111 protein-coding genes, 1 rRNA gene and 1 other annotated feature (1 of these 113 running past the window's edge) are annotated in these 115,343 nt (G+C 49.4%); of the genes, 73 read left to right on the forward strand and 39 right to left on the reverse strand.

The genetic code is table 11. The features are described 5' to 3' along the window. The first annotated feature begins 318 nt into the window (after positions 1–318). From rrf to JKP77_RS11405, 14 genes are all read left to right on the forward strand, one after another. Positions 319–434: ribosomal RNA gene (rrf, locus tag JKP77_RS11345) — 5S ribosomal RNA — on the forward strand. 475 nt (positions 435–909) lie between these two features. Continuing rightward, on the forward strand, positions 910–2,466 hold the full coding sequence (locus JKP77_RS11350; protein ID WP_338024865.1) for a methyl-accepting chemotaxis protein: 1,557 nt from the start codon (positions 910–912) through the stop codon (positions 2,464–2,466). Between the two features lie 104 nt (positions 2,467–2,570). Continuing rightward, positions 2,571–3,065 (forward strand): HvfA family oxazolone/thioamide-modified RiPP metallophore, encoded by a 495-nt coding sequence (locus JKP77_RS11355; RefSeq protein ID WP_218311305.1) that lies wholly within the window; start codon positions 2,571–2,573, stop codon positions 3,063–3,065. 189 nt (positions 3,066–3,254) lie between these two features. Then, positions 3,255–4,103 carry an HvfB family MNIO-type RiPP peptide maturase gene (locus JKP77_RS11360; protein ID WP_218311307.1) on the forward strand — a complete coding sequence of 283 codons (849 nt, stop codon included), beginning with the start codon at positions 3,255–3,257 and terminating at the stop codon, positions 4,101–4,103. After that, on the forward strand, positions 4,100–4,849 hold the full coding sequence (locus tag JKP77_RS11365; RefSeq protein WP_218311308.1) for an HvfC family RiPP maturation protein: 750 nt from the start codon (positions 4,100–4,102) through the stop codon (positions 4,847–4,849). The genes JKP77_RS11360 and JKP77_RS11365 overlap by 4 nt, the downstream gene beginning before the upstream one ends. Before the next feature lie 120 nt (positions 4,850–4,969). Beyond that, positions 4,970–5,092: a hypothetical protein gene (locus JKP77_RS22555; protein WP_274608658.1), complete on the forward strand. Its 123-nt coding sequence runs from the start codon at positions 4,970–4,972 to the stop codon at positions 5,090–5,092. 22 nt (positions 5,093–5,114) lie between these two features. Continuing rightward, positions 5,115–5,651, forward strand: coding sequence for an adenine phosphoribosyltransferase (apt, locus tag JKP77_RS11370; RefSeq protein WP_218311310.1), 537 nt, complete (start codon positions 5,115–5,117; stop codon positions 5,649–5,651). Positions 5,652–5,665: 14 nt separating this feature from the next. Beyond that, complete coding sequence (gene dnaX / locus JKP77_RS11375) at positions 5,666–8,257, forward strand: DNA polymerase III subunit gamma/tau (protein ID WP_218311311.1); 2,592 nt, start codon at positions 5,666–5,668, stop codon at positions 8,255–8,257. 39 nt (positions 8,258–8,296) lie between these two features. Then, on the forward strand, positions 8,297–8,623 hold the full coding sequence (locus JKP77_RS11380; RefSeq protein WP_218311312.1) for a YbaB/EbfC family nucleoid-associated protein: 327 nt from the start codon (positions 8,297–8,299) through the stop codon (positions 8,621–8,623). A 9-nt stretch (positions 8,624–8,632) separates the two neighbouring features. Continuing rightward, a complete protein-coding gene (gene recR / locus JKP77_RS11385) occupies positions 8,633–9,232 on the forward strand; it encodes a recombination mediator RecR (protein ID WP_218311313.1) in 600 nt (199 codons plus the stop codon). Positions 9,233–9,354: 122 nt separating this feature from the next. Continuing rightward, entirely contained in the window at positions 9,355–11,277 is a 1,923-nt protein-coding gene (gene htpG, locus JKP77_RS11390; protein ID WP_218311315.1) for a molecular chaperone HtpG, read from the forward strand. A 337-nt stretch (positions 11,278–11,614) separates the two neighbouring features. Beyond that, positions 11,615–12,259, forward strand: a complete 645-nt coding sequence (gene adk / locus JKP77_RS11395; protein ID WP_218311316.1) for an adenylate kinase — start codon at positions 11,615–11,617, stop codon at positions 12,257–12,259. Between the two features lie 133 nt (positions 12,260–12,392). After that, positions 12,393–12,788: an MAPEG family protein gene (locus JKP77_RS11400; RefSeq protein WP_218311317.1), complete on the forward strand. Its 396-nt coding sequence runs from the start codon at positions 12,393–12,395 to the stop codon at positions 12,786–12,788. Between the two features lie 3 nt (positions 12,789–12,791). Next, on the forward strand, positions 12,792–13,916 hold the full coding sequence (locus JKP77_RS11405) for an alanine racemase (protein WP_218311319.1): 1,125 nt from the start codon (positions 12,792–12,794) through the stop codon (positions 13,914–13,916). A gap of 162 nt (positions 13,917–14,078) precedes the next feature. Here the strand turns inward: JKP77_RS11405 and JKP77_RS22560 are convergent, their stop codons facing one another. Beyond that, positions 14,079–14,210 (reverse strand): hypothetical protein, encoded by a 132-nt coding sequence (locus JKP77_RS22560; RefSeq protein ID WP_274608659.1) that lies wholly within the window; start codon positions 14,208–14,210, stop codon positions 14,079–14,081. A 73-nt stretch (positions 14,211–14,283) separates the two neighbouring features. On the opposite strand from JKP77_RS22560, the gene soxR reads away from it, so the two are divergent. Then, positions 14,284–14,721, forward strand: coding sequence for a redox-sensitive transcriptional activator SoxR (gene soxR, locus JKP77_RS11410; RefSeq protein WP_218311321.1), 438 nt, complete (start codon positions 14,284–14,286; stop codon positions 14,719–14,721). A 17-nt stretch (positions 14,722–14,738) separates the two neighbouring features. Here the strand turns inward: soxR and lepB are convergent, their stop codons facing one another. Next, positions 14,739–15,383 (reverse strand): signal peptidase I, encoded by a 645-nt coding sequence (gene lepB / locus JKP77_RS11415; protein WP_338024866.1) that lies wholly within the window; start codon positions 15,381–15,383, stop codon positions 14,739–14,741. A gap of 153 nt (positions 15,384–15,536) precedes the next feature. On the opposite strand from lepB, the gene JKP77_RS11420 reads away from it, so the two are divergent. Then, complete coding sequence (locus JKP77_RS11420) at positions 15,537–16,268, forward strand: substrate-binding periplasmic protein (protein WP_218311322.1); 732 nt, start codon at positions 15,537–15,539, stop codon at positions 16,266–16,268. Here JKP77_RS11420 and hisIE read toward each other — a convergent pair. From hisIE to hisG, 8 genes are read right to left on the reverse strand one after another with little or no spacing between them, the layout of a single operon-like run. Next, on the reverse strand, positions 16,228–16,851 hold the full coding sequence (hisIE, locus tag JKP77_RS11425) for a bifunctional phosphoribosyl-AMP cyclohydrolase/phosphoribosyl-ATP diphosphatase HisIE (protein ID WP_218311324.1): 624 nt from the start codon (positions 16,849–16,851) through the stop codon (positions 16,228–16,230). The two genes, JKP77_RS11420 and hisIE, sit on opposite strands and share 41 nt — an antisense overlap. Then, a complete protein-coding gene (gene hisF / locus JKP77_RS11430; protein WP_218311326.1) occupies positions 16,851–17,648 on the reverse strand; it encodes an imidazole glycerol phosphate synthase subunit HisF in 798 nt (265 codons plus the stop codon). The genes hisIE and hisF overlap by 1 nt, the downstream gene beginning before the upstream one ends. Then, positions 17,630–18,367: a 1-(5-phosphoribosyl)-5-[(5-phosphoribosylamino)methylideneamino]imidazole-4-carboxamide isomerase gene (gene hisA, locus JKP77_RS11435; RefSeq protein WP_218311328.1), complete on the reverse strand. Its 738-nt coding sequence runs from the start codon at positions 18,365–18,367 to the stop codon at positions 17,630–17,632. The genes hisF and hisA overlap by 19 nt, the downstream gene beginning before the upstream one ends. Next, complete coding sequence (hisH, locus tag JKP77_RS11440) at positions 18,367–18,969, reverse strand: imidazole glycerol phosphate synthase subunit HisH (protein WP_218311329.1); 603 nt, start codon at positions 18,967–18,969, stop codon at positions 18,367–18,369. The genes hisA and hisH overlap by 1 nt, the downstream gene beginning before the upstream one ends. Beyond that, a complete protein-coding gene (gene hisB / locus JKP77_RS11445; RefSeq protein WP_218311331.1) occupies positions 18,969–20,039 on the reverse strand; it encodes a bifunctional histidinol-phosphatase/imidazoleglycerol-phosphate dehydratase HisB in 1,071 nt (356 codons plus the stop codon). The genes hisH and hisB overlap by 1 nt, the downstream gene beginning before the upstream one ends. After that, positions 20,036–21,118: a histidinol-phosphate transaminase gene (hisC, locus tag JKP77_RS11450; protein WP_218311332.1), complete on the reverse strand. Its 1,083-nt coding sequence runs from the start codon at positions 21,116–21,118 to the stop codon at positions 20,036–20,038. The genes hisB and hisC overlap by 4 nt, the downstream gene beginning before the upstream one ends. Continuing rightward, on the reverse strand, positions 21,111–22,424 hold the full coding sequence (gene hisD / locus JKP77_RS11455) for a histidinol dehydrogenase (RefSeq protein WP_218311334.1): 1,314 nt from the start codon (positions 22,422–22,424) through the stop codon (positions 21,111–21,113). The genes hisC and hisD overlap by 8 nt, the downstream gene beginning before the upstream one ends. 6 nt (positions 22,425–22,430) lie before the next feature. Continuing rightward, the gene (gene hisG, locus JKP77_RS11460) at positions 22,431–23,333 is read right to left on the reverse strand and encodes an ATP phosphoribosyltransferase (protein ID WP_218311335.1); all 903 of its coding nucleotides are present in this window, start codon (positions 23,331–23,333) and stop codon (positions 22,431–22,433) included. 39 nt (positions 23,334–23,372) lie between these two features. After that, positions 23,373–23,493, reverse strand: a sequence feature (His leader region). Between the two features lie 150 nt (positions 23,494–23,643). Here hisG and JKP77_RS11465 point away from each other — a divergent pair. After that, positions 23,644–23,991 (forward strand): hypothetical protein, encoded by a 348-nt coding sequence (locus tag JKP77_RS11465; RefSeq protein WP_218311337.1) that lies wholly within the window; start codon positions 23,644–23,646, stop codon positions 23,989–23,991. 34 nt (positions 23,992–24,025) lie between these two features. Here JKP77_RS11465 and JKP77_RS11470 read toward each other — a convergent pair whose 3' ends face one another. The 6 genes from JKP77_RS11470 to JKP77_RS11495 all read right to left on the reverse strand — a co-directional run bounded on the left by JKP77_RS11470 (position 24,026) and on the right by JKP77_RS11495 (position 28,988). After that, positions 24,026–24,886, reverse strand: a complete 861-nt coding sequence (locus JKP77_RS11470) for a PEP-CTERM sorting domain-containing protein (RefSeq protein ID WP_218311338.1) — start codon at positions 24,884–24,886, stop codon at positions 24,026–24,028. Between the two features lie 211 nt (positions 24,887–25,097). After that, positions 25,098–25,670 (reverse strand): lipid-binding SYLF domain-containing protein, encoded by a 573-nt coding sequence (locus JKP77_RS11475; RefSeq protein WP_218311340.1) that lies wholly within the window; start codon positions 25,668–25,670, stop codon positions 25,098–25,100. 240 nt (positions 25,671–25,910) lie between these two features. Further along, positions 25,911–26,768: a TraB/GumN family protein gene (locus JKP77_RS11480; protein WP_218311342.1), complete on the reverse strand. Its 858-nt coding sequence runs from the start codon at positions 26,766–26,768 to the stop codon at positions 25,911–25,913. A gap of 109 nt (positions 26,769–26,877) precedes the next feature. Beyond that, complete coding sequence (locus tag JKP77_RS11485) at positions 26,878–27,123, reverse strand: DUF6482 family protein (protein ID WP_218311344.1); 246 nt, start codon at positions 27,121–27,123, stop codon at positions 26,878–26,880. 163 nt (positions 27,124–27,286) lie between these two features. Next, on the reverse strand, positions 27,287–28,501 hold the full coding sequence (locus JKP77_RS11490) for a saccharopine dehydrogenase family protein (protein ID WP_218311345.1): 1,215 nt from the start codon (positions 28,499–28,501) through the stop codon (positions 27,287–27,289). Beyond that, positions 28,494–28,988, reverse strand: a complete 495-nt coding sequence (locus tag JKP77_RS11495; RefSeq protein WP_218311347.1) for a DUF2244 domain-containing protein — start codon at positions 28,986–28,988, stop codon at positions 28,494–28,496. Before JKP77_RS11495 ends, JKP77_RS11490 begins: the two co-directional genes overlap by 8 nt. 127 nt (positions 28,989–29,115) lie before the next feature. Between JKP77_RS11495 and JKP77_RS11500 the strand changes: the two genes are divergently transcribed. The 13 genes from JKP77_RS11500 to JKP77_RS11560 all read left to right on the forward strand — a co-directional run bounded on the left by JKP77_RS11500 (position 29,116) and on the right by JKP77_RS11560 (position 42,050). Next, positions 29,116–30,015 carry a sulfite exporter TauE/SafE family protein gene (locus JKP77_RS11500; protein WP_218311463.1) on the forward strand — a complete coding sequence of 300 codons (900 nt, stop codon included), beginning with the start codon at positions 29,116–29,118 and terminating at the stop codon, positions 30,013–30,015. A 107-nt stretch (positions 30,016–30,122) separates the two neighbouring features. Next, positions 30,123–31,442, forward strand: coding sequence for an alpha-amylase family glycosyl hydrolase (locus tag JKP77_RS11505; RefSeq protein ID WP_218311349.1), 1,320 nt, complete (start codon positions 30,123–30,125; stop codon positions 31,440–31,442). 91 nt (positions 31,443–31,533) lie between these two features. Then, positions 31,534–33,459: a DNA repair helicase YoaA gene (locus tag JKP77_RS11510; RefSeq protein ID WP_218311350.1), complete on the forward strand. Its 1,926-nt coding sequence runs from the start codon at positions 31,534–31,536 to the stop codon at positions 33,457–33,459. A 3-nt stretch (positions 33,460–33,462) separates the two neighbouring features. Continuing rightward, entirely contained in the window at positions 33,463–34,152 is a 690-nt protein-coding gene (gene tsaB / locus JKP77_RS11515) for a tRNA (adenosine(37)-N6)-threonylcarbamoyltransferase complex dimerization subunit type 1 TsaB (RefSeq protein ID WP_218311352.1), read from the forward strand. A gap of 140 nt (positions 34,153–34,292) precedes the next feature. Next, positions 34,293–34,610 carry a hypothetical protein gene (locus JKP77_RS11520; protein ID WP_218311354.1) on the forward strand — a complete coding sequence of 106 codons (318 nt, stop codon included), beginning with the start codon at positions 34,293–34,295 and terminating at the stop codon, positions 34,608–34,610. 395 nt (positions 34,611–35,005) lie between these two features. Then, positions 35,006–35,686 carry a Slp family lipoprotein gene (locus JKP77_RS11525; RefSeq protein ID WP_218311356.1) on the forward strand — a complete coding sequence of 227 codons (681 nt, stop codon included), beginning with the start codon at positions 35,006–35,008 and terminating at the stop codon, positions 35,684–35,686. Between the two features lie 59 nt (positions 35,687–35,745). After that, positions 35,746–36,585, forward strand: coding sequence for an alpha/beta fold hydrolase (locus JKP77_RS11530; RefSeq protein ID WP_218311358.1), 840 nt, complete (start codon positions 35,746–35,748; stop codon positions 36,583–36,585). Positions 36,586–36,713: 128 nt separating this feature from the next. Beyond that, a complete protein-coding gene (gene fadD / locus JKP77_RS11535) occupies positions 36,714–38,366 on the forward strand; it encodes a long-chain-fatty-acid--CoA ligase FadD (protein WP_218311359.1) in 1,653 nt (550 codons plus the stop codon). 60 nt (positions 38,367–38,426) lie between these two features. Further along, positions 38,427–39,584: a ribonuclease D gene (rnd, locus tag JKP77_RS11540; RefSeq protein WP_218311362.1), complete on the forward strand. Its 1,158-nt coding sequence runs from the start codon at positions 38,427–38,429 to the stop codon at positions 39,582–39,584. A gap of 19 nt (positions 39,585–39,603) precedes the next feature. Beyond that, a complete protein-coding gene (locus JKP77_RS11545; RefSeq protein WP_218311364.1) occupies positions 39,604–39,906 on the forward strand; it encodes a YcgL domain-containing protein in 303 nt (100 codons plus the stop codon). After that, entirely contained in the window at positions 39,896–40,891 is a 996-nt protein-coding gene (locus JKP77_RS11550; RefSeq protein WP_218311365.1) for a lytic murein transglycosylase, read from the forward strand. The genes JKP77_RS11545 and JKP77_RS11550 overlap by 11 nt, the downstream gene beginning before the upstream one ends. A 2-nt stretch (positions 40,892–40,893) precedes the next feature. Then, positions 40,894–41,559 (forward strand): fumarylacetoacetate hydrolase family protein, encoded by a 666-nt coding sequence (locus JKP77_RS11555; RefSeq protein WP_218311367.1) that lies wholly within the window; start codon positions 40,894–40,896, stop codon positions 41,557–41,559. Then, positions 41,556–42,050, forward strand: coding sequence for a YcgN family cysteine cluster protein (locus JKP77_RS11560; RefSeq protein ID WP_218311369.1), 495 nt, complete (start codon positions 41,556–41,558; stop codon positions 42,048–42,050). The genes JKP77_RS11555 and JKP77_RS11560 overlap by 4 nt, the downstream gene beginning before the upstream one ends. Positions 42,051–42,104: 54 nt before the next feature. On the opposite strand, the gene JKP77_RS11565 is transcribed toward JKP77_RS11560, so the two are convergent. Genes JKP77_RS11565 through nhaB form a run of 3 tightly spaced genes read right to left on the reverse strand, consistent with a single transcriptional unit; the run spans position 42,105 to position 44,767 of the window. Then, the gene (locus JKP77_RS11565; RefSeq protein ID WP_218311370.1) at positions 42,105–42,653 is read right to left on the reverse strand and encodes a GNAT family N-acetyltransferase; all 549 of its coding nucleotides are present in this window, start codon (positions 42,651–42,653) and stop codon (positions 42,105–42,107) included. Next, complete coding sequence (gene dsbB / locus JKP77_RS11570) at positions 42,650–43,174, reverse strand: disulfide bond formation protein DsbB (RefSeq protein WP_218311372.1); 525 nt, start codon at positions 43,172–43,174, stop codon at positions 42,650–42,652. The genes JKP77_RS11565 and dsbB overlap by 4 nt, the downstream gene beginning before the upstream one ends. Before the next feature lie 9 nt (positions 43,175–43,183). Then, on the reverse strand, positions 43,184–44,767 hold the full coding sequence (gene nhaB / locus JKP77_RS11575; protein WP_218311374.1) for a sodium/proton antiporter NhaB: 1,584 nt from the start codon (positions 44,765–44,767) through the stop codon (positions 43,184–43,186). 474 nt (positions 44,768–45,241) lie between these two features. On the opposite strand from nhaB, the gene JKP77_RS11580 reads away from it, so the two are divergent. From JKP77_RS11580 to JKP77_RS11595, 4 genes are all read left to right on the forward strand, one after another. Next, entirely contained in the window at positions 45,242–45,661 is a 420-nt protein-coding gene (locus JKP77_RS11580) for a GNAT family N-acetyltransferase (protein WP_218311376.1), read from the forward strand. Positions 45,662–45,752: 91 nt separating this feature from the next. Then, positions 45,753–46,247, forward strand: coding sequence for a GNAT family N-acetyltransferase (locus JKP77_RS11585; protein ID WP_218311378.1), 495 nt, complete (start codon positions 45,753–45,755; stop codon positions 46,245–46,247). A 152-nt stretch (positions 46,248–46,399) separates the two neighbouring features. Continuing rightward, on the forward strand, positions 46,400–46,945 hold the full coding sequence (locus JKP77_RS11590; protein ID WP_218311380.1) for a TlpA family protein disulfide reductase: 546 nt from the start codon (positions 46,400–46,402) through the stop codon (positions 46,943–46,945). A 73-nt stretch (positions 46,946–47,018) separates the two neighbouring features. Then, positions 47,019–47,618 (forward strand): class I SAM-dependent DNA methyltransferase, encoded by a 600-nt coding sequence (locus tag JKP77_RS11595; RefSeq protein WP_218311382.1) that lies wholly within the window; start codon positions 47,019–47,021, stop codon positions 47,616–47,618. Positions 47,619–47,723: 105 nt separating this feature from the next. On the opposite strand, the gene JKP77_RS11600 is transcribed toward JKP77_RS11595, so the two are convergent. Continuing rightward, positions 47,724–48,842 carry a type 1 glutamine amidotransferase domain-containing protein gene (locus JKP77_RS11600; RefSeq protein ID WP_218311384.1) on the reverse strand — a complete coding sequence of 373 codons (1,119 nt, stop codon included), beginning with the start codon at positions 48,840–48,842 and terminating at the stop codon, positions 47,724–47,726. Between the two features lie 151 nt (positions 48,843–48,993). Here JKP77_RS11600 and JKP77_RS11605 point away from each other — a divergent pair, with 151 nt between their 5' ends. From JKP77_RS11605 to JKP77_RS11615, 3 genes are read left to right on the forward strand one after another with little or no spacing between them, the layout of a single operon-like run. Beyond that, positions 48,994–50,397: a S41 family peptidase gene (locus JKP77_RS11605; RefSeq protein WP_218311386.1), complete on the forward strand. Its 1,404-nt coding sequence runs from the start codon at positions 48,994–48,996 to the stop codon at positions 50,395–50,397. A 13-nt stretch (positions 50,398–50,410) separates the two neighbouring features. Continuing rightward, entirely contained in the window at positions 50,411–51,109 is a 699-nt protein-coding gene (locus tag JKP77_RS11610) for a response regulator transcription factor (protein WP_218311388.1), read from the forward strand. After that, complete coding sequence (locus JKP77_RS11615) at positions 51,099–52,337, forward strand: sensor histidine kinase (RefSeq protein WP_218311389.1); 1,239 nt, start codon at positions 51,099–51,101, stop codon at positions 52,335–52,337. The genes JKP77_RS11610 and JKP77_RS11615 overlap by 11 nt, the downstream gene beginning before the upstream one ends. A gap of 29 nt (positions 52,338–52,366) precedes the next feature. On the opposite strand, the gene JKP77_RS11620 is transcribed toward JKP77_RS11615, so the two are convergent. Then, positions 52,367–53,272, reverse strand: coding sequence for a LysR substrate-binding domain-containing protein (locus JKP77_RS11620; protein WP_218311391.1), 906 nt, complete (start codon positions 53,270–53,272; stop codon positions 52,367–52,369). Between the two features lie 116 nt (positions 53,273–53,388). Between JKP77_RS11620 and JKP77_RS11625 the strand changes: the two genes are divergently transcribed. The 4 genes from JKP77_RS11625 (at position 53,389) to JKP77_RS11640 (ending at position 57,361) form a co-directional block, all read left to right on the forward strand. Further along, positions 53,389–54,285: a pirin family protein gene (locus tag JKP77_RS11625; protein WP_218311393.1), complete on the forward strand. Its 897-nt coding sequence runs from the start codon at positions 53,389–53,391 to the stop codon at positions 54,283–54,285. Between the two features lie 46 nt (positions 54,286–54,331). Further along, positions 54,332–54,751: a hypothetical protein gene (locus JKP77_RS11630; protein WP_218311395.1), complete on the forward strand. Its 420-nt coding sequence runs from the start codon at positions 54,332–54,334 to the stop codon at positions 54,749–54,751. A gap of 166 nt (positions 54,752–54,917) precedes the next feature. Further along, positions 54,918–56,084, forward strand: coding sequence for an alpha/beta hydrolase (locus JKP77_RS11635; protein WP_218311397.1), 1,167 nt, complete (start codon positions 54,918–54,920; stop codon positions 56,082–56,084). 188 nt (positions 56,085–56,272) lie between these two features. Next, positions 56,273–57,361 carry an alpha/beta hydrolase family protein gene (locus tag JKP77_RS11640; RefSeq protein ID WP_218311399.1) on the forward strand — a complete coding sequence of 363 codons (1,089 nt, stop codon included), beginning with the start codon at positions 56,273–56,275 and terminating at the stop codon, positions 57,359–57,361. Between the two features lie 155 nt (positions 57,362–57,516). On the opposite strand, the gene JKP77_RS11645 is transcribed toward JKP77_RS11640, so the two are convergent. Further along, positions 57,517–57,735 carry a hypervirulence associated TUDOR domain-containing protein gene (locus JKP77_RS11645; protein ID WP_218311400.1) on the reverse strand — a complete coding sequence of 73 codons (219 nt, stop codon included), beginning with the start codon at positions 57,733–57,735 and terminating at the stop codon, positions 57,517–57,519. 574 nt (positions 57,736–58,309) lie between these two features. Between JKP77_RS11645 and JKP77_RS22325 the strand changes: the two genes are divergently transcribed. After that, on the forward strand, positions 58,310–59,059 hold the full coding sequence (locus JKP77_RS22325) for a CPBP family intramembrane glutamic endopeptidase (protein ID WP_218311401.1): 750 nt from the start codon (positions 58,310–58,312) through the stop codon (positions 59,057–59,059). A gap of 375 nt (positions 59,060–59,434) precedes the next feature. On the opposite strand, the gene JKP77_RS11655 is transcribed toward JKP77_RS22325, so the two are convergent. Continuing rightward, a complete protein-coding gene (locus JKP77_RS11655) occupies positions 59,435–60,451 on the reverse strand; it encodes a DUF4124 domain-containing protein (RefSeq protein WP_218311402.1) in 1,017 nt (338 codons plus the stop codon). A gap of 288 nt (positions 60,452–60,739) precedes the next feature. Here JKP77_RS11655 and JKP77_RS11660 point away from each other — a divergent pair, with 288 nt between their 5' ends. The 5 genes from JKP77_RS11660 to JKP77_RS11680 all read left to right on the forward strand — a co-directional run bounded on the left by JKP77_RS11660 (position 60,740) and on the right by JKP77_RS11680 (position 64,412). Next, positions 60,740–61,465: a hypothetical protein gene (locus JKP77_RS11660; protein ID WP_246601181.1), complete on the forward strand. Its 726-nt coding sequence runs from the start codon at positions 60,740–60,742 to the stop codon at positions 61,463–61,465. Positions 61,466–61,955: 490 nt separating this feature from the next. Continuing rightward, positions 61,956–62,666, forward strand: a complete 711-nt coding sequence (gene fadR, locus JKP77_RS11665) for a fatty acid metabolism transcriptional regulator FadR (RefSeq protein ID WP_218311403.1) — start codon at positions 61,956–61,958, stop codon at positions 62,664–62,666. 249 nt (positions 62,667–62,915) lie between these two features. Next, positions 62,916–63,305 (forward strand): VOC family protein, encoded by a 390-nt coding sequence (locus tag JKP77_RS11670; RefSeq protein WP_218311404.1) that lies wholly within the window; start codon positions 62,916–62,918, stop codon positions 63,303–63,305. Positions 63,306–63,390: 85 nt separating this feature from the next. Next, positions 63,391–63,750 (forward strand): phasin-related domain-containing protein, encoded by a 360-nt coding sequence (locus tag JKP77_RS11675; protein ID WP_218311405.1) that lies wholly within the window; start codon positions 63,391–63,393, stop codon positions 63,748–63,750. 74 nt (positions 63,751–63,824) lie between these two features. Beyond that, the gene (locus tag JKP77_RS11680) at positions 63,825–64,412 is read left to right on the forward strand and encodes a hypothetical protein (RefSeq protein WP_218311406.1); all 588 of its coding nucleotides are present in this window, start codon (positions 63,825–63,827) and stop codon (positions 64,410–64,412) included. Positions 64,413–64,462: 50 nt separating this feature from the next. On the opposite strand, the gene JKP77_RS11685 is transcribed toward JKP77_RS11680, so the two are convergent. Then, on the reverse strand, positions 64,463–65,893 hold the full coding sequence (locus JKP77_RS11685; RefSeq protein ID WP_218311407.1) for a hypothetical protein: 1,431 nt from the start codon (positions 65,891–65,893) through the stop codon (positions 64,463–64,465). Positions 65,894–65,931: 38 nt separating this feature from the next. Further along, the gene (locus JKP77_RS11690; protein ID WP_218311408.1) at positions 65,932–67,416 is read right to left on the reverse strand and encodes a DUF3336 domain-containing protein; all 1,485 of its coding nucleotides are present in this window, start codon (positions 67,414–67,416) and stop codon (positions 65,932–65,934) included. Between the two features lie 304 nt (positions 67,417–67,720). Here JKP77_RS11690 and JKP77_RS11695 point away from each other — a divergent pair, with 304 nt between their 5' ends. Genes JKP77_RS11695 through JKP77_RS11705 form a run of 3 tightly spaced genes read left to right on the forward strand, consistent with a single transcriptional unit; the run spans position 67,721 to position 71,038 of the window. Continuing rightward, positions 67,721–68,929: a DUF445 domain-containing protein gene (locus tag JKP77_RS11695; RefSeq protein WP_218311409.1), complete on the forward strand. Its 1,209-nt coding sequence runs from the start codon at positions 67,721–67,723 to the stop codon at positions 68,927–68,929. Positions 68,930–68,933: 4 nt separating this feature from the next. Continuing rightward, a complete protein-coding gene (locus JKP77_RS11700; RefSeq protein ID WP_218311410.1) occupies positions 68,934–69,602 on the forward strand; it encodes a TetR/AcrR family transcriptional regulator in 669 nt (222 codons plus the stop codon). Further along, on the forward strand, positions 69,602–71,038 hold the full coding sequence (locus JKP77_RS11705; RefSeq protein WP_218311411.1) for a wax ester/triacylglycerol synthase domain-containing protein: 1,437 nt from the start codon (positions 69,602–69,604) through the stop codon (positions 71,036–71,038). Before JKP77_RS11700 ends, JKP77_RS11705 begins: the two co-directional genes overlap by 1 nt. A gap of 249 nt (positions 71,039–71,287) precedes the next feature. On the opposite strand, the gene JKP77_RS11710 is transcribed toward JKP77_RS11705, so the two are convergent. Continuing rightward, the gene (locus tag JKP77_RS11710; RefSeq protein WP_218311412.1) at positions 71,288–72,010 is read right to left on the reverse strand and encodes a YceB family lipoprotein; all 723 of its coding nucleotides are present in this window, start codon (positions 72,008–72,010) and stop codon (positions 71,288–71,290) included. A 175-nt stretch (positions 72,011–72,185) separates the two neighbouring features. Here JKP77_RS11710 and JKP77_RS11715 point away from each other — a divergent pair, with 175 nt between their 5' ends. Beyond that, on the forward strand, positions 72,186–73,817 hold the full coding sequence (locus tag JKP77_RS11715; RefSeq protein WP_218311413.1) for a GMC family oxidoreductase: 1,632 nt from the start codon (positions 72,186–72,188) through the stop codon (positions 73,815–73,817). Positions 73,818–73,834: 17 nt separating this feature from the next. On the opposite strand, the gene JKP77_RS11720 is transcribed toward JKP77_RS11715, so the two are convergent. Further along, positions 73,835–74,455, reverse strand: coding sequence for a TetR/AcrR family transcriptional regulator (locus tag JKP77_RS11720; protein WP_218311414.1), 621 nt, complete (start codon positions 74,453–74,455; stop codon positions 73,835–73,837). A 132-nt stretch (positions 74,456–74,587) separates the two neighbouring features. Between JKP77_RS11720 and JKP77_RS11725 the strand changes: the two genes are divergently transcribed. Further along, the gene (locus tag JKP77_RS11725; protein ID WP_218311465.1) at positions 74,588–75,436 is read left to right on the forward strand and encodes a crotonase/enoyl-CoA hydratase family protein; all 849 of its coding nucleotides are present in this window, start codon (positions 74,588–74,590) and stop codon (positions 75,434–75,436) included. 22 nt (positions 75,437–75,458) lie between these two features. Beyond that, positions 75,459–77,498 (forward strand): NADPH-dependent 2,4-dienoyl-CoA reductase, encoded by a 2,040-nt coding sequence (locus JKP77_RS11730; protein ID WP_218311415.1) that lies wholly within the window; start codon positions 75,459–75,461, stop codon positions 77,496–77,498. 259 nt (positions 77,499–77,757) lie between these two features. On the opposite strand, the gene JKP77_RS11735 is transcribed toward JKP77_RS11730, so the two are convergent. From JKP77_RS11735 to JKP77_RS11750, 4 genes are all read right to left on the reverse strand, one after another. After that, the gene (locus JKP77_RS11735) at positions 77,758–78,318 is read right to left on the reverse strand and encodes a type 1 glutamine amidotransferase domain-containing protein (RefSeq protein WP_218311416.1); all 561 of its coding nucleotides are present in this window, start codon (positions 78,316–78,318) and stop codon (positions 77,758–77,760) included. A gap of 119 nt (positions 78,319–78,437) precedes the next feature. Next, positions 78,438–79,550 (reverse strand): retropepsin-like aspartic protease, encoded by a 1,113-nt coding sequence (locus JKP77_RS11740; protein ID WP_218311417.1) that lies wholly within the window; start codon positions 79,548–79,550, stop codon positions 78,438–78,440. Then, positions 79,547–80,002, reverse strand: a complete 456-nt coding sequence (locus JKP77_RS11745) for an acyl-CoA thioesterase (protein WP_218311418.1) — start codon at positions 80,000–80,002, stop codon at positions 79,547–79,549. Before JKP77_RS11745 ends, JKP77_RS11740 begins: the two co-directional genes overlap by 4 nt. Further along, positions 79,995–80,693 (reverse strand): DUF8198 family protein, encoded by a 699-nt coding sequence (locus tag JKP77_RS11750; protein ID WP_218311419.1) that lies wholly within the window; start codon positions 80,691–80,693, stop codon positions 79,995–79,997. Before JKP77_RS11750 ends, JKP77_RS11745 begins: the two co-directional genes overlap by 8 nt. A gap of 169 nt (positions 80,694–80,862) precedes the next feature. On the opposite strand from JKP77_RS11750, the gene JKP77_RS11755 reads away from it, so the two are divergent. From JKP77_RS11755 to JKP77_RS11780, 6 genes are all read left to right on the forward strand, one after another. Further along, positions 80,863–81,432, forward strand: a complete 570-nt coding sequence (locus tag JKP77_RS11755) for an elongation factor P hydroxylase (RefSeq protein ID WP_338024867.1) — start codon at positions 80,863–80,865, stop codon at positions 81,430–81,432. Continuing rightward, positions 81,429–82,559: an ATP-NAD kinase family protein gene (locus JKP77_RS11760; RefSeq protein ID WP_218311421.1), complete on the forward strand. Its 1,131-nt coding sequence runs from the start codon at positions 81,429–81,431 to the stop codon at positions 82,557–82,559. The genes JKP77_RS11755 and JKP77_RS11760 overlap by 4 nt, the downstream gene beginning before the upstream one ends. A gap of 129 nt (positions 82,560–82,688) precedes the next feature. Beyond that, complete coding sequence (locus tag JKP77_RS22565) at positions 82,689–82,994, forward strand: YfcL family protein (protein ID WP_218311422.1); 306 nt, start codon at positions 82,689–82,691, stop codon at positions 82,992–82,994. A 464-nt stretch (positions 82,995–83,458) separates the two neighbouring features. Further along, on the forward strand, positions 83,459–84,091 hold the full coding sequence (locus JKP77_RS11770; RefSeq protein ID WP_218311423.1) for a FlgO family outer membrane protein: 633 nt from the start codon (positions 83,459–83,461) through the stop codon (positions 84,089–84,091). A 6-nt stretch (positions 84,092–84,097) separates the two neighbouring features. After that, on the forward strand, positions 84,098–84,835 hold the full coding sequence (locus tag JKP77_RS11775; protein ID WP_218311424.1) for a FlgO family outer membrane protein: 738 nt from the start codon (positions 84,098–84,100) through the stop codon (positions 84,833–84,835). Between the two features lie 4 nt (positions 84,836–84,839). After that, positions 84,840–85,562: a FlgO family outer membrane protein gene (locus JKP77_RS11780; RefSeq protein WP_218311425.1), complete on the forward strand. Its 723-nt coding sequence runs from the start codon at positions 84,840–84,842 to the stop codon at positions 85,560–85,562. 94 nt (positions 85,563–85,656) lie between these two features. Here the strand turns inward: JKP77_RS11780 and mnmC are convergent, their stop codons facing one another. Next, positions 85,657–87,693 carry a bifunctional tRNA (5-methylaminomethyl-2-thiouridine)(34)-methyltransferase MnmC2/FAD-dependent 5-carboxymethylaminomethyl-2-thiouridine(34) oxidoreductase MnmC1 gene (gene mnmC, locus JKP77_RS11785; RefSeq protein ID WP_218311426.1) on the reverse strand — a complete coding sequence of 679 codons (2,037 nt, stop codon included), beginning with the start codon at positions 87,691–87,693 and terminating at the stop codon, positions 85,657–85,659. 505 nt (positions 87,694–88,198) lie between these two features. Here mnmC and fabB point away from each other — a divergent pair. After that, on the forward strand, positions 88,199–89,413 hold the full coding sequence (fabB, locus tag JKP77_RS11790; RefSeq protein ID WP_218311427.1) for a beta-ketoacyl-ACP synthase I: 1,215 nt from the start codon (positions 88,199–88,201) through the stop codon (positions 89,411–89,413). A gap of 142 nt (positions 89,414–89,555) precedes the next feature. Here the strand turns inward: fabB and JKP77_RS11795 are convergent, their stop codons facing one another. Both JKP77_RS11795 and JKP77_RS11800 read right to left on the reverse strand, forming a co-directional pair. Beyond that, entirely contained in the window at positions 89,556–91,526 is a 1,971-nt protein-coding gene (locus tag JKP77_RS11795) for a class I adenylate cyclase (RefSeq protein ID WP_218311428.1), read from the reverse strand. A 113-nt stretch (positions 91,527–91,639) separates the two neighbouring features. After that, positions 91,640–92,353: a Crp/Fnr family transcriptional regulator gene (locus tag JKP77_RS11800; protein ID WP_218311429.1), complete on the reverse strand. Its 714-nt coding sequence runs from the start codon at positions 92,351–92,353 to the stop codon at positions 91,640–91,642. Positions 92,354–92,516: 163 nt separating this feature from the next. Here JKP77_RS11800 and JKP77_RS11805 point away from each other — a divergent pair, with 163 nt between their 5' ends. The 10 genes from JKP77_RS11805 (at position 92,517) to purF (ending at position 106,782) form a co-directional block, all read left to right on the forward strand. Beyond that, positions 92,517–93,272 carry a class II aldolase/adducin family protein gene (locus tag JKP77_RS11805; protein WP_218311466.1) on the forward strand — a complete coding sequence of 252 codons (756 nt, stop codon included), beginning with the start codon at positions 92,517–92,519 and terminating at the stop codon, positions 93,270–93,272. A gap of 368 nt (positions 93,273–93,640) precedes the next feature. After that, positions 93,641–94,789, forward strand: a complete 1,149-nt coding sequence (locus JKP77_RS11810) for a 4-phosphoerythronate dehydrogenase (RefSeq protein ID WP_218311430.1) — start codon at positions 93,641–93,643, stop codon at positions 94,787–94,789. Between the two features lie 58 nt (positions 94,790–94,847). Then, positions 94,848–95,864, forward strand: a complete 1,017-nt coding sequence (locus JKP77_RS11815) for an aspartate-semialdehyde dehydrogenase (RefSeq protein ID WP_218311431.1) — start codon at positions 94,848–94,850, stop codon at positions 95,862–95,864. 441 nt (positions 95,865–96,305) lie between these two features. Then, positions 96,306–100,067: a FimV/HubP family polar landmark protein gene (locus JKP77_RS11820; protein ID WP_218311432.1), complete on the forward strand. Its 3,762-nt coding sequence runs from the start codon at positions 96,306–96,308 to the stop codon at positions 100,065–100,067. A gap of 246 nt (positions 100,068–100,313) precedes the next feature. After that, positions 100,314–101,105, forward strand: coding sequence for a tRNA pseudouridine(38-40) synthase TruA (truA, locus tag JKP77_RS11825; protein ID WP_218311433.1), 792 nt, complete (start codon positions 100,314–100,316; stop codon positions 101,103–101,105). Positions 101,106–101,495: 390 nt separating this feature from the next. Continuing rightward, positions 101,496–102,341, forward strand: a complete 846-nt coding sequence (gene accD / locus JKP77_RS11830) for an acetyl-CoA carboxylase, carboxyltransferase subunit beta (protein ID WP_218311434.1) — start codon at positions 101,496–101,498, stop codon at positions 102,339–102,341. 287 nt (positions 102,342–102,628) lie between these two features. After that, a complete protein-coding gene (gene folC / locus JKP77_RS11835) occupies positions 102,629–103,882 on the forward strand; it encodes a bifunctional tetrahydrofolate synthase/dihydrofolate synthase (protein ID WP_218311467.1) in 1,254 nt (417 codons plus the stop codon). 18 nt (positions 103,883–103,900) lie between these two features. Continuing rightward, positions 103,901–104,488: an SPOR domain-containing protein gene (locus JKP77_RS11840; protein ID WP_218311435.1), complete on the forward strand. Its 588-nt coding sequence runs from the start codon at positions 103,901–103,903 to the stop codon at positions 104,486–104,488. A 264-nt stretch (positions 104,489–104,752) separates the two neighbouring features. Then, entirely contained in the window at positions 104,753–105,241 is a 489-nt protein-coding gene (locus JKP77_RS11845; RefSeq protein WP_218311436.1) for a CvpA family protein, read from the forward strand. Positions 105,242–105,255: 14 nt separating this feature from the next. After that, on the forward strand, positions 105,256–106,782 hold the full coding sequence (gene purF / locus JKP77_RS11850) for an amidophosphoribosyltransferase (protein ID WP_218311437.1): 1,527 nt from the start codon (positions 105,256–105,258) through the stop codon (positions 106,780–106,782). Between the two features lie 148 nt (positions 106,783–106,930). Here purF and JKP77_RS11855 read toward each other — a convergent pair whose 3' ends face one another. Together JKP77_RS11855 and miaE are read right to left on the reverse strand one after the other, a co-directional pair. After that, the gene (locus tag JKP77_RS11855; protein ID WP_218311438.1) at positions 106,931–107,530 is read right to left on the reverse strand and encodes a Yip1 family protein; all 600 of its coding nucleotides are present in this window, start codon (positions 107,528–107,530) and stop codon (positions 106,931–106,933) included. Between the two features lie 235 nt (positions 107,531–107,765). Beyond that, positions 107,766–108,542 carry a tRNA isopentenyl-2-thiomethyl-A-37 hydroxylase MiaE gene (miaE, locus tag JKP77_RS11860; protein ID WP_218311439.1) on the reverse strand — a complete coding sequence of 259 codons (777 nt, stop codon included), beginning with the start codon at positions 108,540–108,542 and terminating at the stop codon, positions 107,766–107,768. 325 nt (positions 108,543–108,867) lie between these two features. On the opposite strand from miaE, the gene JKP77_RS11865 reads away from it, so the two are divergent. Genes JKP77_RS11865 through JKP77_RS11875 form a run of 3 tightly spaced genes read left to right on the forward strand, consistent with a single transcriptional unit; the run spans position 108,868 to position 112,422 of the window. Continuing rightward, a complete protein-coding gene (locus JKP77_RS11865; RefSeq protein ID WP_218311440.1) occupies positions 108,868–109,905 on the forward strand; it encodes a hypothetical protein in 1,038 nt (345 codons plus the stop codon). Then, on the forward strand, positions 109,898–111,784 hold the full coding sequence (locus JKP77_RS11870) for a DUF3857 domain-containing protein (RefSeq protein WP_218311441.1): 1,887 nt from the start codon (positions 109,898–109,900) through the stop codon (positions 111,782–111,784). Before JKP77_RS11865 ends, JKP77_RS11870 begins: the two co-directional genes overlap by 8 nt. Positions 111,785–111,825: 41 nt before the next feature. Further along, positions 111,826–112,422, forward strand: coding sequence for an acyl carrier protein phosphodiesterase (locus JKP77_RS11875; protein ID WP_218311442.1), 597 nt, complete (start codon positions 111,826–111,828; stop codon positions 112,420–112,422). 61 nt (positions 112,423–112,483) lie between these two features. On the opposite strand, the gene JKP77_RS11880 is transcribed toward JKP77_RS11875, so the two are convergent. The 3 genes from JKP77_RS11880 to JKP77_RS11890 form a co-directional block, all read right to left on the reverse strand. Next, positions 112,484–113,800: a type II toxin-antitoxin system HipA family toxin gene (locus JKP77_RS11880; protein ID WP_218311443.1), complete on the reverse strand. Its 1,317-nt coding sequence runs from the start codon at positions 113,798–113,800 to the stop codon at positions 112,484–112,486. Next, positions 113,794–114,117 carry a helix-turn-helix transcriptional regulator gene (locus tag JKP77_RS11885; protein WP_218311444.1) on the reverse strand — a complete coding sequence of 108 codons (324 nt, stop codon included), beginning with the start codon at positions 114,115–114,117 and terminating at the stop codon, positions 113,794–113,796. The genes JKP77_RS11880 and JKP77_RS11885 overlap by 7 nt, the downstream gene beginning before the upstream one ends. 196 nt (positions 114,118–114,313) lie before the next feature. Then, a protein-coding gene (locus tag JKP77_RS11890; RefSeq protein WP_218311445.1) for a flotillin family protein crosses the window boundary here: on the reverse strand, positions 114,314–115,343 show its 3' portion. It continues 767 nt past the right edge of the window; the window shows 1,030 of its 1,797 coding nt (coding positions 768–1,797); its start codon lies beyond the right edge, outside the window; it ends in the stop codon at positions 114,314–114,316.

Here is a 115,343-nt window from a genome sequence, read left to right on the forward strand (position 1 = left end):
TGGAAGCGTTGTAAGGCGTTAAGCTAACCTGTACTAATTGCCCGAGAGGCTTAACCATACAACACCCAAGAAGCTTTTTAGCTCTTTACCTACAAACACTTGCTGCGCAAGTGGGCGTGCAAAGATGGTTTAACCGTCGATGTAAAATCGACTGACCACTTTGCTACTCGCTAAAGGGGAAGAGTTAATAGCATTGAGCGTTGTGTGTGAGACAAGCTAAGAAATAAGTAAGTAGAGTAGATAAGTTACTCGATAGATTGAATATCAGACTTTCCCAAATTGTTAGTTATCGACCCAGGTCGGTAACACCTTTTTATGCTTGGCGGCCATAGCGACGTGGCACCACCTGATCCCATTCCGAACTCAGAAGTGAAACACGTTAGCGGCGATGGTAGTGTGGGGTTTCCCCATGTGAGAGTAGCACACCGCCAAGCTCCCAATTCGAAAAGCCCGCTCAGATGAGCGGGCTTTTTTCGTTTTTGCACCAAAAAGCTGCGAAGATGCCTTCACCCGATTTTCAGCTGAACAGCACCCTGTAAAAAACAGAGTTTTAAATCTCATCTAACAACAGCATGCGTTAACGTCTAAAGGTTGTTGTCAGTGATGGAATGAGATACTGCCGTAAAATCGGTGCATAAATCTACCGACATTTTGTTGCTCTTCCATCATCATGAGCTGTGCACCTGCATCCATACCGAGCTATCAGCGGGTTTCGAGAATGCCCCTGATACCCGTTATATTCTCTTGGAGACGATACGGTACCTTAGCAGGTTATAACTTAATGAACTGTCTACTTCCCTCTGGTTACGACCAATTTCTCATAGGCAATATTGTATTTAGTAGCTATGGTTTACCGTTATGGCGTTATATCGTCTATATTTCAATCATTACAAATGGAGATTTGTGGTTGTGAAGTTAGCAATTATTCAGTTTGTCGTTTTAGGTGTGACAGTAAGTGTCATGTCATTTCTCTCACTTCCCTGGTGGTTGATAGCGCTTATTTCGGCATTGCTCGCAGCCTTGATAACGTATTTTAGTATGAACTCTGTAGCATCAGATCCCGATATGATGTCGGTTAGCGATCCTCTTAGTTCTCCTCAATGTAGCGCAGTCGGCAAATCTATCAGCCATTCAGCAAGCAGAATTGCTATTGGTGGGGCCAGCGTTTCTCATTTCCTTGACAAACTCTCGGCGTCATTTAAGCAGCAGGTCGAAAACGTCAGCGAAATGGCCGAGCGTATTACTTCTATTGAGAAGGGTAACGAACAACTGATGCAGTATGCTGAACTTGCACAGGAAAAAATCCTGGATTCAGATGAGAAGACGCAGTCCAGTAATCAATTATTGGGGCGTTTGCTTACACAGCAGTCATCTCTTAGCAATGAGATAGCGATTACTAAGGATATGCTGGATACGCTGAAACAAAGGGCAGAGTCGATCGGTAGTATTACGACAACGATTAACCAGCTCGCCGATCAAACGAATATGCTGGCACTAAATGCCGCAATTGAAGCGGCGCGGGCGGGGGAGCAGGGCCGTGGGTTTGCGGTAGTCGCAGACGAAGTCCGGGATCTGGCAAAGAAAACCACCGACGCAACGCAGGGTATTGATGATGTACTTACTGACATTAACCGTTGCAGTCAGGACTCGGTAAGTTCTATTGCTCGGGTGGCTTCTGCAGGTGAAGAAATGTCGGATATTATTACCCAGACCTCCACGTTAATTAAAGCGACTTCAGAGTCTTCCTCTCATGCAGCTTCCGCGATGTCAGAAGTGCGTGATACGGCTAATCTTCATGGCGAAAATAGCAGCGGTATCAGCACGAATGTGATGCAACTGCACCAAACGACAAAGTTACTTGAAGCCGATTTAACTGACGTATCTGAAAAAGTGCTTGGTCTGAGTCGGCAAACCGAAGATATCTTCAGGCAACTTGGAGAGTTTACGCTGCCGGATCGGAATTTTGATGTGCAACGTATAGCGCAACAGGCAGCAACGCAAATTTCTGACTTATTTGAGCAGGCTATTCGCGCAGGCAAAATTAGCGAGAGCGAATTGTTTAATTTCGCCTATAAGCCTATACCCAACACCAACCCTCAAAAGTATTCATCAGCATTTGACAGCTTTACCGATAACGTACTTCCCGATGTTCAGGAGCCCATATTGGATCGCAACAATTATATAATTTATGCGGGAGCGGTTGATAAAAATGGTTACTTTCCCACACACAACAAAAAGTTCAGTCAGCGAATGACCGGAAATTATGAAAAGGATTTGGCAAGTAGCAGAACAAAGCGCATTTTTGACGATCCTACAGGTATTCGCTGCGCGAAAAATACCGAAACGTTTTTGTTACAGACCTACAAGCGGGACACCGGGGAAGTCATGCATGATCTTTCTGCCCCCATTTTTGTGAACGGTAAACATTGGGGAGGTTTCCGGATTGGCTACCAGGCAGAGGAATAAAAAAGATTGCATAAAATAATTAAATTGAAATTAAAACGTTTGGTACAGGGTCTTAACAAATAGATGTGCAGTCATCGCGTAAACAATGGAAAGAGGGTTATCAAATGAAACAAGTTAAAAAAACAAGTGTAGCCAGTGCACTCGGTGCAGTGGTGATTGGCTCATTGGCATCCGGCCTCGCGGTAGCAGATGCGAATCCGTTCGGCATGCAGTCTTTGGAGTCAGGATATAGTCAATTCGCTGCAGAAGGCAAATGTGGCGGCGACAAAACGGCCAAAGAAGGTAAATGCGGCGAAGGCAAGTGTGGCGGTGACAAAGCAGCCAAAGAAGGGAAGTGCGGCGAAGGCAAGTGTGGCGGCGACAAAACGGCCAAAGAAGGGAAGTGCGGCGAAGGCAAGTGTGGCGGTGACAAAGCAGCCAAAGAAGGGAAGTGCGGCGAAGGCAAGTGTGGCGGTGACAAAGCAGCCAAAGAAGGTAAATGCGGCGAAGGCAAGTGTGGCGGCGACAAAGCGGCCAAAGAAGGTAAGTGCGGCGAAGGCAAATGTGGCGGCGATAAAGCAGCGAAAGCCGAAAAAGAAGGTAAATGTGGCAGCATGTAAGCCGCACTCTACAGTATGCGGCCACTCTTACGTGGCCGTTTTTCTTTGTAGTGCAAAGCCAAAGCAGAACATTGTATCTTCAGCGTGAACAAACATCGGCAGCGCCAATCTCAATTGCAGCCTTTATCACTTGAGCATAGCGCCGCTACGTGCGTAAATCGACAATAGCGTTTCACATAGAGAGAATTTATGAAGCAGGGTATCAGCGGAGCAGGGTTAGGGCTTCGAAGAGAAATGCTACCAGCATTATTGCCACATCTACCTGCCGAAGTTGATTTCTGGGAGGTAGCACCGGAAAACTGGATCCCGCTTGGCGGAAAGTTTGAGAAGCAATTCAGAGAATGCATTACACAGGCACCATTTTCTACCCATGGACTGTCATTGTCCATTGGCAGCAGCGACCCGCTGGATATTACGTTCGTCAAACAGGTGAAGACCTTTTTAGATCGTTACGACATTGCATTATATAGCGAACACTTGAGCTATTGCTCAGATGGTGGGCATATGTATGACCTTATGCCAATCCCTTTTACTCAGGAAGCTGCCAGCCATGTAGCTCAGCGGATCAAAACCGTACAGGAAATTATCGAGCGTCCTCTGGTACTGGAGAATGTATCTTATTACCTTGCGCCCGGGCAGGAAATGTCGGAACTGGATTTTACTCTGGAGGTATTGCAACAGTCGGGGTGTAAAATGCTGCTGGACGTAAATAACTTATATGTGAACAGTATTAATCACCGCTATGATCCACAGCGGTTCCTTCGTTCTCTGCCGTCGGAGAAAATTGTTTATGGGCACATCGCTGGCCATTACGATGAAGCGGACGATCTGAAGGTAGATACCCACGGAGCCGATGTGATTGAGGCCGTGTGGTCATTGCTGGAAAGCGCATATGCTATACACGGCGTATTCCCTACGTTACTTGAGCGCGATTTCAACATCCCGCCAATTGCCGAGCTGCTAAAGGAAGTTCGTCGTATCAAGTCGATACAGGCTAAATTTCAGCCCGAGCGATCACACGCTAAGGCCGTGATATGACTGCTTTTAGAACCATCCAGCAGCAATTTACGCACGGCATACGCAATCCTGATTCTGCCGACACTGTCGATGCCGATGAAGCAAGACGTCTTGGGGTTTATCAGTCTTTATTTTTCAACAACATAATGAATTTTCTGCAGTCAGGCTTTCCGGTGATTTTTGGGATCCTGACAAACGCACAGGGCATTGCGTTGGCAAGGGAGTTTTTTGCCCGGCATTCTTGTCGCTCCCCTTATTTCGCGCAGATTAGTCAGGAGTTTGTGGAGTTCTTGTCGACATCTCCGGCCTGTCTCGCAGACTACCCGCCATGGCTACCGGAGCTTGCCCACTATGAGTGGCTTGAGCTGGATGTCAGTATCAGGAGAGCCGCCTTTGAGGTGGAATTCTGGGAAGGGAATGACCTTCCAGGTCAATGTTGCGTCTCACCCCTGGCAACGCTGGCCTCTTATACTTATCCGGTTCATTTGCTGGGACCCGACTTCCGTTCTCCAGAAGCCAGTGAAAACCGCTATTATTACGTGGTTTATCGAGACAGGGAGGATGAGGTTGCATTCACAGTAGTAAATCCGTTAACCGCTATGCTGGTAAATATGATTGAGCAGGCAGGCGAGGCACTTTCCTTATCCGATATCGTCTCGGGACTCTGCGGGCAAGCACCGTCGTTATCGCCTGAGCAAATAGAATCTGGTGCACGTCAGACCCTATCCGATATGCTAAAAAGCGGGATCCTGATTGCCGGCGATTAAAAATCGCACATCAGACAAACGAATAACGATTATCCACAGTAATTAGACTGTCATTCCGGGACCGATTCGATTACCATTTACCACCATTTTTTGATCATAAAATTGTTTTAGGTAGTGTTCATGGCTGACAATTCTGAATTCAAAGAAGTCTACAATAAGTGGTACTTTCTTGCGTCTCTGGTAACGCTAGTGGCGTTCCCGCTTCTGCATATTATCTGCGGCTGGTTCACGTTTTGGCTGTAAGGCTAAATAACTAGGTGTTACTGTGACTGCAGAATATATTAAATCCGTTGTTAAATCCGTACCTGATTACCCTAAGCCCGGCATTATGTTCCGGGACGTCACCAGTGTATTAGAGGATCATAAGGCATTCAGTAGCTGTATCTCGTTGCTATTGGAAAAATATTTGCCAATGAACTTCGACAAAGTTGCCGGAACGGAAGCCAGAGGCTTTTTGTTCGGTGCTCCGCTGGCTATCGAGATGGGTATTGGCTTTGTGCCAGTCAGGAAACCCAATAAACTGCCCCGCGAAGTCGTTAGCGAAAGCTATGAGCTTGAGTACGGCATGGATACTCTTGAGATCCACAAAGACGCTATCAAACCTGGCGACAAAGTGCTTCTGATTGACGACTTGCTGGCTACTGGTGGAACTATTGGTGCTTCTGCTAAATTAATTCGCAGCCTTGGCGGCGAAGTAGAACACGCCGGTTTCGTCATTGGCCTGCCGGATCTTGGCGGCAGAGAAAAACTGGAAGCTCTGGGTATCGATTCCTTTACCATCTGTGAATTTGAAGGCGAATAAGGAACAAAGCCAGCATGAGTTATCAGGTTCTTGCGAGAAAGTGGCGACCCGGAAAGTTTAGCGAACTGGTGGGCCAGGAGCATGTTGTTTCCGCGATTTCTAATGCGCTGGACAATGACAGGCTGCACCACGCTTACTTGTTTACCGGTACTCGCGGAGTGGGAAAAACCACTATCGCCCGTATTTTCTCTAAAAGCCTGAACTGTGAGCAGGGACAAGGGGCTAACCCTTGTGGTCAGTGCGACACCTGTAAGGAAATCGAACACGGCAACTATGTCGATTTGCTGGAAATTGATGCCGCGTCGCGAACTAAAGTGGAAGATACTCGGGAGTTGCTGGACAACGTTCAGTACAAGCCTACCCGAGGCCGCTTCAAGGTTTACCTGATAGACGAAGTGCATATGCTTTCCAAGCACAGTTTCAACGCGTTGTTGAAAACGCTGGAAGAACCGCCTCCGCATGTGAAATTCCTGCTGGCAACCACCGATCCGCAAAAGCTTCCCATTACTATTCTTTCGCGCTGCCTGCAGTTCAATCTTAAAGCACTGTCACGCGAACAGATTACCGGACAGCTCGCGCATATTCTCGATGCTGAATCGATTGCTTTTGAAGCGCCAGCGCTGTCTCTTCTGGCGCGGGCTGCTCAGGGCAGTATGCGTGATGCACTAAGCCTGACAGATCAGGCGATTGCGCAAGGCGACAATCAGGTACTGGCAGCTATCGTGACTGACATGCTGGGCCTGATGGATAAACATCAGTTGCTGCGACTTATCCATGCGGTTGTCAAAAAAGAGCCGCAGACAACCATGGACATCATCGCTGCGATGGCAGAGCAGGCACCTGACTATGCCCAGGTGCTGGCAGAGCTCTCCAGCCTGCTGCATCAGATTGCACTGACCCAATGGATCCCTGATGCCTGTAAACTGGAAACCACTTCAGCAAAGGCCATATACCAACTGGCCAAAACGTTGCCCGCAGAGCAGGTACAGTTGTTGTATCAAATCGCCCTGCAGGGACAGAAGGATTTACCCTACGCACCGGATGGCCGCAGTGGCCTGGAAATGACGGTGCTCAGAATGATGTCTTTTGCACCGTCTGCGCCCACGGAAGGCCTGGAAGACCTTCTGACCGGTGCGCCAGATCAGGCACAGACGTTACCTGTACACAGTGCACAGCCACCAACGGTTTCAGACTCAGCGTCGCCAGAGCCTCACGGCGAGATGCAACAGACGCCCGCGCCGTCACCGGTATCGCCTCAAGACGATGATTCTGCGCTTACGACAGACTCGAATATAGTGAATGCGGATAGTGGCCAACCTTCGTCAAACCATTCATCGGCGCCTCAGCCTGAAGACGCCATTACCGCACAACCTGGCCAACAAGCTGTAGCGAAAGAAGATACCCCTGCAACGGGCCAGGGGGTAGAATCTGAACCTGAACCAACGGGCGATACACCTGAAGATGAAGCCGCTTCGCTGGCGCAGCAGATGGCGTCTATCGAGGAGCAGGCTAAGCAGCTTCGGGGCGACTCGGCTGACAAGCCAATATCAACACAGCAACCAGAGTATGCTCAGGATGATAACGGGCCACCGCCTTTTGAAGATGGTCCTCCGCTGTCTGCGTATGAAGATATACCAATGGAAGAGCAGGAGATGTCTTACGAGGACACTTCTACGCGAGCGGGTACAGAATTTCCTGGACAGCCTGCGCAGCAAAACGCAGAAAGCCAGCTGAGTTCTACAGAGGAAATGCTGGCCTTACGGCAAAGATTAAAAAAAGCCCGTGAGGAGTCTCGCCAGTCCGGCGTAAAAAAGCCTGAAACCGATGCTGCTACGCGTCTGCCAACGCGCCAGCCGCCAGTTGATGCAAACGCTGAGGAAAAAACAGATGATCCTCTGAAAGTGGCGCCATCTCAGGCGGAAGCGCAAAACGCAGGATCAGCGCAGGTCGAAAACGACCCGCCGCCCTGGGCTACGGACACGACAACACCGCCACCAGATGCAACCTCAACCACCTTGTCATCAACCGATTCTGACTGGAATGTCGATGATGTGCCTGCGCAACAGGTTTCCGCGCAGCCTGATAACGAGCGCTTCGGGAGAGACTCACAAGAAGAGGTGCTTGATGCTGAGCCTCCCACAGCTCCTGATTCACAGGCACCTGTGACAGAGAGCTACACTGGCGGTACGCTGAAGGCTTATCTTGATGACGGGAGCAAGTTGGTCCACGCCAGTCAGATAGACAGCTGGAGCCAGTTGGTGGAACACATGCCGGTAGCGGGTTTACTCAAACAGATAGCACTTCATTCCGCATTCCATGAAAAGGGTGATGAAATCACCCTTGAATTAGATGACAGTCAGGCGCATTTAGTCAATGAGAGTGCAGTGGCACAACTTACCTCAGCCTTAAGCGAAGGGCTGGGACGTGAAATTACGCTAATAATTCAAATGGGGCAGCCAGAGTCTACTCCATTTCAAATTCAACAACGTATTCAAACCATGCGTCAACAACATGCTGAGCATGTAGTGAGTACAGACGACAAAATTCAGTCTTTAATGAATGTGTTTCAGGCATCAGTCGTAGCCGATTCGGTTAAAGCACGTTAAGACTGACGGTTTCAAATCAAGCAAAAGTGAGAAAGCATCATGTTTAAAGGTGGAATGGGAAATATCATGAAGCAGGCGCAGCAAATGCAAGAGCGCATGCAAAAGGCCCAGGAAGAGTTAGGCAATATTGAAGTAACCGGTGAGGCCGGCGCAGGCATGGTTAAGATCACGCTGACCTGCAACCACAATGTTCGCCGCGTCGAAATCGACCCGTCACTGATGGAAGATGACAAGGACATGCTGGAAGATTTGATTGCTGCAGCGTTTAATGACGGTGTTCGCCGTGTGCAGGAAACCAGTAAAGAGAAAATGGGCGACGTCACTGGCGGCATGCCACTGCCTCCTGGCTTCAAAATGCCGTTTTAATCACGCGCTATGAAGTTTAGTCCGCTTCTGGCTGAGTTGATCTCAGCCCTTACCTGCCTTCCCGGTGTGGGCAATAAAAGTGCCCAACGTATGGCGTTTCATCTTCTTGAACGCAACCGGGAGGGGGCGTTGAGCCTGAGTAATGTACTGCACAACGCAATGGAGCATATTCAGCATTGTCAGCGCTGCAGGACATTCACTGAGGATGATGTGTGCGAGATCTGTCGTCACCCTGAGCGAGAAGACAGTGGGCTACTGTGTATCGTTGAAAGTCCGCAGGACGTGTTGGCCATCGAGCAGACGCTTTCCTATAAAGGTCAGTACTTTGTACTAATGGGACACTTGTCGCCAATCGATGGCATCGGACCGGATGAAATTGGGCTCGACGAACTGGAAACCCGGCTGCAGGAAGGGAAAGTGAATGAAGTCATTCTGGCTACCAATCCTACCGTAGAAGGTGAGGCGACAGCGCATTACATCGCGCAGCTTTGTGCTAATGCCAATGTGGAAGCCAGTCGAATTGCCCATGGCGTGCCCGTAGGCGGCGAACTTGAATATATTGATGGAAATACGCTAACCCACGCGTTTTCCGGTCGCAGGAAAGTCTGAGCCCTGCATCTCGCAGGGTGTCTTATCACAAAAATTTATTGCCTCAGCGCTTGAAAAGCCCCCCGTAAGACCCTACCTCGGAATGTGACAAAATGATCCATTCAACGAGGAGATCCTGGATTATGGCTGAAGCAGCCCATAAAGAGACTCATGGTTTTCAGACCGAAGTAAAACAACTATTAAGTCTGATGATTCACTCTTTGTATTCAAACAAAGAGATCTTCCTGCGAGAGCTTGTTTCTAACGCCGCAGATGCTGCAGATAAACTGCGTTTCAGAGCGTTGGAAAACGATGCCCTGTATGACGGTGACAGCGAATTGAGCGTGAAGCTCAGCGTCGATAAAGACGCAGGTACCGTTACCATTTCTGATAATGGTATTGGTATGAATCGCGACGAGGTTATCGCGAACCTGGGAACTATCGCTAAATCAGGCACCAAAGATTTCTTCAGTCAGTTATCTGGCGATAAGGCCAAGGACTCACAACTGATTGGTCAGTTTGGTGTTGGCTTTTACTCAGCATTTATCGTGGCTGACAAAGTTACCGTGCGCACACGCGCCGCGGGAGCGAAGCCAGAAGAAGCGGTAGAGTGGATTTCAGACGGTGAGGGCGAATTTACAATCGCCGAAATCAATAAGCCAACCCGCGGTACAGAAATCGTATTGCATCTGCGCGACGACGAAAAAGAGTTCGCGGATGACTGGCGTTTGCGCTCAATCGTTAATAAGTATTCTGATCATATCAGCATTCCTGTGCTTATGTGGAAAGAGGAAGTTGAAGAGCGTGATGGTCCTGACGGTGAAAAGATCCCTGCAGAGCCTGGTCACTGGGAAACTGTCAATAAAGCCACTGCACTGTGGACACGCGATAAGTCAGACATTTCTGATGACGAGTACAAAGAATTCTACAAGCATATATCTCATGACTTCAGCGATCCGCTGGCATGGGCGCACAATAAAGTAGAAGGTAAAAACGAGTATACCAGCCTGCTGTATGTGCCAGCCAAAGCGCCATTCGATATGTGGAACCGAGACCAGAACCATGGTCTGAAGTTGTACGTTCAGCGTGTCTTTATCATGGATGATGCAGAGCAGTTTATGCCAACGTATCTGCGCTTCGTGAAAGGTCTGGTGGACTCAAACGATTTGCCACTGAACGTGTCGCGCGAAATTTTGCAGGACAACAAAGTCACTCAGACATTGCGTCAGGGCTGCACCAAGCGTGTCCTGCAAATGCTTGAGCGCATGGCGAAAAACGATGCAGAGAAATATCAGTCTTTCTGGAACGAGTTTGGCAATGTGCTCAAAGAAGGTCCGGCGGAAGATTTCTCTAATCGCGAGAAAATTGCTGGTCTGCTCCGCTTTGCCTCCACGCATACAGACTCAGATGCGCAAACGGTATCGCTTGCCGATTACATTGAGCGCATGAAAGAGGGACAGGACAAGATCTATTACGTGACGGCGGACAGCTATGCGGCAGCGAAGAACAGCCCGCACCTGGAGATTTTCCGTAAGAAAGGCATCGAAGTGCTGCTGATGGGTGAGCGTATCGACGAATGGCTGATGTCACACCTGTCTGAGTTTGATGAAAAATCATTCCAGTCGATTGCAAAAGGTAATCTTGACCTAGGTGATCTGGAAGACGAAGAGTCTAAGAAAGCGCAGGAAGAAGCTGAAAAAGAAGTCGAAGGCATTCTTGAGCGTGCGAAGACCGCTTTAGGTGATAAAGTCGAGGACGTGAAGTTCACGCATCGCCTGACAGATTCTCCAGCGTGCATCGTTGCTGATGAAAATGGCATGACTACGCAAATGATGAAGCTGATGCAGGCTGCCGGTCAACCGGTACCTGATGTGAAATATCACTTTGAACTGAACCCAGAACATCAATTGGTAAAACAGTTGTCTGATACTCAGGACGAAGCGATATTCAAACAGTGGATCGAGGTATTGTTCGATCAGGCTGCACTCTCTGAACAGGGTAGTCTGAAAGATCCCTCAAGTTTCGTGAAAAACCTGAATACCTTACTGATGAGCCTGGCTAAATAGTCCGGCACACCTTACATAACGGGTAAAAGAGTGAAAACGGGCTTCGGCCCGTCTTTTTATACCTTTACGGTAGTACATTGCAAAACCGGTTGGGGTTGAAGCTTCAGTCGTTGTGCGCACATTTTCGCTCCCTGAGAATGACGTTCTCTGCTACAATTCGCGCGATGAATGACCAGAATACATAAAAATAACCTTTTTCACGGGCCGCCTTTCCTATGTGCATAAACTATGCGCTATTAGTCGTAAGAACCTTGTGAATGCGGGCCTTGCACTTGTCACTCCGAAAGTGAATGTGTAAAGTGCCGTCAGTAAATAAAATAAAGCGGAGAGCGCACACATGCGAATTATACTACTCGGCGCACCAGGTGCCGGTAAGGGAACTCAGGCGCAGTTTCTGATGGGTAAGTATGGGATCCCCCAAATATCGACAGGTGACATGCTTCGTTCTGCGATTAAAGCCGGCACGGAAATGGGCCTGGCGGCGAAACGCGTTATGGATGAAGGTAAGCTGGTATCTGACGATATTATCATTGGCCTGGTTAAAGAGCGTATTGCTCAGGATGACTGCAAAGACGGCTTCCTGTTAGATGGTTTCCCACGCACCATTCCTCAGGCCGATGCCATGAAAGAAGCGGGTATTAATGTCGATCACGTGATTGAATTCGACGTACCTGATGACGTAATCGTTGAGCGTATGGGTGGCCGTCGTGTGCATCCAGCGTCCGGACGCGTGTATCACGTAGTTTACAATCCTCCTAAAGAGGAAGGTAAAGACAACGAAACCGGTGAAGAACTGATTATTCGTGATGACGATAAAGAAGAAACCGTGCGTAAACGTCTGGGTGTTTATCATGAGCAAACCAAACCGCTTGTAAATTATTACAGCTCTGAGGCTGAAAAGGGCAATTGCCAGTATCACAAGCTGGACGGAACACAGCCGGTAGAAAAAGTGAGTCAGCAGTTAGCGTCACTGTTGGGATAACGTTATTTTCCCTCCAATGATTAAAAAGGGCCGCGATAGCGGCCCTTTTTTGATCTTGCTCGTCGGGCCGACTCTTGCCACAATAGCCCATAAATACCAAATATAAATAATAAGCTCCGTAAAAGAGGAAGTTATGGTACTCCCAATTACCGCATTTTATGCCAGTTTGTTAGGTCTGTGTTTTCTCTATATGTCGCTGCTGGTGATAGGCGTCAGACGGAGCAACCGCATCAGCCTTGGAGATGGTGATAATGAAGATCTGCGTCGGCTAACGCGCGCCCATGGCAATTTCAGCGAGTACGTGCCATTAACCCTTATCATGATTGCTTGTCTTGAAGCCAACAGCGATTACACCTGGATCATCCACGGTATCAGCTGTTTGCTGCTCTTTGGTCGCTTACTTCATGCTTATGGCCTGCGCCAGCATGAGGGAGCAAGCTGGCAGCGTTTTGTGGGAATGATTGCTACATTCCTGGCGATTCTCCTTTCCGCATGCGCCAACCTGGTAGTCATACATTTTGGTTTGTAACTGATGGGCCTGGATAGCCTGATTACGCCAGCATGTCTCATTGACGAAGCGAAATTCTCGGCCAACGCTGAACGCATGAAAAAACACGTGTCAGCGCAGGGTGTTGCCTTCAGGCCTCATGTGAAAACGCTTAAAAGCCTGCAGGCAGCGCACTATTATGCGCCAGCTGATATGCCAATCACGGTTTCTACTCTGGCCGAGGCGGAATACTTCGCCAGCGCCGGTTATACCGATATTTTGTATGCGGTTACGCTGACACCAAATAAATTGGAACAGACGCAATTGCTGCTCGCGCAAGGCGTAAAACTCACCGTTCTTATTGATTCACTGGATGCATGCGAGATGTTGGTCTCGCGCTGGCGCAGCGCCTGTTCTCTGGCGGTTGCGTTAGAGGTGGATGTTGACGATCACAGGGCCGGGCTGAAGCCCGATTTGCCTCTTCTGTTGGAGATTGCACAGCGTCTGGAAGAAGCCAGGTCGCTATCGTTTGCCGGTGTTGTGGCACATGCCGGAGCATCTTATGGCTGTTTCACCGATGATGCCCGCCGCACAATGGCAGAGCAGGAGGTATCGCGTATTCTGCTGGCTGTGTCGCGTTTGAACGCGGCCGGAATTGCCTGTCCTATGGTGTCAGTGGGCTCCACACCCACGGCACTTTCCGATGTGTCAAGAAAGGGAATTACTGAGCTTCGCGCCGGCGTTTACGCCACCTTTGACTGCGTAATGGCGGGGCTGGGCGTTTGCCAGTTTGATGACATTGCTATGTCCGTACTTACTACTGTCATAGGGACGCAACCAGACAAAGGGCAGGTATTGATTGATGCCGGCTGGATGGCATTGTCACGGGATCAGGGCACCGCGTCTCATGATGTGGATTGCGGCTATGGCCTGGTCTGCGATGAGCTGGGAAACATTCTTGATGGATGGTACGTCAGTCAAACCAATCAGGAACATGGCATTATCAGTCATATGCATAACCCCAACGCAACTGTCGAGGCGTTTAGTTACGGACACCGTCTTCGCATTCTCCCCATCCATGCCTGCGCCACGGCAGCGCAGTTTCCCAGCTATTATCTGGTCAGAGACAACACGGTAGCTGAATCGTGGCCGCGCATTTCCGGCTGGTAGGCCAGTATACGTCGCTTGTCGGTATAACGATGGCCCAAGCCGTATCATCTCAACGCTTGCGATAGAGCAACTACAACCTGGTGAGCTTTGTAGTGACTATGTCTTGGCGACCAGGCCCAGACGAGCTTCATAGCAGCTATGCCCAGTCGAGCTCCACAGTGACTACTTTATTGTCATGGTGTTGTTGAAAAGTGCTGTGTAGGCACGTAGCCAGATACGAACTTTTGCGTTTTGTTTTTTACGGTTTCCTGTCACCTGGCGGGCGGGTAGTTGGCAGGTAGTTGTTGTGTTCATCTTTAGTTCCTTGCGTTTTTATCAGACTCCATGCTAAAACCTCAACAATGGTTGAGGTAAAGATTTTTTTTAAATGAATGAACTAACAGTCGGGCAAGTGGCAAAGCGCTGTGGAGTAAATGTGTCTGCGCTGCATTTTTATGAGCGGGAAGGGCTTATCACCAGTCGGCGCAATTCCGGGAATCAGCGACGCTTTGGGCGCGATACCATCAGGCGGGTGTCGATCATAAAAGTCGCCCAACAGCTAGGGATCCCGCTAAAAGAAATTATTGATGTGTTTGCTGAACTGCCAGCGTTTGGCGCGCCACAGCAACATCAGTGGGAAGCCATGGCCAGCCGATGGCAGGTGCAATTGCAGGCGCGAATTGCACAGCTACAACAGCTGGAAAAAAGCCTCACCCGGTGTATAGGCTGTGGATGTCTGTCAATGAAGCAGTGTCCGTTGTACAACCAGAACGACAAGCTGTCTGAGAAAGGGCCCGGGCCGGTATTGTTGCAATCCGGCTCCTGAACAACGCCCTTGCCAGATTAACGCATTGCTGTGAATGTGCGTTCAGTACGTGGCAGGTAGTAGTCTTCCGGATCCAGTGAAATTAACACGCGGGATGCTTTGCCAAGTAATTCAGTCTGGGGCACAAAGCCATAATAGCGCGAGTCTGCACTGTGGTTACGGTTATCACCCAAAACCAGTAAATGTCCTTCCGGTACCGTGACCGGGCCAAAGCTGTGCCTCTCGGCCAGTGGAGGCGTCAGTTGCATAGCGTGGCGCTTGTCACCGATGGTCTCTGTCATTGCTGCCGGTGCGCCACTGTATCGCACACGCTCTCCGTTTATGATTAAGCGGTTCCTATCCATGCTGATGACATCACCCGGAATGCCTATTACGCGCTTAACTAATCGGTTATCCGCAGCCTTGCTGTTAAAAACCACAATGTCCCCACGCTGTGGTGTTCCGGTTTCCATAACCGCGATATCCGTGAAAGGGAGGTCGAGTCTGTATGCCATTTTATTTACTAAAATGCGATCGCCTTCAACAATGGTTGGCTTCATTGAGCCTGTGGGTACATCGTACCAGTCGGCAAAGCTGCTTCTGAATGTAAACATCAGTACGATAAACAATAAAAGCTGCTTGTTTTCTTTGTAAATAGAGACCAGTTTCCCTTTCTTCATCATGAATTTCCTGTTTAAAAATTGTGGTGCGCCAACAGGTAGAGTCACATTTTTCTGTGCAGTTCCCCTGTAAATGTAACCAAATGCAAATGTGAATGTGGCGGTTGACAAAATTCGTATGCTACATTTGAGGAAATAATGTTCAGGAAGTATGTTGTGAAATGGCTTATCGCTGCGGTGTTGTGGTTGTTAAGTAATGTGACAACGGCAGATACGCTCTATGTCTATACTGAATCTTCTCCTCCATATCATTACATGAATGAGAAAGAGGACGTGGTTGGCAGTTCAACAACGCTGGTTAGACAAATTCTCGAAAATGCTGGTTATGACGTCGAATTCCTTTTGATGCCGTGGGCAAGATCGTTGCGGATGGTATCGAAACGAGATGATGCGTTAGTTTATTCTCTGGCACGCACCCCAGAGCGGGAGTCGCAGTTTTTCTGGATTGCGCCGGTGAGTGAATTTCGGCTGGCATTAGTTAAGCTTGCCACTCGCAGGGACATTCATGTCAGGTCGAATTCTGATCTTCTCCAATACGCATTTTCAGCGCAGCGTCATGATATCGGGTTTGACTGGTTGATTGCCAACGGGCTGCAGGAAGGCAAGAACTTAATGTCTTGCGCTGATATTCACTGTTCCTGGCAGCAGCTTAAGCTGGGCACCGTAGATATGATCATTGAGGACCCGGCGCTCATTCCGTATTCTGCCCATGCCTTTGGCATGAAGGCCGAAGCGCTCGAAACGGTGATGTTTATACCGGAATTAAAGGTGGAGGGCTTTCTGGCGGCTTCCCCAAAAATGGCAAAGCCGCTTGTGCTTGAACTACAACAATCTGCGCGGATGCTGGCTAGTCAGTCGGTTGATGGCGCTCGCGCAACACCGCAATAACCTGGCTCAACTCTAAGTCACTGGCTTGTAAGAGCACTGTGAGATGGTAAAGCAAGTCGGCAGATTCGTTCAGTAACTCTTCTTTGTCCTGGACGGTCGCTGCCAGTGCGGCTTCAACACCTTCTTCACCGACTTTCTGAGCAATACGTTTTATACCCTTGTTGTACAAGCGTGCCGTGTAGCTGGAGTCCGGATCAGCGGACTTACGCGCTGACAATACGGTTTCCAGATCGGCCAGAAAGGTGAAGTCGGTAGTATCGCCATTGAACCAGCATGATTCCGCGCCAGTGTGGCAGGTAGGACCAACCGGGGTGGCCAGAATCAGCAACGCGTCGCTATCACAATCTGCACTGACAGAAACCAGTTTCAGGGTATTCCCGGAGGTTTCGCCTTTTTGCCATAATCGCGATTTGGAGCGGCTGTAGAATGTGACTTTTTGTGACGAGAGGGTGGTATCAAGTGCTTCCTGATTCATATAGCCCTGCATCAGCACTTTGCCACTGCGCGCGTCCTGAACAATGGCCGGTAACAGGTTATCCATTTTTCCCCACGCCAGTGCGCCCATATTTTCTTTAGTAATCATTACAATCCTTCTCCCAGTGAGTGGCGTTTTCTCATCGGTATCCCCTGCGCGGATAGCGCACTTTTTAATTCCTGCATGTCAATTATGCCTTTATGGAATACAGATGCGGCCAGAGCCCCGTCTACATCTGCCTGCTTAAACACATCAGCAAAATGTTCAATGGCACCTGCACCACCAGAAGCAATGAGCGGCACATTACACACTTCCCGTATGGCTTTTAGCTGCGCGATGTCATAGCCTTTGCGTACGCCATCCTGATTCATGCAGTTAAGGACTATCTCACCGGCACCGCGTTGCTGAACTTCTGCTATCCAGTCTTGAGTTTGCCACTGAGTTTGCTGTGTACGGCTTTCATCACCGGTAAATTTATACACCTCATAGTGACCTGACGCTTCGTTAAAGAAGCTATCGATACCGATGACCACACATTGTTGCCCGAAAACATCGTGTAACTCATTAATCAGTGACGGTGCGGTAAGCGCAGGGGAATTAACAGAGATCTTATCTGCCCCCATTTCCAGAATACGTCCGGCATCCTCAACCGACTTAATGCCGCCGGCCACGCAAAAGGGAATATCAATTACCTGGGCAATTCGGCTTACCCAGCTTTTATCTACCACCCGTTGATCGGAGCTGGCGGTGATATCATAGAAAACCAGCTCATCGGCACCGGCCTTGGCGTATTGCTCAGCCAGTGGCACGATGTCACCGATAATTTCATGATTCCGAAACTGGACGCCTTTCACAACCTTGCCGTCGCGAACGTCCAGGCAGGGAATTATACGTTTTGCCAGCATGCTATAGCCTCCTTAACGGTAAACTTTCCTTCCAGCAGCGCGCGCCCTAAAATAACGCCGCCTACCTGAGTTGGCTTTAATGCTTCGATATCATGAAGACCACCTATGCCGCCCGAGGCCTGCCATGAAACGTTTGGAAACGCTTTGGCCACTTCGCTGTAAAGTTCCACATTAGGGCCCTGTAAGGTGCCGTCACGGCTGATATCGGTACACAGTACGTGCTTAGCGCCTACCTCGGCAAAGTCGTTCAGGATGGCCTCCAGCGACACGCCGGAGTTTTCCTGCCAGCCATGGGTAGCGATAAACTTATTCCCGGCATCGTCAATATTGATATCCAGTGCCAGTACAATGTGCTCTGCACCGTAGCGGGTAACCCATTGCTTCACTGTTTCCGGAGACTTCACCGCCAGCGAACCGACGACAACCCGGCTAACACCCGATTCCAACAGCTGTTCCACTTCTTTCTCAGAACGAATGCCGCCGCCCGCCTGGAATGCCATTCGCTTGGTATCAACCATACGGCGAATGAGATCAAGCTGTCGTTTGGAGGTGTCTTTCGCGCCGGTTAGGTCAACAATATGCAGCCACTTTGCGCCCTGGTCAGCGTAACTGTGTACGACGTCGACCGGGTCCAGTGAATACTCGGTTTTCTGGTTGTAATCACCCTGATACAACCTGACGACTTGGCCGTCGATTAAGTCAATTGCCGGAATAATCATTACATGTTCACAAAGTTAGTTAAAAGTTGTGCGCCGGCTTCGCCACTGCGCTCCGGATGAAACTGCACACCAAAATAGTTTTTGTATTCCAGTGCAGCGGAGAACGGTTGTCCGTATTCGCAACTTGCCAGTGTGCGTTCGTAGACGGGAACGGCAAAGCTGTGCACAAAATAAAAATAGGTGTCGTCGGGGATACCGGTGAAAAGCGGGGAATCAGATTGTGCTTTTACTGTGTTCCAGCCCATGTGAGGAAGACGTAAATCTCCCGCTTTCAGCCGCTCTACACGACCCGGCATCAACCCCAGACAATTCACGTTACCATCGCGACTCTCGGCAGAACTTTCTACCATCAGTTGCATACCCAGGCAGACGCCGAGTACTGGCTGCGTTAATTGCTGGAGTGTTGCGGTGAGGTTTTTGGCTTCAATACTTTGCATTGCAGCAAACGCACTGCCTACCCCGGGAAGAAACACCTTGTCGGCAGACTTAATAACGTTGTCTTCTGACGAGACTTCCACACTCACGCCTAAGCGCTCCAGAGCAAACCGCACCGAAGAGATGTTGGCGCATCCTGTGTTGACAATAACTATCCTCTGGCCCATTACAGTGCTCCTTTACTGCTTGGGAGGGCATCTCCCTGACGGGTAATTGCCTGTCTCAATGCACGTCCAAAGACTTTGAACAGACTTTCTACCTGATGGTGCGCGTTCCCTTCGCTGGTGGACAGGTGTAGTGACAAGCCCATGCTTTGTGCCAGTGAATAGAAAAAGTGCGGTACCATCTCAGTGGCCATTTCACCTACCTGGTCACGGCTGAAGTCTGCTTCAAATTTCAGGTGCGGACGATTAGAGATATCCATGATGCATTCTGCACGGCATTCATCCATTGGCAGCGCAAAACCAAAGCGTCCAATACCCCGTTTGTCGCCAAGTGCCTTTTTCAGCGCTTCACCTAACGCCAGCGCAGTGTCTTCTACGCTGTGGTGATCGTCAATGTGCAGATCACCCGTCACCGACACCTGCATCTCAAATCCACCGTGTGTGGCGATTTGGTCGAGCATATGGTCGAAAAAGCCAAGGCCGGTTGCAATCTCAGACTTTTTGGTTGAATCCAGATCGACACGAACTTTAATGTCGGTTTCGCTGGTTTTACGCACCACCTCTGCAATACGGGAAGAGGCAAGCAATGCTTTCTCAATCGCTTTCCAGTTATTTCCCTCAGGGCTGTACTTCAGACCGCGAATACCCATATTTTCAGCGAGTTGCATATCGGTATCGCGATCGCCAATGACGTAAGAGCGGGCAAAGTCCACGCGTCCTTGTTGCAGGTAATCTTTTACCAGACCTAATTTGGGTTTGCGACAACTGCAGTTGTCGCTGTCAAAATGGGGGCAAATCAGCACATCGTCAAACGTAACACCTTGTGAAGCAAATACCTGCATCATGGCATTGTGCGGCTTGTCGAAATCTTCCTGAGGAAAGCTGTCTGTACCCAGACCATCCTGGTTACTTACCATCACCAGTGAAAAACCGGCAGACTGGAGTTTCAGTAACACCGGGATCACATCCGGTTCAAATACCAGTTTCTCCAGGCTGTCGAGTTGTTTGTCGACAGGGGGTTCTTCAACCAGTGTGCCGTCACGGTCAATAAAAAGTATGGCTTGCTGGCTCATGCCGACACTCCTGTTTGTTCTAAAAATGAATCAATTAATGTTAGCAGGCGGGCATTTTGTTCTTCATTGCCCACGGTTGCCCTCAGGCAGTTTTGCAGGTTCAGCTGTTTGGACTGATCGCGGATCAACATGCCATTTTCCACCAGAAAAGACATAAGAGCCTGACTCTGCTCGAACCGGAACAACACGAAATTGGCAGTGGTGTCACCTACCAGTGTGATACCGGAACGTGCTGCAAGTGCCTCTTTCAGGGCCTGACGGTGAGAATTTAATGTTTCCACCTGCAGCGCGACACGGGCCAGGCCTTCCTTATTCAGTGCCTGCGCAGCAATTTGTGCAACTGGCTCCGGAATAGGATAGGGCGCTATAACTTTGAGCAGAGACTGAATGATCTCTGCGGATGCCAGCGTAAATCCGCAGCGCAGCCCGGCCAATCCAAATGCTTTGGACAAGGTGCGAAGGACAACGAGATTGGGATATTGTGCCAGTTTGTCGGCCCACGACCCATCAGAATCAAACTCAATATAGGCTTCGTCCATTACCACCAGAGCACGGTCTTTAAAGTGAGATAAAACCTTCTCTACATCGTTAACATCAGCCCGTGTTCCCGTCGGATTATTCGGTGAACATATAAAAATCAGATTGACGTCATCTTCGTCACAAATGGCGTTTACGTTTAACGAAAAGTCTTGGTTAAGCGGCACTTTTTTTACGCCGACATCACAGGTTTCTGCGCTTATCGCGTACATGCCGTAGGTTGGCGGACAAATCAGAATGTTGTCTTTACCCGGCGTACAAAAAGTGCGAATAAGTAACTCAATGCCCTCATCTGCGCCGCGGGTGACAATAAGCTGTTCGGTCGCTACGCCAGCGTAGCCTGCGTAGCCATCAACAACCGCATTAGGCTGACAAGAGGGATAGCGATTAAAGCTGCTGCTGTCCACACTGTAGTCATTCGCAAAGGGCGACTCGTTGGCGTTCAGCCAATCCTGACCGCCAGAGTAGAGACGTCGGGCTGACTCATAGGGTTTGAGCGGGATCAGATTTTCATTGATCAGTCGGGAAAGCAAATCACTCATTGGTGTCATCCTCTGATGTCAGCACATCCATGCGAAGTGCCACAGCTTTTTTGTGGGCGTCCAGTCCTTCAGCGTCTGCCAGTGTCATAATCGTGGGCCCAAGTTGGCGCATGCCATCTTGCGTAAGCTCCTGCACGGTGTAGCGACGCATAAAGTCCAGCAGGCCCAGGCTGGAGTAGTTTCGGGCATAGCCATAAGTTGGCAACACGTGGTTGGTGCCGGAAGCATAATCACCGGCAGACTCAGGAGTCCAGGGACCCAGGAACACAGAGCCTGCGTGCTTAATGCGTTTTAAGGCTTCACGTGGCTGATTGACCTGCACAATTAAATGTTCTGGCGCATACTGGTTGCTGACCTCAATGGCTTCATCAAGATCGCGGGTAAGAATGTAGCGCGCATTTTCCATCGCTTCGCTGGCGATTGAGCCACGGGATAGCAATGCCAATTGTTCACTGACTTCACCTTTTACTTTATTAATCAGGCTGGCGTCATCAGTGACTAATATGGCTTGTGAATCAGGACCGTGTTCGGCCTGAGACAGCAGGTCGGAGGCAACAAAATCGGGCCTGGCTGATTTATCAGCTAATACCAGAACCTCTGAAGGGCCGGCTGGCATATCGATGGCTGCGCCATCAGCGCTCAGGCTTACCTGTTGTTTGGCTTCAGTCACATAGCTGTTACCCGGACCGAAAATCTTATCGACCTTGGTGATGGTGTCGGTGCCAAATGCCATAGCCGCGATGGCCTGGGCGCCGCCACATAAATAGACTTCGCGGATATCACATTTTATTGCGACGTACGCAATCTCTGGCGCGATAAGTCCGTCGGAGTTTGGCGGCGTACACAGTACTTTCCTTTCACAGCCCGCTACCAGGGCAGGTACGCCCAGCATCAGTGCCGTTGAAGGGAGCGGAGCGCTGCCGCCGGGAATATATAACCCTACTGCTTCCAGCGCGGTAAAGTGTTGCTCGCAGGTCACGCCGGCAGTGGTTGTCAGCGTAATACTTTCAGGCTGTTGTGCATCGTGAAAACGCTTAATATTGTCGTAAGCGGTGTCAATGGCAGCTTTGACTTCCTGCGAAACCGAGTCAGCCAGTTGCTTCAACTTACCTTGCGACAGCGCCAGTTCAGACAATGAGGCGCAGTCAAAATCCTGTGTGAATGACAACACTGCCTCATCGCCTTTCGCGCGTACTGCACGAATGATATCTCCGACTGTCTTTTTTAATTTCTGATTGTCTTTCATGGCCGGACGCAATAAAGCGTCACGTTTGCCATCATTGGATAATTCAGACCAGGTGATCATCGCGCGTTATCCCATCATTTTTTCAATTGGCATTACCAAAATAGAGCTGCAACCCAGCGCCTTCAGCTTTTCCATAGTCTCCCAGAACAGGTTTTCAGGGCTTACTACGTGGATCGCCACAGTGTCATCGACACCCGCGAGCGGTAATACCGTAGGATTTTCTGCACCGGGAAGCAGACTTTTCACCTGCTCCAGATAGGCTTTCGGCGCGTGCAGCATGATATATTTGCTTTCTTTGGCTTGCATGACACCGTCGATACGCGGCACGAGGCGAGAAATCAGCTCTGCTTTCTCCTCCGGTATGTCACCATCTGCACGCTGAATCAGCACCGCTTTGGAGCGGAAGATTACATCTTTCTCCACCAGACCATTGGCTTCCAGCGTGGCACCAGTGGATACGAGGTCGCAGATTGCATCGGCAACGCCGGCACGAGGCGCGACTTCTACTGAGCCGGTTAACATCACAGCTTTGGCGTTGATGTTTTGTTCTTTAAAGTAACGCTCAAGTAAAAAGGGGTAGGTGGTGGCGACTTTTTTGCCTTCAAGGGCGCTGGCACCTTCGTACGTCATCTCATTGGGTACCGCGATAGACAAGCGGCAACCGCCGTAATCCAGTCTGCGAAGCACTTCATAATCAGCAGGTTTTCCGGCAGCACGGCGCTCCAGCATTTTTTCTTCTAACTCGTTTTCGCCGATAAAGCCCATGTCGACCACGCCATCCATGACCAGTCCGGGGATGTCATCATCTCGCACGCGCAGCAAGTCGATTGGTTGGTTCGTTGAATGAGCAATCAGCAAGCGGTCACGAATGTTCAGTTTAATTCCAATGGCTTTAAGCAGCGCAATACTGTCGTCGCTGAGACGACCCGATTTTTGTACCGCAATGCGAAGTCTTCTGCTGTTACTCATCTTTGACTTTCCTTAAGTTTATTTAATTGTGCGCCCTAAAACGAAAAACCCCCGGAAGTTTCCTTCCGGGGGTCGAGAATCTTTTTTCTGCGCCACTGGAAGGAAACAATAACCTTCCAGCACAAACCTGAAAGGCTATGCTTTATGGTGGTGGTGATGGTTTAGCGCAGTATAGTTCATAAATTCTTTACAGATGTTCCTGTTTTCAACGCCGGAAACAGTAGCTAAAAGATGCGCATTTTGCAACACCCATTGAACCCTTTGTTGTAATGTGGTCTAAATTTATGGATATAACTTAAAACTTTTCACTATGAGCAACGATTTACTGTTTTCTATTATCCCGCGTGCAAACAATCAGGTACCGGTTAAAGACCGTGGCCAGATCAAGCGTATTGATCCGATGATTAATACCGAAGCATTAAATGAAGAGGAGCGAGAGGTACACAGTAGTCAGCGTAAGGTCAGTGAAAAAGAGCAGTACCGCGAGCACCAGCAATCGCAGGGGAAACAATCCGGAGGGCAGGATGCGTCTTCGCAGGAGTCGTCCGGGCAGTCAGATGCAGATGTCGCTGACAGCTATGATGAATCCGGCAAGAAATCAGCGGAAAGTGACGAACACTTGCCAAAGCGGCGAAAACATATCGACAAGTTTGTGTAGAAAGAAAGGCCGGGATACCGGCCCTGACAATGCGTTACGATGTTTTGCGGTTTCTTCGCAGAAACAGACCTGCAAGACCACCGCCAAACAGCAGCGCGGTAGCGGGTGCTGATACTGCAGCAATGCTCGGGTTTTGTGCCTGCGCTAACTCAGTGATTTCAACATTCCCGAAGGTAGTGTCATCCTGAGTGAAATTATAAAACCCAAAACCGCCATCAGTGAATCCGTCCGGCAGGTCGATACCTGCATTAACAGCTTCTTCTGCGGTCAGACTTATTTCCAGTTCATCATCAATGAACACTTCAACCAAGTCACTTGAGTAGTTTATTTCGAAAGTGTAAACCGCGTTATCTTCTGATGCCTCTTCATCAAAGTTACCGGTTTCCCAACCTTCGTCACCGAGGTTTTCACCGCGCTTCAGTTCGGTAACACCCTCATCTGAATCGTGGGTCCAGGTTTTAGACCAGCTGTCGGTGACGTTGCCGTCCCCACCCGCCACTGCGCCAAGGCCCTGGGATACATAAGAGATAGCCAGTCCTCGGCTCGCCAGGCCTAATGTACCGTTGGTCTGTCCTGCTTTCTTCCAGTCAATAAGAAGAAAGTCAGTCTGAGAGGCGAAGGCTTCCCCGGCATTATAACCGAGAACAAAACCTACATAATCATCATCTTCGCCAGATACTGCGAATTGTCCTTTCACTGACTTGTTAAGGCCAGACATACCTGAAAAAAATGTGCTTGGGCCACCATTATTTAATTGAGTGACACGTGTTTCTTGTTCGCCCATTTCCCAATTCACGCCGCTGCCGTCAGACTGCCAGTCACCTAATTTGACATAGGCTGCCTGAGAAGTAGAGGTCATTACTACGAGGGGAAGAGCGTACTTCCATTGCTTCATGTTAATCTCCGGTTCCATGTTAACCGAAACTACACCAGCAAATGTTGGGCCTATTGGTAACTGTTTGATTTTAAAGTTTAATTTTTTATTCTTTATACTTTAGTAGTATGAGGTTTGTTATTATTACAAGGTTTTAATACTTATCCTGTAAAATCTTGCTGTAAAAAAAGCAGACAGTGCGCGCATGGCCACATGCGCGCAAAAAGTAAAATTAATTCAATTCTTTATCTTTCCAGAATTTGGTTCCCTTGATGGTTGCCTGAAGTGCCAGTCCGCTCTCTGTCATGGTATAGACCGTGACATTACCCAGATAGTCTTCGCCTTCCGCAGAAGCGCCTTTATTTGCAGCTTTCGCAGTGGCATCAGCATTGCCGCCAACGGCCCAGCCATTTTCAACAAAGTAATTTAATGAGTCCTGGCTGTGGAACACCATAACAATTCGATAATCTTTCGCACCCAGTCCCAGGCCTACACCGCCCTCGGCCATGTTCATATAGGTACGTGAGCCTGAAGCCTGGTTTGTCACGACACCGTAACCGGTGCCTGCGGCAAAGAAAATGACGTTAACATTTGCATTACTAAAAACGGCATAGCCTGCCGAGTTGGCTATCTGCGCCCGGGTGTCCGGTTTCTCAGCATACAGGCGGGTCAGTGTTGTTTGTTGCATATCCAGGATAGCTTGTTGCTTTTCAGCAACAGTTCCGTCTCCCATCGAAGCGCAACCAAACAGCATTAGCGACCCGGTGAGCAGTGCCCCCATAAACCACAACTTCTTTATACTCATGATGATCTCCTGTTTGTCTTCATCATTTTTACAAATGCAATTACCTATCGGTGCCATCACCGGGAGCATTTGCTAAGTAAGCTTAGCAAGAAGTGTGCGAGTTGCCGCAAAAGGGCAAAGAGTGCGAAAACTATTAAGCAGGCGGGGGGAGAGGGATAAAAAAGAAACGGACTTTCAACGTAAAGGACTCGGTGTTGAAAAGCCATGCTGACAAAGCGCAGCACGGCTCCTGAGGAATGGCTACTTCATTTGTTCTACGCTGTAACCTTTTGCTTTAAGTTGGGTAATTAACCCGGTGTCGCCAGGAATATGCATCGCGCCGACTAATACAAACTCCGTCTCCGGTGTAGTCATCAGGTCTGTAAGTACGGGCATCCAGTTGTTATTTCTGGACGTAAGAAGCAGGTCATAGATGTCCGGATATTCATCGGCAAACTCTTCCATCGATAACGCATAGAAGCTTGCCATGTCTCCCTCGCGCCAGTCGTCTTTCAGGTCGCCCAGCATTTCAGGCATCCGTTTGACATCCTCGATGGCGTAGCTGACATACGCATCTTCATTGCCTTCGCCCATCTTGGAAATGAAAGTGAGCTGTTGTTCCGGAGATTCAAGATAATGCATGGCTTTGCCATCTCCCATCCCCAACGTGTAGTAGTACTTGTCTACGCCCTGACTGGTAAGTCCAAGGCGCTGAAATTCAATCATGCTCAGCGAGATCCCAACCAGAGCTGGGCGCAGGTTCATAAATCTGTCTACAGGTACCCCGCGAGCCGCTAAATGCGTTTCGAGTTGTTTCAGGGTGTCATCACTTACATCATCTTTTAACGACCCTCCTTCGCCATAGGTCAGCATTTGTAATGACTTCTGAGCGAACTCGGGAGTGCTAAGTGCAGCGATGTCAGTTTCGAAAACCAGGGCATCGCTTTGGCTATATGCGGTTTTATATTCTTCCGGTAGCGGATAATCCTGCGGACTGAGAATGTGCAATGTACCACCCAGATACATGGTATTTTCGCCGTCAGAAACTTTCCAAACCGACGCAGAGTAAGCGGGGAGGGCTAGCAGAGATGCTAACGCCAGTGATGCGATACGACGCATGAGTGACTCCTTCAAATGATAATAATCCGTTCGCGTATCCGCGACATCTCACTTTACTTTGAAGTCGGCCACTCATCAACTAATGCTGCGGACGATACAGACGGCCAGACTACCAGTCAATTTCCATGTCCAGCGTTGTATCCTGACTGGTTTGTCCAACCATTTCTTCGTATGGCGTTGCCTGTCTGAGCCACACCTTACTGAATGATTTCCCTTCAAAATGAGTACGGATCTCGTTCAGACAATGGAATGTCCGGGGTTTGCCTTCAGCAACCATAAGCGGTTGTTGACTGTCGGGCTCACCGGTAGCAACCACGTAATTGCCACCTTCAATCGATTCAATATACAAATTCATAGCGCTCTCCAGATTGCTTTCAATAAGTATCGTAGCGCTGTGAAATATGATCATTAAAGTTAGGTAATGATGCCTGGACGTTGCCCATCCATTTCCGTCCAAGCGCACAAGATTTTACGTTGTGAACAGATGATGATTGGCCGGTGCGAAGGCATTGTCGTCGCTATACAATCTCAAATCGTAAGCCCGCATGTTCGCTTAATTGCGGGATTAACGCGTCGCCGAAACAGCTTGCAGGAGAAAACTGTCCGCTCGGTGCTGTACCCTCATCACGCATTGAAACCAACAGAATGGCACACTCTGAGAGCATTTTTGCGGTAGAGCCGTAACCCGGATCACGGTCGCCGGTCACTCGTGCAGCCGCACGTTTTCCATCAGAGGTTTCGCCATAGAAGCGGATATCATAAAAGCCCTGTTGCTGTGCTTTTTCTGAAGGACCTTCTCCTGGTTTTGGAAGCCAGTATTTTTCAAGCAGGGTGCGCAGCCACGAAACAGACGCCGCAACCATGAAGCCGCCGAGTCCCAGTGTCATTGTCCATGCCCGTATCGCCCCCTTGCGCTTGCGGCCAGTGACCATTGCCTCTTCGTAACGGAAACTTTTTCCGTACGGGTACGCCATCGCGCAGTTACTCCAGTGCACCACCCGAGTGTTTATCGCTGCCATAATAAACGGCGCTATCCAGGCGCCGGTTACAGGATCGTAGCAGGCTTTTTTGACATTAGGCTGACGCACGCTGGCGTCATTTTCACCACACAGTAAATAGGGGTTTGACAGTTGCTTCTTAATCGCTTTGTCTTTGCCGGCTTCTTCAACGAGATTCAGCATGCTGGCCACAGTGCCGCCTGATGCGCCGCCTCTTATGCGGTGAACTCGCATAGCGACCGTTGAGAAGGCTGACTGAAACTTTTGCTGCGCATGTTGCTGTAGGAAATACACGCCCATATCTGAGGGAATGGAATCAAAACCACAACAATGGACAATTTGCGCACCATGTTGCTTTGCCGTTTCCTGATACTTATCCTGCATTTTTTTGATCCATTGCGGCTCTCCGGTCAGATCGACGTAGCCAGTGCCTGTTTCTGCGCAGGCGGCGACAACGCTTTCGCCGTAGAGGGCGTAGGGGCCTACTGTGGTAATAATAACCGAAGCCTGCTGACACATGTCATGCAGCGCTTTGTCGTCATTGGCATCTACCACCATCATGTCTGTGTCCGTACAGCCATGCTGTGCCAGTACTGTCCGCAGCTTTTCTTCATTTCTGCCTGCAACGGCCCAACATGACGCGTCGAGTCTGTTAGCGAGATAACCTGTAATAATCTGACCAACAAAGCTCGTTGCACCAAACAAGATAATGTCGTACTTGCGTTTTTCAGTCATGTTTCCACCAGTTTTTCCGGCAAACCATTATCCCGGCATCTGACAGGATATGGCGTAAGCGATGACGGTCAGCATGATTCAAAAACTGTCCGATTACAATGTTATGCGGTGGAGATATCAGCTGTAACTCGGGGAGATGCCAGTCAGTCTCTCCCTCGTAAAACGCCAGATGACTGCTGTTACGCGGCAGCGTGAGCACAGGGGCACGTTTGCCAACGGATACCAGAATGGATTCTGGTTTAATAATAATATCCTGATATTGGTAAGTTGATTGTGAAACGCGGTAGAAGAGGAAGGCCAGCAGTCCGGTTTCTATGCCAGCAAACGGCAGGATCACCCAGACTCCGGCCATAAGCCAGCCAACCGCAATGATGAAGATTACCAATCCCATCAGTGCAATCAGCCACTTTGTCTGTTGCCAGGTAGCACTTCGGTTAGGACAAAGCCGAACGGACAGCTCCTGTTCAGAAGTGCGGGTAATCAACATACTGTGTCCGGGTGTTTACGTTATGTTTACATTTAAACGTAAAACGTAGCAGATTCAGATTTAAATTTCTGAAAGGTTCTGGCAACCTTAGCGACATTGCAGCGTTGGACATTATCTTGTGAATAGCCTGAAGTCATTGGTTTCGCAACATCCTTACCGGTTTTTCTTGTTTGTTTGCTGGCTTGTGATAGTCAGCTCGCAGGATAATCTGGCTGAGCTTATCGGTACCTATTCCGGCTTTCTGTTTTTGGGCGTAGTCGGTGCGATTTTCGCTAACGCGACCGGCGCTGGTGGCGGTGTCGTGTTCGTGCCGTTCTTCAACCAGTTGGGATACAATCCGCAAGCGATAATCGCTACAAGTTTTGCTATTCAATGCTGCGGGATGACTGCCGGCGCTATTACCTGGTGGCGATTTTATCGGGAGCATTGTCAAAAGGCCGCTGCGTGGCAGGGGCTCAAAAGTGGCCTCGTACTGACGGTGCCTGCCTCACTTTGTGGTATATGGCTTGCCCAATACGGGCCTCTTATTACCCCTCGTCTTGATGCGCTGAAGGGAAACATGGAGGCGCTGCACTTAGGGTTTGGTATTTTTTCAATTCTACTGGCGCTCGCAATTCTCGCCTCAGTCCCCTTGTTGAAACGTACCGTTTTCACCACCAGATTTTCGCAACTCGATATCTTATTTCTGCCTTTCGTTGCTTTTGCTGGCGGCGCAATAACCGCGTGGTTGTCAGTCGGGGTAGGGGAACTGGTGGCGGTGTATCTGATTATCCGCGGCTTCAGCGTGACCATGGCCATTGCGCTGGCGGTTATCCTTTCTGCTGCATCTGTCTGGGGGGCTGCGGTATATCATGTTCTCATCTCAGGTGCGATTATTTGGGAAGTGGTGCTGTTTGCCGGTCTTGGGGCGGTGATTGGGGGGATCCTTGCTAAGCGGGTTGTGCTGGCGTTTTCTCCAACCAGACTCAAACTGTTTTTCGCAAGCTGGGTATTCATTATGGGCGTGAGCGGGTTGCCTGTCTTTTAAGTGTCGTCCTCATCGACGTTGGTTTGCGTCAAGAAGTTGAAGGGGGGCTGAACGTTCTTTATGGTGGGTAGGTATAAATACCTTTAAGCCACTTTCCGGGAGCTGTCATGTCTACACCTCGCCATAAGCCGAAATCGCCTTATCAGTTGCAGCAGCCTGACTGGTCAAAAGATGCCGTCATTTATCAGGTGAATACGCGTCAGTTCAGTGAATCGGGAAACTTCGACGGAGTAAGGGCCGGTCTGGACGACATCAGGGCGCTGGGCGCAGATATCATCTGGTTAATGCCAATTCACCCGATTGGTGAAAAACACCGCAAGGGCGAATTAGGAAGCCCTTACGCCGTAAAAGACTATTACGGTATCAATTCTGAATTTGGTGACAGCCATTCCCTTCGTCAGCTTATCCGTGCGATCCACGACAGAGGCATGAAAGTGATTATTGACTGGGTGCCGAATCACAGTGCCTGGGATAATGAGCTGGTGACAACTCATCCTGACTGGTATGCACGTGACTACAAGGGAGATTTCCGGCCATCGCCCTGGTGGGACTGGGACGACATTATTGAGTTCGATTATGATAACCCGGCATTGCGCGATTACATGATTGACGCGCTGTGTTACTGGGTAAGAGAATTTGATATCGACGGGTTTCGCTGTGATGTGGCCGGGTATGTGCCTAATGATTTCTGGCATCAGGCCAGAGTTGCGCTAGATGCAGTCAAGCCGGTATTCATGCTGGCTGAATGGGAAGATCGTGATTTACACGAACAGGCCTTCAATATGACCTATGCCTGGACGTGGAATGAAGTGATGCACGATATTGCGCACGGAAAAGGTTCAGTGGACAAACTGCGCAAATATTATTCATGGAATGAGCGGGCATGGCCACGTCAGGCGTATCGCATGACCTTTGTCAGTAATCACGATAAAAATGCCTGGGATGGCACACAGCATGAACAGTTCGGTAAAGCGTTAGAAGCCGCGATTGTGCTTTCCGTTATCGGTGAAGGTATGCCGCTGATACATAACGGGCAGGAGGCGGGTGAAAGTAAACGTCTGGCTTTCTTTGAGCGCGATCCGATTGACTGGCAGCCGCATGAAATAGGTACGCTGTACACACAGCTGATTGCATTAAAAAAGCAAATCCCGGCACTGTGGAATGGTCCCTTTGGCGCCAGAATGATTCAGGTTCCTAACAGTGCACAGCCCGACGTATTTAGCTTTGTCCGCCAGCAGAATGGCGATGCGGTCTTTGTGGTTTTGAATCTAGGCGATACAGACGTTGAAGTGAGCTTCAGCGAAGCTCTTTATCATGGTGAGTTTGAGGATTTTTTTCGCCGTCAGCAATATCGTTTTGACGCCGACACCACAATGACTCTTGCGCCATGGGATTACCGGTTGTTTGTCAGGTCGGGCCTTCGCTGAGGCTGATCTTTCGCCGGGAAATGTCGATTTTCCCGGATTTACTAAAAGACTTTTGGCATAATGCCGGTTTTTCGTAGCAAAGAAGGCAGTTATGGCGTCGGTGTCGACACTTTTTTCTGCAGATGGTGAGCTTGCAAAAGCCATCTCTGGTTTTGTGCCCAGGCAGGCGCAGACAGATATGGCCAATGCCGTTAAATCTGCCATAGACAATGAACATAGCCTGATTGTAGAGGCGGGAACCGGTACAGGAAAAACGTTTGCCTACCTGGGGCCGGTGTTGCTGTCTGAAGGAAAAGCGATTATTTCCACCGGAACCAAAAACCTTCAGGAACAGCTGTATCACCGCGATTTGCCACTGGTGAAAAAAGCACTCGCCAGTCGTCGTAAAACTGCCTTATTAAAAGGACGTGCAAATTATCTCTGCCTGCACCGCGTGGCGCAGCATGGCGGCAACTCGACACTGGTAGATAAAGAGGTCCTCGGACAGCTTTCGACAGTGCGGCAATGGGCGACTACCACAAAAACCGGTGACATGGGCGAACTCAAAGCCTTGCCTGAAGATGCCCGTGTGCTTCCGCTGGTAACTTCAACAGTGGATAACTGTCTGGGGCGCGACTGCCCTGATTACGAGGATTGCTATCTGGTGAAGGCGCGCAGAAAAGCGTTGGATGCCGATGTGATTGTAGTCAATCATCACCTTTTCTTTGCCGATATGGCGTTAAAGGATACCGGGTTCGGCGAACTGATCCCCGAGGCCGACGCCATCATTTTTGATGAAGCCCACCAAATTCCGGATATTGCCAGTGATTACTTTGGCGAGTCGCTCTCTACAAGGCAGCTTCATGACCTGTCGAAAGACGTCACACTGATATACCGAACCGTATTGAAAGATGCCGAACAGCTCGATAAAGCTGCTGACAAATGCCGGATGATAGCGTCAGATTTACGGTTGCTGTTCCCGGAAAATCCGCAGCGCGGGAACTGGGCCGAAGCATTAGAGCGGGATGACGTTCGTGCAGAAGTCGGCAAACTTGCCGAATCGTTAGGCGTGCTTCACGAAGTCTGTAAGCTGCACATCGGGCGGGATAAAGATCTCGACAATCTGTACGAGCGAATTGTGCAGGCCCGCGAAAAACTTGATGCGCTCAGCGACAATCTACAGGATGGGGTAAGCCTCTGGTACGAAACCACACCCAGACACCTTATTATGCACCTCACACCGCTGTCTATTGCGGCAAAGTTTCGCCATTTTGTTTCCTCGCCACCGCGGGGATGGGTGTTTACATCCGCGACGCTGATGGTAAACGGTGGATTCGAGCATTTTCAGCGCAGAATGGGGCTTGAAGACGCAAAAACACTGGGGCTGGATAGCCCGTTTGATTATCAGAAACAGGCGGTGCTGTGTGTACCCCGGCATCTTCCTGAGCCTAACAGCTTCGAGATGCGCAACACGTTGCTGGACACTGCCAAGCGCTTAATAAAAGCCAGCAAAGGGCGTTGCTTCTTGTTATTTACCAGCCACGCCATGCTCAAACTGATAGCTGAACGCTTAGAGCATGAGGTGGATAATCCGCTGTTAGTGCAGGGGACAACCACCAAGCAAGCATTACTGGACGCCTATCTGGCTGATCAAAACGCGGTGTTGCTTGGCACGGGGGCGTTCTGGGAAGGTGTAGACGTTCGTGGTAGTGATCTTGTGTGCGTCATGATCGATAAACTGCCGTTTGCGTCGCCGGACGATCCGCTGCTGCAGGCACGTATTGATGACGTGAAAAAACGCGGCGCGAATCCGTTCGCGGTAATTCAGATCCCCCAGGCGGTGATTACGCTGAAGCAGGGGGCCGGGCGGTTAATTCGGGATCCTTCCGATAAAGGTGTGCTGGTAATTTGTGATAATCGTCTGGTAACCCGTCATTATGCCCAGACGTTCCTGGCAAGTTTGCCGGATATGCGTCGCACCCGCAGCCTCGACGAGGTAGAATCTTTTCTTTCCACCATAGATGACGATGAGCAGTAAACGATGACCCGAATTCTAGCCATAGATACCGCTACAGAGGCGTGTTCCGTTGCATTACAGGATGGCGACACCGTATATAGCCGGTTTGAAATATGTCCGCAGCAACATAGTCAGAAATTGTTGCCCATGGTGGATGACGTTTTAAAGGAAGCCGGTCTCTCTCTAAGTGAGCTTGATTGCCTGGCTTACGGCCGTGGCCCCGGCAGTTTTACCGGTGTACGTATTGCTACTGGCATGATTCAGGGACTGGCGCTTGGCACCGGGTTACGGGTTGTGAGTGTCAGTACGCTGGCTGCCATGGCCTGGGAGGCGGCAAAGGCCAGCGAAGCCTCAACGGTATATACGGCAATCGATGCGCGCATGGGTGAGGTGTACTTTGCTGCCTATCAGAAAACGTCTGACAGTCTCGAGTCTCTAGTGCCAGAAAAAGTTTGTCCGCCAGAAGAAGCGTTTACCCATTGTAAGGAAAGCGACGCTGTAGTAGCCGGCACCGGATGGGCAGCCTATGAGGTGCTTTCTGATTTTACTGCAAAAGCAGAGTTAACAGCAGGCGTGCTTTATCCCGCTGCAGAGGCAATGCTGCCATTGGCCAACGCGTCATTGTTGCGTAATGAAGCCGTCTTAGCAGCGGACGTTGAGCCTGTGTATCTCAGAGACAAAGTGACCTGGAAGAAGCTACCGGGCAGAGAGTAGGTTTGGCCAGATTTTTGCAATTCTAAACAGCTCACGATGAATGACAGGGCGAAATCTGATAGATATTCGGCAATCCTGCGTATAAAATAAGCAGGCTGGTGAAATGAGAACTTCGGACATTTTGTTGCTATAGTAAAATTATGATTATTAATACATCATTTTCTTTATCCTCTGCTGATGCGTTGCAGAGCAGACGAAACGCGTCTGCGGTTGAGTCTGTCATAGAAAAAGTGCAACCGGAGCAAGAGAGGCAGCAACAGGCAAGAGATGAACGCCCGCCTGTCGTTAGAGCGCCCAGCTCTGAAAAAGACTATGCGCAAGCAGAGCAGTACCAGCAGTTCATTAGAGAAGAGAGTAACAACCAGTCTCGTTCTGCTATCGCCACCTACAATGCCCTGGCAAAATCCGATCAGCGCGACAACGTAAGAGCAATGTTTGGTGTAGATATTTACGCCTGAGCAGCCAACGTCCTCCTGCGTGTCCATAAACGCTTCTCTATACCGTACTCCCCCTGATTATCAATACGCTGAATACGAGAACCAACAGTGTCTTCTGCGCAACCTTCGTCTTGTTTTCTTTTTTAACGCAGCGGTCGGTTACAGATTGTCACACGGTTTTCACTACATCGGTGATAGTGTAAGTTGCATGTGCAGTGAACGAGTAATGACCTATGTCAGTACTAACAGATGGCTGATTACCATAACTACGTTTCGACGCAGTGCGGTTTATATGCAGATCGTTTTTCTGGCGTTGGTCTGCAGGATATTTTCAGCGCATCGCCGGATTCAGCTTTTGTTCAGGCAAAAATGAGATACTGTAGGCAGTGTGCCATAAGTCAATTTGGAATGAGTGTATGTTACTGAGAATACTTGGGGTATTAGGTGTACTGACCCTGACAAGTTGTGCAATCGTACCCGATGCCATTGAGGTAGAAGAGGGAACGCAGCTCGTGAGTTATTCGCGTGCGGTGACTACAGGCAATGAAATGGTCGGTGAAACCGCGCGGTGGGGTGGAATCATAGTGGGTGTGGAAAATAAGCCGCAAAAAACCTACGTTGAAATTGTCCACTTCCCACTGAATAATTATGGGAAACCAAACACATCGGCGGAAACTGTCGGTCGGTTTAAGGTGATGATTGACGGCTTTGTCGATCCGATCGTGTTTGAAGAGGGTAGAACAGTGACCTTCGTTGGAAATCTGATTGCGCCGACATCGGGGATGGTAGGGGAGCAACCGTACATGTACCCTACAATTCAGGCGATGGACTATCACCTGTGGCGTAAAGAGAGTACTTACGATGTATCGGGATTATATTTTAACTATCGTACCGGGTGGTACTCGCCGTTTTTCTACCCGTATTATCGTCCGGGCTGGGGCTTCTATAATTCGCGTATAAGAGTGATTGAGCGTGGAAACGCTGCGCCGAAATCGCCGATTAACCGGCCAAACAGGAATTATGCGCCAACTCGCAGCAGTAATCAGAATACGACCCCTGTGGGTAGGCAGAATAACCGGAAATCGATCGAACAATAGCGGTAAACTTTTGCCTGTCTGGCGGCAATGTTTTTCCGCCAAATAAGGACATAACAGGCATGAAAGAAGTTGAGTTTCACGTTGGCAGCACGGTTATTGCCGGGCTGGATAATCAGGTGCAGGGCGATATTATTATCGGCCTGCACGGTTTTTTGGATAACGCAGAAAGTCTGCGACCGCTGGCACCCTACCTCGAAAATTACCGTTTCATCATTTTAGATCTAGCCGGACACGGCAAGTCTTCTCACCGTCCTCTCGCCGCGCACTATAATCAGGTTGACTATCTTCAGGACCTATTCGCCATTCTTACTGATAATGAATGGAAAAGCGTTACTTTACTGGGACATTCGCTGGGCGGCATTTTGTGCACGCTGTTTGCGGGGATGTTTCCTGAATATTGCAAGGGGGTAATTAGCCTGGATTCATGCGGGCCGCTGACAAAACCTGAAGACACAACCGCACAACAAATGCGGGAATCTGTGTTGAGTCGCTATGAAAAAAGCCGCAACCGTTTGCGCATGGTAGATTTAGATACTGCAGTGGAAGCGCGCTGTAAGGTGACCGACACGCGTCCGCAAGATGCCCGGGAAATTATACAACGAAATCTCACACAGGATGCCAGCGGACACTGTTTCTGGTCGAGCGACCCGCGATTGCGAACGCGCTCTACAGTCAGGTTAACCGAAGGACAGGCGGAAAATATAATGCGTCAGATAGACTGTCCGGTGCTATTTACCAGCGCATCTACGAGCTTTAAACAGGTGGATGCTGTTTATTCTGAGCGAAAACAGTGGTTTAAACGGAGTCAGTGCGTTGCTTTTGATGGAGGTCACCATGTACATATGGAAAAACCGGACGAAATCGGGCCGGTAATTCGAGAATTTGTTGACCAGTTGTAAACTGCAAAGTTTATTTTTTTTAACGCATCCTATACTATTCGCAAGATATCAGACCAGTTAACGAGAATGCCGTGCCTACAGTGATTGCGCATTCCCGGGTAATATAATAATAACGGAAGGAGGCTTTGGTGGATAAAACCTGGCTTGAGCACTACGACCCTCGCGTTTCAGCGGAGATAGATCCGGACCGCTACAGCTCTATTCTGGACATCTTCGAACAGTCCGTGAAAAAGTATAGTGATAAAGTGGCCTACATCAACATGGGCCAGACGATGACATTTGCGGAGTTGGATGCATTGTCAGCGCAATTTGCCGCCTACCTTCAAAATACCGGACTTAAGCATGGTGATGCTGTAGCCATCATGATGCCAAACCTGCTGCAATATCCGGTAGCAATGTTCGGCATCCTGCGCGCAGGTATGGTGGTGGTGAATGTGAACCCGCTTTACACTGCCCGGGAGCTAAAGCATCAGTTGAATGATGCCAATGCAAAAGCCATCGTGATAGTTGAGAACTTCGCCTGCACATTAGAAAAAGTGCGTGAAGAAACGAAGCTTGAGCAGGTTTTACTTACGTCATTAGGCGACATGCTGCCGGCACCTAAACGCTGGATTGTGAATTTTGTCGTAAAGTACGTGAAAAAAATGGTGCCGTCTTACTCCTTGTCTGATACTACCGCGTTTATGTCGGCTATCAAAAAAGGTGAAAAACTGAAGTACACCAGGCCGGATATCAGCAGCGATGCGCTGGCTTTTCTGCAATATACCGGAGGAACAACCGGTGTGTCGAAAGGCGCTATGCTCACGCATCGCAACATGGTTGCTAACCTGGAACAGGTATCGGGAATACTGGAAACGGTCATTGAGCCGGGTGAAGACTTTGTGGTGACTGCGTTGCCGCTCTATCACATCTTCGCGCTGCTGGCGAACTGTCTGCTATTTGTAAAATACGGCTGTCGGAATTTGCTTATTACTAACCCGCGCGATATGCCTGCGTTTGTAAACGAACTAGGTAAATATCCGTTCACAATTCTGCCGGGAGTAAACACGCTGTTCAATGGTTTGCTTAACACGCCGGGATTCGATGAACTTGACTTTTCAAACTTCAAATTTGGATTAGGCGGCGGTATGGCTGTGCAGCGTCCGGTTGCTGAAAAGTGGCAGAAAGTCACCGGAACCGTACTGCTGGAGGGCTACGGTCTGACAGAATGCTCGCCAGTAGTGACGGTAAATCCACCACAAATAGAAGCATACAAAGGCGCCATTGGGATGCCGCTGCCATCTACTGATATTCGCCTTCTGGACGAAGAGGGTAATGAGGTTCCAAAGGGCGAACCAGGTGAATTGTGGGTGAAAGGCCCGCAGGTGATGAAAGGATATTATAACCGCGAGGAAGCCACCGACGAGATACTCAAAGATGGCTGGCTTGCTACCGGCGATATCGCAACCGTCGATGATCAAGGTTATTTCTATATTGTTGACCGTAAAAAAGATATGATCCTGGTTTCAGGCTTTAATGTCTTCCCGAATGAGATTGAAGAAGTTGCGGCGATGCACGATGACGTAGTAGAAGCCGCAGCGGTAGGGGTTCCCCATGAAGTCAGCGGGGAAGTGGTCAAGCTTTTCGTGGTTCGCAAACACGAAGGGTTGACGGAAGAAGCCGTTATTACACACTGTCGCTCGCACCTGACAGGCTACAAAGTACCAAAGCATGTGGTATTTAAAGAAGATCTACCCAAAACCAATGTGGGAAAAATCTTACGTCGCGAGCTTCGGGATTAAGGCGAACGCTAACCCAGGAGAGTTTCAGCAGCCGGCCTTTTCGCCGGCTGTTTTTGTATTATGGACTATGTACTGATCACATCAAATGAAGATCTCGCTGAGGTCTGTGCACGGGCACAGCGCCATCAAGCTGTGGCTTTGGATACGGAATTTGTCAGAACCCGCACGCTGACCCCCCATCTGGGACTTATTCAGCTTTTCGATGGCCATCAACTGGTTTTGATCGATCCGCTGGCTATCACCGAGTTTGAACCCTTTATTCATTTACTTGAAAATCCGGACGTCACCAAGGTGTTGCATTCCTGCTCGGAAGATTTGGAAACGTTTTTAAGCTTTTTTGGCGTGATCCCGACGCCGGTTTTCGACACTCAGATTGCTGCCAGTATTCTTGGTTTGGGACCTACTTTAGGGTACGCCAAGCTGGTGGAAGAGTTATGTGGAGAAGTACTGGATAAGGGCGAGTCGCGTACTGACTGGCTGGCGCGTCCATTAAGTGCCAGTCAGCTGGTTTATGCCGCCAATGATGTGCTGTATTTGTTGCCTGCTTATGAACAGCTGAACAACATGATTATCGACCGCGGTAAGCGCCAGTGGGTGCTTGAAGAGGTCGAGCTATTGGCAATGAAAAAACGCGCAGAAATGCCTTTAGAATATGCCTACATGGTCATCAAAAATAACTGGCGGCTGTCTTCCCAGCAATTGTATGTATTAAAAGGGCTGGCGGCGTGGCGGTTAGCGAAGGCCAGAGAAAAAGATCTCGCGCTGAATTTTGTGTTTAAAGAAAACCATCTGTTCGACGTCGCGCAGAAGTTACCCACCAGTCGCAGTGCGCTAAACCGTATTCAGGGGATAAGCCCTCCCACCATGCGGCGCTATGCGGAGGTCGTAACGAACATCGTCAGCGATGCGCTGGATGAGTTTGACGCCATGCCTGACGCACAACACCCGACGGTTATCAGACGGCTGATTGATGTTCCTGAATACAAAAAGACATTGTCGGCACTCAAAGACGTGACCTCGCAAATAGCTGTCGAGCAGGGCGTGACGTCAGACGTGTTAGCATCTAAAAAACAGCTGAATCAGCTGTTAAAATGGTGGTGGTTTGATTTGTGCGAAACCCGTGTGCAGGGCTTACTGCCTGATTTATTGGTAGGTTGGCGCGCTCCGTTATTCAAGCCTGGCATTCATCGGGTTCTTGGTGAGCCCCCTACACATTAATTCCTGACAGGACCTTTCTATGTTGTGTGCAGTTTACAAAACGAAGAAGAAGTCGGGCATGTTTCTTTATGTCCCAGAAAAAGCCAAGTTTGATGAGGTGCCGGAGGCACTGATGAATCAGTTTGGACACCCTGAGCTGGTAATGATGTTGCCGCTGGATAAGCGCGAACGGCTTGGCACGGTGGATAAGCAAAAGCTGATAACAGCTCTGACTGAGCAAGGGTATTACCTGCAAATGCCGCCTAAAGAAGAAAATTTGCTGGAATCACACCGTGTGTCTCTGGGACTCGCGCCAAAGGCGGATGAAAAAAATGATGGGTAAAATTCGTCGTCTCGCTGCTGTGTTGAGCGTTGCCGTGTTTTTTTCAGCCGCTGCGGCGTCACAGGATAAAACGGAAGCAGGCTTTGCTGATTATCTGAAATCATTGAAAAACGAAGCAAGTGCAGCCGGTTTTTCGCAATCGTTGCTGGATGACGTCTTTGCTGACATTTCATTCAGACCCACGGTGGTCAAATCCGATAAAAACCAGCCTGAGCGTAAAATCACACTGGATAATTATCTGGAAACGCGTGTGCCTGACTGGAAAGTCAAGCAGGCAGTGGACAAGCTCAATGAACATCAGGCTTTACTAAAAGAGATTGGTGCCAAATATGGCGTACAGCCACGTTTTATTGTGGCGCTGTGGGGTAACGAGTCGAACTTTGGCAGGATCCAGGGCAGTTTTGATGTGTTATCTGCCTTATCGTCGTTAGCCTATGAAGGCCGCCGTGAAACGCTCTTCAAAAAGCAGTTTATGGCAGCGCTGACGATACTGGACGAGGGGCATATAAACCACAGTGATTTTAAAGGGTCCTGGGCAGGCGCTATGGGCCAAAGCCAGTTTATGCCAACATCGTTTCTCACTTACGCGGTCGACTACAATGGTGATGGAAAAAAAGATATCTGGAGCACGCCTGCAGATGTGTTTGCATCAATTGCCAATTTTCTTTCCTCAGAAGGCTGGAGAAGCGAACAAACCTGGGGGCGGCAGGTAAAAGTACAGCAAGAAGAGGCTTTCAGGTATGCAGGCCTGAGTAAAAACCATTATCAGTTACTGGATAGTTGGGAACAGCTTGGGGTTCGGCGTTACGACGGTAGCACTCTACCGAGTGTTGATATCAAGGCATCGTTGGTTATGCCTGACGGGCCTGAAGGACGCATTTATCTGGTCTACAATAACTTTCATACACTCATGAAGTGGAACCGCTCTTCTTACTTCGGCGTATCCGTGGGATACCTCTCAGACAGAATCAAGCGAGGTTATTAATCATGTACCTGCACCAGGATAATCTGGGTAACCCTATAGATTTGCCAGTAGGTAAGGTGGTCTGTGTGGGACGAAACTACCTCGATCACATTGACGAAATGCACTCTGCCGTGCCAGAAGAGCCACTGTTATTTATGAAGCCCAAAGCGGCATTGTGCGACATGTCTCAGCCATTGGTAATCCCACAGGATAAAGGAGAATGTCACAACGAGCTTGAGTTGGCGTTGTTGCTGAAACAGCCTCTGTGTAAAGCGGATAAGGAAGACGTTATCAGCGCTATTTGGGGAGTAGGACTTGCCCTGGATTTCACCCTGCGAGAGTTACAAAAAAATCTGAAGGAAAAAGGGTTGCCGTGGGAGCGATGCAAGTCTTTTGACTTTAGCTGTCCGGTGTCGGGCTTTGTGCCGTTCTCTCAAATCGCCGACGTGCAGGATCTTACGTTCTCACTGGCTGTGAACGGAGCGCAAAGACAGGCTGGCCACACTGCGCTTATGTTGCATAAGGTAGCTGAGCTGCTTTCCCATATGTCGCAGGTGTTTACACTGGATGCCGGCGATATCATTATCACCGGTACACCGAAGGGTGTCGATGCGCTGCATACGGGCGATGAGATTGAGGCTAAGTTGGACGGCCATCTTGCAGTATCTACCACGGTTGCGGGCCAATGACTGAGCGCTTCTGGGAAACGAAATCGTTGTCGGAAATGACACAGGCCGAGTGGGAGTCACTGTGCGATGGTTGTGCGAAGTGCTGTCTGCATAAGTTTATTGAAGACGACGATGCAGAAGAGGCCATGTCGACAGACACCATGCACGCAGAAGAGCAGGTGCATTACACCAATATCGTTTGCTCATTGCTGAATACCAAGAGTTGCGAGTGTTCCCAGTACGAGCGCCGCACAGAGCTGGTACCAGACTGTGTGAAACTGACCAAAGACAATCTTAAAGATATCTTTTTTATGCCGCCCAGCTGCGCGTATCGACGACTACACGAAGGCCGGGGATTACCCTCCTGGCATCCGCTTTTGAATAAAGGGAAAAAGCACGTGATGCATCAGAAGGGGATGTCGGTGCGCAATAAAACCGTGTTTGAATGTGATGTAGATTTAAACGAGTTCGAAGACTATATCGCTATTTGGCCACTGGAAGATATTGATTAATCATCGAAAACGTCGCGCAGGTGATTTAATTGCGCGACGCTTACGAAAGCGGTATCAGACCGTAATACTGTAGAGCAGGGCATCACGCCCAAAAATGCGCTTACGGCACAGACCCTCTTTTTCCGCGCCTAACTTTTCAACAACCCGCAAACTGGCTTTGTTGCCAGGTTCAATTAAGCATTCCAACCGATGCAGATTCATTTGTGAAAAAGCGAGTTTGATGAGGCTTTGGCAGAGCGCGACGGCTAACCCCTGGCCACAGGCGTCTGAACGGATCCAGTATCCCAGGTTCGCAGTCAGGTGCAATGGATGGAGGTAGTTGATGACCCCCATACCCAGGCACCTGTCCTCTTTCATCATCAGGTAAGTAATACCGTAATTTTGATGCCGGCTACTGTCGAGAGCCTGGATACATTGCTTCGTTGCTGCAACGGTAACCGGACACAAAGACGCTCCCAGCCATGGTTTGACATGCTGGGCCGACACCTGACCTGCCTCACATAAACTTTCTGTGTGTTTCATGCCGATTCGCTCGATATTGATGGGGCCCTGCTCAGTGCGAAGCGGCGGCAGGCGGGCTGGTAGAATGCTAAGATCAATCAAAAGGGCTTCTTATCCAGCAAGCGACAGGCAAATACGATCACAAACACAATAAAGTAGGCCGCAAACAAGATTTGCATCCACTCTGCCATTCCCATCGACATGAACTGCCAGCTATCTTCCATGCAGTCACCTTTGGCAGCGAAAACCGCAGGTAGCCACTCATGAAGTTGTAGCCATTCAGGGAAGTTGGGAACAATGCCACAACTGGCAAAAAACGGGTTTTTGGCATTTAGTATTTCGAGGTGCTCAGTAGCAAGCATGTAGCCCCAAGCGGACGATACCGCCCACCCAGCGAAACCCAAAAGCCGGGTCAGGCCGTTGTTAACAATTAACACTACCAGTGCAGCCAGGACGATGCCGTACATCGCGGTGCGCTGATAGATACACATAATGCAAGGCTCAAGCCCCATGCCGTATTGAAAGTACAAGGCCGCAATTTCCAATGCCGCCGCGCTAGCGAACAGCACAAACCACGATGATTTATGTTCCGCCCAGCGGCTTAATGCGCGTACCAAATTCATACTGGATCCTTAATGCTCATTCATAATGTCCGATGTCGCAGAGACGCTGTGATGATCGATCCAATGCATATCGTAAAGCCAGTCTGTGATATCGGCCAGACCCCAATAGGTAGCAAGCAACCCTACAATAGTCAGCACAATGGTATAAGGCAATGCCATCACAACCATGCGGCCATAGGAAAGACGCAGCAGCGGCGCAATGGCAGACGTTAACAGAAACAGAAATGCTGCCTGGCCGTTTGGCGTGGCGACGCTTGGCAAATTGGTTCCAGTGTTAATTGCCACCGCCAACATATCATACTGGTCCCGGGTAATTTGCCCATCATTCAGTGCTGCTGTGACTTCGGTGATATATACCGAGCCTACAAATACGTTGTCGCTGACCATAGAAAGTGCGCCGTTGGCAAGGTAAAACAAAACCATCTGTGTTTCGCCTTCATAACTTAGCACCCAATGAATAACCGGTTGGAACAAGCCTTGGTCGATAATGACAGCTACCACACCAAAGAACACGCACAATAGTGCTGTGAAAGGCAAGGCTTCTTCAAATGCTTTGCCCAGCGCGTGCTCTTCAATGACGCCGCTCATGGAGGTGGCGAGAATGATAACCGACAGACCAATTAGCCCGACGGAAGCCATATGCAGTGCCAGGCCTACAATCAGCCAGACGCCAATCAGTGCCTGAATACCCAGTTTAGCGGTATCGCGGGGGGTGCGAGCTTTATCCATATGGGTATTATAATCGACAAGAATTTTACGAACGTTGCCAGGTAATTGTGCGCCATAACCAAAAACTTTCGTTTTCTCAAGTAACACCGTTGTGGCCAGTCCTGCGATAAAAACCGGAATGGTCACAGGAGACATACGGATAAAGAATTCGATAAAATCCCATTCAGCCTTATCCGCAATAATCAGGTTTTGGGGTTCGCCCACCATCGTCATAACGCCGCCCAGCGCCGTTCCAACCGCAGAGTGCATCATCAGATTACGCAGGAATGCACGAAAGTTTTCCAAATCATCACGTCCCATATCCTGTACGCTTTGATCGCTGGTGTGGTCATGGTCGGAATGGAATTCTTTGCCCGAGGCCACCTTGTGGTAAATAGAGTAAAAACCCAGTCCAACTGCGATGATGACCGCTACCACAGTCAGGGCATCGAGAAAGGCTGACAGAAAAGCGGAAGCGAAAATAAACGAAAGCGACAAGATAAGCTTGTTTTTGACGTTAATAACCAGCTTGGTAAACAGAAACATCAAAAGGTCTTTCATAAAGTAAATACCGGCGACCATAAACACCAGTAGCAGCAGCACTTCCAAGTTGACCTCAATCTCGTGCATCATGTGGTTTGGTGAAGTCATGCCGATGAACATCGCCTCTATCAGCAAAAGGCCTCCCGGCTGCAGCGGGTAGCATTTCAATGCCATTGCCAGCGTGAAGATGAACTGTACTACCAGTGCCCAGCCAGCAATATAAGGGTCAGCCAAAAATATTATCGGGTTGACAATAAGAAAGGCGATGATGGTTTTTTTATACCAATCGGGGGCGTGGCCAAGAAAGTTTTGATAAACAGCTACGGTTAAAGAGGTCTGCATGATTCCTGTTCCTTTTACTGCAAGCAGGTTATTTATAGCACGTGTTGTAGCGATGGTTACTAAACATAGCTGATAATACGCCAAATTTTCCAGTTGTAATGGACTTTTACTTTCGACGTTAACCGCTGAATCGTACAGGAAAATACGCACCTGAGAAAGCATTGCCCCCTGTACCCTGTTCAGGCAGGCTGGACCTGGAGCACGCACTGTAGTTCCCGATTTCGCCAGATTGAGGTTTAATAACCCGCGACCTGTCATCACGCATTGTCATTAGAAACATCTGAGAGTCGGGGGGCAGAAAATGCCAATGCTATCGCCAGCACACGATATGGATTTAGGCTGGCGGCCGGATCCTGCTTTTATTAACCATCCTCGTTAGCGGTCTGCTTGTTTATCTTTTACCCCAGCACAGCGTTTACTTATGCAACGTTTCACGGTTTACTAAGAAAGTACTGATTAATTATCTGGCTAAGAATGAACATTGAGTTTTCTACTACCAAAGCGGTTTCAACGATGCAGTTTAAAGCCGTGCTGGAGGCCTCAACGTTGGGTAAGAGACGCCCGGTTGATGATCTTAAGTGCCTTGCAGGGATGCTGGCTAACAGCAATTTGCTGGTAACTGCATGGCATGAGGAGCGTTTGGTTGGCGTGGCGCGTTCAGTGACAGATTTTCATTATGCCTGCTACCTCTCCGATCTCGCTGTTGATGTGGACTATCAGAGCGCTGGAATTGGGCGGCGACTTCAGGCCATAACTAAAAGCCAGTTAGGGCCGCACTGTAAATTAATTCTCATTGCAGCGCCGCAGGCTGACGCATACTACGGCAAGCTGGGGTTCACGAAAAATCCCCGATGCTGGGTGTTGAACCCTGAGGCAGAAATAAAAAGTAACTAGGGCTTGTTGATGCTTTTTCGTCTCTTCCCTGATAAAAATCCAGTCGAGTTATGTTAATCAGTCTCATTTATGAAAGCCGGATAGAAAGACGATGCCACACGAAAATAATATAGCTACCAATCAGGGGCGAATTAACATTGGCCGGGACAGCCTTGCTGATGATGGAGTCACGCAACTGTTAAATCAGCATTTGTCTGAGATGCGTAATTATTCTCCTGTCGAAAGTATTCATGCGATTACACCCGAGCAACTCCGGCACCCGTCACTGACTTTCTGGTCGGCGAGAACCGACATCAAAGTGGTCGGCTGTGGCGCACTTAAGCACTACTCCGATGATACCGGAGAAGTAAAATCGATGAAAACGGATCCTGAGTACATACGCCAGGGAATTGCAGGTAGCATTTTAACCGTGATTATTGATGAGGCCAGAAAGAGAAACTACTCAAGCATTGCCCTGGAAACCGGGACGCATAAGGCATTTCACCCGGCAATTGCACTCTACAAACGTTTTGGGTTTGATGAGTGCGGCCCCTTTGGTGATTATCGGCTTGATCCATATAGTTGTTTTTTCAGGCTGTCATTGTAGAGATCAGTGGTTGCACAAACCTGGGATCAGCGCACTGTTATCAACGGAAGATAAGCTGGGAATTGAGTGCAGACGTCATCCTAACAGCCATCGCGTTGTAGGACTGTTATATAAAGCCAAACGTAGCAGTAAGAAGAGTTAAGGAGAAAGTAATGAAAGCATGGATAGTTCTGGCAAGCCTCTGTTTTAGTACGCTGTCGCAAGCCTCTTCTTTTGAGCAAAAAGTTCGGGAAGCGCAGGAGGCAATGGGAAAGCCTTTACAGCATGTTGATGTGCAACTGCTTTCCGGAGAGCCTGTTTCAATGTCTTCATTAGAAGGAAAAGAAACCGTTATTTATTTTTTTGCGTCCTGGTGCTCACCTTGCTATGGCGCGCTCAAAAATATTGAGTCGGTTCGCCAGCAGCAGCCACTTGCCGTAAACCTGGTCGCAATGGCACTGGATGAAGATGCCGAGGCGGTATCGTTAATGCTGAAGCAAACCGGATATACCGGCGTCGTATGGCAAGCCGTGGGCGGCGTCCAACCACTTCATCAGCGTGCTTTTGCGAATGGTGTGAAGGCATTACCGTATTTGATTAAGGTGGATGCCGATGGGCTTTTGGCTGAAAATAACTACAACATTAAAAGTGTGGCGCAATGGAAACGTGTGCTGGTGGACAATCAGTCTTTGCAGGACGCGATGCGTGAGGAGAACTAAACGGTGATGTTCAGATGCTGCACCTGACCAGAGAAAATATCCCGGCTGCACTGCGTACCCGCGGTGTCACACGATGAAGCCTGAAGAAACCGGCAAGGCCTACGACAGTATCACTGACCGCTGGGCAGAAGACCGTTTCAATATGAATAACGGTATCAGGCAACATCAGCTTGCGCTGAAATTTGCGAAAGGGAAAGGCGCGGCGTTGGATGTGGGGTGCGGCCGCACGGGAAGGTTCATTTCATTATTGCTTGCACAAGGATACAGCCCGCAAGGCATAGATATCTCAGAAAACATGTTGCAACTGGCAAAAGAGAAGCAGCCTGACATCCCGTTTTATCATGCGGACATCTGTTCCTGGGAGCTGCCAGAGCAATACCATTTTATTACGGCATGGGACAGCCTCTGGCATCTGCCTCTTACGCAGCAGGCGCCGGTGTTGCATAAGCTGATGTCTAATCTGGTACCCGGTGGTATTTTTATTTTCTCTTTCGGTGGCACCGATGAGCCCGGAGAACATGAGAATAATGCCATGGGCCCTACCGTTAGCTATTCCTCGTTGGGAACTACCGGCTTCCTGGATGTGGTAAAAGCGGCAGGATGTGTCTGTAAGCACTTAGAGTTTGATCAGTATCCGGAGCTTCACACTTACCTGATTGCACAAAAGCGCTGAGCCCCTCTGATATCTTCCAGGGGGCGCAGCATAAATCCTCTTATTTTCCGTGACGACGCCGGTTACCATTGAATGGTAAAAAGCCAGCAGTTACAGAATGGAACGCTACAACGTGCTCTTCTCATCCACTAACGCTGCCAGTTCGGCCGTGTTTTTGTGGTCTGGGTAGTGCTTTAGAAATGTCTCAAATTTCCGGTAAGCCTGCTCAATTCTGTTTTGCTCGAAAAGTGCCTTGATAAGCGCAGTTTCATATTCAGGGTGGGAAAAATGACTGGAGATGGTCTCCATCAAATCCAGCTCTCTTTGTTTATTTTCTTCCGATGCCAGTGCATAGGCGTAAAAGCCATATAACGCCAGATAATTCAGATCGTAATCTTCGGGAGATTTGGCTAGCGCCAGGTCGATAGCAACCACCCCGGTTTGCTTGGCCGTTGCTACCAGTTGCATGGTTGCCTCATCTTTGAATGGCTGTCTTGGTTTAGGCGTGACTCCCAACTTAAGTAACAGGGCTTCAGCAGCGCGTGGCACGGAAGAGGGGTTTTGCGCGGTGATCAGGTTGTCATCAGTAGCAACGAAGGGCAGCATAGGATCGTTATGCATGAACCTGGCACCATTTTCTGTCAGCTTGTCCTGAACCAGGAAAGGGAACATATCGATGTGTTCACCACTAAACGCCTGTTCCTCTATATTCGTAAAAGCATTTACTTGCTTACCGGCAACAAGAAACTGACCATCAGGAAGCGTGATATCTGCAATGGCTGCTGGTCCATGACAGACTGCCGCTATCATTTTTCGCTGTGCGGCAAACGTCGTCAACATAGCCTGCGTTGACGCCTCGCTGGGCAAGTCAAACATAGCGCCCGCACCGCCGACAATAAAAACGCCCTGGTAGTTATTGGAATCGATGCTATCGCTCGACAGCGTGTCTTTGAGCTGATGCAGTGCAATGGATTTAAAGCGCTGAATATACTCGAGATTGTCTTTGTTTGACTTGATCAGAACCGGGCCGCCTTTGGGCGTGGCGATATCGATGTTTACGCCGTTGTCATGCAGCACGAGGTAAGCCTGAGCTAACTCCTCAAGATCGTAACTGAGCTCAGGCTGAGCCTCGGTTCCATAGCCTGAAATTAACATCAGAACTCTGGTGTTAGTGTCATCCTGCGAAGCAAAAGCCTGGTGCAGTGGCAGCATTAGCAATAAAAGTGAAAAGTAAAGTTTGCGCATGGTCTGTCTCCAATAATGCGGGTGATGTCACGGCAAAGGTAGCGGAGCACATGTCGTTATTTTGTGAAGACGAAAAGTGAATGCGTCCCGACATTTTCTTCACATTTACTCTGTTAGCGTTAGCGCTTCCTGAATGAACAGAGAGAACATCATGAAGATAAAAGTGACAGGACTGCTATTGCTGGCGAGCGCTCTTATAAGCGGATGCACTGCTAACCACCTCGAAATTTTTCCAGAGCTCAGCGATCCGGCGCTTCGCAGTAAACAAATTGCCCCTGAAGCATTGCGTGGCGATGTTGATGCGTTTGTTTCCGGTGTTGTTGAGCGTCATCCTGACTTAACCCGTTACGCTGACTTGGATACGGTGTATCAACAGGCCGAGTCACTAAAGGCTGAGCTGAATGCGCCTATGACACGCACCGCTTTTTTCCAAAAGATAGGCGCACTTTCGCATCTGTTTAACGATGGGCATACTTTCCTGATTTGGCCCTTCCAGGAATACCAGGATTTGCAAGAAGCAGGCTCGCTGACATTCCCGTTTCACCTTGATGTTTTTCCCGAAGGCGTTTTTCTTAAATACGATTATCACTTTAAAGATAAGGCGCTTCCTAAAGGCAGCCAGTTGGTCAGTATTAATGGCATTGATGTGGAAGCTATATTCACAAAAACCCAGCAGTTTGTCGGAGGAGAAACGGAAACCCTGCGTAAACACACAGTAGCGAGCAGGTTTCCCATGATGCTGTGGGCGGTATTTGGCTTCGTCGGGCAGTTTGATGTTGAGCTGAATGTTGAGGGAAGAACAGAACACGTGAGCATTGTTCAGGGTGATGACTGGCAACAGGACAGCCCGGTGTCGGCAGGCGAAAATGCAGATCTTATCTATAAGCAACTGGATGACGAAACCGGTTATCTGAAAGTTGCTACGTTTGATGTATCCCCGGATTGGTTTGAGGAGTTTGTTGACAGCACTTTTCTTAAAATTAAACAGCAAAACGTGAAACAGCTGATTATCGACGTTCGTGAAAATATGGGGGGGAACACCGATACTGCAACCTATCTTGCCCGTTACCTTGCGTCTTCGCCTTTTCAGATGATTTCGTCGCTGCGTGAGCGCCTGAATGCCGATAACAGAGGCGTATTTAACTACCGGGGGGAAGTGGGTGACGTGCTGACAGAGCAGTGGGATGAATGGGTAGAGCCTGTGGACGTGGAACATCGATTTAAAGGGAATGCTTACGTATTGATTAGCCCGCTGAGCTATTCTTCTGCAATCGTTTTCGCCACAGCGGTGAAGGATAACCAGCTGGCAACGCTTGTCGGGCGTGAAACAGGTGGCTATGCTAATCAAACTGCACAGGGTAACCTTTTTAATTTACCTCACTCAGAGCTACGTGTTTATGTGGCAACGAGGTTGTTAGTGAGACCTGGTGGCGATCTTCAGGTCAGAGGCGTTATTCCGGACATTGCGGTGGCCGCAAACCGTGCGCAAATTGACGCGGGTGAAGATGCTGATATTGCGGCGGCACGTAAACACGCAGAAACAATAAAAAAGTAGAGTGAGCACGAAAATGTCTGCAAACGCGCATACAAGACTGTTACTTGTTGAAGATACCCGAGCGCTTGCCACGGAAATTTATGATTTTCTGGAAAGCGAGGGTATGGAAGTGGATTATGCCGAAACAGGAAAGCAGGCGTTGCGCTTACTCTCAGACAATCGTTACGATGTGGTGATACTGGACATCATGTTGCCTGATATGGACGGTGTCACCATTTGTGGCTTCATCAAAGATAATGTTGATCCTACGCCGCCCGTATTGATGATGACGGCGAGGGACAGCATTGAAGACAAAACCGTCGGTTTTGATGCAGGTGCAGATGACTATCTCACTAAGCCCTTTGATCAATATGAGCTGCTACTCCGATGCAAGGCACTTACCCGTCGACAGCAGTTGCATCAGTCACAGACTGTTCATATCGGCGACCTTAGCTTCAATGACCGGCAACAGCTTGCGCAGCGTAATGGGAAAGATCTGAAATTAAGCACTACGAATTTTAAAATTTTAGGTTTGCTTGTGAAGGCTTATCCTGATGCGGTTAGCAGGCAGGAAATAATTCATCAGGTATGGGGGGATGATTTTCCTGATACGGATGCACTTCGGTCTCACATCTATACGTTGAGGCAGGCGCTGGATAAGCCATTTAACACTGAAATGCTCAAAACCATACATGGTGTTGGGTTCAGATTGTCGGTGCAACATGGTGATTAAAGAATCCATCGAGAGCAGGATCCGATGGCTTATTATCAGCTTCACGGTGGTGGTATCTGTATTTTTTATCGGTCTTCTCGTAGTTTACGCTTGGGTGATAGAAGACAACATATTCAATCGCATCGTTTCTGAAGAAGCACGTTATATTGAACAGCAGTTTGATGAAACTGGCGAGCGGGTGACACCTCGTATTCCATTTATGTCGTTACATCGAGACTGGAAAGAGCTGCCTGAACACGTTCAGGTGCTCAGGCAGCAATCGCCCGAACGCATCGAATTTCCGCTAAACGATGGCGGAACCATACACATCAGGGAAGTGCAGCTTGGTAACACCAGCCAACTGCTTTCTGCCAATGTGTCTTCTTACGAAATTTCAAAGGTGTATCTGCCAAAACTCATCCCGTGGATCCTGTTTGTGCTTATTGTAGTGGTGCTGTGTGCCTATGTTCTGGCGCGTTACCTCGGCAGAATCGTGGTCTCGCCATTACAACAAATCACTACTGCGGTAATCCGCAATGAGGATTCAAAACCGCTTACCTTCGAGCATACGTTTACTGAAAATGAAATCGGCTATCTGGCACAGACTATTAGCAGCAGTTTTAACCGTTTACATGGGGCTTTGCAGCGAGAGTCTGACTTTTCGCGGGATATTAGTCATGAACTTCGCACCCCTGTTGCCATCGTGAAAATGGTCACCGGGCGGATCCGTGCAAACGAACCACTGAATGCAGATGCCATTAACAAAGTGAAGTCAGCGGTAAAGGAAATTGAGGATACGGTGGGGGTGTTACTGGCATTATCCCGGGAAGAGTCTGTGCAAAAAGAGCCCTTATCTTTGCTTCAGGAAGTTGAGCACTGCATTATCAATCACTTTGGGTTATCCAGAGTGGAAGGTGCCCAACTGGATATTGATATTCCTTCATCTTATCGCGTGGTGTGCAACAAAAACCTGTTGCATATGATGCTGAACAACCTCATCAACAATGTTGTGAATCACGCCAGTGTCGTAGTATTAAATATTACGCTTACCGGACACCGCTTTACGTTCAGTAATCCAGTTGATGCAACGCCTCCTGACGACGTTCTGTCTCCAAACGTGAAAGCCAGTCATAGTGGGGGGCTGGGGCAGGGCTTACATTTGGTGAAGCGAATATGTGAAAGGTATGGATGGAAGGTGACGGTGACGACTGCCGACACCGAATTTGTCTTGTCTGTGACCTTCTCCTGATTACAGGTTTCGTTGTTTGCCTGAATCTTTTACTTAGCCAGAGCCGGGGCGTTCTCACAGAGATAAGTTGAAAATGCCCTGGTCGCCTCTGATACGCCGGTTCGGGAGGGAAGTAGTATCGATAGCTGAGCATTCGCCGTCGTGTATTCCGGCAATACTCTTATCAGAGACCCGTTGGCGACTTCCTCCTTACAGACGTAGGAAGGCAGAGATACGATCCCACCTCCGTGCTCTGAAGCGTGCTTCAGTGTCCACATATCGTCAGAACACAAACCTGGCGTATACGTAATGTCAGTTTGCTCTCCCTGCACGTGGCGCAAGGTCCAGGTTTTTTCTTTGGACTGCCAGCCAAACCCGAGCGATTTTAGTCCGGATAAATCATCGGGCGTGCGTATCGTGAAATTCAGCGCTGATAAAAATGAAGGACTGGCAAACAGTTGCCATTCAACCACAGCCAGCTTTTTCTGAATATAGCTTGAATCCGGTAAGCTGGCACTATGCCCCCTGATCACCATATCGAAACCAGCAGGAATAATATCGACATAGTCGTTTGAAACATGCTGCCTGATAACCACGTCCGGGTGTTCGTCGCTGAAGCCTGTGACTAAATCCTTAAGAAGAAAATTTGCCACACCCACTGAACTGCTCAACGTTACGGTTCCGGCGAGCGTATCGCTTTTCTCCAGAACGGCATTTTCAGCAACTTCCATCGCATCAATCACTTTTCTGGCGCAAAGATAAAAAGCGTCACCGGCTTCGGTCGTGTTGAAATGTCTCGACGTTCTTTGCAGCAGTCTTTGCCCTAGTCTTTCTTCCAGCTTTGCAACATGCCGACTGATTTTTGACTTGGGAATATTCAGCGCCTTGGACGCGCTTGAGTAGCCCTGGTGCTCCACGACTTTCACAAAGTAAAAGTAGTCATTGATATCTATCATTTTCAAGGCTTCCCGAAACGTTCCATTTTTAAAACGATGTGTTCATATTTTAAGCGTTTATTCGTGCGGCATTGCGCTCTAGTATTTCATCATCTTAACAAAAAAGGTGATACGTCATGACTGCTATCAAATCAATTATTGAAAATAACGATCAGGGAGTAGCGGGTTTATACAAAAAGGTGGCGGGAAAGCCTTTCACAGTGGGTGAGTCCTTTCAGGCACTGGCTTTCAGACATGCCGATTTTGAAGCCGGGTTTGATCCGCTGATAATGGTTGATCATTACACTATGACCGGCTCGACATTTGGTGCACATCCGCATGCAGGACTGTCTGCAGTATCGGTAATTTTCGAAGATTCTGTCGGCAAATTTCATAACAGAGATTCGTTAGGAAACGATTTTGATCTTGAGCCTGGTGATCTCTACTGGCTAAAAGCGGGATCCGGCGTGTTTCACGATGAAGAGCCCAGAGAAAATGCCAAAATTCATGGTCTTCAGATTTTTGTCAATATGCCAAACCACAGCAAAGATGATGCACCCGTCTCATTGCACGTGAAAGCGAAAGATATTCCCATCATCTGCGAGAACGGCGCCCGGGTGCGCGTGCTTCTGGGGGAATCTAATGGAAAGCAGTCGGCTCAATCCCCGTCCACCCCCCTGACGATCCTTGATGGCGAAGTAGAGATCAGTAAGCGCTTTAAGTTTGATGTTGATGCAGGCGCTGGTGCCTGGATCTATGCGGTGTCAGGAACATTGCAGGTGGACACGGGCACTTCGGTCATGGTGTTGAAAGAAGGCTCATCGGTCTCGTTGCGCAGCGCATCGGGGAAACAGAGCGTCAGCCTTATCAATATCGGCCTCACTAATAGCCACTTTGCGGTGTTATCAGGAAAGCCTCTGAATGAGACTTTTGTGCAGCAAGGGCCTCTGGTTGCGGCAGATCCTTTCGCGATGGAAAAAGTTGTTGAAAGAAAAGAAACAGGGCAATTCGGAAGCATTCCGGCGAAGTCCTGAACCCCGGCAGTGCGTGCCAAAAAGTAATACTACTAAGGAGAAAATTATGACATTTCGAGAAAAATCAGCATGGTTAATGATGGTAATTACGTTATTTGTCGGAGGGTATATGGCACTGGAAGTAGGGCTGACGTTTTTAGCACAGCAACACGCTCCGCCTGTTCTGCCACTGTTCATTGGCTTAACCGTGAGCCTGATTAGCCTGAGTATTGTCGGGCAAATTGTATTAACTGTTATTTACCGGCAGGAAGCTGAACTAAGACCGGATGAAAGGGAGAAGAAGATCGTTAGCAGAGCACAGTCTATAGCGGGCCTCTTCCTGAGTTTGGGGATTGTAGTCTCATTAGTGCTGTATCTTTTTCAAAACGACGGCAACGCGCTGTTTTATGCCTGCTTATTCAGTCTGGTTGTTGCGCAGTTGGCTGAATATAGCGCGCAAATCGTGAGTTTTCGCAGAAGCGTGTAACCGGGAGCATGAGAAGTACGCGGACTTACACCAGTAGGTAGAAAGAGTCTTCACCGGGCGTAAAAAGCAGCGCTGATAATACCGATTTCAACCTGTGTCTGGTGGGTCATTTACTTAACAAAACACCACATCACGGCACTTAACGCCTTTCTATCCAAGAGAAAAAATGATGAGAATTCTTAGGCTGATTCCGGCATTGTTTATTTTGTTTTCATCGGGTTTCGCCAATGCCGGAGCTGGTAAAGCACTTACTATTGCGGATGTATTTACTCTTGATTCCGGCGAGACGGGCGAAACTGTGACTTACTATGTATCGCGACCTGATGGGTATTCAGCGTCGCATGCAGAATACCCGGTAATTTTCGTACTTGATGGCGACTTTAATCTATCGCACCTGGTAGGGAGTCACGAAGTTCTGGTGCGTACCGGCTACATGCCGCCAGCGATAATTGTGGGTATTGTCAGTGAGGATCGCACCTATCATTTTGCACCCACAGCTAGCGAACAATATCCCAATGCCGGCGGTGCGGAAAAATTCACACGGTTTCTTAAGCGTGAACTCATTCCGGCATTATCGCAACGCTACCGCACTAACGGGCACAAAACGCTGATTGGTCACTCGTTTGGCGGCTTGTTTGCCTCCTATAGTCTCGTGAACCATCCGGAGCTGTTCGATAGCTATATCATCGTGGCGCCTGCGTTGTGGTGGGATGAAGAGGTAATGCTTGGGCAATTACAGCGTACTAATCCCGAATCGTTTATCAATAAACGCCTTTTCTTCGGCATCGGCGAGGACGATGGCTACGGCATGAAACAGGAAATGCGCAGATTTATTGAAGCGATGCCTGCAGTGCAGGGGCTCAGAATTGAGCAAAGTCAGTTTACCAATGAAGGACACATGTCGGCCCCCTTGTTGACCACATACTTTGGCCTGAAGCATATTTTTTCAGACATGATGCTTTCAGAGGAAATAGGAAAGAACTTTACTGCCAATGCCTTTCTTCAGCATGAGAAACAGATGAGAGAGACCTACGGTGCCGAGGCGAAGCAATCGGCCGAAACCTATGTGTATTTAGCGCTGGAGCTAATGGAGCAGGAACGCTATGCAGACGCCGCCGTGGTTTTCGAACGAAATGCGCAGGCATACAACACCTTTGCCAATAGTTGGTATTGGCTGGGTCAGGCCTACGAGAAAGACGGACGGCTTACTGACGCGTTATCTTCATATGAAAAAGCGGTGGAACTCGCAAGCCAAGGTCGCGGCACCCTGGCAACATTTAACGACAGCGTAAAGCGGGTCCGTCAGGCAATAACAAAAAACGCTGAGCCCTGATAAGGACAATACGAAGGCGGCTTTGGATCATGTTGTGTACATCGTTAGTCAGCTCATTCGCCTTTTTAGTTTTTACTAAGGCGCGCCAGCGGTGCTTGTTGGGCTCTGGTTGCTTTTATCATCGCCTGGCCTGACAGCTGTGTGAGTATTCAACGGTGGGTAATGTTAAGTTTGAGGCGGATTGCGCAATGAAACAGGTAACATCTGATTTTCTCTTTTTCTTTTTCAGTATGTTTTTACTGAATCCGGTGTTAGCGGTACCAATGCATAAAGTCAGTGGCCATGTTGATATCGTAATTGCAAACGGCGAAACACGGATTGCTGGCACGCTGGCATTACCTTCGGAATCAAAAACGACGTCACTTGTTGTCATGCTTTCTGGTAGTGGTCCTCAGGACAGGGATTCAACGCTTGCTGGTTTCCCGATGTTCTCACGACTGGCCACGCACTTATCTTCACAGGGGATCGCCAGTTTTCGCTTTGATGACCGAGGCGTCGGTGGGAGTACTGGCAACTTTGGTCAGACAACACGTGGTGATCTTTCAGCTGATGTTGACAGAGTACTCAACTATTTTTCCCGTCACGATGACTTTACGTTCTCAAAGTTCATTCTACTGGGTCATAGTCAGGGCGGCGTAGTCGCTGTGGATGTGACAATAACACGTCACGATGTGGAAAAGGTGCTTCTGCTCGGCACTCCGGCTGTGCCCCTGATAGACGTGGTTTTGTATCAGGTTCGTCAGCAATATTCTCAGTGGCAACTGGATAAAGCAACGACCGAGTCGCTGGTGTCTGCACACAACCGCCTGATGTGGGCGATACAAAGCAGCACCGCTATCGACAGCGCATTGGTGCACCTCCGGGCTGCTATTTTTACTATTCTCTCGGTATCGCCACAGCACAGTGGGCGGCTGCCAGATGAACTTCGAAGAGAAGCCGCACAGCAAGCGCAGGAATTAAGTCTTATTTATGCTTTACCTTCACTAACGTCGTTTCTCTACCACGACCCCGCTTTGCGGCTGGCTGAATTCAAAGTTCCTGTGCTGGGGCTATTTGGAGGCAAGGATCGCCAGGTTACCATTGAGCAAAACAAAGACGTGATGGAAAAAGCGATCCTTAAATCTGGCGTCAATCATACGTTTGTTATTTTCGAGAACGCCAATCATTATTTTCAGAAAGCCAAAACCGGCACGCGGCAGGAATACGACAACCTGGATAGCACATTTGCTGCGGCGTTTTTGCTGACTGTTTCCGATTGGATCCTGAAAGATAATTAACGACAAGTGTTGCCAGATAAGACGCTTGTAGCGTCGTCTGTCATTCTCAGTCAAGGGGACTGTCAGTGCCATTACTTTACTGTAAGCGGGCTCAGAACCAAATGAATAGAGACACAAGACATCGTGATGAAAAGTGCGAAGGCAACACTACGCGACTACGATGCCTTATTGATTTCACTGTGAGATTTCAACACTTCACTACCATCATCCTGTTCAATAAGGTAAGCCGGATCATCATCTGAGGCATCACGATTGACTTCTGAGCCCTGCAACGTTTTCTCGACGTGCTCGGTGTACTTTTTACGAATTTTTCCTGTTGCAGTGCCGTTGCCCCAGTTCCATTCGACTTCTGTATTGATAGCGTAGTGCTTCATAAATGCTCATTAAACCATTTTAGTAAGATGATAAACGGGCGAATTCAGGGGAGAGATCAGGTAAAAGCAGAGAATGACGTGCTCGTCAGGCGGGTGCTTGCGCAAACGCTTTAGTTTACTGGCGTTATCTCACTAATACAGACGACGTTCCGTTTAAAAAACTGGAACGTCATTGGGGCCAACACGCGAGTAGTATCAAGCCTATCTTCAGTACACTACTGCCCGCCTTTTTTCGCGGTTTTTACACTCTTGTCGCCTGTCAAAGGCGATAGATGTTTGTTTGGATATATTCTTTTCACGTTGTAAGTGGCTGAATATCACACCTAACTTCATGAATAATAAACTAATCGATGTGATTTCAGGCTGGGGCGACTGATCATAACGTGCAGTTTGTTAGATCAGAACGTGACCAGGTTTTTCACACAGCCCGAGCGGCAAGCGGACCGTAGCGCAGTGAATTTTCTCCTGCGAAGTACTTATGCCCAAACCATGACTTTTGGCACATGTTCAAGCACTTTACTGGCGTTAAGGTATTCCTTAATAACGGTTCCATTCAAGGGTGGATATTACGAACGTGCGTCACTGGACTCTCTCTTTTGTCATTATTTCACTCTTTTATTTGAGTACACACCTTACCGGCTGGTTAAACGCTGCAGGCGTGTTTCAGCAAAGCCCGGAATGGGTCAGGCATTATGTGCCTTATGGCATATGGACACTGACTATCATCGGTTTTTTTATTTTTTTACCTGACGATATATTCAAGGTCACCGGGCTAGGCGCCCCTGTTTTGAAAGGACTGTGGTTGGCCTGCGTTTTTGTATCACCCATGGTTATCGGGTTTGTGATAACCAGTGAGTTAACCACTTTTTCGCCTTTATCACTGTTAGACAAAGCGTTGCTGCCCGGCTTTTTTGAAGAACTGATGTTCCGGGGCTTTCTGGTTGGCACGTTAATTTGTGTGGCTAAGTGGCATTTTCTGCCGGCCGCACTTGTGAGCGCTGTGTTATTTGGCGTTGGGCACTGGTTCCAGGGCGCGACGCCTGTTGAAGCTCTTCTTGCCAGTGTGTTTACCGGTGTGGGTGGCTTATGGTTTGCCTGGCTGTTTATCCGGTGGGATCACAACTTATGGTTAGTGGCATCGTTGCATACCATGATGAATGCTTGCTGGGTTCTCTGGGATGTGGACACTTCGGCAATAGGTGGCAATCTAGCGAATTTATTGCGAATGCTTACAATCGTACTAAGTATCGCGGTAACCGCTATTTATTCCCGTCGCAGGACGTCACAAAGGTTTATTGCTGCCAACGGAGAACGCGGGCTTTAACCGTCGTCTAATTCTACTGCGTAATAGTTAAGCCAAAAAGGTTTTACTGAACTTCTAGTGGAAGATGAGATTAAGGGATTTGATAAGTTTTTAGTTAACTTTAATGTTAGACGAAAGAAGTTGATATCCATATTTTCTCAGCAGCACAGAATCTTCGTTGTCAGATAAACGCGTATAACAAAACATTCCAGCGCACGCGCCAAAGGTGTGCGCTGATGATGGATGCCGTTGGGGGCCACTCAAAGTAAAAGTGAGTTTATCTTTATACTTTTCACCTACCGCAGTCGGTCCTTAGGGAACTGTGATCTGATTAAGCTCCTACATGAAAAGCGGCAACTGGAGTTGAACCTGATTCACCTTTTTCATTTATTCTGTTTAAAGTCTAATAGAGAGAGCGTCTTTCACTTCCATATAACTCAGTTCATTACATCCGTTTTCAGATTCAGCTAATAACAGTTTGCTTAGTCCCGCGCTGTCTTCCGCAAAAAGGCGGCTGACATAAGACTTGGCGCTTACGTAATATAGTTGCTTATTTTTATCCCATTCTTTATGGCTAGCTTTTATTAACGCCGAGAACGGTAATTGATTAGAAGATTCGCTGTAAACATAATCAAAGTCCTCAGCGAGTTCAGCCAACCCCTCATTAAGCCATCTGCCCATTTGACCTATCCAGTGACGATTCATGGCATGTATTGCCTCGTGCACAGCGGTGCGAGACGCCTGCTCATCACTCCTGATCCACACCACGGATTCGTTTAAACTTGATATGTAAATACCTTGAGTCGACGCTTTGCCTGGAGCCTGACTTTCTACATAATTTCTATAATCGGATCCGTCATCAATTAGGCGTAGATTAATAGTTATTGGCTTTACCAAGCCGGAGGGTAATATTTTTTCATAAATTGATTTGCTCTTATTAATCCGGGCTACAATATCTCGGCGCAGAGCATAGTGACCCTCGTGACCTATAAAGTTAACTGAGATCGCGTCTGGGGCTATTTCACCTGCAAGGGAAATTGGAGTGGTCACGTCAACTTTTCTTGGGCTATCGCTAAAATGACGAATGCCATTAGTGTCAATCCAGGTGTAAATTTGCTTTGACTTTGGGGCGTGAAGCTTATCTAAACAGCTCGCAATTAAAGCTGTCGAATCATGATACAAGCGTTTGCTTGCTTCATCTGGGGAGGCCAGCGTTATCGGGTTAGGCAAAGGTTCCGTCGGCGCGATTAAACTATCATTCGAAAGTAAGTTCGCTTTTTGAACCATGGATGAATGTTTTGGTTCTGCCGCCTTACTCGTAAACTCTTTTACACCAGGTGCGTATCGGTAAACCAGAAAAGAGTTAAGAGTGATTGTGAGCACTGCTATGCCCAATTTAGTAAGCTTTCCCATCACACGTTCCCTGAGTGAATCAAACCTTCGTTGATAATACTACTGTGGAAATCAGGCGCTATAACACCGGGGTATGAGAACAGTTTAAGGAGGTATTGGAGTTAATACGCTAATTATACGTTTCTGGCTCGTTGTGCTTGAACCGAATCGAATAGTCATCATCAACATCACAGCCACGCCGAGTTTATTTTGTGTATCCAACAATACTGAGGTTGTTGCCACTCACTTCCGATCAATCCCGACACTTTCGAAGTATGAAGAGTAATATCACTGTAGCCAGAGACTGAATTGAAGCCGTTACTTTTTATCTTTTTTTTCATCAGCATTGCGTTGAGTATGAAAAGTCATGCCGATTATTTGCAGGGGTGTGATGATCCTGAATATCATCAATATATTGAGCAGCGTTTTGAGTATTTCGAATCAAGAAACCGGCGATTGTTGAACGATACACTGCGAGACTATGAACTTAGCTTGTCAGTCAATAGCAGTGTGTATCTGGTTATCATTAACTTAAGTCGACACATTAAATACAGTGCGCAATTTGAGCCGATTGAAACGGTGAAGTTGAAAATTGGTCGCGCATTTGAGCACGCGAAAGAAATGAGTCGGGAGCAACAAATCGCTGGCGATGTTTACGATGGATTCAGTACGGAAAATCACTACATAGATATTGCAAGAGCATGGATTGCCTATCGAGAGGGTGATATCAACGGTGTATCTGAAGAACTTCACAATGCGATAAATGACGTCGACTCAGCACTGTTGGGGGCGTTCGGTCCAGACTTTGATCTTGTTCGCCAATTTTACCGCGATGGCTATATCGAGCAGGTGGTCGCTTATATTAAAAAAACCGAATCGTTCTGGTCTGGCAAGCGCCCGGACGCATTACGCAGCGCATGGCTGGATATGATCGAGGCTGGCTGTAAAATTCAATTCGATTCGGTCGATGTGATAAAAGCTGAACAATTAGGCGTTAGCGCCATCAATGCCGAAGAGGCGCTAGGTGTGAATTGATATCAGCATCTGGTCTCAACCAGAAAATTCAGGCTATTTCATGTACTTTACTAACTCAAAAGGTATTCAGACTGTCACCTAAAGACAAAGCGCGGAGTTTCAATTCCAACCTTGTGGCTGGTCTGAAGCATAGCGAAAAAAAACGTAATGATATTGCAAACATTCAGCATTAGGTTTCTTGCACTACAAAGAGCGGGCTACGGCGCGTTTGACAAAGCAGAGGCTAAACAGTGTTTAATTAATTCGTATCCCGTTTCTTTGCATTCGCCACCTCCTTCCAATTTTGAAAAAGTGCTCTCAGCGGCAAACCTGGCCCAATTCGTCATCACCTGCGTAGCTTTCTGCTACCAATGGGTTGATATTGGTCGGGTTAGACACTAAATCGTGATTTGAATGACAATATATAAGAACAAACATTAATTGATTGTTAATGGGCAACCATCTGGTACAATCAGTTGCAAAATAACAAGAACGTGCAGGCGAGCAAGTTATGATTTATAAGGCACAGAGTCCAGCTGGATTCGCAGAAGAATACATCGTTGAATCTATTTGGAGCGGCAGATTTCCGCCTGGCACCATTCTTCCCGCTGAAAGAGAGCTCTCCGAGCTTATCGGCGTTACTCGTACCACGTTGCGTGAAGTGCTTCAGCGCCTTGCCCGCGATGGCTGGCTGACTATTCAACATGGCAAGCCGACGAAAGTTAACAACTTCTGGGAAACCTGCGGTCTGAACATTCTGGAAACACTTGCCAGGTTAGATCAGGAAGGTATTCCTGAGTTAGTCGATAACCTGCTTGCTGCCCGCACAAATTTAAGTGCAGTATTTATTCGTGGTGCAATCAGGAATAACCCGGAAGCCTCTGCGGAAATTATAGCGCGTTATAAAGACGTCGAAGAAGACGGCATGGCCTTTGCGCAGTTTGATTATCAGATGAACCATGATCTGGCGCTGGCTTCCAATAATAATGTGTTTGTACTGATGATGAACGGCTTCCGCGGACTGTATTCACGTATTGGTGGGTATTTCTTCTCTCATGAAAGTGCGCGTAACGTAGCACGTGAGTTCTATCAGGAATTGCTGGATCTTGCTGAAAAGGGGGACCACGACGAGGTGCCTCAGGTTATCAGGAAATATGGTATCGAAAGTGGCAAAGTCTGGCAGCAGGTACGCGAAAGCATGCCAAAAGATTTGGTCGATTAATTCCTAAAAAGCCGCATATCGCGGCTTTTTTTTCCTCTCTCATTCCACTTGTGTGCTATACCTTTGAAGTAGCGTATAACGACGCTACATCTGACAGTCATTGGGTAACAACTTGCCATTCCACTTCGACAGGCTGAGGTTCATCGAGCTGCATTTATGACGTTGCTGCTTCGGTAAGGCGCATTGCTGAGTGTTTATCTTTATCTGGCGTGTTCTACCTGGCAGGACAGCAAAACAAGGAGCATAAAGATGGACCACAACCCTATAGTCTGGTTTGAGATATACGTTGATGATATCGCCAGAGCAAAATCTTTTTACGAGAACGTACTTCAGATAACGCTGACTTCATTACTGGATCCTACTGAGGAAAACGAATCCTCACTGACCATGTATGCATTTCCTTCTGACATGGAACAGCACGGTGCTTCTGGTGCATTGGTAAGCGTTGATGGTTTCCCCGCAGGTTCGAACAGCACTATCGTGTATTTTACCTGTGAGGATTGTGCGGTCGAAGAGAGTCGGGTGGAGAAAGCAGGCGGACGTATCCAACGCAGTAAAATGGCAATTGGTGAGTATGGGTTTATCTCACTTATTGAGGATACCGAAGGCAATATGGTGGGTCTGCATTCGCTGAAGTAACTTTTTTTGTTTTTAGTATGCGGTTTCTAATTGACCGGCGTATCGTACCCATATCAACTTAATCATCCCTGTGAGGAGAGCTGTTATGAGTAACAAAGAAACTATCAAATCAAAAATCAATGAAGCCGAAGATTTTGCACGTAAAGTGTGGCTGGCCGGGTTAGGCGCTTACGGCAAAAGCGTTGAAGAAGCGCAGGGCCGTTATGACAAGCTAAGCGAAGAAGCGAGCAAAATGTTTGACGAGCTGGTATCTAAAGGTGAAACCCTTGAAGATGACGCGCGTAACAAGTTTAAGTCAACGACAAACGATGTTGAGAGCCGTGTCGCTGATGTTCGTAAAAAGCTTGGACTGGATGTTGATCATTCAGACCAGAAAATTGAAGAGTTATCAGCAAAAGTTGATGCTCTGACCGAAGCTGTAGCGAAGCTGGCAGCTAGCAAGTAATCGCAGTCAGGGCCGTAAACCGGCCCTTTCTTTTTTGATTAGTTGCGCGCAGTGACGCTGTAAGGGAGGTAACGATGGCAACGAAGAAACGTTCAGGATCCCCGTTGTTTGGTTGGCTGGAAGCGGGAAGCGATATGATGGCAGCCCAGCTTTCACAGGTGACTGATACGGTTAATAAACGTATCGATGAGACGCATGCGTTGTTTGAAGAACTTCAGGCACGCGGTGAAGTGATGGACAAGCAAATTAAAACGCAGCTTTCCCCATCACATATGTTTTCATCATTTCAGGAGCTGGTGATGGCAAATCCGATATTTTCATTGTTTGGTTCCGATAACCGGCACAATAAACGTGAACAGCAGATCGATGTTCTTTCTGCCAAAGTCGACCTGCTGATCGAACAGGTTGCACTGCTTGCAGCGAAACAAGCTGCAGAAAAAAAAGCAGAGGAAAAGCCGGCGGCGAAACCAAAGCGTGCGTCTACCCGACGTAAGACGTCGACGGCGACGACATCCTCAGCCAAGACTGCTGGAGGCGCGGGTGCCGCAACCAAATCGACGACGAAGCGTACAACCCGCAGTGGCACAGCTGCGGCTAAAAAATCGCCCTCAGCGAAGGGGAGGGGCACAAGCAGCGCATCAAAATCATCAAGTAAAGAATAAACAAAGGCCTGTCGTCAGGCCTTTTTCTTTTATGAACTTTCCAAACGCTTTTAGCGAGCCTTGTTCCAAAGGTTCTGGTTCTTTTTAAACGAGAAGTAGTCCGATGGCTCCCAGAAACTGGGCACCAGATCATCAATAGCGTCAGGCGTGAAATTGTCAGACAGCTGGCTCATTATTTCTATTAGCCGCTCGCGACCAATGCGCATAAGTTTTTTGCGGTTTGCCGGGAAAAACAGGTTGGTAGATTTTTTAATGACTTCGTCGTTACCAAAGCTGATGTAGGTGAGGTTGCGGGTAACGGGTCTGCAGATCGGCTCCGCAGGGTTTCTTGGATTAAGTCGGGTAACGATGGCACATTCATACTGTTCTCTGTCGATACCCTTTTCATTTTGCGGAATGTAAGTAATGCCAAAGCCCAGCGGAAAATAGCCAACAATATTGATAAACGCTTCCGCCAGCTTACTGTTCAGTGCGCCTTTCTTAGCCAACTGCTCAATTAACATGTAGCCTTTTGGCAGTGATTTTCGTGAATAATCCGGTTTGGTTGAGAGCACTATCGACACGTAGATCTGCGGTATCTTTACTATCTCACCAAGGCCGGTTTTTGAGATGAACGCGTCTTTCATTACGCTTTGCGTAAACTGATTAATGGCTTTATGCCGGCGGATAAACTGATCGCGTTCGTCTTTATCATTGCCCACGTAGCCAGGAAGCCCCAGACCGTTTTTCAGATAATCCATAGTCCGGCTGTAGTTAATTTTGAGCAGAGCCTTACGAGGCTCATTATCAAGCACGCGGAACTCATCTAAGTCGTTATCTGGCCCTAACAGAATTTCACGTGCCTCTGACGCCTGAAGGCCAATATCCTGCAGAATGGCGCAGGTGATAATGGGAATGGCAACTTCAGTTTGCCACTTCTCCTGCCAGTGCCGGTTACCTTTGAAGCGCAACATGGCGTCTTTCATCTCAAGAAGGTATGGGTCCTGAAGCAGGCCTCCTTCCAGAATTTTATCAGTAAGGCGCAGTGCAAGTACCGCTTTATACAGCGGCTTTAATCGTTGATGCACTTTGGCAAAATTGCCTTCCGGACCACGCGTAAGCAGCATTACTGTGCCCAGAAATTTGGAGCTCAGTAGTTGCGTTTCTTCATAGCTGTCATCTTCAGTTAGCGCTATCAGTCTCAGCGCTATCGATTCGAGACGATCAATACGCTCAAGACGTTCATTTTCAAGTTTGGCTTTAGCGAGCTTTAGCTTTTTCTTGAGCTGGGCCACCAAACCATCGGTTTTCGACGTGTTTTCGGCAACTTCCAGCTTCTCCTGCAACTCAGCAATATGCGCCTGCAAGTCAGGTGTCAACGTAAAATAATGTCGGGCATCCTCGTACACTGAACCCAGTCCGTTGTCTTTAGGGTACACCTGCTCAATAAGCTGCTTTACTTGTTGTGTGTAGTGATTATCAGGATGTTCGAACGTACTCACTGTGTTCCTTTTTTTATGTTTTACAGGCTATGATTGGGTCAAGACACCGCCTGCTCATCGGCCCATGATTGAGTGTGGCCAAATTCTTTGGCTTCGCGCCGCTTCAGGCGCGCCAGATAATACCGTAAAGTTTCGCTGATTTTGGTATTTCTTTCTATAACATCGATGTGAGGCCAGGTTGCCCGCTCGCCACTTGTTATTAAGTGAGTAATACTTTCCAGCGTTGGATTCGCAAGCACCTGCGCTAAATTTCTTAACTGCTTGTCAGGCAATATATTTATATTACCAACGTATTGCTGATCAATGATAGAACGTACCTTGTGGATCGCCAGCTTTGCGCCTTTATGATCGACCAGCCGCTCGACCAAATCTATTGCAAAAATACTGTTTGATTTCGCCAACTGTCCCATATGTCGCCACGCGAGTCCTGTCAGGCTGGATGCATGAGTTCGGCTGGACGATAAAAACGGCACCGCCAGGGGGTTGGTCTGGCTGACTATCGAGTGATTAACTCCATAAAGCCGTGAAAGCCGGTCGAAGGGGAGATCGGCCATTAACGAGCCATCGGCAAAACGGCGATTAGGAATATACGGAATAATGTCGCCGGTGGCGGTTTTCGCCCGCAGCTGTACCGGACTGAAGATGACAGGAACCGCGCAGGAGGCTCTGACAGCCTGCGTAATAATGGCATTAGGCGACGTTTTGGCATTCAGCAGCCGCGAATGCTGGTGCAAGTCGGCAGGGGAAACCGACACGGTGACATGACGACCGGTTTTTTCGAAGGCCTCTTCAAAGGTCATCACGTCGAAAAGATGGATCAGTGCATTTTCCAGCGCCTGGCTGTCGAACAAACTTTTTTTGCCGAATCCGGCCCAGTGCCGCCAGTTCTGGAACGTCTCAAAAATAAACTCTGGCGATAAGGCTTCCAGCAATTCATCGTGGGTGCGTGTGCCGATCATCGCCGCGATAATGGAACCGGCGCTAGCGCCAGAAATCACCGTGGGGATGAGGCTTTTTTCATTCAGCGATTTAACCACACCACAATGAAAGAAGCCGAGCCCCGCACCGCCAGACAGCATGAGGCAACTGCGACCAAATGCATGGGCTGTTTCTTCGAAGAAAGACAACTTCTCGTAAAAATCGACTTCACTTTCGTCGGCATGATAAATGTGCTCAAGCGTGAGCTTTACTTCATCAATAAAGGTCTCTATTAGCGCTTTTGTGCCAATTTTGCACTTTTCCTGTAATACCGGATTAGCGATATTTCCCAGGTTACCGTGCAGGCCTTCGTGAAGGATGGACATCAATGCCAGACTGTCGCCTTTTCCTCGCGCCAGTTGTAAACGTTGCACGCGCTTGCGAATGAGTCGGTAGTCGTAATCACGGCATGGATCTTTGGCTTTCCATTCATCTGCCCCAGACAGGGCATCATGAGCCAGGCTGGCTTCACGATATTCCTGATAGCTGGTTGCATGCCTGATGTCTTGTTCCAGCTTGCCCAGAGCACTGTTAAATAACGCCATACTTCCCCCTACAACCTGACTGCATTGGCAGGTTCACCCATTTCGGTCATTGTAGTGTAAAAAAGGAATTTAGAATCTACTACCCAATTTTTCGCCGCGATCATTGTGTTACCTGTCAGAAGTCACACCAGAGTGCGGGCAGGTTTTGGTTGAAAGCGATACTAACCACACAAGATAGCACAATGTTGCTATTGCCTTGTTTTTGTGGCGGATCAAGATAGACAAGAGAAAAGATTGACCAAAGGCTGTGCAGTCAGTAGCCTGAACCAGTAAAAGAATAACAGCAAGGCACGTATCACGCCGCATGGAATGGAATATTCAGACGCTAAGTTTGTTGTCGATACCACTTATCAGCGCAATCGTCGGGTGGGCCACCAATTATCTGGCCGTAAAAATGATGTTTTACCCCATCGAATTTGTGGGTATTCGTCCCATCTTTGGCTGGCAGGGATTAATTCCGGCTAAACGCCGTCAGATGGCTGAAATCGAAGTCGAGTTGGTGCTTGGCAAGCTGCTAAGCGTGGAAGAGCTGGCAAACCGGCTGGACCCTGATGCGCTCACAGAGGCCATTGAACGTCGCTTAAAACAGGTCGTCCGAAAGGTTATCAACGACGTGATGACTGAGTCAGCGCCGCAATTGTGGGCTGCGCTTCCGGTTCAGGGAAAAAACCTGGTTTATCAGCGCATCGAGAATGACATTCCCAACGTCGTTCATAAGATGGTGGAAGACTTTCAGAATAATGTAAACGAGATCCTCGATATCAAAGAACTGGTGGTTGAGCAGTTAGTCAATTCACCCGAGCTAATCAATGAGATTTTTCTGACTGCCGGTAACAAAGAATTCCCCTTCATCGTGCGTTCCGGTTTTTACTTTGGTTTTCTGTTCGGCTTGCCGACCATGGTGTTGTGGTATTTTTTCCAGGCCTGGTGGATCCTTCCTCTTGGCGGATTGCTGGTGGGGTACGCAACAAACTGGATCGCAATTAAAATTATCTTTGAGCCGAAAAATCCAATTCGCCTCGGGCCCGTTACCATTCAGGGCATGTTTTTGAAGAGACAAAAAGAAGTCTCTGAAGTCTATTCAGCCATTATTGAAGAGAAGCTGATCACGCCGAGGAATATCACGCATATCATTCTTCACGGTTCCGGGTCCGCGCAACTTCTTGAGCTTATTGAACTGCACGTCAATGATGCCATCGAGCGTTATGTTGCAGTGGCGCAGCCTTACTTCGCATTAGGGGTGGGCTCTGACAATTATCACCGGATGAAGTCACTGGCAGTGAAGCAAATCTTTGAGAATTCTGACAAATACTTACTGTACGCCTATGATTATGCCAATAGTGCGCTGCGCATCGGTGAGGATTTGTGTGAACGCATGCAGGAACTGTCGGCCGTCGAATTTGAAGGCGTATTGCGACCTGCTTATCAACAGGATGAATGGAAACTCATTGTTGTCGGCGCGATCTTAGGGGGGCTGGCCGGCCTCGCTCAACTTTATCTGGTTTTTAGTTGACCTTATGAAAACAGCAGAAAGGATATTACTGACCGCGCTGGAGCTGTTTAACGAACACGGTGAAAACAGCGTAACCAGTGTGGATATCGCCATGGAACTGGATATCAGCCCAGGCAACCTGTACTACCATTACAAAGGTAAAGAAGTCATTATTGACGCACTGGTGGCATTGCATAAAAAACAAATGATGAGTGTGCTATCGCGGGATGTGGTCACAGCTCTGCGCGCAGAAGACGTATTTTATTATCTCTACATTCTGATTGAAAAGCTTCATTTGTTTCGCTTTTTGTATCGTAGTCAGGCTGACTTACTGGAAAAGTATCCGAGCGTAGCGCGCCCGGTCAAGCAGCTGTTACTCACTGTCGACAGCCAGTTGCGCGCGATGCTCGACAGGCTGATTGACGACAACTCCCTTAAAGCTACTCAAAGCGAAAAGAACCTACTCGCAGAAACGATTACATTGATTCTGACGCAGACGTATCAGGCAGATCAGATCAAGCGCCATCAGGATGCGGAATCTATCCACTATCACGCGCTATCTATGATAATGGTGATAGTACTGCCTAGACTCACACTGGCGAAGCCTGACATTGACGCCATTCAAACCGCTATCGACAGCCATACCATGGCAAATCTGTCTTCGTCCGTACCCGATTATCTGGAGGCCCGCTGATGTCCCGTAGTCTGAGTTTTCTGGACAAATCTTTCTGGCTCACAGAGTCCGATGCCAATCCCAAGCACGTTGCCTGTCTGCAATTGCTGGAAATGCCGGAAGATGCGGACAGCTCACAGTATGTTCAAGCGCTATATGAGGAAGTAAAAGGGTTTTCCCGGGCAACACCACCGTTTAACTGTCGGGTGAAGACGTTTCTGGGCTATCCTTTAGGGTTACAGCCGGTTAAGTCCATGAACATGGATTACCATATTCAGATCCACAAAGTGGAGGATGCGACGTGCCGTGATTCACTGGACGAATTCGTGGCGAGATTACATGAGTCGCGACTGGATCCGGACAAGCCGCTGTGGCAATACCATTTCATCTATGACACGACGCACCGTCAATACGCTATTTATGCCCGTGTCCATCATATGTATGGAGACGGTTCCACGCTGGTGCGCTGGTTTCAGGCAGGTTATCTGTCAACGCCGGATAACGATAAATTTATTCCGGTGTGGGCAGTGAAACGGTTGCGTCACCGTTCACCAAAACCGCGAAAAATAAAACGTTTCTGGCAGTCGTTGGTAGGAGCCTTGCGCATTGCGTTTGATCTCTCAGTCATCTTCCTGAGGCTGTTTCTTAAAATTTGCCGGATTAATCCGCACTATATGCCAATTCCCTTTAGCGGTACAAAAACCGTGCTAACTGGCCAGGTAAAGCCGGGCAGGGCAGTGGCTACAACCGATTTAGATTTTGAGCGGGTGAAGGCCTTAGGAAAGCGCACGCGGGCTACGGCCAACGAAATTTTATTGTGTGCCTTTGATATCGGCGTTCACCGTTTGTTGCAGGACCATGGTCATGTGTTTAAAAAAGCACTGTGCACCAATATGCCCATCAACTTGCGCAAACCCGGTGAGAAAACGACGGGAAACAAAATAGCGATCGTTCCGGTTACCCTGGCCCACGGTGAACAGGATCCGTATTTGCGTTTGCGCCAGATTATTATTAATCACCGGATAGTGAAATATGCGGCCCAGCACGCCAGCCCGGGAGCATTCAGTGCCTATACGATAGTGATCCAGAGCTTCGCACTGGTGTTTGAATGGCTTCGCCTTTCCAACCTGGTAAAACCTATTGCCAATGTGCTGGTGTCTAATGTGCCCGGCCCCAGGGAATATCGCCATCTGAAAGACTCAAAGCTGCTTGCCTGCTATCCCATCTCCACCATGACCCCGGGGGGCGGTGTGAATATCACATTGATGACTTATGCGGGAAAGGCAAATATCGGCATGGTATGTTGCAACAAAAATATCAAATCGCTGGAGCCGTTAGCGAAGTACTTTGAGGAAGCCTTCGACATGTTGGAGGCCAGTGTTGATAAACCCGGACTCAATATTGACGATATTGGCGAGCATGTTGAGCGGGTACCCGTATCTATCGTCAGTGACTAAGGGGAGTTGACCTTCAGTGTCCGGATTTAGTGAAGTTTAAAAGCATGTTGAGCAAGGCACGAGGAATTTAGCTAGGCTTAATAAATGGCAAGCAACGCCGCGAGAAAGTTGCTTTTATCTGGCTTCGCAGTATAAGAAGTTCAAGTGGCTGTGGGGCTGAAAAGCGTATCTGAGTCTTCTAACAAATCGTCGCTCGCGTCCGGCGTGTGTTCAAACGCCCCCATCGATAACTTTCGTTATCGAAATTGTTTAAAACTGAAATTCCAGTGCATTATTGGCAACGACTACCCGCTCGCCATAACGTCTGAACAGCACCTCGCGCCAGACATCGTCGCGCATGGTATGGTGCAAGGGCATGTCTTTTGTCATTGCAATCAGTTTTGCTGCTATTTGCGGGCGATGATAATCAAGAATTTTTTGTTTGCTGCCGTCCAGGTATAACTGCAGATACGACACTGCCTGATTACTGGTGCCGGCGGATACCAGTGACAGCACGTTTTTCACCGAACTACTGAATAACCCTGCAAGTCCGCCTGGCACCAGTTTGTTAATCAAAAAGCGGGTATCCTGAATCAGCGAGTAGTCATCATTGATGAGGCGGATATCATCCACATCGACATGTTCAAAATGTAATGTGGCGGTTTCTTTGTCATAACGGGGCGAGGCACTGACAACGACGACAAGGTGGGCACGATAAAGCCGGGAGCCGAGCGCCTGAATGTCGATACTCGCGAGCGACTGCAGACAAACCCGGTTGTCTTTCTGGTTGAAAAAGACCTGTCCACGCTGAAGCGTGACGTTGCCTTGGCCGGCTGGCGTATTGATAGCAAAATCGTAAGGATAAAATTCAGCGGCAAGCGCAGTAAGCTCATCTTCAGTAAATTTATCGTGGGTAAGTTTGCCCAGCTTAACCAGCACAGTTGCAAGCAGCACCTGCCACCGCGCTTTCCATCCCAATTGCTGCATGCGCATTTGATTCTCATCATAAAAGTGCCTGCAAACATTAACATAGTTCTACCGAATGCTGTGCAAAATTTGCTAGACTGGTCATACCAATATTTGCCGGTAAAGCACAGCAAAGTGGCGCGGAGCGCGAACGTAAGCTGCGAGACTGGTAACTCATCCGCTCGAAGTCGGGGGACGGAAAATGCAGGAATCGATTGAACAATTTGACTACATCATTGTGGGCGCAGGATCTGCGGGTGCCACTCTGGCTACCCGGTTATCTGAAAACCCTGCGGTAACAGTATGTCTGATTGAGGCGGGCGGTAAAGACACCAACCCATTGATTCATATTCCTTTCGGACTATCGTTACTGGCGCGCTTTGATGGTATTGGATGGGGATATCACACCGCACCACAGCAGGAACTGTTTGATCGCGAGCTGTTCTGGCCTCGTGGTAAAACCCTCGGGGGCTCAAGTTCAGTCAATGCTATGTGTTACATCCGCGGAGATATCGAGGATTATAATCGCTGGGAACGAGAGGGCGTTGCGGGCTGGAATTTCGACAGCGTACTGCCTTACTTCAAACGTTCGGAAGATTTTGCCGGTGGTGCAGATGCATTCCACGGCGTTGGCGGGCCGCTGGGTGTTGAAGCGTTGCGACATACCAATGTGCTGTCGCAGTCTTTTGTTAAGGCGGCGGATGAGGTTGGACTGAACGTCATCAACGACTTTAATCGCGACGATCGTGAAGGGCTTGGCTTTTATCACGTTACGCAGAAAAATGGGCAGCGTTGTTCAACTGCCAAAGGCTATCTGCAGGAAGCGCGTAGCCGAAATAACCTGACAGTAATGACGCAGATCCTGGTTGAACGTGTGTTGCTCAAAGATAAAACAGCAACCGGTGTTCAGGTGCGTGAAAAGGGGCGTATTAAACGCCTGAAAGCCAATGAAGAGGTGATCCTTTGCGGCGGCGCTATCAATTCGCCGCAGTTATTGATGCTTTCCGGCATTGGCCCAAAAGAAGAGCTGCAGGATGTTGGTGTGCATGTCCAGGTTGATTTGCCCGGAGTGGGCCAGAATCTGCAGGATCATCTTGATGCCATTGTGCAGTATAACTGTCAGGCCAGGGAGGGTTACGCGGTCGCTGCTGGCGCACTTCCGTCGTATATCAAAGGAACGTTCCAGTACCTTTTCCATCGCCGCGGATTGTTCTCTTCAAACATTGCCGAGGCTGGCGGTTTTGTGAGCTCATCCCTGGCGCAACATGGACCGGATATTCAGTTACACTTTCTGCCTGCGATTTTAGATGATCACGGCAGACGTTCGGTTTATGGCTATGGCTTTGGTGTGCACGTGTGTTGTTTATATCCCAAAAGCCGTGGCCGGATTGCGCTGCAAAGTAATCATCCTTCCGACCATCCACTTATTGATCCCCGCTATCTGAGCCATGAGGACGATGTGACAGTGATGGTTGAGGCAGTGCGTCTGGCACGCCGTATCGCCAATACCAGCGCATTCGAAGAGTATGGGATAACCGAAAAATTCCCAGGGGCTGATGCAGAGAGCGACGAGGCGATAATAGACTTTATCCGCGAGAAATCAGAAACCATTTATCATCCGATAGGCACATGCAAAATGGGCGCAGACGATGACCCTATGGCCGTGGTTGATAATCAGCTAAGAGTGCGAGGCGTAAAAAAGCTGCGGGTGGTCGATGCCTCCGTGATGCCGTCACTGGTTGGTGGCAATACCAACGCGCCTACAGTAATGATTGCAGAGCGGGCGGCGGAATTTATCAAAGCGAATCATGCGGGTACGCCCGTAAATCTGTAGCGCTACTCGTAGTCTCACTACTCATCATGGGCGGCGCTGGCCGCCTGCATAAACATATCTGCCGCACAGTCACACATTTCATTGATGTGGCTGCTTTCAGCATAAATACCATCGATGACCAGGCGAGCGATACCGTGCATCGTGCCCCAGGTAACCTGTGTCAGGCGAAGTGGATCCTGATTTTCCGGCAAAATGCCTTTTTCCTGCCAGTGCGCCGTAATTTTTACCAGAAACTGAAAACTGGGAAAGGCTATTGAGGTTAAATCGTCAGTGGCGTTGCCTGCCTGCCAGATAGTGCGGCCAAACATCAGCTCGTATAATTGCGGGTTGTCTGCAGCCCAGCTTATGTAATTGCGGAAAAATGCTTTAAATCGCTGATGCGGGGTTAGCGATTCGTCGTCAAAAACCTCACTGGCTTTCTCGTGCCACTGAGCAAAGCCTTGTGCCGCGATAGCATTCAGTAAGGCGTTTTTGTCTTTAAAATGGTGATACGGTGCCGTGCGCGACACACCGGCCTCTTCTGCCAGCTTGCGCAAGCTGAGACTGTCTATTCCTTCGTTAACCACCCGCTCTGTAGCGACCCGTAGCAGGGTCGCTCGTAAGTCGCCGTGGTGATAATTCTGAGAGGCATCACTCATGCCTTATTGCCCGTCATAAACTCTTCATCGTGTTGCATCTTGACAGTGTCAATATATCCGCTTATCTTGACACTGTCCAGTTTGCAAAAATGTTAAAAAGGAAACAGTTTCATGAGTGCATCTGTCAACGAAATGCAGTACGAAACGCTCACCGTAGAGATTGCCGACAAGGTCGCGCATATTCAACTTTCCCGACCCGACGCCATGAACTCAATGGTGCCTGCATTCTGGAAAGAATTACCCGATGCGGTGCGTCGAATCGATCATCACGCAAGCGCCAGAGCGATCGTGATCTCATCACAGGGCAAACATTTTTCTGCAGGCATGGATTTGTCCGTGTTTACGTCGATGGCCGAAGACTTTTCCGGCGAGCCTGCGCGCCGTGCAGAGCGCTTACGCCGGCTGGTGCTGGAGCTTCAGGATAGCTTTAATGCGCTGGAATCCGTGCGTGTCCCCGTGCTTGGCGCAGTGCAGGGCGGCGCAATTGGCGGTGCAGTCGATTTGCTGTGCGCCTGTGATATGCGTTATTGCACAGAAGATGCCTTTTTTACGATTAAAGAAACGCAAATAGGTATGACGGCCGATTTAGGCACATTGCAACGGTTACCCAGATTAATGCCGGTAGGACTGGTGAAAGAGCTGGCTTACACCGGTCGAAATTTTGGCGCAAACGAAGCGCTCGAAGCCGGATTTGTGAATCAGGTCTATGCTTCACAGGATGACATGCTCGAAAGCGTGATGAAGATAGCGCACCTGATTGCCGCACAATCGCCGATGGCGGTTACCGGTACCAAACAAATGATCAACTACGCACTGGATCACAGCCTTGCTGACAGCCTGAATTATATGGCGACGTGGCAAAGCGGCATGTTCCAGATGCCGGATATACAAGCAGCGATGCAGGCACAAAAGACAGGCACGCCTCCCTCGTTTGACGATTTACATGACTGCGAAAGCCGTATGCAGTCGAAAACCAAATAAGACAACATTACCAGGACCGACTATGAACAGCACAGTGACAGACCATCCGGTTTATCCTCATCTATTTCGCCCTCTGGATTTAGGTTTTACTGAACTGAAAAACCGTGTATTGATGGGCTCAATGCACACCGGTTTGGAAGAGATGCCTAACGGACATAAAGCCATGGCTGCATTTTATGCCGAGCGTGCGCGAGGCGGGGTAGGCCTGATCGTGACCGGCGGTATCGGGCCAAACGAAGAGGGTTCTACACATCCAATGACGCGTCGTCTGGATAGTGATAAAGCGGTTGCGCACCACAAAGAAGTTACTGATGCTGTACACATCGCAGGCGGTAAGATTTGTATGCAAATTCTGCATACCGGACGTTACGCCTACAGCGAAAAGCTGGTTGCACCTTCTGCGGTGCAGGCGCCAATTAATCCGTACAAGCCGAAAGCATTGACCGACGAGGAAATTGAAAAGCAGATTGAAGATTTTATTTTCACCGCAAAACAGGCGCAACGCGCAGGTTATGATGGCGTGGAAATTATGGGATCTGAAGGTTACTTCCTTAATCAGTTCATCGCTAAGCGAACTAACCATCGTGACGATCAGTGGGGCGGAGACTATGAAAACCGTATTCGGCTGCCTATTGAAGTGGTGCGCCGCGTGCGAGAAGCAGTAGGTAAAAACTTTATCATTATCTATCGCTTATCTATGCTGGATCTGGTTGAAGGCGGTTCAAGCTACGATGAAGTTGTAACGCTGGGCAAAGAAATTGAGAAAGCCGGTGCGACCATTATTAACACGGGTATCGGCTGGCATGAGGCCCGTATACCTACCATCAATACCAAAGTGCCGCGGGCGGCCTTTACCTGGGTAACCGCGAAGTTCCGTGATGCGCTATCTATTCCGGTAATCACTTCCAACCGTATTAATACGCCGGAAGTAGCCGAAGAAGTGTTGGCCCGCGGCGATGCCGACATGATATCTATGGCCCGTCCATTCCTTGCTGATGCCGATTTTGTGCGTAAAGCCCAGCAGAACCGTGCAGACGAAATTAATACCTGTATCGGCTGTAACCAGGCGTGTTTGGATCACGTGTTTAACGGCAAACTGACGAGCTGCCTGGTGAATCCCAGAGCCTGTCACGAACTGGAACTGAATATTGAGCCAGCGTCGCAAATTAAAAACATCGCGGTGGTCGGGGCCGGTCCAGCCGGACTTGCGGCAGCAGTCACTGCGGCAGAACGCGGTCATACTGTCACCCTGTTTGATGCCGACAGTGAAATCGGCGGGCAGTTTAATATCGCCAAGCAGATTCCGGGTAAAGAAGAGTTTTATGAAACGCTGCGTTATTTCAAAAAGCAGCTTGAATTGCACAACGTCACGGTAAAATTAAACACCCGGGTTGATGCGCAGATGCTCAACAACGGCGGTTTCGATGAAGTGCTGCTGGCAACGGGTATTTCACCGCGTACTCCGGATATTCCCGGCATCGAGCATGAGAAAGTATTGTCTTATCTGGATGTAATCAAAGCCAAAAAACCGGTAGGCCATACTGTGGCGATTGTGGGTGCTGGCGGTATTGGTTTCGACACCGCGGAATATCTGTCTCACGGCAAAGCCACACCCAGTCAGGACATTGCTGCTTTCATGCGCGAGTGGGGCATTGATATGAAGCTGGAGGCCCGTGCCGGCGTGGAAGGGATGAAGCCACAACCAGAACCGTCACCACGTCAGATTTTCCTGCTACAGCGCAAATCCAGTAAGGTCGGTGCAGGTCTTGGCAAAACCACCGGCTGGTCTCACCGTGCCGGCTTATTGATGAAAGGGGTCAAAATGATCCCGGGCGTCAGTTACGACCGCATTGATGACGAGGGTCTGCATATTACTGTGGAGGGTGAACAGAAGGTGCTGCCTGTAGATAACATCATTATCTGTGCCGGGCAAGAGCCGCTGCGTGAACTGACGAAAGGCCTCAACGTGCCATATCATCTGATTGGCGGCGCTGATGAAGCGCTCGAACTCGATGCAAAACGCGCTATTGATCAGGGCACCCGGGTGGTTGCCGCGATTTAGTGTCGTGATGGGCCGACAGGGTAACAACATGGCCTGATGTTGTTGGTTTGCGATTGATGCTGCGTTGTCGCTCACTTATTCAGAGTGACTACAAGGCGTTAACGCTGCCTTAGCGGAATCGCAAATACTTTTCTGAAGAAATAAACATGAATAGGGCTGTCGCTCTGACAAAATAAAAAAGCGCCGGGTGACGATTCACCGGCGCTTTTTTGTTAATTGGCGTCTCGTTAACCGGCATCACTGTTCCGGGTGGGCACCGTCAGACAGATTGTCGCGCGAACGTGCCTTCATCCACGGCCTTAAGCAGTGCTTCGCAAAACGCAGGAATGTCATCCGGGTTTCGGCTGGTGATCATGCCGGCATCATTGACCACTTCCTGATCTACCCAGCGCCCGCCAGCATTCAGGATGTCTGTTTTGATGCTCGGGAATGAAGTGATTTCACGATCTTTCACCACATTCGCTTCAACCAGTAGCCAGGGGCCATGACAGATTGCTGCAACGGGTTTTTGCTGTGAGAAAAAGTCCCGCACAAATTGCACGGCGTCACTGTCCATTCTTAGTGAGTCAGGGTTTTGCACGCCGCCGGGAAGCACAAGTGCATCAAAGTCATCCGCTTTTACCGCTGATACAAGGTGATCTACGCTGAATTTGTCGCCTTTTTCATCATGGTTTATGCCCTGAATGTCGTTTGTGTCCAGCGAGACGATTTCAGCGACGCCGCCAGCTTCACGCACGGCCTCCAGTGGTTTGGTCAACTCGACCTGTTCGAATCCGTCGGTGGCGAGAAATGCCACTCGTTTACCAGAGATAGATTGCATTTGCGTCTCCTTGTGCGTTGGAAAAGAGGTTTAGTACACGCTTGCTACGCACTGCAAACAGGGCAGGTTTGATCTGGCAACATTAAATTTATATCAATCCGCAATAATGTGTGATCAGCTCAGAGAACATGGCGATACAAGGTCAGTTCGCCGGTCTGCTGGTTTAATCGAAAATCCATATTTTGCATCATGTTCATCCCTAGCAGGCCATCCGCGTCGCGCATGACACCTTCGGGGAGCACCAGTACCGGGAGGTCGGTAAACCGCAATGGCCCGAAGGTGACTGTGGGTACCTGAACCATGGCGGCGGATACGCGGCCTGCGGCAGTGTTTACTTCAAAGTTGCCAATAAAAACCAGTCGCTGACGGGCCTGCAGATTGTCGTATAGCTCGCTGGTAATGGCGGTAGTGGTGGCGCCGGTATCCAGCATCAGGCGTGCACGCTCCCTTGCAAAACTGACATTGGCAATAAAATGTGACCCGTCGGGTTCTAACTGAATGGTGAACCCGCCGGCGTTATCTGTGCCGGGCTCGGTGAATGCCGTTTCTTCTGTCGTGTCGGCTGGGTCCTCAAATGGCGTTGGTATCAGTGCGCGGATCCTGTTGGCCTGCGGATCTCCGGGCCTCAGTGATGCCAGCACATCTTCCATGAGCGTTGGTTTATTCTGGCGAGCATAGGCTTCGGCAAGTTGTAAAATATAGGGGCGGTGCGCAGGCATGATTTGAAACAAGGGCTCCAGCAACTGAGCTAGAAGGTCCCAGTCTTCTGCTGTCCGCAGTTGTTCTACCGCCGTGGATACCAGCTCGTCGATTCGCTGTCTGAGTGCTTGTCTCTGCGACATAGAAAGAGGTAAATCGCGCAATGCGTAAAGGTGCAGAACGGCTTCCGACAACGGGCGGGTGCGCACCATTAATTGTCCTTCAAGCAGCAATAAGTCAATGTTATCTGGTGACTGACGCAGCGCGTGCTGCAACCGGTTTTCCAGTTCCCGGTATTGCCCGTTGTCCAGCAACGCCTGCAGCGATGTCTGCGTCAGAGGATGGGGGTCCTCGACAGAGTTTTGCGAAACCGGAGAAGCTGTTGCTGGCAAAGGCGGATCATTGGCGGACTGCTCAGAGGGCGGCTGTGGCATGAGTGGTAACGCCTGCTGCTGAGACTGCTGCAACTCGACGAACAAATACAGATTCATTCCCAGCGACATCAGCAGTGCTACCAGCAGCAAGCGGATCATTCCGACGCGTTCCCGATGCAGGCATTACCATAAGTTTCACGGAATAACGGCGGCATTCTCTTTGGCGCGCCGCTACTTATGCTTACACAAATAAACTGGGTCTGTGCCTCAAATACCGGTTTGTTCCTGCGCGGACAGATAAACTGAAATTCACGCTTGAGCGTGACCACGTTGTCGCATTCGGTGATCCAGGTGGCGCAATACAACTCGTCTCCTAAGTGTGATGGAAGTAGATAGTTAAGCTCATGTTTACGGATCACCATGCCGCGATCCGCTTCCCGGTAATTCTTGAAATTCAGGCCCAACGAATGCGAGTGAGCCCAGGCTAACTGTTCGAGCCGGGTGAGATAAGCGACATTATTGACGTGCTGATAATGGTCAATGTGGGTTTCATCAATCGTCCATTGCTGAACAAAGGGTGAGGTGTATTTCCAGGGAAGTTGTTCAGACATCAGGTAACGGGTTGTCCTTTTCTATAGTTAACGACGGCGCGAGCAACGCATGCATTAACTCACGTTCGCGAGTGATGACAGGATCGATAAACGAATGTACATCTCCCAGCGCTTTAAAAGCATTGAAGCCGCGCTCCAAAAATTCATGCAGCGTCAGCAAGCCAGCCAGTTTAGCCGGGCGGCGCGCTAAAGATATCAGCATGCCGATGCCACGGATATTCACGACGTCCGCCAATTGCTGGCCCAGATGCGCAATGATGTCTATCTGGTGGGCGCGATCGTCACCGCGACCCACTTCCCGGTAGGCGCGGGCATAGTTGTCACGGTTTATGTCTGCACCATTAAGTGCCTGTGACATTTGCATATCCAGATCAAAAGACAGCGCGTTGAGTGCCAGCGCATCATCGAGCGCGTCCATTGCCTTCGCGGGTAACACTTTTGCCAGTTTAGGGATAACCCGGGCAATATCTGCATCCCGTTGGCTGAAGTCTTTGGGACCGTATAGCTCGTCGACAAAGAATGCCATCGCTTTTTGATAGCGCTCCTGTGCTGCCAGATCGCTGTGTGTAGCCAGCAACCGCTCGCACTGCCACGACTGTAACTGATGGATAGTCTGCATCAGCCCCATTTTCTCAGCGAGATCCCGACGGGCATTAACCTGTTGTAAATGCGCAATAATTGCCTGAGACACGCGTTGCCTCCGTATCAGCTTTGGTCTTTGTAGCTTACCCCGCAAATCAGCGGATGCAAGCCTTATGCATTGTGGTGAGGCCATCCTGATTTTGGTACACTGCGCGCAATTTGTGCCACCTCGTTGTGTCAGCCTGTATTTGTTAAACCGTAGTTCAGGGGTAACCATTGTGAGCGAACATTCAGCTGAGACCTTATCAGTCAATGCGCCGGATCCAGATGTAGACAGGTTAATATCCCTGTTCAACGCCACGTTTTTCGAAAAATGGAATACCCGGTTGGTTCGCGGCGAGGATGAGCCGGTTTATCTGCCCGCAAATGACAGTGTGTCGTATCACCGTATCGTCTTTGCTCATGGCTTTTTTGCCAGCGCATTACACGAAATTTCCCACTGGTGCATTGCCGGTGAGGCCCGACGGCAGTTGGAAGACTATGGCTACTGGTATTGCCCAGATGGTCGCGATGAAAAGCAACAAGCCCGGTTCGAGCAGGTTGAGGTAAAACCTCAGGCTATTGAGTGGGCATTCACGCTGGCAAGCGGGCGACGTTTTCAGGTGAGTACAGATAACCTGAATGGCGCAGAGCCAGACCGGGAAGGTTTCACCCGCAACGTAGAAGCCCAGTTACAAACGTTTATGAATAACGGTTTTCCCAATCGTGCAGCGTTATTTATTGATGCGCTGCATAATGCGTTTGGCACCCGGCCTTTGTCCTTATTAAGAGAAGAGACTGCTGCATGAGCACACCCATTTTCAGGTTGGGCGTTATAGTAAACCCGTACGCCGGAATAGGCGGTGCGCTGGCACTCAAAGGCAGTGACGGTAAGGCGATCCGGGAAAAAGCCCTGGCGATGGGCGCGAAGCAACGAGCCAATGAGAAAATGGCCAGCGCCCTTAGCGTGATCACTGCGATGAACGCGCAACTGCAAATAAAAACCGCAGGCGGAGAAATGGGGCAAAGTGTTTGCGAAACATTAGGGCTTGCCTGCAGTGTGATTTATCAGCCCCCGGAAAAACAAACCGAACCTGAAGATACCATTTCTGCTGCCCGGGCCCTGGTCGATGATGGCATCGATTTGCTGCTGTTTGCCGGCGGTGACGGCACAGCCAGAAATATCTGTGACAGTGTTGGTAGCGACGTATCCGTATTAGGGGTTCCTGCAGGCTGCAAAATCCACTCAGGCGTGTATTCAGTCACGCCAACTGCCGCCGGAGAGGTGGTGGCCATGATGATACGGGGCGAGCTGGTATCGGAAATGGACGCCGAAGTGCGTGACATCGACGAAGAAGCATTTCGTGATGGCAAAGTCATTGCCCGCCATTTTGGTGAAATGCGCGTGCCCAACGAACTAACCTACGTTCAGGCAGTGAAAATGGGTGGCCGTGAGGATGAAGCGCTGGTGTTGGATGACGTTGCCGCTTATGTCACGGAGCTAATGGAAGATGAGCCTGAGACCTTGTTTGTGATGGGCTCTGGCTCTACCGTCGGCTGTGTGATGGACGCTCTGGGCCTTGAAAACACGCTGCTGGGTGTTGATGTTGTAAAAAATGGAGAGCTTATCGCCAGCGATGTCACTGCCGACCAATTGCTGAGCCTGACAGCTGAAGGGCCGGTGAAAATTGTACTGACAATTATCGGCGGGCAGGGCCATATTCTGGGACGGGGTAATCAGCAACTCAGTGCAGAGCTCGTTCGTCGTGTGGGTAAGGAAAACCTTCTGATTGTGGCAACAAAGCAAAAGCTGCAATCGCTGGATGGTCGTCCATTGCGCATTGATTCAGGAGATACCGCGCTGGACAGCGCGTTGGCCGGTCCTACCACCGTTATCACAGGGTATCGGGATAAAGTGTTATATCCGGCGCAGTAGCATTATTAGCCACGTTGCCTGACTACTGGCACAGACGCCCCGCAGACATTCGGCTGCACCCTAAAATTAAACCCGCGGGGCACGCAAGCCCGTGCCCCGCTTTTCAACATCATTAACAGGAGAATTGTTGTGCTTCCACCGGCTGCCGCGCCAGAGACATTTTTAAACACTATCAATCAAATCGAAGACGCGTTGGACAATGTGGTTGTTCACGGCAGCGATGATGAGCTGTTTACCGCCAGTTATTTGCAGGGGCATTTTGCCGTTATTGCACGTCAGCTTGAAATGGAGCCGGATGCAACCGTTGAGCGCCTTGATAATGACATGCGAGCCAGTCTGAACCAGGCCTTCGCAAACAAGGAGTTGGAAGGTGATGATCAGGATGCGGTTGCAGGTTTGTGGGCTCGATTACTCAATCAAGCGAACGAGTCGTAACTTCAGTGCGAGAAACCCGGTTGCGAACAAGCGGCAATGGTCGGCGAGACCTTGCCGCTTTTTTGTGGCTGGTGGACAGCGGGAACCCTCTCGTACTCGTGTTTAAGACTGGCAGAGCAGGTAAAATACGATGGACGTAACATCAGGCATTACTAAAAGTAAACATGGCGACGACGGCAGTGCCGGAGTGAATTCTGCCACAACGGTAGCTTGCCGATGACGCTGAAAGCCGCGCAACGTCTGATATGAAAGCAAACGGCCTCACTTATCGAGGGCACGGCGCAGAAGTTCGCCGCAGTGAGATAACTTCAAAACATGTCGTAGCCCTTGTCTGTCTGCTCGGGGCTAATCACCAGAGCAGGTGATGTTTCTCGTCAATATTGGCGGTGGTGGTACATATCTTGCGAAATCTCCTCCAAACGTCCGGCGACGGCCGGAAGCGACGTTATCTCAGGGTACCTGTTATGAAAAAACGAAAAAATCAATTTACGCGTTCAGGCGGTCTTATTGGCGGGCTTGTGTCTTTATTGCTGCTTACCGGCTGCGCCAGTGAGCCGGTGATGCAGGAGGTGGCTCAGGCTGATGCATTGCCCGTACCACCGTTGGGCAATGTGGAATATCACACCTATGTTCTGGCCAATGAACTGTTTGCAAACCTGCGGCCAGCCCGGCAGGCGCGCTATGCTGTTACCGGTTTTGTGCCGGCTGATTCGATGCGGTTTAACCGCCATCACCAGCACCCGCTTATGATGTTGGGCCATCAGCTTGAACAGGGAATGATTACTGAAGCGACAAAACGCGGTTATACCACTCAAGAGTTTAAATTATCGAACGATATAATAATGAGTGAAGACAGTGACCGCGTATTGTCCCGGGATATCGAGCAGCTATCTGACATCGAACGCGTGGATTATTACATTACCGGTACGCTGGTTATGCAGCAGGCTGGTGCAGTGGTGAATGCCAGAGTCATTAACGCCAGAAATAAAGATATAGTCGCCGCAGCAACGCGGTTCTTTCCGGCCGAACTGTTTTGGGAAGAAGAAAAAGTTACAGATCGGCACGGTCGCCTATACAGAACCGCAGATAAGGGGTAACGGGGAATGAAATTACAGAAAATACAGGTAAGTCTGGTATCAGTAGCGATGCTGTGTTTATCAGGTTGCGCCATGAATAGCGAGCAACAAACTACCGCGAAGAAGCCGGTAAAACCCGCTATGAATGTTGTGGATGTCACTGCAGTTGATCGTGCCCCGGTAAAAGCAGAGCAGGATGACGTAGACAGTTTTGGTGCCATCGGCCAGCCTCCACTTTATTCCAGTGTGCAGGGCGCTTATAAAGGCCGGCCCCTTACGAAACACATTGGCGATTATGTGAAAAACATGACTCAGGATCTTATTGCAAACATGGAGTTTGTATCCGAAAAGACCCCGGTAGGCGTGACAAATTTCGCACTACTAGATTCTGACTTGCAGGAGACAAACCTGCTTGGGCAGCAAATGGCCGAGTCTTTTGTTCACGAGTTACATAAATTTCGTATTCCGGTTATCGATTTTAAAGCCACTGACTATATCCGCATCACCACTGATGGCGACTTCGTACTGACGCGAGACTATCTTGAACTGGATGAAGCAATGCCGATTGACTATGTGCTTACCGGCACAATGACCAAACACCAGGGCGGGGTATTGGTAAATGCCCGCATCCTCGGAATGGAGTCTCGTGCGGTGGTGGCCACAGCACAAATGCTGGTACCGTTTTATGTCGTGGATGCGCTGATCCCCAGCGATGGTAATCATCGTGAAGGAATGCGTGATGGCGTTAAGCTAAGCCGGGGGTAAGGCCATGATGTTTCGTGCATTACTCGTCCTTCTGGCAACTTTTGCTTTAAATGGCTGCAGCGCATCGCAACAGGGCTGGGCGGGCTGGTTTGAAGAAAACGATGCCGCGGTACCGGGACAACAGGTGCAGGTTCCACCCTCATCAGGCCTGGAATATCGCCCCGACTCCAGAGACATTGAAACCGTTCAGGCGGAAAGGCAGGCATCGACACCGCCGTCTTCGGATCGCGGCTATCGTGACCCAATCCGCTCCGGATTCTCCCCCGCGCAGACACACAAGCGCCTGAATGATTACGCCTCACAGCTTGCGATGTCGCTGATGGACAACGCAACCCGGTTGACACATCAGGATTTGGTCGGCGTTGCCAGCTTTGTGCGTCTAAACCGCAGTCTGCAGGAGACGACGGTTCTGGGCAATCAGTTATCTGAATACCTAATCGCTGAATTACAAACCTTTGGACTGTCTGTCATCGACTTTAAGCTGGCAAACGGACTCAACGTTACCCCTTATGGCGATCTCGCGCTAAGTCGTGATGGCGTAGACTTGGCCAAGCAGGTGGCAATGGATCACATCGTCACCGGTACCCTGATTGAAGACGCCCGTGGTGTCAGAGTCAACGCCAGGATCATCGCTGTGGACAACCGCCAAATCGTGGCCAGTGCAACACTTTACATACCCGCCTTCATGGTGACCAGCCTTAACCAGCAGGCCGCTCCAGCGCCCTGAGCAGGTAATGGCTTTCCGCCTTTCAGCAATAGTGTGCGCCGCCAGAGCGGCCACCGTTGCCCGCTGAACTATCCCACACTCCAACGTTAATTCATTATGACGATGAGGCCGTTGGCGGGGTATGCACACCAGTCGGACCTCTAAGACTGTCCCTGATAATAAAGCGATTCGGGTTTAGCGCATTAAGCAACGGCTCTGGCATGGGCAATGGCTCATGACACAACTGACTGATCAGTAATTCCCCAAGCAAAGGGGCTGTTGTCAGCCCGCGAGAGCCCAGTGCTGTGAGACAGCTGATGCGATCTGGCGGTGCGGTGTCGGCCTGCGCTATCGGACGCCCTTGTGACAAGTGCCCGTATTGCTCCCGCTGTGCTGTCAATGTACCTATGCAGCCAGCCAGCGGTTGATGGTCGGCCACTCCGAGTCTTATCGCCGCTCTGGCGGTGCCATCATGGCTGAGTGACTGTACCCAGTCTGCCTGCGCCAGCGCTTTTTGGTGAGTGTGCAAATTGATTTCAGATTCTTCTGTACGCACGTCTGTGCAGGTATCGCTTTTCACATAGGTCGAGCCAAGGGCATGACGTGAGTTCAGTTCAGGTGTCATGTAGCCTTTGTGACAAAGCACCTGTTTGAGATTGTTCAGCGGTGACTGTGTTGCAATAGCTTCTACCTGTCCGCGTACCGGACGAAGTGCAAGTTCACTGAACAATACAGAGTCACAGGCTTCGTGACCGATTGCCATAATGAGATGATCCGCAGTGAAGTGCGCACCGTTTTCGCACGTCACTTCTACACGGTTTTCTTTTACCGCAGTTGCCGTGACACGATGTCCGCTAAGCACCTTGCCTCGTGACCGGGTTGCCATATCTAACATGGCCTTCACGATATCCGGCGGGCTCAGCCAGCCACCGGCAGGAATGGATAACGACCCGCAGTGCAGGGGAACGCCCGCCGCGTTATCGGTTTCTGCGGCAGTAAGCCCGCTAATCAGTTGTGATGGCCAGGCACCATTTTCCAGCAGTTTCGCCTGTCGCTTTTCGGTCTCTTCGTTAAAGGCCAGTTGAAGTACACCACAAAAATCATGGGCAATGTCCGGCCAGTGTCTGACCAACCAGCGATAAATCTGACTGGCATATAAAAATGTGTGCGCCTGGATCTGACTGGCATGACTGGGCTGTGCATGCAGTTGAGGATAGAACCCTCCCTGAGGGTTGCCTGAGGCCCCGGTCGCTTCGCTGCTGTCTGCTATCAGGATGGTGGTCGTTATCCCGCGCCGACCCAGCGCCAGCGCGCAGGCTGCCGCAGCCAGTCCGCCACCCACGACAACGACATGTGAATCTTTACAAAGTCTGGGCGCATGGTAGCGATAATGTGGGGGCGATAATAAAGGGTGGTCGTGATCTCGCGGATAACGTCCTGCAATCATGTCCCGTTTGCGGCCAAAGCCTTTGCGCTTCTCTACCTCAAACCCGGCGGCTGCCAGTCCGCGTTTAACGATACCTGCAGCTGTGAAAGTGCCAAACGTTCCCTGTGCTGTTGTCAGCCGCGCCATTTGAGAAAACAAGGCGTCGGTCCACATATCGGGGTTTTTACTTGGCGCAAAGCCGTCAAGGAACCAGGCGTCAACCAGCCCACTTTTCGGTGCATGCCACTGCGGCAGGAGCGTGTGCACATCGCCCATCCAGAGGTCCAGCGTTACTTTACAATCATCAAAGTGCAGACGGTGGCATCCCTGCATTGGAATCGGGTACGCATCAGAAAGGGCGCTGGCCTCTGTCTCAAGATCGGTAAAGCAGGACAACGCCTGGCGCATATCAGCTTGTGTGAGCGGGTATTTTTCGGTGCTTAAAAAATGCAGATGGGTCAGGGTATGCGTAGGATTGGCCTGTCGGAACTCACGAAACGCCTGCATTGCGACCAGAAAATTCAGGCCGGTGCCAAAGCCGGTTTCGGCAATAACAAAGGTATCGCGGGTGTGAGAGTGCCAGCGAGCAGGAAGATCATTTCCGGCCAAAAAGACATGGCGGGTCTCATCCACGCCGCTATCGTTAGAAAAGTAAACGTCATCAAAATTATCGGCAACGGGCGTGCCGTTGTCGTTGAAATGTACGCTCGCTGTCTGAGTTTTCACTGCACGTTGTTCCTGGTTAATCTGTTTTAGGAAAATGTCGATGTAATACGTCATGGCAGATTCACAAATCTATGCCATGCTTAGGCCCTTAGGCTTGCCTGCAAACGCAGAATATCTGCCAGTGTAGCTTAAACGTCACTCTGTCCACAGAAAAACGGTGGCGCAGCCTGATGTTGGTATCGCGCCAATGGCAGGCAAAGCCTGACAACCCAATATGATATCCGCATTTGCAGTCGATATAAGGGTTCTCTATGGATTGGCGTGATATTACACAATGTAGGGTCAACAGATCCTAGGGCGGGGCATATTACCTGCGATATGTTACTGTGACCAGAGTCAGCTATCTGATTGGTACCGGCCTTGGCCGTGTCATCGTTAACCGCTTTGGTCACAGATAGCAGACGAGTGGGGCTGGTAAGCAGGTGTCTGGAAAAAGCGTAAAAGAGCAGACCACTTTTGTATTTAAAATGGTTACCATAGGCCGCAATAACGCAAAGGGTAAATTATGAGAAGAGCAGTTATCACTGGTCTGGGCATTGTGTCCAGCATTGGTGTCACAAAAGAGGACGTTTTAGCGTCACTGAGAGCCGGTAAATCAGGTATTTCTTTTTCTGAACAATTTGCTGAAATGGGCCTGCGAAGCCAGGTCTGGGGCAATATCGATATCGACCTGAAAGAGCACATTGACCGCAAAGCCATGCGCTTTATGGGCGATGCGGCAGGGTATGCCTATGTAGCAATGCAACAAGCGATTGCGGATTCGGGGCTTGAAGAGAGTGATATCTCAAACGAGCGTACCGGTATTATCGCCGGTTCTGGCGGCGCCTCGTCGGAAAACCAGGTGCTGTCTGCGGACATCCTGCGTGAGAAAGGCGTGAAGCGTGTTGGCCCTTACATGGTGCCGCGCTGCATGGCATCAACGGTTTCAGCTTGTCTGGCAACGCCGTTTAAAATTAAAGGCGTGAACTACTCCATTGCTTCAGCCTGTGCCACCAGTGCACACTGTATCGGTAATGCACTTGAGCTTATCCAGCTTGGCAAGCAGGACGTGGTATTCGCCGGCGGTGGCGAAGAGCTACACTGGTCGTTGTCCAGCCAGTTTGATGCCATGGGCGCATTGTCCTCCAAATACAATGACAACCCAACGGCGGCATCCCGAACTTACGATGCTGCTCGCGATGGTTTCGTCAGCTCTGGCGGTGGCGGTATGGTTGTGGTTGAAGAGCTTGAACATGCACTTGCCAGAGGCGCGACCATTTATGGTGAGGTAGTTGGCTATGGTGCGACCTCTGACGGCTTTGATATGGTGGCACCGTCGGGCGAAGGCGCAATCCGCTGTATGAAAATGGCAATGCAAAATATTGACGGCCCTATCGACTATCTCAATACGCACGGTACTTCTACCCCGGTTGGCGATGTGAAAGAGTTAGGTGCTATCCGTGAAGTCTTTGGTAACAGCGGTGTGCCTATCAGCGCAACCAAATCGCTGACCGGTCACGCGCTGGGCGCAGCCGGCGTTAACGAAGCCATTTACAGCCTGTTAATGATGCAGAATAACTTCATTGCCCCTTCTATCAATGTTGAAACATTAGATGAGCAGGCAGAAGGTCTGGATATTGTTACCGAAACCCGTGAAGCGACGCTAAATACCATCATGTCGAATAGCTTCGGCTTTGGTGGCACGAATGCCACGTTGGTGATGCAGCGCTACAATCGCTAACAGACATAGACTGCAGCGACGTTAATAAAGACAGCCCCAGGACGACATCCCGGGGCTTTTTTGTATGTATTAATCGGTGGTGTAGTGTGGTCAGCTCAAAGAACGGGAAACGCCGCTAATCACTAAGCCTCACGGATTATCACTAGTCCAGCACGGTGAAAGGTTGTTCATTGGCTTGCTGGAAATCGTGAGCGATGCGCCGACTATGGCTGCTGCGAGGTACGAAAAGATAGCAAGGAGGGGCAGGGCTTACTTCCTGTAGCTCAAACCACAGACTGTCCAGTGCTTCGATACCCGAGGCAATAAACGTTTCTCCCCAGGTAGTAGCATAAATCACGGTGACTTCTTCTACGGTAGCTTTAAGTCGAATGGTGGTGAAATTGAGTACCACCATACAGGTTTTTATCTGTTGTGGAGACAAAAGCGCATCGCGCGCCAGAGCATTGACTTTTACCGGCGGAAAGAGAGTCAGCGCATGTCTCACAAACTGACTGAGATCGAAGTCTGTCACCGGATCAGTGTCATAGTCCAGCAGGATCTGTGTTTTGTCATCAACAATACGGTTACATACGCACCACAGCATCAACTGAACAGGGCTATGGGTTTGCATCATCCGGGTTTTATCCAGCACTTTTCCCAGTTTACCCAACTGATCGCCGTAATAAGCCACCCAGACTGTACCTCCTCCTTTTTTCCGTTGTTTCTTCACTGTGATTTGCGGACAATATACTTTGTCATCAAAGCCGCTGCGCAAAAACGGAATTTTGTTTTCTTTTTTGGAGTAGAAGGTGTCCAGTCTGCGTCCCAACACCGTCATATCTTCTTTACTGACAGACTGGCTGTCCAGCGACAGTTTTGCGGACATTCGTCGGTAACAATGAATAAGAAAACTGTGAATGCGCCGTGAAAGCTGCACCATTTCCTGAAATGACCAGTTATTAATATTATCAAGATGGCGAAGCTCAGCGCGGGTCCAGCCCCATTGCTTGACATAGCCGGCGATAATTCGCCGCTTGAAGGTGACCTTTTCTTTGTCCAGCGGCTGACTCAGCCGGGTGCCACACTTGATATACAGGCACTGCTGTAGCAACTCCACCAGTTCCGGCTGTTGTAATGCCGTGTAGTGCGCAATAATCTGATCGAACATCAGCGCGTAAGGATCGATAGTTGCGACTGAACCGGGAGCTTCATCACCATTGTGGACGCGTTTTTTAAGCAGGTTGCACAATGGCTGCTCGTGTTCTGCATTTTCCAGAAACACTTCCAGTTTGGCCATTTTCAGTACCGATTTAAATGGCGAATCCATGGCTTTACCGAGCTGCCATATTGCGGCTCCAAACAATTCGCTGGGGTCAAGATGCTCGAGCGCTCCCAGATCCATAAACCAACCCGGTTCAAGGGAACTGCCTTCTTTTAAGTGCCCCATTAAGGAATAATATTGCTGCTCTGAAACCGCATCGGGCACCAGCCACCAGAACGGGGCTTTCCCCGCCACCACAATATTGGTGGTATAAAATTCGTTTTTCAGTAAAACGGCCTGCGCCGACCCTGCGCTTTCACCCTCAGCCACGCCAAAGTCATTGGCTCTGACCTTGTTGATATCAGACAGGAAAAAGTGCACTTCGAGATGGTGAGCAGCTTCCGCCCATTCTTCAATCAGTGTCAGCTTTTGCTGCAACGCAGTCAGTTGGTCGTCACTGAGTTCCTCACCGTTAACGCATACCCAGTAATCAAAGTCTGAATTGTCGGACTGTGCGATCGTGCCAATACTGCCCATCAATACCAGGGCATCGATGGCGCGTTGTCGTGGCCACAGTTGCTTTACATCATCCAGTAACCCTTGCTGGGCCGGAAAGCACAGGCTGAGCGCTTCTTTTATCTGGTCGCGGTAGGTAAAGTTGTTAAGACCGAAAGGCACCGAGCTGTCGTCGACAAAGCCAGGAAACTCGGGGTGATTAATGTGCAGCAGAAAGGGCAGTGCATGAAAGAGTGGGCGTCGACTTTCCGGCAACAGGGTCAGTGACCGCTCTATTCGCGCCTTGTTATAGCGCAATACCCTGAGCAGGCGAATAGTCAGATTTTGATTCACTGTCAGTGATTGCTGCGACGTCATTCCATTACTGTATTGATTACTGGCTACCTCAAGGATAGCGCCTTTTTAAATTCAGAGGTATCTATATGTCACTATCGTGTTCGCGGTCAATGTTTCTGTGGTTTCAGGTGTGATTAATCGTTGGCGTGCGCTGCGGATGTCGAAAGCCACTGCGATAACCGCTCCCAGTCAGAAATCACTACTTTTCCGTAGCGCACGACAAGCAAACCCTCACGTTGTAACTGCTGCAACAGCTGATTTACGGTTTGGCGAGAGCTGTTGATCATTCTGGCCAGCGATTCCTGCGATATTTTTACTTCCGTTACCCCGGCCTGCGGATGATGCTGGCCATAGCCGGATGTCAGCATTAGCAAACGGCGAACTAATTGTTGCGCGAGGTTGAGGGTGGCAGAGGAATCAATAAACTGAAACGCGCTTCTGACCCGTGTGCACAGTAGCCTGGTAAAATGCGGATACAGCGCCGGGTGCTGCTCCAGTAAGGCGTGAAAGCTGGCTGTGGGAATGAACGCCAGTGTAGTGCGGGCCTCGGCCACGGCATCGTGGGTTCTGGGGAGTCCGTCGAAGAGCGAGATTTCACCAAACCAGGTGCCCGGCGTAAGCAGTGCCAGCAACAACTCATTGCCCTCTTTTCCAGGCTGGAAAATGCGAACCCGGCCTTCGGCAATACCGTAAAAGCCCGTGGGTTTGTCTCCGGCGCGATGAATTGTCTGGCCTTTCATCACCGTTTTTACCTGCGCAATGTTTAACAGCAGACGCCTGAGTTCCTTTGGGATATCAGTCATCCAGGCGCTGGTGGACAGCCTGCGGACTTGTTCTGTGGTTAACATATTTATTACATTGTCGTTTTTACGACAGTTTACTTTATGTTTTGCACGTATTGTAGGGTTATGGTAGCGGCAAAGAAGCTGGCTTATTGACGTCATTGCTTCTGCGCAGCTCAGGTATCGCATTATCTCAACAAGCAGTGTACTTCCAACAAAGGAGTAAATGATGACCTCTTCAGTTCAATCTCAGGTTTCAGACGCGGAATGGCAAACACGGGTAGATTTAGCTGCCTGTTATCGCGCCGTCGCCATGTATGGTTGGGACGATCTGGTTTTTACCCATATCTCTGCCAGAGTTCCCGGCCCGGAACACCATTTTCTCATCAACCCCTACGGCATGATGTTTGACGAGGTTACAGCCTCAAGCCTGGTGAAAGTCGACCTGAACGGTGAGAAAGTGATGGAATCTGACTACGACATCAATCCTGCCGGATTCACTATCCACAGTGCTGTTCACGAAGCCAGAGAGGATGCAAAATGCGTGATGCACCTGCACACAGTGGACGGGGTAGCAGTGTCGGTACTCGAAGATGGCTTGCAAGCTTACTCACAACAATCGTTATTTCCACTTGCTTCATTGTCCTATCACAACTACGAAGGCGTAGCACTGAATCCTGATGAGAAGGTCAGGCTGGTAAATGACCTGGGAGATACGCAATTTATGATCCTGCGCAATCACGGGCTTTTAACCTGCGCAGACAACATTCCTGATGCCTTTCTGTTTATGTTTATTCTGCAGCGCGCCTGTGAGATTCAAATTAAAGCGCAGGCTACCGGGCAGAAACTCATCCCGATTCCCGAGCCGATTTTAAAAGGCATTCGTGCGCAGGCTTCCACCGTGACGAAACAGGCAGGAGGCTCGCTGGCCTGGCCCGGACTCTTGCGCCGGCTCGACCGCACCAATCCCGGCTATGATAACTAAGGAAGATGCGAACAAGTCTATATTCACTCAGCGAGTCCTGAAGCATGCAGTTGTAAGGCAGGTTTCGCAGGGAATGGCAGTCGCCCTTGCCAAGAAGCCTAACGCCGCAAATGTTTGCTTCAGGGATCGCCCTTCGGGGCTTACAGCCAAGCGCCTACTCGTCGTTGGTCTTTTTTGACTTAACCCGTTAGGCCTGCAAAAGACCGCCTTGATTAGTCACTTGGCTGTGAGCCTGAGCGACTATAGACTTATTCGCACCTTCCCTGATTAACGGGGTTCCGCTCGGACGACGGCACGTATTGCCGTAACCTGATGAATTCGCGATGCGGAGATCGCCACGGTGACATGCTTCGGTTACACTATGGCGTATGAAAATACTTGTAGAAGACACCATTCCTTTTGGAATGGAATACATGAAAACACTGGGTGACACCACGCTGTACAGCTGGCAGTCGTTGCGGCCGGAGATGCTTACCGATACAGAGTATCTGGTTGTACGATCAACGACTAACGTTGACAGCGCCTTATTACAGCACGCCGATAACCTCAGGTTTGTTACTACCGCAACGGCCGGAACCAATCATCTGGACAAAGTCTGTCTGGAGGCGGCCGGGATCCAGTGGGACTCGGCAGGCGGATGTAATGCCGTGGCTGTCGCGGAGTATGTCGTCAGTGCCATATTACATGCCGATGATGCAGGCTACGTGGATGTAAATTCGGCAACGGTTGGGATTGTCGGGGCAGGGCATGTCGGGACTGCATTGGCGTCAAGACTGACGTGTCTGGGAATTTCCTATAAGCTTTGCGATCCGCCACTTGAAAATACCGGTGATCCCCGTGACTTTTGCCAGCTTGATGATGTACTTAACTGCGACATTATTTCGCTGCATGTGCCCCTCATTACCGGCGGCGATTATCCTACCGTTAACCTTATTGATGCCGCTGCGCTGTCAACGCTGACGGAGAAGCAACTTCTGATAAACGCCTGCCGGGGCGAAGTCGTCGATGAAGTTGCGTTGTTACGTCGTCTGAAGCAGCCTGATGCACCACGGTTTGTTACCGATGTCTATTGGCAGGAGCCCGGCATTGATACGGCAATGATTGATGCTGCCTGGCTGGCTACTCCTCATATTGCCGGCCATTCAGTGGAAGGGAAAACCCGCGGTACGCAGATGGTTTACGAGCAACTGTGTGAGCTGATGGAAAAGCCGGTCAGCCTTAAGCTCAGTGATTTTCTTGAACCGGTCGCGCCGCTGACCGTGGCGCTGGAAAACCCACAACATGACAGGTTGTCACGCGCCGACCTGCGCCGACTGTTTTTTTCGATATATGATATTAATGAAGATGATAGGCATTTTCGCCAAGCCATGGCAGAATCCAATCAGTTTGCGGCGCTCAGGAAAGCCTACAGGGTGCGTCGCGAGTGTTCAGCCTATACTTTGCGATTGAACGCTGCGGTTTCTGAAGGAATACGCAATCAACTGCAGTGTTTAGGATTTACACTACAATTTCCCTAACCCAAACCGATATTGCAGCGTGGCCGACACGCTGCTCAGATTAGGAGTTTCACGCAATATGTCACAAGCCTTTGATGTAGCCGTTCTTGGCGCAACGGGTCTGGTCGGCCAGACCATGATCGATATTCTGGAAAAACGCGATTTTCCTGTTAAGACTCTGTACCCGCTGGCAAGTAAACGCTCTGCTGGTGGCACTGTTACATTCAAAGGTGAAGAGATTACGGTTCTGGATGCAGACGAGTTTGACTGGTCGCAAGCCCAGTTTGGCTTCTTCTCTGCCGGTGGCAGCGTCTCTGCTGAGTTTGCGCCGAAAGCCGCTGAGGCTGGCTGCATTGTTATCGACAATACCTCACATTTCCGTTATGAACCCGACATCCCGCTGGTGGTGCCGGAAGTGAACGCCCACGCGTTAGCAGACTTCAGAAACCGCAACATTATTGCAAACCCTAACTGTTCGACGATTCAGATGCTGGTAGCCTTGAAGCCGATTCATGATGCGGTGGGTATTGAGCGGATAAATGTTTGTACGTATCAGTCGGTTTCCGGTGCGGGTAAATCAGCGATGGAAGAGCTGGCCAGACAAACCGCTGACCTGCTGAACACACGGGAAGTAAAACCTGAAGCCTTCAGTCGCCAGATAGCGTTTAACGCGATCCCGCAAATCGACGTTTTCATGGATAATGATTATACCAAGGAAGAAATGAAGATGGCGTGGGAAACCCAGAAAATCATGGGTGACGATAGCATTCTGGTGAATGCTACCGCGGTTCGTGTGCCGGTCTTTTTCGGTCACGGTGAAGCTGTGCATCTGGAAACACGTCAGCCGATTGATGCTGAACAGGTAAAACAATTGCTTGCTGATGCGCCTGGCGTCACTGTGTATGAAGACCGTGAGCAGTTTCCAACTCAGGTAGGCAATGCCAGTGGCAACGATTTAGTGCATGTGGGACGCATTCGAAATGATATCACGCATCCGACAGGCCTCAATTTATGGGTGGTATCGGATAATATCCGTAAAGGGGCTGCAACCAACAGCGTACAGATCGCTGAAACACTGATCCGCGATTACCTGTAAGCCAGTAACCTCCTCCTCAAACCAGAGGCGTAAACATTTTTACGCCTCTGCCGATACCTTCCCTGTAAGTCGTTTATTTTTCGCTGCGTCGTACTTGTCGCGTTATGATAAGCAGGCTGTGGCTTTTTTTGGTCCGCTAAACTAGATTGCCCAGAGTAACTGGTTTATAGTTTTGAGATAATAATGCGCAAGGCAACGATTTATGGATTAATCTTTGCATATCATAAGGATGGTGGTTTTTTGACGCTGTCGACAGCGTCGGTTTGACAATAACAATGATCGCGCTTGGCAGTGGACAGCATCTGGCTTCATCTCTTTTTCAGATGTTTCGCGCGAATAAAAATAAACGGTGATGTTCAGACGCGAAATTTCGCACATCACCTGCGGCAGACTATCAAAAATGCGTGATGGTCAGGGCGCTTGAGGGCATATAGGAACGCTATGAAATTGCATTTATCGGGCTTACTTTTACTGACCACACTGTTGTCAGTATTCCCAACAGTAGTTGATGCGCAGGAGCGAGCGACACAGCTTCGGGGGCCTAAAGATGCCACCAGTCAGTTTTCCGGAAACACCTACGGTCCTATAGACGCGAAGGACACATTGTGGCGTATCGCAGAGCGCTATCGTCAAAATAAAGACCTGTCTATTTATCAGGTAATGATAGCGATTTATGAGCTGAACCCTGATGCCTTTGAAGAAGGCAATCTCAATTTGCTGGTTGACGGTGCAACCCTGCAACTCCCCTCAGAGCAATACATATCGCGAATTGATCCGGAGCGTGCCCGCACGCGCGCTGAGCAGGATGAAAAAAACTTTGCGCAGGCTTTAGAAAACCCCGACCCGTCAAAGAATATCAAGCCCCCGGTCCCTCTGGCCAGCCAGGAAGACCTTACTCAGACAAAATCTGCCATTGAGCAGCAAATTAATCAGCTGGACTCACAGCAGTCCCAGCAGTTCGATGAGCTGCGGCAACAATTTGCCGAATCGATCACCAATGTGCAGACATTGTTGGACAATAATAACAAGCTTTACGAACGGATAGAGCGGGTAAATGACGACCTTCAGAATTTACGTGCGCAGTTAGAAGGTGATGTTAAGTCTCAGATTGACAATCAGGTAGCACTACAGCAACAACTGCTGGCGATGATGGAAGAAGAGAAGCGACAGCGCCTGGCTGAGAAAGAAAGTTCTCTTACCAACATGCTCACCTCGCCAATGGCCATGATTATTGGCTCTGGGGTAATTACATTGCTACTGGTAGGCGGGCTGGTTGCCTGGTTGCTAGGCAGAAATAAAGACGCGCCGGCGCCTGTAGCTGCAGCGCCGGAACCGGTTAAAGAAGTTGCTCCCGCACCGACAGACGATTTGGATGATCTGGCCAGCGTTATTTCCGATGACCTGGATGACAGTGCTGAATTGTCTGACGATGAACTGTTTAACGATGATGACTTGCTTGACGATGTGCTGTCCAACGAACTGGAAGAAGCGCTGGATGATGAGTTGGAGAACTTTGCAGATCTGGACGATGACATGCTGGTGCCGGACAGCGACGAAGATGACGACAGCTTTGAAGAGGGCGCGGACGCCCTTGACCAGGATGATCTGGACAGCCTGTTTGACGAGGAAGATCTTACCGATAGTGATGCCGAGAGCGATCTGGAAATTGATGAGCTAAGCGGCATAGATCTGGCGTCTGAGGATGATGCTGATCTTGATTCCGACCTTGACGAGGATCTGCCTTCAGAGGATGTTTCTGAAGATGATATCGATGATCTTCTCGCTTCAGCCGGTCAGGTTGAGGAAGTCGATGAAGAAGACGAGTTTGAAGTCAGCGTTACCGACAATTCAACCTCTGATGAACCGCAGGATAGTGAAGCTGAAGATGTCGCAGATGACGAGAATCTTTCAGCTATTCCGGTAGCGCCGATTGAAGATGAAGAAGAAAAGCCAGAAATCAGTATTGATGAGTTGCTGGAAGAAGATCCCGAAGAAGAGTCGCTTGCGGCTACGCTGGGGATGGATGATGACACTGTCAACGAAGAGATGCTGGAGAAGCTGGACAAAGAAATCCACGACCAGAATCAGCAGCTTGATCGTCTGACCGATAACATTATCGGTGAAATTGAGCAGCTTGAGATGATGGGCGGTCTGCTGGAAGAAGATGAGGATGAGCCGGAAGGTACGGATGAAGATGACGATACGCTTGCACCGTCAAAACCGTCACCGCAAGCCATTCAGGATCTTGACAGCATCACTGATGACCTTGAAGAAATCGACTTTGCAGATATGGAGAACGCGGATGAATTTAACGATCCGCTTTCCGATGAACTTATTTCTGAATTGCAGGCGGAAGATGAAGCGCAGCCAGATAACGTGCAGTTGGATGTCATAGACAGCCTGTCTGCAGGTGATGAGTCTGATAGCGTAGATGTCGAAGACAGTTTTGATATCTCAGAAGATATTGATGATCCGTTAGGCGATGAACTTCTGGCCGAGCTTGAGCAGGAAGACAGCAGTAGTGAGCTCGATGCGCTATCCGATGAGTTGTTGTCAGAGCTTGAAACCGGTACAGAAGATGACGCTGATGCTGACGAGCACGTTGAAAAAGCTGAATACGAGAATGAAAGTGACACTGCTGATGACACGGTATCTGATGACGAGATTGACGACCCGTTAACAGACGAGCTGCTTGCGGAACTTGAAGCCGACCAGGATGAAGATGAGCAGGACGAAAACGCCCAGATCGACGATTTGCAGATCGAGAGTGAACAGCTTGACGATGAACAGGCAGAAGAAGAGCAGCCTGCCTTCGAAGCAGGCGAGCTGAGTACAGACGAAAATGACTCAGTAGCCGATGAAGACAGCGATGGTCTTGATATTGATGCCATCGCAGATGACATTGATGAGCAGCTTGGCCAAAACAGCGTCGAAGAACCCGACGGGTCAGAGCAGGTTGTTGACGCAGATGAGACCGACGACACGTCGACAGCAGAATTGCAAGCATCAGACGATGAACAAGCTGCGACAGAAACACTGCCGGAAATCGATGATGAGGATATCACGGCAGAGTCTGATGATTCCTCGCAAGCAGATGATTCGACAGAGTTAGAAGAACCAGATTCTGACTTAGCTGAATCAGCATCAGAAGAACCGGACAATGATGAAACCGAATCAGTGACGGATAACGTCGATGATATCGATGTCGATACCGACCCGCTGGCTTCAGATGAAGCTGATGCCGTTGACGCTGATGAGACACTGCCAGAGAGCGATGACGTTACTCTTCCGGTTGAAGATGAAGACACAGATGCCGCAAGTGATGAAACTTCGTTGGAAGAAGAAGACAACGACAGCGAAATTCCGGAACTGCCAGAGGACTCTGATGAAGTAGCGTCGACAGATCCACTTGAAGAGGCACTGGATGCCTTCGACAAGCAGATGATGGATGATATTCCTGCGTTCAGCGAAACGTCTCCAGGCGAGGACGTGATATCTGAACCTGAGTCTGATACCGATGTTGACGACTTTGATGACAGCCTTCTGGATGACGCCTACGATGACGTCGACTCCTTTGAACTGGAGCAAGAGGAAGATGGTGTTGAGCGGACATCAGAGACTGAAAATGATATCAATGAGCTTGAGGATGTTCCCGGCCTTGACGACTGGCTCAGCGGCTCCAAAGAGAGTGACGATGATGAAATTCTTGATGATCTGGAGAGCACTGAGTTCGATGAATTGCTCGATTCCATCGAAGCCGATAAGAAGGATGATGCGCAAAAGGCGTTTGAGCTGGACAATCCTGATCTGGATCTGGATGCGCTGTTAAGTGAAAGTGATGAAAACGCGGCCACTCTGGCAGATCAAGATACAGGCTCAGGTGAGAAAGATGAGGACACTGAAGATTATCTGGACATTGAATCGTTGATGGATGAGTCTGATGACGAAGAAGCCAGTGACCTTGATGAAATGCCTTTGGATCTGGATGTTAGCCTGGCGGACTTCACCGGTATCGGTGATAGCGATGAGGCTATCGACATTGATAAAGATGCCGGTCAAAGCGCCAATCTGGACTTAGCTCGCGTTTATATGGAGATGGATGATATGGATGCCGCAAAAGAGCTGTTGGAAGAAGTGGTCGAAAAGGGAAGTTCTGATCAGCAGGAAGAGGCGGCAACGCTGTTAAAATCTATCAGCGGATAATTTGGCTGGCGCGCTTTACTGGTGCGACTCACTGCTACAATTCGTAACTCAATACTCTCAGCACGTCTCCTGCCTGATACAGAGGCGTGTTGTCTTATTTCTTTTATTCGCGCAGGCCGCTGTTTTTTTCCGGTGAGCTTCGGGATAGTTTCTGACTGGTCATCGTAGAAGTCACTTCCTCAGACGGTTGCACTTGGAAAGCGGTGTGACTACACTTAGCCGATTTTTCTGAACGGGAGTAGGGCAATGGCGCGTATCGCCTTAGGTATTGAGTACGATGGAGCTGCGCATTTTGGCTGGCAACGCCAGCGGGAAGTGCCCAGCGTACAGGAATATCTGGAAAAAGCGCTCTCTGTTGTCGCCAACACCACCATTAATGTGCAATGCGCAGGACGCACCGATGCCGGTGTGCATGCCACCGGCCAGGTTGTGCATTTTGATTGTGATGCCTCTCGTCCGGAGCGTGCCTGGACAATGGGGGTAAACGCGAATCTTCCTGATTCTATTGCTGTTACCTGGTGCAAGCCGGTTGATGACGATTTCCATGCCCGTTTTTCTGCTACTCACCGGCGCTATCGCTATGTCATTTACAATGCCAGATTGCGACCGGCAATTTTGCATGGCGGTGTAACACATGTTTATCGTGAGTTGGATGCTGCGAAAATGCATGACGCTGCGCAGGCATTGCTTGGCGAGCAAGACTTCACATCATTCAGAGCCGCGCTTTGTCAGTCGAAAACGCCATTTCGTAACGTCACGCATGTTTCGGTTTCCCGTCAGGGCCAGTACGTCATACTTGATATCCGGGCCAATGCATTTTTACATCATATGGTGCGAAATATCACCGGCTCGCTAATTGAAATTGGTGCTGGTGAGAAGCCCGCAGACTGGATTGCGCAATTGTTGCCACTAAAAGACAGAACGGCGGCTGCCGCTACGGCCAAGCCAAACGGACTGTATCTGGTTGATGTAACATACCCTGAGCACTTTGCACTTCCCCGTGCGCCATTAGGCCCCTTGTTTCTGCCGGAAAATTAAGAAAGGTGCGAATAAGTCTATAGTCGCTCAGGCAATGGTAAGGTGATAATTTGCTTGTTTTCTGATGAGCCCGGCAGTAGCGCATTGATGCGTTATCCCCCGAAACATCGGGCCTGACAATACCCAATAGCCGCTTTTTACTGTAGACAAGCGTGGCCTGCTTCGCAAAAAGGCCGGAAATACGCAAGGTTAGCAGACATTCACTCGCAATTCCGGCGCAGCCGTATTATGCTCAGGTATAACTTCTTAGACCAGTTTTGTTTTTTCCATTTAGATGGAATGTGGTCTAATACCGCGCTATCACATGCGTTAAGATTCACTATGCACCGCGCACGAACAATACAGACTAAGCACGGCAGGCAGTGACACAGTTAAAAGGATTCGTTTTTCATGAGCTGGATTCAAAAAATCCTCCCACGTACCCAGACTTCTACCAAAGGGAACGTACCGGAAGGTATCTGGACCAAATGTTCATCTTGCCAGGCGGTCTTGTATAAAACCGACCTGGAAAAGCAATTAGAGGTCTGTCCTAAGTGTGACCACCACATGCGCATTAATGCCCGCAAGCGTATTGATGCATTTCTTGATGAGAAAGACCGCAAAGAAATTGGTGCCGATCTCGAACCTCAGGACATACTGAAATTTAAAGATTCAAAGCGGTATAAAGATCGTATTTCTGCGGCGCAAAAAAGCACTAATGAAAAAGACGCGCTGATTGTTATGCAGGGCAAGTTGAAAGGGATGCCCGTAGTCGTCGCGAGCTTTGAGTTTGCCTTTATGGGCGGTTCGATGGCTTCTGTGGTTGGTGCGCGCTTTGTGAAAGCCGTCGAAGCCTGTCTTGAACACAACATGCCGCTTATTTGTTTTTCTGCCAGTGGTGGTGCCCGTATGCAGGAAGCACTGATGTCGCTGATGCAAATGGCGAAAACCTCAGCTGCACTGGCGAAACTAAGCAAAAAAGGTTTGCCTTATATTTCCGTATTAACCGACCCGACAATGGGCGGTGTATCGGCAAGTCTGGCGATGCTTGGTGATATCAACGTAGCTGAACCAAAGGCGCTGATCGGCTTTGCCGGCCCGCGTGTGATAGAGCAAACTGTGCGTGAGACGCTGCCGGAAGGTTTCCAGCGTAGTGAGTTTCTGTTGGACAAGGGCGCTATTGATATGATTGTCGACCGTCGTCAGATGCGGGACAAATTGCACGGTGTGCTACTGAAGCTGCATCGGCCAAACTAAACCCCGGATACTGATGTTAGCCGGTATAGGAAGGGCGGGAATTTCTGGCAACGCCGGAATGTCGCTCAGTTTGCTGATTGTTGTCTGAACAATCGTTACGAACGTTTTCGCTGCCATACGCTCCCGTTCGGGAGCGTATGGTCTGAGTTGCTCAGTCCTGATTATCGATAGCGTCACTTCATCCTGCTATCGTCATTTGCACTAAGTAGCAAACCCGGTATATCTTCCCACATTATGAAATCCCAAAACGATAAACAGCTTTTACAGTGAATACGCATCAAAGCACCATGCCAGCGCCTGCAGATCGTTCTCTTGCGCAGTGGCTTACCTATTTAGAATCCATTCACCCCTCTGCCATTGATATGGGACTTGAACGGGTCGAGACTGTCGCCGCCACACTCGGGCTCACGTTTACCGATCGTACCGTCATTACCGTTGCCGGAACTAACGGCAAAGGCACAACCTGTAAATTTCTCGAACAGGCCGCAATAGCGCAGGGTAAAAGCGTTGCGGTATACAGTTCCCCGCACTTGCTAACCTATCGCGAACGCGTTCGTTACAATGGTGAGCTGCCAACAGAAGCTGCGTTTTGCGAGGCGTTCACTTGTGTGGAAGCGGCCAGAGGCGATACCACGCTGACATACTTTGAATTTGGCACACTGGCGGCCATGAAAATGATGATGGAGTGGCAGGCAGACATTGTGATCCTTGAAGTCGGTCTGGGTGGTCGACTGGATGCGACCAATATCGTCGATCCTGATATTGCTGTGATCACCACGATTGATTTAGACCACCAGGATTGGCTGGGCGACACCAGAGAAAAAATTGCGGTAGAGAAGGCCGGGATCATGCGTCCCGGGATAAAGGCGGTGATCGGTGACAGGCAGCCGCCTTCAACCTTGCACGAAGAAGTAACGCGTTTTCAGGCAAAGGCATTATGGGCAGAGCGGGATTTCACTGTTACTGAACACCAGGACGGGTGGGATTGGCACTGCGGTGAGGTAAGTCTGAAGGCGCTTCCTAAGCCCGTTATTCCGCTGCAAAACGCCGCAACCGCGCTTGCAACATTACATCAACTGGGCTGGTTGCCTGATGCAAAAGAAGCAGCCCGGGTAATTGCAAATACTGAAATGGCAGGGCGCCGTCAGCAACTTGACAGTGCACCCAGAGTTGTGGTGGATGTGGGTCACAATCCGCAGGCAACACGTCAGATGATGACCTGGTTGTCTGAGTATCAGTATGACAATCTGTACATTGTGGCTGGTATGTTAAAAGATAAATCCATTGTGGAGACACTGGCACCTTTTGAGTCACTGGATGCTACCTGGTTACTGGCGGCGACGTCTGGTCCCAGAGGGTTATCTGCTGAGGCGCTGCAATCCGGACTGCCGGTAAAACTGCAAAAAAACAGCCAGACTTTTGCCAGTGTGGAAGACGCTTATGCCTTCGCCCGTTCGAATTGCGCGCAATCTGACATGATTTTTGTATTTGGCTCTTTCCTTACCGTAGCAGATGTATTAGCGTTGCATACTTACCCGTAGTATAGACAGGAGCTTAACGTGACGTCGGCACTAAAGAACCGGCTGGTAGGAACCATCATCATTGTCGCTTTGGCTGTAATTTTCCTTCCAGATTTTCTTGATGGGAAAAAAGAAAGCCAGGAAGAAGCCTTTGTCAGTGTTCCGGCAGCGCCTGCTAAAAAGCCGATAGTAAATCCTGAGCCTTTCCCCGCAGAGCGCGTGGCTAACGCGGCACAACGCCCGATGGAAATTGTTGAAGAGCCTGCCATAGATGACGAACCCACATCATCCGAGCCTGAAGCCCAGGACTCTGCGCCGGTCGCAGTGGAGGAAGATGAACTTGCCCGGCAGACGGTGGTGAATGAACCGCAGGTTGCAGAAGAAGATGCAGGTTGGGTGGTGCAGCTCGGTAGCTTCCGCCATCAGAAAAACGTTAAACAACTGCTTACTAAACTGGAGAATGCAGGTTATCGCGCATTTAGCCGACCCATTCAAACCCGCTCGGGACCGCTTACCAAAGTGTTTGTGGGCCCGGATTTAGATCGCGCAAAGTTGGAGTCGGCGTTGCCTCATCTCAAAGAAGTGACCGGCCTTAAAGGAAAGGTTACCACCTTCAATGCTGATTAAACGCTGAAATTATGGAGGCGTCTGCCTCAGTGCAGGAATGCAACTCGTCGGACGATCCTCATGACAGCGGCCCATTCTGAAATATTCGCACAAACAGTCTCTGCGCTCTGGGTCTGCACAGCCGATGATACTCCGTTACAAATCTCAGCACTGGAAATTGGAATACTGATTGGTAATCATTCATCCTTCTGATAGAATGCGCGCCATCTCGCCATGGGCATCCCGAAGGTAATATTTCGGGCACAACGAGCTGATTATGAGACAATGAACTGGGTAGACTTTTCCATTCTGGGTATCATCGCGGTATCTACCTTAATTAGCCTGATTAGAGGCTTTGTTAAAGAAGCCATTTCTTTAGTCGTCTGGTTTGGCGCACTTTTCATTGCAAGTCAGTTTTATGCCGACCTGGCAGTATACTTCACACGGATTGAAGACGAATTATTACGTAATGGTGCCGCTATTGCGGTGTTGTTCATCGCGACGTTGATCATGGGAGCCATGCTGAACTATGCGTTCGGGCAGTTAGTTCAGGCTACCGGATTATCTGGCACAGATCGCGCTCTTGGTGCTGTTTTTGGCGCGTTGCGCGGCGCATTGATTGTTAGTGCATTGTTGTTTTTTATGGACACCTTTACGCCCTCAGCGTCGTCTCAATGGTGGCAAAATTCGGTATTGATACCTGAGTTCGCTATCATTATTGAATGGTTTTTTGCATTTGTGAAAGACGGCTCAAGTTTCTTAAAACCCGCTTGAAATAGGTAACTCAGATGTGTGGTATTGTCGGAATAGTTGGTAAAACCCCGGTAGCGCAGTCGTTGTATGACGGCCTCACCGTGCTTCAGCACCGTGGCCAGGATGCTGCCGGTATAATGACCATAGACCGGAACATGTTTAACCTGCGAAAGGCTAATGGCCTGGTGCGTGATGTTTTCCACACGCGTCACATGAAGCGTCTGACCGGGAATATGGGCATCGGCCATGTTCGCTATCCGACAGCAGGTACCTCCAGCTCAGCGGAAGCGCAGCCGTTTTATGTGAACTCTCCGTTCGGTATCGCTTTTGCACACAACGGCAACTTAACTAACGCCCATGAGTTGCAGGAAGAGGTTTTCCGTATTGCCCGTCGCCACATCAACACGACCTCTGATTCAGAACTGCTGCTAAATATTCTGGCTCACGAACTTCAGCAATGCACTGAGCTAACAGTTAGTGCCGGTGACATCTTTAAAGTCGTTACCAAGGTGCACAAGAAAATCCGTGGCGCTTACGCTGTGGTTGCAGCCATTATTGGACAAGGTGTACTGGCATTTCGTGACCCTAACGGCATTCGTCCTCTGGCGCTGGGTAAGCGTGTCACAGAACTTGGTGAAGAGTGGATGGTAGCGTCTGAAAGTGTGGCGCTTGACGCGGTTGGCTTTACGTTTATTCGCGACGTTGCTCCTGGTGAAGCAGTATATATTACAGAAGCAGGCGAACTCCACACACAGCAGTGCGCGGAAAATCCAATGACGTCGCCGTGTATTTTCGAATTTGTTTATTTTGCCCGTCCGGATACGTTTATTGACGGTATCTCGGTATATGCGTCTCGCGTAAACATGGGCCGTAAGCTGGGTGAAAAAATCGCCCGCGAATGGGCTGATCTTGACATTGATGTGGTGATCCCCATCCCGGAAACCTCAATGGATGTAGCGTTGCAAATAGCTAACACGCTGGAGCTTCCGTATCGCCAGGGGTTTGTGAAGAACCGTTACATTGGCCGTACCTTCATCATGCCTGGTCAGACGATGCGGAAAAAATCTGTACGTCGTAAGCTAAATGCGATTTCTTCGGAGTTCAAAGGCAAAAACGTACTATTAGTCGACGACTCTATTGTTCGTGGAACAACATCAGGACAGATTATCGAAATGGCACGGGAGTCGGGTGCGAAGAAGGTATACTTTGCCTCCGCAGCTCCGGAAATTCGTTTCCCGAACGTGTATGGTATTGATATGCCATCAGCCAACGAACTGATTGCCTACGGCCGTGAAATTGACCAGATCTCTGATTTGATTCAGGCCGATGGACTGATATTCCAGGACATCAGCGACCTAGTAGATGCCGTGAAAGAAGAAAACCCGGAGATCCCGCGTTTTGAAACCTCGGTTTTTGATGGCAATTACATCACCGGTGACGTTGACCAAAGTTATCTGGAAAAAATTGATATGGCCCGTGGCGAACAGTCCCGCAAGGCGCCGGTAGTTCAGGCTGAACTGACTAACCTGGATTTACACAATATGGACAACAATGACGACTGATTGATGGTTGTCACTGTGTAAAGACGAAAAAAAAGCCGCAATTTGCGGCTTTTTTACTTTTGGTGAGTAATACCAACCGACAATGATAGGTGATTGGTATCAAGGACTGCTTTAACAGTCAGGGTCGGCATGCAGTGACGTGCATACCTTAGTGGACATACACCGGACCGAAGCCCATACTCCACAAAATTACCGATGACGCCATCAGGATCACCATCAACACAAGACCACAGGTGACCACTGAGCTTGCGTAGATAAACCCTTTTTCTTCCGGGATATGCATCAGAATAGGTACACCGGAATAGAGCAGATAAACCGAATAGCTTACACCCGCAAGAATGGCTGTCATGACGAACCAGAGTTCGGGATAGAGCCCGGCAAACCCCGCCATAAACAATGGTGTGGCGGTGTAGGCAGCAAGTTCCAGAGATTGTGTGTAGGTTGGTTGCGCATCAAATGCATTCGCCAACTGATGAATAAGCACAGCCAGTCCGATAACGCCTGCCACCAAACCAAAATACATACCGAAAGCCATTCCGAGAGCACTTTGGGGAGTAAGTTTGATCAAGTCGCCCGCACCAATACTCCACCCAAGGTACGCTGCTGAATAGTAAGCGATAATTGCCGGGATAAGCGCAATTACTGCGATATGACTAAGAGCATAAAAGTAATTTTCGTGTTTACGATCAATGCTTTGCCACTCTTCTTTTGGATGGGTATAGATGCCCACAAGGTGATTCAGGATCATAGATTTTACCGTAGCTGATGTTGCGCGATATGTTGTTAATTACAGTTTATTAACAACTCTTTTACATCAGTCTGTCTTAAGCTGGTGATTTCGTCAACAATTAATGGTGAAAATATGATCAGTTGTGATAAGCCCTTGATTCTGCGTGAAGATACAGTGCAGGGCTACTTAGGGTTTCGAGACAATCTGCTTGTAAATTGGAGAGAACTTCGGTGGCTTAGTATATAGAAGAGACTCAGGCAGCCAATGGTCCGCTATGAAAACGAAATTCGTTATCAGGAGACAGAATGAGTGTTTTCTCTACGTCACCAAAATGGGCAACGCGTTCCTGAATATCATGGTCGGCAATCTCTTTTGCCAGCGTAAGGTAATCTTCAAAATGGCGGGCTTCAGAACGCAACAGAGACATATAAAACTTAGCCAGCGTGTTATCGACATAAGGGATCAGGCTGGCGAATCGCTCACAGGAGCGAGCTTCAATATAAGCACCACAGATTAACTTATCGATCAGCTTCTGTGGCTCGTAAGTGCGGACGTGTTTAAGCATGCCGTTAGCGTAGCGGCTTGAGGTCACAGAGCGATACTCCATCCCCATAGCGTGCATGATTTCAAGCACCTGATAGAAGTGGTGTAACTCTTCTTTTATCAGCAATACCATCTTATCCAGCAGGCTTGACTGAAAAGCGTCCAGATGTGTGACCGGAAACAACGATTTAGATAAATTTTTCGTGTGCAGATCCTGCCAGTTTCCCTGGTGACGATAGGTGAAGTCCTCATAAGGGCGCAACCAATCCAGCAACTGTCCACTGGTACTGTCATCAGCAATATAGCGGCGCAGCAAATACATCGCAGATTGTGCGGCTTTTAATTCGCAGATCAGATGGTCCGTTAGCAGAATGCGTAAATGTTCAGGCTTCACAGCTTCTTCAATCCATGCGTTCGGTGTCTGGCATTGCAGAAACTGGCTCACAGGGGTCAGTAGATCTGAAATTTCTGAATGAACATGTGTCATGGTCGTGTCCTGAACAACGGGCAAAGTAAACGCGTCGTCATAGTACGGATCCTGGCTGGGGGTTCAAGTGATAATTGGTGTGTGCGGAAAATTCACCGCAGTTTGTAAACGAACTCAGACTCGCAGGAATGTCGATGGGTACGGGTGAATCATAAATCAGTGCCGCTCGGCGCACGCCCGTCATTGGTATAACGGATTAATTCTGATATAAAACAAACCTGCTGCGGTGAATTTGCAGTATGAACTCAACGAATAATAAACACTTACACGATACGAACGGGTATCCATTCGGCTCGCCTGAGATCACGACAGAAGGAATTGAAGTATGCAGAGCTCCGACGCGACTCCGGTAACTGCACCTACACGTCATTTTTTGCTTGAAGCACTACTGGTTTTTGCCACGGCCGGTTTGTATCTTGGAGTGTGGTTTTATCTGGCAGCCCGGGACTGTCGTCGGATCGCCGGCCAGCCGTCTACGCCTGTGTTGTGGATATTTGTTCCCTTTTTCGCGATTTTGCAACCATTTGCATTTCCACGCTTTTTCACCGCTTTGCGCGATGCCCAGAAGCAGCTGGATTGTCCGCGCTGGCCCGCGATCTTTGATTACTTGTGGATGGCAGGATTTTTCGGCTTAACCGTAGCCTCAAACCTGGCAACGGTCGTCACCCTGGAAGCGCTGACGCAATTGGGGCTCTTTTTAGTGCTGGTGGTTTGGTTTATTCCCTTGCATATCAGAATGAACCGCCTTCGTCGACGCGCCAGTCAGAAACCGGTGATGCCTCGCTCGGCCGGGTATAATGTCCCGGAATGGATAGCGGTGTTACTGTTTACACCGCTTCTGACAGCTGTTTTCGGTATTCTTTTGCATGAAGAGATTAAACTGGCCATGACAGAAGAGTACGCTGCTCACACGTCAGTAAAACAACCAGGGCAGCCTTACTTTCTTCCGCTAAGTCAGACTGGGTGGAAAAAAGTAGAAATCGGTACGGTTACCGACGGCACCGCAGTCTTTGAGCTGGTAGGGCCGTTACCTGATATGTGGTATGCCGTGTTTATTTATAACGATGAAGAGTCGATGCAAAACCTCAGCAATAACCGGTATGACGGATTTGTCAGCAGTATGACTTCACCTGAGTGTGATTTTACGCGCACGTTTATTGAGAACTCCACACGGGTATATACCTGGACGTTGTGCGAATCTGCGTCAAAAGATAACCGTGTTATCTACCTCGCCAGTCAGCTGGAAGGCGATAACAATCAAATAATTGAGTTAGTAGGCTATTTTGAAGCCAGTCCCGGAATAATGGATAAGTACAAAGACGATTTTATTAAAGATGCAAAAGGATTTGGCTTCGATGAGTAAATGTATTAACCGCTGGCTGGGTCTGTTGTTGTTGGTCACAATATTCCCTGTTTTCGCCCAAACGACACCGATAGTCGAGCAGGCAAAAAATGCGCTCTCACAGATCGACAAGCAAACCGATGTGTTAACTGCGCTGGAAAAGCGGATCAGCATTACGCTGGCGCAGGATAAAGCGACAACTACCGTAACCACAATCTGGTTCTACCCAACGAAATCCACAGTTCAGGACTCCGGATACGAGTCTGTGTATTACCGTCCTGATCAAGAGTCTTTTCAGATCCTCTTTGCCGGCACTATCTCGCCAGAGGGCAAGGTACGGGAGGTGAGCGCAGAGAACGTGAAAGAGGTTGAGTCTGATTCCTACAATACGTTTACCGATACCCGACAAAAGATAATTTCTTATCCCGGCCTTCAGGCTGGCGGTGCGACGGTAATTCAGTATCAGATTGTACATCCGCTGACAGCGGAGGGTTACTGGTCTGCATTGCACCGACCACAATTGCACGCCAATACACTCAACTATGAGTTTGAAGCATCATGGACAGATGCCAGACCTTTGCTCGGAGCAAGCAACAGCGAACAGGTTACCTGCGAGCAGACGGGCAATACATTTCGGTGTACCGGTGAAAACATTCCGCCAGCCGAGCAGGATGAGGAAGTTAGCTGGAGCGATGAGCTTGGGCAGATAGCGATCACTACGTTAGACAGTTGGGAAGCCGTGCAGGATATAGTGCTATCCGGGTTTAATGACGCAATGAACAACAGTACACAAGTTGCTTCACTGGCACTAACGCTGACGGAAGGCGCGGAGACAAAAGAAGAAAAAATTGCCGCATTATATGAGTTTGTAGCCCGTGATGTGCGTTACGTCTCTATGTCAGAAGCCGGGCACGCCATTGTCCCGCATCATGTAGACAGCACCATCGCCAACCGTTATGGCGATTGCAAGGATAAGTCAGTCCTGTTGCTGGCACTACTACGGGAAATTGGGGTTGACGCAAACCCGGTGTTGGTGGCGACGGAGCGACGTGAGCCCAATAAGGTGTTACTTCCGTCTGTTTCAACCTTCGATCATGTGGTGGTGTGCTTCGAGAATGATGAAATGCGTTGTCTTGATCCAACAGATGCTTATACCCCATGGACGGATATTTCAGACTGGATCCAGAACCGGGTGGCATTGCCGCTTAATGGTGAGCCATCGCTGAGCGTTATTCCGGCGGATCAATATCGCTGGAGACTGGAGGCATCTTCCGATATTGCTTTCACTCCGGATGGTGGCCAGACAGAAGTGCAAACGGTAACGTACCTGAATGCCTACGAGGGACAGATCCGCAGCAAGCTTTCCGGGCTCGGAGAGGATGATCGCCAGAAATGGGCCTCAGAATTGTACGAGAGTATTGTCGCTGACGGCGCTGAACCGGTATTTTCATTTCATGGTGTTGATGAACTGACTGCGGAAATGCGAAGCCAGTCTAAAACCACGTTCTCGCCTTATTTCTCGGCCACGGACGGGTTTTTACTGGAAGAGTCAGATGCGTGGGTCCAACATGAACTGGAAACCTCACGAATTGAAAATACCCGGTATGATGTGTATTTCCCCGGGGCGAAAATAACGTCAACTTACACAATGACATTTCCAAAATCCTGGCACATCAGCCGTAAGCCTGTTGCACTCGATTTCGAGCACCTTTATGGAACACTGTCCCGCGACGTCTCGCATCAGCAACCGCGAGACGGTCAGGAAGTCCTGAAAGTCATAAGCAGGCTTCAGATCCCCGCAAGAAAGCTGACTGCGGAGGAATTTGCCCAGTTCAACGCCTTTATATCAGCCCTGTCTGACTACAGCTTGATCACGTTCGCCGGTTCCGCCACGAAGTAGGGTGGGTTTCCACCCTTATCGGGCTGGTGCATAATGGGCGCATGAACTATTTTGCTCACCTTTATCTTGCGCAGCCTACCAGTGATTCTTTTATGGGGAATTTACTGGGTGATTTTCGTAAAGGGGCAGACACTCATCGCTATCCGCAAGCCGTGCAGGCCGGTGTTCAAAATCACCTTCTGGTGGACAGGTTTACCGATAATCATCCGCAGGTGAAAAGTGCCAGGGCCCTGTTTTCACGTCACACCCGCCGGTTCTCCGGGGTTGCACTGGATGTACTGTTTGATCATTACCTTATAAGCGAATGGGAGCTTTATCACAGCGAGGATTTTGACAGCTTTAAAGCACAGTGTTACCGCCGTCTGTCTTCGCGATTACAGGCCATGCCAGCGCCGATGCACCGTGTCGTGACGTCGGTTATAGAGCGTGACTGGTTTGGGCATTATGCGTCACATGATGGTACGTTGAAGGCCATAGAGAACCTTGCTCGTCGGGTCAGGTTTCCAAATCAGTTTGCACGAATAACGCAGGAGATTAGCCATCATGATAAAGAGCTAAGGGAGCGGTTTGGTGTTTTCTTTCCTGAGCTTGTCAATGAGGTAAAACGCCGGAATATAGAGGACGGCTTCGGACGCTGATGAAATAGCCGGTAAGGGCGGCTGGCTACCGGCGTAACGTCAAGGTAGCCGGCCCGAAACGCTACAAATGTAACCTTAGATTTGCCGCAATCTCTTCGCGCAGCGAGTCTGGTACCTGCCACGCTTTTGCCAGACTGTTCCACTGTGAGACATGTTCGATGGTGTTATCGATGACCTCATCGAGTTTCTTCCTGCGGAACATCGGACTTAATTTCTCAAGGCTGTAAATGTCTTCCCGGGTAAAATCATCACGCTTACCATTTAATGACATCCAGTGGCTGTTAACCCACTTGCTTCCGGGCTTGTAACTGTAGGCCAGGTCATAAGCTGGCGCTAGCGTCCATGTGTTTTTGTTCAGCATGAAGGCAAAGTTTTTGGCATGATCATCATGGTTGCGCGCGACAATATTAAATACCATGCGTTGTAGCAATTGCATGGCATCACTGGCCGGTAATCGCAATTGCCTGGCGGTTTCAAACAGCTCGGCATACGAGAAGGAGCCCGGCTTTTTATAATCGACATGGGCGATACCATTTAGCGTCTGAACATGGACTTTCTGATTGCCAACACGGTCGAAGCGCTGAGTAAGGAAGTGTCGCCGATTGCCTTCCTCCAGCAATCTGCATGGCATCATATCAATGCCGCATCGTGTTGCCATTAAATGGTAGACATATTCCATCGCACCAAAGCCTAATGGATCGCCAAACGTCTCCTGATCCCGACTATGTTCGTTCACGCCATCAAATTTCATCAGATAATGTGTGTATTTTTCAGGAATGGTGGTTTGTCCCGAGCGCACCTGAGTGAAGTCGTTGTTAAATGCCAGTACGGCTTTGGGTCTGGCGCCGCCCGCACTCATGCCGACAGAAAGTAGCTCCATCATAGCTTCCCGATCCTCCTGGCCAGACTTGCCCAACTTCACTTTGAAATCACCGCGGGTATCAAGGATTTCCTGGGCAATAGCGACCAGTGATTCGATTTCCAACTGCTGCGAGGCGTTCAGCCGGCGCAGGCGGGTCGCAGGATAATACTCCAGAGCTCCCATGCCCCGGCTACCGGTATACTGCAGGCGTTGCAGTGGTGAGATTTCCGTTGGAGATTTCCCCTGATTTGCCACCCAGGCATTTAATACGGCGTTGCCAAAGTCATCAGGCAGCGAATCGGCAATCATCCCCGGCAGCCCTTTGAATGTCTCATATGACAGCCCGGGAAAACTGTAGATGCGCGTCGACAGTGGCATCTTCAGAGGCGCAAGCTCAATACCGGTTTTAATGAATGATGAGGTATATTCGAACGCACCCAACCCGGTATCGGTGTCAAAACTCAGCGCGCCGATATCATGATGTTGGTAAGCAACCTGCGTGACCTCCATTACCATTCCAGACTATCTCCGTTGTTTTCCTCGCGTTGACCGGATGCCCGTTGACGTTTTTTACCCTGCAGCTTCGCCAGCTGGATAGGGGAGACTTCTGGTTTGGGTAAAAATAAATTCAGTTGCTCGGTAAGTGAGAGGGCCTGCATTATTGCGACAAAATTTTCCAATTGCGCCTTGCCTTTCTCCGCATTGAGCACGGTTTTGCGGGCAACACCTGCTCGCAAAGCAACGTCGCTCTGGGTGAGGTTTTGATTAAGTCGCGCTTGTTTCAGCCGTTCACCAAGTTCTTCGCACAATGCCTGAGGGCTAATTGAGCTCATAATGTTCCCATATAGTTACTTTGCTGGCAGATTGGGTTTTTAAGTATCTATATTGGGACTTAATGAGGTTTGTGTCAATATTATATAAAGTGCGGGATTGGTTACATTATGCGTTTATAATGAGTTAGTGTGCCCTATTGGGGACTTTATGGTATTATAGGGTTGTGGCGCCATCAGCAAGATGGCGCATATAACATTATCGAAAATCTTCAGGATCGCCTGCAGGTTCGGCAGCCTCATCCGTGCCGGGGATTTCCGGTTGCAACTCAACACCTGTTACCTCAGGAGCTTCGGGGCGAGATGCAGAAGCGATGATAGGGCTGTCACCATTGAGCAAATCCTGCAGTGTGCCTGATTTCGCATCAACGAGGCCAACTTCCCGCAGCATCGCATCAACGATAGGAGCATTCGCGCGATACTGGAGTGCTGCGTTTGTTACCTGTTCAGCCATTCCCCCTGAACCGGACGTAGACATTGATGCGTTGCCGTCACCTTTACCAGAGGCAACCCCATATCCCTGAAGAATTTTAATGCCATCAATATTTTCAAGGGGTTTCACGGCATTAGCCACAAGCTCGGGAAGAATTTTGAGAATGGCAAGCGAACGTTGTAGATCAATCTGCTCAGTTTTCAACGAGTTTTCAGCTTCATAAAGCGCCTGCTTACCGGCAGCCTCCACAGCCAGTACCTTCTCATCGGCTTCTGCCTGGAGCATTTTTGATTCCGCGCTGGCTTTGGCTTCGGTTAAAATTGCTTCGGCAGCGTTTTCCGCGGCTTCCTTCTTCGCAGCAGCTTCTACCGTAATGCTCACCGCTTCACGCTCTGCTTCTTTTCGTGCATCAATGACTTCGATTTCTTTGCGACGATTGGCTTCAGCCACTTGTTTTGCCGTAGTGACCGCTTCCATTTTTTCTACTTTGGCTTTCTCTGCCTCAGCGGCCTTTGCTCTTGCAGCCGATTCCTCTTCAGATTTAATGGCAACAGCAATTTGCTTCATCTGCTCAGCAACTTCCACTTCCTGTTGCTGGCGAATGCGAGCTTGCTCAAGGGACTGACGTTTAGCAATTTCCTGGGTTTCGATTTCACGGGACTTTTCAATTTCTGCAGCTTCAATAGCTCTTTCTTTTGCAATCTCGGCTTCGCGCTCTTCACGTTCTTTCATCTCGCGCTGCTTGGCGATTTCTGCTTTTTGTTCCTGGCGTTTAAATGCCAGTATCTGTTCCTGT

The organism is Alteromonas antoniana, from assembly GCF_019249295.1.
GTDB lineage: Bacteria > Pseudomonadota > Gammaproteobacteria > Enterobacterales > Alteromonadaceae > Alteromonas > Alteromonas antoniana.

What these genes read in the sequence shown, in the direction of transcription:
- JKP77_RS11355 (WP_218311305.1), top strand. Translation starts at nt 2,571, where the DNA reads ATGAAACAAGTTAAAAAAACAAGTGTAGCCAGTGCACTCGGTGCAGTG.
- JKP77_RS11360 (WP_218311307.1), top strand. Translation starts at nt 3,255, where the DNA reads ATGAAGCAGGGTATCAGCGGAGCAGGGTTAGGGCTTCGAAGAGAAATG.
- JKP77_RS11365 (WP_218311308.1), top strand. Translation starts at nt 4,100, where the DNA reads ATGACTGCTTTTAGAACCATCCAGCAGCAATTTACGCACGGCATACGC.
- JKP77_RS22555 (WP_274608658.1), top strand. Translation starts at nt 4,970, where the DNA reads ATGGCTGACAATTCTGAATTCAAAGAAGTCTACAATAAGTGGTACTTT.
- dnaX (WP_218311311.1), top strand. Translation starts at nt 5,666, where the DNA reads ATGAGTTATCAGGTTCTTGCGAGAAAGTGGCGACCCGGAAAGTTTAGC.
- JKP77_RS11380 (WP_218311312.1), top strand. Translation starts at nt 8,297, where the DNA reads ATGTTTAAAGGTGGAATGGGAAATATCATGAAGCAGGCGCAGCAAATG.
- recR (WP_218311313.1), top strand. Translation starts at nt 8,633, where the DNA reads ATGAAGTTTAGTCCGCTTCTGGCTGAGTTGATCTCAGCCCTTACCTGC.
- htpG (WP_218311315.1), top strand. Translation starts at nt 9,355, where the DNA reads ATGGCTGAAGCAGCCCATAAAGAGACTCATGGTTTTCAGACCGAAGTA.
- adk (WP_218311316.1), top strand. Translation starts at nt 11,615, where the DNA reads ATGCGAATTATACTACTCGGCGCACCAGGTGCCGGTAAGGGAACTCAG.
- JKP77_RS11400 (WP_218311317.1), top strand. Translation starts at nt 12,393, where the DNA reads ATGGTACTCCCAATTACCGCATTTTATGCCAGTTTGTTAGGTCTGTGT.
- JKP77_RS11405 (WP_218311319.1), top strand. Translation starts at nt 12,792, where the DNA reads ATGGGCCTGGATAGCCTGATTACGCCAGCATGTCTCATTGACGAAGCG.
- JKP77_RS22560 (WP_274608659.1), bottom strand. Translation starts at nt 14,210, where the DNA reads ATGAACACAACAACTACCTGCCAACTACCCGCCCGCCAGGTGACAGGA.
- soxR (WP_218311321.1), top strand. Translation starts at nt 14,284, where the DNA reads ATGAATGAACTAACAGTCGGGCAAGTGGCAAAGCGCTGTGGAGTAAAT.
- lepB (WP_338024866.1), bottom strand. Translation starts at nt 15,383, where the DNA reads ATGATGAAGAAAGGGAAACTGGTCTCTATTTACAAAGAAAACAAGCAG.
- hisIE (WP_218311324.1), bottom strand. Translation starts at nt 16,851, where the DNA reads ATGATTACTAAAGAAAATATGGGCGCACTGGCGTGGGGAAAAATGGAT.
- hisF (WP_218311326.1), bottom strand. Translation starts at nt 17,648, where the DNA reads ATGCTGGCAAAACGTATAATTCCCTGCCTGGACGTTCGCGACGGCAAG.
- hisA (WP_218311328.1), bottom strand. Translation starts at nt 18,367, where the DNA reads ATGATTATTCCGGCAATTGACTTAATCGACGGCCAAGTCGTCAGGTTG.
- hisH (WP_218311329.1), bottom strand. Translation starts at nt 18,969, where the DNA reads ATGGGCCAGAGGATAGTTATTGTCAACACAGGATGCGCCAACATCTCT.
- hisB (WP_218311331.1), bottom strand. Translation starts at nt 20,039, where the DNA reads ATGAGCCAGCAAGCCATACTTTTTATTGACCGTGACGGCACACTGGTT.
- hisC (WP_218311332.1), bottom strand. Translation starts at nt 21,118, where the DNA reads ATGAGTGATTTGCTTTCCCGACTGATCAATGAAAATCTGATCCCGCTC.
- hisD (WP_218311334.1), bottom strand. Translation starts at nt 22,424, where the DNA reads ATGATCACCTGGTCTGAATTATCCAATGATGGCAAACGTGACGCTTTA.
- hisG (WP_218311335.1), bottom strand. Translation starts at nt 23,333, where the DNA reads ATGAGTAACAGCAGAAGACTTCGCATTGCGGTACAAAAATCGGGTCGT.
- JKP77_RS11465 (WP_218311337.1), top strand. Translation starts at nt 23,644, where the DNA reads ATGAGCAACGATTTACTGTTTTCTATTATCCCGCGTGCAAACAATCAG.
- JKP77_RS11470 (WP_218311338.1), bottom strand. Translation starts at nt 24,886, where the DNA reads ATGAAGCAATGGAAGTACGCTCTTCCCCTCGTAGTAATGACCTCTACT.
- JKP77_RS11475 (WP_218311340.1), bottom strand. Translation starts at nt 25,670, where the DNA reads ATGAGTATAAAGAAGTTGTGGTTTATGGGGGCACTGCTCACCGGGTCG.
- JKP77_RS11480 (WP_218311342.1), bottom strand. Translation starts at nt 26,768, where the DNA reads ATGCGTCGTATCGCATCACTGGCGTTAGCATCTCTGCTAGCCCTCCCC.
- JKP77_RS11485 (WP_218311344.1), bottom strand. Translation starts at nt 27,123, where the DNA reads ATGAATTTGTATATTGAATCGATTGAAGGTGGCAATTACGTGGTTGCT.
- JKP77_RS11490 (WP_218311345.1), bottom strand. Translation starts at nt 28,501, where the DNA reads ATGACTGAAAAACGCAAGTACGACATTATCTTGTTTGGTGCAACGAGC.
- JKP77_RS11495 (WP_218311347.1), bottom strand. Translation starts at nt 28,988, where the DNA reads ATGTTGATTACCCGCACTTCTGAACAGGAGCTGTCCGTTCGGCTTTGT.
- JKP77_RS11505 (WP_218311349.1), top strand. Translation starts at nt 30,123, where the DNA reads ATGTCTACACCTCGCCATAAGCCGAAATCGCCTTATCAGTTGCAGCAG.
- JKP77_RS11510 (WP_218311350.1), top strand. Translation starts at nt 31,534, where the DNA reads ATGGCGTCGGTGTCGACACTTTTTTCTGCAGATGGTGAGCTTGCAAAA.
- tsaB (WP_218311352.1), top strand. Translation starts at nt 33,463, where the DNA reads ATGACCCGAATTCTAGCCATAGATACCGCTACAGAGGCGTGTTCCGTT.
- JKP77_RS11520 (WP_218311354.1), top strand. Translation starts at nt 34,293, where the DNA reads ATGATTATTAATACATCATTTTCTTTATCCTCTGCTGATGCGTTGCAG.
- JKP77_RS11525 (WP_218311356.1), top strand. Translation starts at nt 35,006, where the DNA reads ATGTTACTGAGAATACTTGGGGTATTAGGTGTACTGACCCTGACAAGT.
- JKP77_RS11530 (WP_218311358.1), top strand. Translation starts at nt 35,746, where the DNA reads ATGAAAGAAGTTGAGTTTCACGTTGGCAGCACGGTTATTGCCGGGCTG.
- rnd (WP_218311362.1), top strand. Translation starts at nt 38,427, where the DNA reads ATGGACTATGTACTGATCACATCAAATGAAGATCTCGCTGAGGTCTGT.
- JKP77_RS11545 (WP_218311364.1), top strand. Translation starts at nt 39,604, where the DNA reads ATGTTGTGTGCAGTTTACAAAACGAAGAAGAAGTCGGGCATGTTTCTT.
- JKP77_RS11550 (WP_218311365.1), top strand. Translation starts at nt 39,896, where the DNA reads ATGATGGGTAAAATTCGTCGTCTCGCTGCTGTGTTGAGCGTTGCCGTG.
- JKP77_RS11555 (WP_218311367.1), top strand. Translation starts at nt 40,894, where the DNA reads ATGTACCTGCACCAGGATAATCTGGGTAACCCTATAGATTTGCCAGTA.
- JKP77_RS11560 (WP_218311369.1), top strand. Translation starts at nt 41,556, where the DNA reads ATGACTGAGCGCTTCTGGGAAACGAAATCGTTGTCGGAAATGACACAG.
- dsbB (WP_218311372.1), bottom strand. Translation starts at nt 43,174, where the DNA reads ATGAATTTGGTACGCGCATTAAGCCGCTGGGCGGAACATAAATCATCG.
- nhaB (WP_218311374.1), bottom strand. Translation starts at nt 44,767, where the DNA reads ATGCAGACCTCTTTAACCGTAGCTGTTTATCAAAACTTTCTTGGCCAC.
- JKP77_RS11580 (WP_218311376.1), top strand. Translation starts at nt 45,242, where the DNA reads ATGAACATTGAGTTTTCTACTACCAAAGCGGTTTCAACGATGCAGTTT.
- JKP77_RS11585 (WP_218311378.1), top strand. Translation starts at nt 45,753, where the DNA reads ATGCCACACGAAAATAATATAGCTACCAATCAGGGGCGAATTAACATT.
- JKP77_RS11590 (WP_218311380.1), top strand. Translation starts at nt 46,400, where the DNA reads ATGAAAGCATGGATAGTTCTGGCAAGCCTCTGTTTTAGTACGCTGTCG.
- JKP77_RS11595 (WP_218311382.1), top strand. Translation starts at nt 47,019, where the DNA reads ATGAAGCCTGAAGAAACCGGCAAGGCCTACGACAGTATCACTGACCGC.
- JKP77_RS11600 (WP_218311384.1), bottom strand. Translation starts at nt 48,842, where the DNA reads ATGCGCAAACTTTACTTTTCACTTTTATTGCTAATGCTGCCACTGCAC.
- JKP77_RS11605 (WP_218311386.1), top strand. Translation starts at nt 48,994, where the DNA reads ATGAAGATAAAAGTGACAGGACTGCTATTGCTGGCGAGCGCTCTTATA.
- JKP77_RS11610 (WP_218311388.1), top strand. Translation starts at nt 50,411, where the DNA reads ATGTCTGCAAACGCGCATACAAGACTGTTACTTGTTGAAGATACCCGA.
- JKP77_RS11615 (WP_218311389.1), top strand. Translation starts at nt 51,099, where the DNA reads ATGGTGATTAAAGAATCCATCGAGAGCAGGATCCGATGGCTTATTATC.
- JKP77_RS11620 (WP_218311391.1), bottom strand. Translation starts at nt 53,272, where the DNA reads ATGATAGATATCAATGACTACTTTTACTTTGTGAAAGTCGTGGAGCAC.
- JKP77_RS11625 (WP_218311393.1), top strand. Translation starts at nt 53,389, where the DNA reads ATGACTGCTATCAAATCAATTATTGAAAATAACGATCAGGGAGTAGCG.
- JKP77_RS11630 (WP_218311395.1), top strand. Translation starts at nt 54,332, where the DNA reads ATGACATTTCGAGAAAAATCAGCATGGTTAATGATGGTAATTACGTTA.
- JKP77_RS11635 (WP_218311397.1), top strand. Translation starts at nt 54,918, where the DNA reads ATGATGAGAATTCTTAGGCTGATTCCGGCATTGTTTATTTTGTTTTCA.
- JKP77_RS11640 (WP_218311399.1), top strand. Translation starts at nt 56,273, where the DNA reads ATGAAACAGGTAACATCTGATTTTCTCTTTTTCTTTTTCAGTATGTTT.
- JKP77_RS11645 (WP_218311400.1), bottom strand. Translation starts at nt 57,735, where the DNA reads ATGAAGCACTACGCTATCAATACAGAAGTCGAATGGAACTGGGGCAAC.
- JKP77_RS11655 (WP_218311402.1), bottom strand. Translation starts at nt 60,451, where the DNA reads ATGGGAAAGCTTACTAAATTGGGCATAGCAGTGCTCACAATCACTCTT.
- fadR (WP_218311403.1), top strand. Translation starts at nt 61,956, where the DNA reads ATGATTTATAAGGCACAGAGTCCAGCTGGATTCGCAGAAGAATACATC.
- JKP77_RS11670 (WP_218311404.1), top strand. Translation starts at nt 62,916, where the DNA reads ATGGACCACAACCCTATAGTCTGGTTTGAGATATACGTTGATGATATC.
- JKP77_RS11675 (WP_218311405.1), top strand. Translation starts at nt 63,391, where the DNA reads ATGAGTAACAAAGAAACTATCAAATCAAAAATCAATGAAGCCGAAGAT.
- JKP77_RS11680 (WP_218311406.1), top strand. Translation starts at nt 63,825, where the DNA reads ATGGCAACGAAGAAACGTTCAGGATCCCCGTTGTTTGGTTGGCTGGAA.
- JKP77_RS11690 (WP_218311408.1), bottom strand. Translation starts at nt 67,416, where the DNA reads ATGGCGTTATTTAACAGTGCTCTGGGCAAGCTGGAACAAGACATCAGG.
- JKP77_RS11695 (WP_218311409.1), top strand. Translation starts at nt 67,721, where the DNA reads ATGGAATGGAATATTCAGACGCTAAGTTTGTTGTCGATACCACTTATC.
- JKP77_RS11700 (WP_218311410.1), top strand. Translation starts at nt 68,934, where the DNA reads ATGAAAACAGCAGAAAGGATATTACTGACCGCGCTGGAGCTGTTTAAC.
- JKP77_RS11705 (WP_218311411.1), top strand. Translation starts at nt 69,602, where the DNA reads ATGTCCCGTAGTCTGAGTTTTCTGGACAAATCTTTCTGGCTCACAGAG.
- JKP77_RS11710 (WP_218311412.1), bottom strand. Translation starts at nt 72,010, where the DNA reads ATGCGCATGCAGCAATTGGGATGGAAAGCGCGGTGGCAGGTGCTGCTT.
- JKP77_RS11715 (WP_218311413.1), top strand. Translation starts at nt 72,186, where the DNA reads ATGCAGGAATCGATTGAACAATTTGACTACATCATTGTGGGCGCAGGA.
- JKP77_RS11720 (WP_218311414.1), bottom strand. Translation starts at nt 74,455, where the DNA reads ATGAGTGATGCCTCTCAGAATTATCACCACGGCGACTTACGAGCGACC.
- JKP77_RS11725 (WP_218311465.1), top strand. Translation starts at nt 74,588, where the DNA reads ATGCAGTACGAAACGCTCACCGTAGAGATTGCCGACAAGGTCGCGCAT.
- JKP77_RS11730 (WP_218311415.1), top strand. Translation starts at nt 75,459, where the DNA reads ATGAACAGCACAGTGACAGACCATCCGGTTTATCCTCATCTATTTCGC.
- JKP77_RS11735 (WP_218311416.1), bottom strand. Translation starts at nt 78,318, where the DNA reads ATGCAATCTATCTCTGGTAAACGAGTGGCATTTCTCGCCACCGACGGA.
- JKP77_RS11740 (WP_218311417.1), bottom strand. Translation starts at nt 79,550, where the DNA reads ATGATCCGCTTGCTGCTGGTAGCACTGCTGATGTCGCTGGGAATGAAT.
- JKP77_RS11745 (WP_218311418.1), bottom strand. Translation starts at nt 80,002, where the DNA reads ATGTCTGAACAACTTCCCTGGAAATACACCTCACCCTTTGTTCAGCAA.
- JKP77_RS11760 (WP_218311421.1), top strand. Translation starts at nt 81,429, where the DNA reads ATGAGCACACCCATTTTCAGGTTGGGCGTTATAGTAAACCCGTACGCC.
- JKP77_RS11770 (WP_218311423.1), top strand. Translation starts at nt 83,459, where the DNA reads ATGAAAAAACGAAAAAATCAATTTACGCGTTCAGGCGGTCTTATTGGC.
- JKP77_RS11775 (WP_218311424.1), top strand. Translation starts at nt 84,098, where the DNA reads ATGAAATTACAGAAAATACAGGTAAGTCTGGTATCAGTAGCGATGCTG.
- JKP77_RS11780 (WP_218311425.1), top strand. Translation starts at nt 84,840, where the DNA reads ATGATGTTTCGTGCATTACTCGTCCTTCTGGCAACTTTTGCTTTAAAT.
- fabB (WP_218311427.1), top strand. Translation starts at nt 88,199, where the DNA reads ATGAGAAGAGCAGTTATCACTGGTCTGGGCATTGTGTCCAGCATTGGT.
- JKP77_RS11795 (WP_218311428.1), bottom strand. Translation starts at nt 91,526, where the DNA reads ATGACGTCGCAGCAATCACTGACAGTGAATCAAAATCTGACTATTCGC.
- JKP77_RS11800 (WP_218311429.1), bottom strand. Translation starts at nt 92,353, where the DNA reads ATGTTAACCACAGAACAAGTCCGCAGGCTGTCCACCAGCGCCTGGATG.
- JKP77_RS11805 (WP_218311466.1), top strand. Translation starts at nt 92,517, where the DNA reads ATGACCTCTTCAGTTCAATCTCAGGTTTCAGACGCGGAATGGCAAACA.
- JKP77_RS11810 (WP_218311430.1), top strand. Translation starts at nt 93,641, where the DNA reads ATGAAAATACTTGTAGAAGACACCATTCCTTTTGGAATGGAATACATG.
- JKP77_RS11815 (WP_218311431.1), top strand. Translation starts at nt 94,848, where the DNA reads ATGTCACAAGCCTTTGATGTAGCCGTTCTTGGCGCAACGGGTCTGGTC.
- JKP77_RS11820 (WP_218311432.1), top strand. Translation starts at nt 96,306, where the DNA reads ATGAAATTGCATTTATCGGGCTTACTTTTACTGACCACACTGTTGTCA.
- truA (WP_218311433.1), top strand. Translation starts at nt 100,314, where the DNA reads ATGGCGCGTATCGCCTTAGGTATTGAGTACGATGGAGCTGCGCATTTT.
- accD (WP_218311434.1), top strand. Translation starts at nt 101,496, where the DNA reads ATGAGCTGGATTCAAAAAATCCTCCCACGTACCCAGACTTCTACCAAA.
- folC (WP_218311467.1), top strand. Translation starts at nt 102,629, where the DNA reads ATGCCAGCGCCTGCAGATCGTTCTCTTGCGCAGTGGCTTACCTATTTA.
- JKP77_RS11845 (WP_218311436.1), top strand. Translation starts at nt 104,753, where the DNA reads ATGAACTGGGTAGACTTTTCCATTCTGGGTATCATCGCGGTATCTACC.
- purF (WP_218311437.1), top strand. Translation starts at nt 105,256, where the DNA reads ATGTGTGGTATTGTCGGAATAGTTGGTAAAACCCCGGTAGCGCAGTCG.
- JKP77_RS11855 (WP_218311438.1), bottom strand. Translation starts at nt 107,530, where the DNA reads ATGATCCTGAATCACCTTGTGGGCATCTATACCCATCCAAAAGAAGAG.
- miaE (WP_218311439.1), bottom strand. Translation starts at nt 108,542, where the DNA reads ATGACACATGTTCATTCAGAAATTTCAGATCTACTGACCCCTGTGAGC.
- JKP77_RS11865 (WP_218311440.1), top strand. Translation starts at nt 108,868, where the DNA reads ATGCAGAGCTCCGACGCGACTCCGGTAACTGCACCTACACGTCATTTT.
- JKP77_RS11870 (WP_218311441.1), top strand. Translation starts at nt 109,898, where the DNA reads ATGAGTAAATGTATTAACCGCTGGCTGGGTCTGTTGTTGTTGGTCACA.
- JKP77_RS11875 (WP_218311442.1), top strand. Translation starts at nt 111,826, where the DNA reads ATGAACTATTTTGCTCACCTTTATCTTGCGCAGCCTACCAGTGATTCT.
- JKP77_RS11880 (WP_218311443.1), bottom strand. Translation starts at nt 113,800, where the DNA reads ATGGTAATGGAGGTCACGCAGGTTGCTTACCAACATCATGATATCGGC.
- JKP77_RS11885 (WP_218311444.1), bottom strand. Translation starts at nt 114,117, where the DNA reads ATGAGCTCAATTAGCCCTCAGGCATTGTGCGAAGAACTTGGTGAACGG.